At 42.2% G+C, this 115,343-nt stretch carries 92 protein-coding genes and 10 tRNA genes (2 of these 102 only partly in view); 33 read left to right on the plus strand and 69 right to left on the minus strand.

All coding sequences use genetic code 11. The annotated features are described in order from the left end of the window. The 11 genes from L4C37_RS01205 to L4C37_RS01255 all read left to right on the plus strand — a co-directional run. Positions 1-949 carry the 3' portion of a response regulator gene (locus L4C37_RS01205; protein ID WP_137373422.1) on the plus strand. Its footprint begins 2,441 nt before the window's first position, so only the last 949 of its 3,390 coding nucleotides appear in the window; the start codon falls outside the window, past its left edge; it ends in the stop codon at positions 947-949. A 668-nt stretch (positions 950-1,617) separates the two neighbouring features. After that, the gene (locus tag L4C37_RS01210; RefSeq protein WP_137373421.1) at positions 1,618-3,300 is read left to right on the plus strand and encodes an ABC transporter substrate-binding protein; all 1,683 of its coding nucleotides are present in this window, start codon (positions 1,618-1,620) and stop codon (positions 3,298-3,300) included. 170 nt (positions 3,301-3,470) lie between these two features. Then, positions 3,471-4,457, plus strand: coding sequence for an ABC transporter permease (locus L4C37_RS01215; protein WP_137373420.1), 987 nt, complete (start codon positions 3,471-3,473; stop codon positions 4,455-4,457). 2 nt (positions 4,458-4,459) lie between these two features. Next, complete coding sequence (locus tag L4C37_RS01220; RefSeq protein ID WP_137373419.1) at positions 4,460-5,485, plus strand: ABC transporter permease; 1,026 nt, start codon at positions 4,460-4,462, stop codon at positions 5,483-5,485. A 2-nt stretch (positions 5,486-5,487) separates the two neighbouring features. Continuing rightward, entirely contained in the window at positions 5,488-6,468 is a 981-nt protein-coding gene (locus L4C37_RS01225; RefSeq protein ID WP_137373418.1) for an ABC transporter ATP-binding protein, read from the plus strand. Positions 6,469-6,576: 108 nt separating this feature from the next. Next, positions 6,577-7,572 (plus strand): ABC transporter ATP-binding protein, encoded by a 996-nt coding sequence (locus L4C37_RS01230; RefSeq protein WP_372264889.1) that lies wholly within the window; start codon positions 6,577-6,579, stop codon positions 7,570-7,572. A 93-nt stretch (positions 7,573-7,665) separates the two neighbouring features. Next, complete coding sequence (locus L4C37_RS01235) at positions 7,666-9,402, plus strand: glycoside hydrolase family 9 protein (RefSeq protein WP_429767671.1); 1,737 nt, start codon at positions 7,666-7,668, stop codon at positions 9,400-9,402. 2 nt (positions 9,403-9,404) lie between these two features. Further along, positions 9,405-10,280, plus strand: a complete 876-nt coding sequence (locus L4C37_RS01240; protein ID WP_429767672.1) for a glucosamine kinase nucleotide-binding domain-containing protein — start codon at positions 9,405-9,407, stop codon at positions 10,278-10,280. Positions 10,281-10,301: 21 nt separating this feature from the next. Beyond that, positions 10,302-12,218 carry a beta-N-acetylhexosaminidase gene (locus tag L4C37_RS01245; RefSeq protein ID WP_429767673.1) on the plus strand — a complete coding sequence of 639 codons (1,917 nt, stop codon included), beginning with the start codon at positions 10,302-10,304 and terminating at the stop codon, positions 12,216-12,218. Between the two features lie 98 nt (positions 12,219-12,316). Continuing rightward, positions 12,317-14,722, plus strand: a complete 2,406-nt coding sequence (locus L4C37_RS01250; RefSeq protein ID WP_429767674.1) for a glycoside hydrolase family 94 protein — start codon at positions 12,317-12,319, stop codon at positions 14,720-14,722. Positions 14,723-14,789: 67 nt separating this feature from the next. Then, positions 14,790-16,202, plus strand: coding sequence for a phosphoglucomutase/phosphomannomutase family protein (locus tag L4C37_RS01255; protein ID WP_429767675.1), 1,413 nt, complete (start codon positions 14,790-14,792; stop codon positions 16,200-16,202). A 122-nt stretch (positions 16,203-16,324) separates the two neighbouring features. On the opposite strand, the gene L4C37_RS01260 is transcribed toward L4C37_RS01255, so the two are convergent. The 10 genes from L4C37_RS01260 to hrpB form a co-directional block, all read right to left on the minus strand. Then, positions 16,325-17,353 carry an ABC transporter ATP-binding protein gene (locus tag L4C37_RS01260; RefSeq protein ID WP_137373411.1) on the minus strand — a complete coding sequence of 343 codons (1,029 nt, stop codon included), beginning with the start codon at positions 17,351-17,353 and terminating at the stop codon, positions 16,325-16,327. Next, positions 17,353-18,978, minus strand: coding sequence for an ABC transporter permease (locus L4C37_RS01265; protein WP_137373410.1), 1,626 nt, complete (start codon positions 18,976-18,978; stop codon positions 17,353-17,355). Before L4C37_RS01265 ends, L4C37_RS01260 begins: the two co-directional genes overlap by 1 nt. Positions 18,979-19,080: 102 nt before the next feature. Continuing rightward, on the minus strand, positions 19,081-20,094 hold the full coding sequence (locus L4C37_RS01270) for a Fe(3+) ABC transporter substrate-binding protein (protein WP_137373409.1): 1,014 nt from the start codon (positions 20,092-20,094) through the stop codon (positions 19,081-19,083). Positions 20,095-20,356: 262 nt separating this feature from the next. After that, a complete protein-coding gene (locus L4C37_RS01275) occupies positions 20,357-21,586 on the minus strand; it encodes an ammonium transporter (RefSeq protein WP_137373408.1) in 1,230 nt (409 codons plus the stop codon). A gap of 27 nt (positions 21,587-21,613) precedes the next feature. Beyond that, positions 21,614-21,952 carry a P-II family nitrogen regulator gene (locus L4C37_RS01280; protein WP_137373407.1) on the minus strand — a complete coding sequence of 113 codons (339 nt, stop codon included), beginning with the start codon at positions 21,950-21,952 and terminating at the stop codon, positions 21,614-21,616. Between the two features lie 247 nt (positions 21,953-22,199). Then, positions 22,200-22,571 (minus strand): YacL family protein, encoded by a 372-nt coding sequence (locus tag L4C37_RS01285; protein ID WP_429767676.1) that lies wholly within the window; start codon positions 22,569-22,571, stop codon positions 22,200-22,202. 218 nt (positions 22,572-22,789) lie between these two features. Next, positions 22,790-25,378, minus strand: coding sequence for a bifunctional aconitate hydratase 2/2-methylisocitrate dehydratase (gene acnB, locus L4C37_RS01290; RefSeq protein ID WP_137373405.1), 2,589 nt, complete (start codon positions 25,376-25,378; stop codon positions 22,790-22,792). A gap of 299 nt (positions 25,379-25,677) precedes the next feature. Further along, positions 25,678-28,044: a patatin-like phospholipase family protein gene (locus L4C37_RS01295; protein WP_137373404.1), complete on the minus strand. Its 2,367-nt coding sequence runs from the start codon at positions 28,042-28,044 to the stop codon at positions 25,678-25,680. A 37-nt stretch (positions 28,045-28,081) separates the two neighbouring features. Further along, positions 28,082-30,505: a penicillin-binding protein 1B gene (gene mrcB / locus L4C37_RS01300; protein ID WP_429767677.1), complete on the minus strand. Its 2,424-nt coding sequence runs from the start codon at positions 30,503-30,505 to the stop codon at positions 28,082-28,084. Further along, positions 30,505-32,943: an ATP-dependent helicase HrpB gene (gene hrpB, locus L4C37_RS01305; RefSeq protein WP_429767728.1), complete on the minus strand. Its 2,439-nt coding sequence runs from the start codon at positions 32,941-32,943 to the stop codon at positions 30,505-30,507. The genes mrcB and hrpB overlap by 1 nt, the downstream gene beginning before the upstream one ends. Before the next feature lie 112 nt (positions 32,944-33,055). On the opposite strand from hrpB, the gene sfsA reads away from it, so the two are divergent. From sfsA to panC, 7 genes are all read left to right on the plus strand, one after another. Further along, complete coding sequence (gene sfsA, locus L4C37_RS01310; RefSeq protein WP_429767678.1) at positions 33,056-33,772, plus strand: DNA/RNA nuclease SfsA; 717 nt, start codon at positions 33,056-33,058, stop codon at positions 33,770-33,772. Between the two features lie 134 nt (positions 33,773-33,906). Beyond that, positions 33,907-34,353 (plus strand): RNA polymerase-binding protein DksA, encoded by a 447-nt coding sequence (dksA, locus tag L4C37_RS01315; RefSeq protein WP_137373400.1) that lies wholly within the window; start codon positions 33,907-33,909, stop codon positions 34,351-34,353. A 128-nt stretch (positions 34,354-34,481) separates the two neighbouring features. Next, on the plus strand, positions 34,482-35,357 hold the full coding sequence (gluQRS, locus tag L4C37_RS01320; protein ID WP_137373399.1) for a tRNA glutamyl-Q(34) synthetase GluQRS: 876 nt from the start codon (positions 34,482-34,484) through the stop codon (positions 35,355-35,357). A gap of 164 nt (positions 35,358-35,521) precedes the next feature. Further along, complete coding sequence (pcnB, locus tag L4C37_RS01325; RefSeq protein ID WP_429767679.1) at positions 35,522-36,880, plus strand: polynucleotide adenylyltransferase PcnB; 1,359 nt, start codon at positions 35,522-35,524, stop codon at positions 36,878-36,880. Further along, a complete protein-coding gene (gene folK, locus L4C37_RS01330) occupies positions 36,877-37,362 on the plus strand; it encodes a 2-amino-4-hydroxy-6-hydroxymethyldihydropteridine diphosphokinase (RefSeq protein WP_137373397.1) in 486 nt (161 codons plus the stop codon). The genes pcnB and folK overlap by 4 nt, the downstream gene beginning before the upstream one ends. A gap of 22 nt (positions 37,363-37,384) precedes the next feature. Then, complete coding sequence (gene panB, locus L4C37_RS01335) at positions 37,385-38,179, plus strand: 3-methyl-2-oxobutanoate hydroxymethyltransferase (RefSeq protein WP_429767680.1); 795 nt, start codon at positions 37,385-37,387, stop codon at positions 38,177-38,179. An 8-nt stretch (positions 38,180-38,187) separates the two neighbouring features. Further along, the gene (gene panC / locus L4C37_RS01340; RefSeq protein ID WP_372264870.1) at positions 38,188-39,078 is read left to right on the plus strand and encodes a pantoate--beta-alanine ligase; all 891 of its coding nucleotides are present in this window, start codon (positions 38,188-38,190) and stop codon (positions 39,076-39,078) included. 88 nt (positions 39,079-39,166) lie between these two features. Here the strand turns inward: panC and L4C37_RS01345 are convergent, their stop codons facing one another. From L4C37_RS01345 to L4C37_RS01355, 3 genes are all read right to left on the minus strand, one after another. Continuing rightward, positions 39,167-39,937: an ABC transporter permease gene (locus tag L4C37_RS01345; RefSeq protein ID WP_372264869.1), complete on the minus strand. Its 771-nt coding sequence runs from the start codon at positions 39,935-39,937 to the stop codon at positions 39,167-39,169. Position 39,938: 1 nt separating this feature from the next. Then, positions 39,939-40,856 carry an ABC transporter ATP-binding protein gene (locus L4C37_RS01350; RefSeq protein WP_273295924.1) on the minus strand — a complete coding sequence of 306 codons (918 nt, stop codon included), beginning with the start codon at positions 40,854-40,856 and terminating at the stop codon, positions 39,939-39,941. 298 nt (positions 40,857-41,154) lie between these two features. Further along, positions 41,155-42,825: a SulP family inorganic anion transporter gene (locus L4C37_RS01355; RefSeq protein WP_137373392.1), complete on the minus strand. Its 1,671-nt coding sequence runs from the start codon at positions 42,823-42,825 to the stop codon at positions 41,155-41,157. Positions 42,826-43,069: 244 nt separating this feature from the next. Between L4C37_RS01355 and can the strand changes: the two genes are divergently transcribed. Beyond that, positions 43,070-43,729, plus strand: a complete 660-nt coding sequence (gene can, locus L4C37_RS01360; protein ID WP_137373391.1) for a carbonate dehydratase — start codon at positions 43,070-43,072, stop codon at positions 43,727-43,729. Positions 43,730-43,862: 133 nt separating this feature from the next. Here can and hpt read toward each other — a convergent pair whose 3' ends face one another. Continuing rightward, entirely contained in the window at positions 43,863-44,393 is a 531-nt protein-coding gene (hpt, locus tag L4C37_RS01365) for a hypoxanthine phosphoribosyltransferase (RefSeq protein WP_429767681.1), read from the minus strand. A gap of 340 nt (positions 44,394-44,733) precedes the next feature. Here hpt and L4C37_RS01370 point away from each other — a divergent pair, with 340 nt between their 5' ends. Continuing rightward, positions 44,734-45,342, plus strand: coding sequence for a LuxR/HapR/OpaR family quorum-sensing transcriptional regulator (locus L4C37_RS01370; protein ID WP_137373389.1), 609 nt, complete (start codon positions 44,734-44,736; stop codon positions 45,340-45,342). A 98-nt stretch (positions 45,343-45,440) separates the two neighbouring features. Here the strand turns inward: L4C37_RS01370 and lpdA are convergent, their stop codons facing one another. The 5 genes from lpdA to ampD all read right to left on the minus strand — a co-directional run bounded on the left by lpdA (position 45,441) and on the right by ampD (position 53,516). Beyond that, a complete protein-coding gene (lpdA, locus tag L4C37_RS01375) occupies positions 45,441-46,868 on the minus strand; it encodes a dihydrolipoyl dehydrogenase (protein ID WP_137373388.1) in 1,428 nt (475 codons plus the stop codon). Between the two features lie 241 nt (positions 46,869-47,109). After that, on the minus strand, positions 47,110-48,987 hold the full coding sequence (gene aceF, locus L4C37_RS01380; protein ID WP_429767682.1) for a pyruvate dehydrogenase complex dihydrolipoyllysine-residue acetyltransferase: 1,878 nt from the start codon (positions 48,985-48,987) through the stop codon (positions 47,110-47,112). Between the two features lie 26 nt (positions 48,988-49,013). Further along, a complete protein-coding gene (aceE, locus tag L4C37_RS01385) occupies positions 49,014-51,677 on the minus strand; it encodes a pyruvate dehydrogenase (acetyl-transferring), homodimeric type (protein ID WP_137373386.1) in 2,664 nt (887 codons plus the stop codon). Between the two features lie 62 nt (positions 51,678-51,739). Further along, complete coding sequence (gene pdhR / locus L4C37_RS01390; RefSeq protein ID WP_429767729.1) at positions 51,740-52,501, minus strand: pyruvate dehydrogenase complex transcriptional repressor PdhR; 762 nt, start codon at positions 52,499-52,501, stop codon at positions 51,740-51,742. A gap of 436 nt (positions 52,502-52,937) precedes the next feature. Beyond that, positions 52,938-53,516: a 1,6-anhydro-N-acetylmuramyl-L-alanine amidase AmpD gene (gene ampD, locus L4C37_RS01395; RefSeq protein ID WP_429767683.1), complete on the minus strand. Its 579-nt coding sequence runs from the start codon at positions 53,514-53,516 to the stop codon at positions 52,938-52,940. Positions 53,517-53,650: 134 nt separating this feature from the next. On the opposite strand from ampD, the gene nadC reads away from it, so the two are divergent. The 9 genes from nadC to L4C37_RS01440 all read left to right on the plus strand — a co-directional run bounded on the left by nadC (position 53,651) and on the right by L4C37_RS01440 (position 63,096). Further along, positions 53,651-54,541, plus strand: coding sequence for a carboxylating nicotinate-nucleotide diphosphorylase (nadC, locus tag L4C37_RS01400; protein ID WP_429767684.1), 891 nt, complete (start codon positions 53,651-53,653; stop codon positions 54,539-54,541). 248 nt (positions 54,542-54,789) lie between these two features. Continuing rightward, the gene (locus L4C37_RS01405) at positions 54,790-55,248 is read left to right on the plus strand and encodes a pilin (protein WP_273297052.1); all 459 of its coding nucleotides are present in this window, start codon (positions 54,790-54,792) and stop codon (positions 55,246-55,248) included. Then, positions 55,248-56,933, plus strand: a complete 1,686-nt coding sequence (pilB, locus tag L4C37_RS01410) for a type IV-A pilus assembly ATPase PilB (protein ID WP_429767685.1) — start codon at positions 55,248-55,250, stop codon at positions 56,931-56,933. The genes L4C37_RS01405 and pilB overlap by 1 nt, the downstream gene beginning before the upstream one ends. Positions 56,934-57,013: 80 nt before the next feature. Beyond that, complete coding sequence (locus L4C37_RS01415; RefSeq protein ID WP_429767686.1) at positions 57,014-58,237, plus strand: type II secretion system F family protein; 1,224 nt, start codon at positions 57,014-57,016, stop codon at positions 58,235-58,237. 71 nt (positions 58,238-58,308) lie between these two features. Then, positions 58,309-59,178 (plus strand): prepilin peptidase, encoded by an 870-nt coding sequence (locus tag L4C37_RS01420; protein WP_429767687.1) that lies wholly within the window; start codon positions 58,309-58,311, stop codon positions 59,176-59,178. 2 nt (positions 59,179-59,180) lie between these two features. Next, positions 59,181-59,795 (plus strand): dephospho-CoA kinase, encoded by a 615-nt coding sequence (coaE, locus tag L4C37_RS01425; RefSeq protein ID WP_429767688.1) that lies wholly within the window; start codon positions 59,181-59,183, stop codon positions 59,793-59,795. 26 nt (positions 59,796-59,821) lie between these two features. Further along, positions 59,822-60,562, plus strand: a complete 741-nt coding sequence (zapD, locus tag L4C37_RS01430; RefSeq protein ID WP_429767689.1) for a cell division protein ZapD — start codon at positions 59,822-59,824, stop codon at positions 60,560-60,562. A 62-nt stretch (positions 60,563-60,624) separates the two neighbouring features. Beyond that, on the plus strand, positions 60,625-60,822 hold the full coding sequence (gene yacG / locus L4C37_RS01435; protein ID WP_137373376.1) for a DNA gyrase inhibitor YacG: 198 nt from the start codon (positions 60,625-60,627) through the stop codon (positions 60,820-60,822). Positions 60,823-61,092: 270 nt separating this feature from the next. Continuing rightward, positions 61,093-63,096, plus strand: a complete 2,004-nt coding sequence (locus L4C37_RS01440) for a bifunctional metallophosphatase/5'-nucleotidase (protein WP_429767690.1) — start codon at positions 61,093-61,095, stop codon at positions 63,094-63,096. Between the two features lie 163 nt (positions 63,097-63,259). On the opposite strand, the gene rplS is transcribed toward L4C37_RS01440, so the two are convergent. The 5 genes from rplS to ffh all read right to left on the minus strand — a co-directional run bounded on the left by rplS (position 63,260) and on the right by ffh (position 66,871). Next, on the minus strand, positions 63,260-63,613 hold the full coding sequence (rplS, locus tag L4C37_RS01445) for a 50S ribosomal protein L19 (RefSeq protein WP_137373374.1): 354 nt from the start codon (positions 63,611-63,613) through the stop codon (positions 63,260-63,262). A gap of 42 nt (positions 63,614-63,655) precedes the next feature. Then, a complete protein-coding gene (gene trmD, locus L4C37_RS01450) occupies positions 63,656-64,414 on the minus strand; it encodes a tRNA (guanosine(37)-N1)-methyltransferase TrmD (RefSeq protein ID WP_429767691.1) in 759 nt (252 codons plus the stop codon). A 26-nt stretch (positions 64,415-64,440) separates the two neighbouring features. Next, positions 64,441-64,995, minus strand: coding sequence for a ribosome maturation factor RimM (gene rimM / locus L4C37_RS01455; protein WP_137373372.1), 555 nt, complete (start codon positions 64,993-64,995; stop codon positions 64,441-64,443). A gap of 24 nt (positions 64,996-65,019) precedes the next feature. Further along, on the minus strand, positions 65,020-65,268 hold the full coding sequence (gene rpsP / locus L4C37_RS01460) for a 30S ribosomal protein S16 (RefSeq protein WP_004410028.1): 249 nt from the start codon (positions 65,266-65,268) through the stop codon (positions 65,020-65,022). Between the two features lie 211 nt (positions 65,269-65,479). Further along, positions 65,480-66,871, minus strand: coding sequence for a signal recognition particle protein (ffh, locus tag L4C37_RS01465; RefSeq protein ID WP_137373371.1), 1,392 nt, complete (start codon positions 66,869-66,871; stop codon positions 65,480-65,482). 204 nt (positions 66,872-67,075) lie between these two features. Between ffh and L4C37_RS01470 the strand changes: the two genes are divergently transcribed. Both L4C37_RS01470 and L4C37_RS01475 read left to right on the plus strand, forming a co-directional pair. After that, positions 67,076-67,870 carry a cytochrome C assembly family protein gene (locus L4C37_RS01470; RefSeq protein WP_137373370.1) on the plus strand — a complete coding sequence of 265 codons (795 nt, stop codon included), beginning with the start codon at positions 67,076-67,078 and terminating at the stop codon, positions 67,868-67,870. Positions 67,871-67,996: 126 nt separating this feature from the next. Continuing rightward, a complete protein-coding gene (locus tag L4C37_RS01475) occupies positions 67,997-69,265 on the plus strand; it encodes an HlyC/CorC family transporter (RefSeq protein ID WP_137373369.1) in 1,269 nt (422 codons plus the stop codon). Between the two features lie 151 nt (positions 69,266-69,416). Here the strand turns inward: L4C37_RS01475 and luxS are convergent, their stop codons facing one another. The 24 genes from luxS to pncC form a co-directional block, all read right to left on the minus strand. Further along, positions 69,417-69,935: an S-ribosylhomocysteine lyase gene (gene luxS / locus L4C37_RS01480; protein WP_273297156.1), complete on the minus strand. Its 519-nt coding sequence runs from the start codon at positions 69,933-69,935 to the stop codon at positions 69,417-69,419. Positions 69,936-69,957: 22 nt separating this feature from the next. Then, positions 69,958-70,584: a transglycosylase SLT domain-containing protein gene (locus L4C37_RS01485; RefSeq protein ID WP_273297157.1), complete on the minus strand. Its 627-nt coding sequence runs from the start codon at positions 70,582-70,584 to the stop codon at positions 69,958-69,960. Between the two features lie 28 nt (positions 70,585-70,612). Continuing rightward, a complete protein-coding gene (gshA, locus tag L4C37_RS01490) occupies positions 70,613-72,181 on the minus strand; it encodes a glutamate--cysteine ligase (RefSeq protein WP_429767730.1) in 1,569 nt (522 codons plus the stop codon). Between the two features lie 102 nt (positions 72,182-72,283). Beyond that, a complete protein-coding gene (locus L4C37_RS01495; RefSeq protein ID WP_429767692.1) occupies positions 72,284-75,142 on the minus strand; it encodes a M16 family metallopeptidase in 2,859 nt (952 codons plus the stop codon). A gap of 9 nt (positions 75,143-75,151) precedes the next feature. Continuing rightward, positions 75,152-75,613 (minus strand): YqaA family protein, encoded by a 462-nt coding sequence (locus L4C37_RS01500; RefSeq protein ID WP_137373365.1) that lies wholly within the window; start codon positions 75,611-75,613, stop codon positions 75,152-75,154. A 6-nt stretch (positions 75,614-75,619) separates the two neighbouring features. After that, positions 75,620-76,573, minus strand: a complete 954-nt coding sequence (locus L4C37_RS01505) for an NADP-dependent oxidoreductase (RefSeq protein ID WP_429767693.1) — start codon at positions 76,571-76,573, stop codon at positions 75,620-75,622. A 140-nt stretch (positions 76,574-76,713) separates the two neighbouring features. After that, positions 76,714-77,844: a sodium ion-translocating decarboxylase subunit beta gene (locus L4C37_RS01510; RefSeq protein ID WP_137373363.1), complete on the minus strand. Its 1,131-nt coding sequence runs from the start codon at positions 77,842-77,844 to the stop codon at positions 76,714-76,716. Positions 77,845-77,853: 9 nt separating this feature from the next. Then, the gene (oadA, locus tag L4C37_RS01515; protein ID WP_137373362.1) at positions 77,854-79,638 is read right to left on the minus strand and encodes a sodium-extruding oxaloacetate decarboxylase subunit alpha; all 1,785 of its coding nucleotides are present in this window, start codon (positions 79,636-79,638) and stop codon (positions 77,854-77,856) included. Positions 79,639-79,670: 32 nt separating this feature from the next. After that, positions 79,671-79,928: an oxaloacetate decarboxylase subunit gamma gene (locus L4C37_RS01520; protein ID WP_137373361.1), complete on the minus strand. Its 258-nt coding sequence runs from the start codon at positions 79,926-79,928 to the stop codon at positions 79,671-79,673. 366 nt (positions 79,929-80,294) lie between these two features. After that, positions 80,295-80,371, minus strand: a tRNA-Arg gene (locus L4C37_RS01525). Positions 80,372-80,452: 81 nt separating this feature from the next. Further along, positions 80,453-80,529 (minus strand) — tRNA-Arg (locus tag L4C37_RS01530). A 79-nt stretch (positions 80,530-80,608) separates the two neighbouring features. Further along, positions 80,609-80,685 (minus strand) — tRNA-Arg (locus tag L4C37_RS01535). Between the two features lie 77 nt (positions 80,686-80,762). Beyond that, a tRNA-Arg gene (locus L4C37_RS01540) sits at positions 80,763-80,839 on the minus strand. A gap of 113 nt (positions 80,840-80,952) precedes the next feature. Next, positions 80,953-81,029: transfer RNA gene (locus L4C37_RS01545), tRNA-Arg, on the minus strand. Positions 81,030-81,107: 78 nt separating this feature from the next. After that, positions 81,108-81,184: transfer RNA gene (locus tag L4C37_RS01550), tRNA-Arg, on the minus strand. Positions 81,185-81,281: 97 nt separating this feature from the next. Continuing rightward, positions 81,282-81,358: transfer RNA gene (locus tag L4C37_RS01555), tRNA-Arg, on the minus strand. 89 nt (positions 81,359-81,447) lie between these two features. After that, a tRNA-Ser gene (locus L4C37_RS01560) sits at positions 81,448-81,540 on the minus strand. Between the two features lie 39 nt (positions 81,541-81,579). Then, positions 81,580-81,656 (minus strand) — tRNA-Arg (locus L4C37_RS01565). 46 nt (positions 81,657-81,702) lie between these two features. Beyond that, positions 81,703-81,795 (minus strand) — tRNA-Ser (locus tag L4C37_RS01570). 308 nt (positions 81,796-82,103) lie between these two features. After that, a complete protein-coding gene (gene csrA / locus L4C37_RS01575; protein ID WP_009847619.1) occupies positions 82,104-82,301 on the minus strand; it encodes a carbon storage regulator CsrA in 198 nt (65 codons plus the stop codon). A gap of 93 nt (positions 82,302-82,394) precedes the next feature. Then, a complete protein-coding gene (locus L4C37_RS01580) occupies positions 82,395-83,576 on the minus strand; it encodes an aspartate kinase (protein WP_429767694.1) in 1,182 nt (393 codons plus the stop codon). 220 nt (positions 83,577-83,796) lie between these two features. Next, positions 83,797-86,379, minus strand: coding sequence for an alanine--tRNA ligase (alaS, locus tag L4C37_RS01585; protein WP_429767695.1), 2,583 nt, complete (start codon positions 86,377-86,379; stop codon positions 83,797-83,799). Between the two features lie 177 nt (positions 86,380-86,556). Continuing rightward, complete coding sequence (gene recA / locus L4C37_RS01590; RefSeq protein WP_137373359.1) at positions 86,557-87,594, minus strand: recombinase RecA; 1,038 nt, start codon at positions 87,592-87,594, stop codon at positions 86,557-86,559. 179 nt (positions 87,595-87,773) lie between these two features. Continuing rightward, a complete protein-coding gene (pncC, locus tag L4C37_RS01595; protein WP_273295806.1) occupies positions 87,774-88,265 on the minus strand; it encodes a nicotinamide-nucleotide amidase in 492 nt (163 codons plus the stop codon). Positions 88,266-88,399: 134 nt separating this feature from the next. Between pncC and mutS the strand changes: the two genes are divergently transcribed. After that, a complete protein-coding gene (gene mutS, locus L4C37_RS01600; RefSeq protein ID WP_429767696.1) occupies positions 88,400-90,961 on the plus strand; it encodes a DNA mismatch repair protein MutS in 2,562 nt (853 codons plus the stop codon). A gap of 92 nt (positions 90,962-91,053) precedes the next feature. Here the strand turns inward: mutS and rpoS are convergent, their stop codons facing one another. The 13 genes from rpoS to rlmD all read right to left on the minus strand — a co-directional run bounded on the left by rpoS (position 91,054) and on the right by rlmD (position 105,156). Next, positions 91,054-92,037, minus strand: a complete 984-nt coding sequence (gene rpoS / locus L4C37_RS01605; protein WP_137373356.1) for an RNA polymerase sigma factor RpoS — start codon at positions 92,035-92,037, stop codon at positions 91,054-91,056. A gap of 95 nt (positions 92,038-92,132) precedes the next feature. Beyond that, a complete protein-coding gene (locus tag L4C37_RS01610; RefSeq protein ID WP_429767697.1) occupies positions 92,133-93,071 on the minus strand; it encodes a peptidoglycan DD-metalloendopeptidase family protein in 939 nt (312 codons plus the stop codon). Positions 93,072-93,107: 36 nt separating this feature from the next. Continuing rightward, entirely contained in the window at positions 93,108-93,734 is a 627-nt protein-coding gene (locus L4C37_RS01615; RefSeq protein WP_429767698.1) for a protein-L-isoaspartate(D-aspartate) O-methyltransferase, read from the minus strand. Continuing rightward, positions 93,735-94,478, minus strand: coding sequence for a 5'/3'-nucleotidase SurE (gene surE / locus L4C37_RS01620; RefSeq protein ID WP_429767699.1), 744 nt, complete (start codon positions 94,476-94,478; stop codon positions 93,735-93,737). It abuts the gene before it with no gap. A gap of 38 nt (positions 94,479-94,516) precedes the next feature. Continuing rightward, positions 94,517-95,563 (minus strand): tRNA pseudouridine(13) synthase TruD, encoded by a 1,047-nt coding sequence (truD, locus tag L4C37_RS01625; protein WP_429767700.1) that lies wholly within the window; start codon positions 95,561-95,563, stop codon positions 94,517-94,519. A gap of 22 nt (positions 95,564-95,585) precedes the next feature. After that, a complete protein-coding gene (gene ispF / locus L4C37_RS01630; RefSeq protein ID WP_137373615.1) occupies positions 95,586-96,065 on the minus strand; it encodes a 2-C-methyl-D-erythritol 2,4-cyclodiphosphate synthase in 480 nt (159 codons plus the stop codon). A 2-nt stretch (positions 96,066-96,067) separates the two neighbouring features. Continuing rightward, on the minus strand, positions 96,068-96,769 hold the full coding sequence (gene ispD / locus L4C37_RS01635) for a 2-C-methyl-D-erythritol 4-phosphate cytidylyltransferase (RefSeq protein WP_429767701.1): 702 nt from the start codon (positions 96,767-96,769) through the stop codon (positions 96,068-96,070). Beyond that, positions 96,769-97,050: a cell division protein FtsB gene (gene ftsB, locus L4C37_RS01640; protein WP_137373350.1), complete on the minus strand. Its 282-nt coding sequence runs from the start codon at positions 97,048-97,050 to the stop codon at positions 96,769-96,771. Before ftsB ends, ispD begins: the two co-directional genes overlap by 1 nt. 191 nt (positions 97,051-97,241) lie before the next feature. Further along, positions 97,242-98,540: a phosphopyruvate hydratase gene (eno, locus tag L4C37_RS01645; RefSeq protein ID WP_137373349.1), complete on the minus strand. Its 1,299-nt coding sequence runs from the start codon at positions 98,538-98,540 to the stop codon at positions 97,242-97,244. Positions 98,541-98,626: 86 nt separating this feature from the next. Beyond that, positions 98,627-100,264 (minus strand): CTP synthase, encoded by a 1,638-nt coding sequence (gene pyrG / locus L4C37_RS01650; RefSeq protein ID WP_372264816.1) that lies wholly within the window; start codon positions 100,262-100,264, stop codon positions 98,627-98,629. Between the two features lie 147 nt (positions 100,265-100,411). Further along, positions 100,412-101,212 (minus strand): nucleoside triphosphate pyrophosphohydrolase, encoded by an 801-nt coding sequence (gene mazG / locus L4C37_RS01655; RefSeq protein ID WP_429767702.1) that lies wholly within the window; start codon positions 101,210-101,212, stop codon positions 100,412-100,414. 245 nt (positions 101,213-101,457) lie between these two features. After that, positions 101,458-103,680: a GTP diphosphokinase gene (relA, locus tag L4C37_RS01660; protein ID WP_137373614.1), complete on the minus strand. Its 2,223-nt coding sequence runs from the start codon at positions 103,678-103,680 to the stop codon at positions 101,458-101,460. A 156-nt stretch (positions 103,681-103,836) separates the two neighbouring features. Beyond that, positions 103,837-105,156: a 23S rRNA (uracil(1939)-C(5))-methyltransferase RlmD gene (gene rlmD, locus L4C37_RS01665; RefSeq protein ID WP_429767703.1), complete on the minus strand. Its 1,320-nt coding sequence runs from the start codon at positions 105,154-105,156 to the stop codon at positions 103,837-103,839. A gap of 165 nt (positions 105,157-105,321) precedes the next feature. Here rlmD and barA point away from each other — a divergent pair, with 165 nt between their 5' ends. Further along, entirely contained in the window at positions 105,322-108,156 is a 2,835-nt protein-coding gene (barA, locus tag L4C37_RS01670; protein ID WP_273294740.1) for a two-component sensor histidine kinase BarA, read from the plus strand. A 160-nt stretch (positions 108,157-108,316) separates the two neighbouring features. Here barA and acpS read toward each other — a convergent pair whose 3' ends face one another. The 8 genes from acpS to L4C37_RS01710 all read right to left on the minus strand — a co-directional run. Then, on the minus strand, positions 108,317-108,697 hold the full coding sequence (gene acpS / locus L4C37_RS01675) for a holo-ACP synthase (protein ID WP_273294741.1): 381 nt from the start codon (positions 108,695-108,697) through the stop codon (positions 108,317-108,319). A 62-nt stretch (positions 108,698-108,759) separates the two neighbouring features. After that, complete coding sequence (gene pdxJ, locus L4C37_RS01680) at positions 108,760-109,497, minus strand: pyridoxine 5'-phosphate synthase (protein WP_137373343.1); 738 nt, start codon at positions 109,495-109,497, stop codon at positions 108,760-108,762. Then, positions 109,494-110,222: a DNA repair protein RecO gene (gene recO / locus L4C37_RS01685; RefSeq protein WP_137373342.1), complete on the minus strand. Its 729-nt coding sequence runs from the start codon at positions 110,220-110,222 to the stop codon at positions 109,494-109,496. Before recO ends, pdxJ begins: the two co-directional genes overlap by 4 nt. 100 nt (positions 110,223-110,322) lie before the next feature. Continuing rightward, positions 110,323-111,294 carry a GTPase Era gene (gene era, locus L4C37_RS01690; RefSeq protein WP_137373341.1) on the minus strand — a complete coding sequence of 324 codons (972 nt, stop codon included), beginning with the start codon at positions 111,292-111,294 and terminating at the stop codon, positions 110,323-110,325. Continuing rightward, the gene (rnc, locus tag L4C37_RS01695) at positions 111,287-111,964 is read right to left on the minus strand and encodes a ribonuclease III (RefSeq protein ID WP_137373340.1); all 678 of its coding nucleotides are present in this window, start codon (positions 111,962-111,964) and stop codon (positions 111,287-111,289) included. The genes era and rnc overlap by 8 nt, the downstream gene beginning before the upstream one ends. A 26-nt stretch (positions 111,965-111,990) precedes the next feature. Next, a complete protein-coding gene (lepB, locus tag L4C37_RS01700; protein WP_372264808.1) occupies positions 111,991-112,887 on the minus strand; it encodes a signal peptidase I in 897 nt (298 codons plus the stop codon). Positions 112,888-112,983: 96 nt separating this feature from the next. Next, complete coding sequence (gene lepA / locus L4C37_RS01705; RefSeq protein WP_429767704.1) at positions 112,984-114,777, minus strand: translation elongation factor 4; 1,794 nt, start codon at positions 114,775-114,777, stop codon at positions 112,984-112,986. Positions 114,778-114,915: 138 nt separating this feature from the next. Then, a protein-coding gene (locus L4C37_RS01710) for a SoxR reducing system RseC family protein (RefSeq protein WP_429767705.1) crosses the window boundary here: on the minus strand, positions 114,916-115,343 show its 3' portion. It continues 43 nt past the right edge of the window; 428 of the gene's 471 nt are visible here — the last part of the coding sequence; the start codon falls outside the window, past its right edge; its stop codon occupies positions 114,916-114,918.

Consider the following 115,343-nt stretch of genomic DNA (forward strand, 5'->3'; position numbering starts at 1 on the left):
CTTTGATGTTGGTGCAAATGACTACTTATCAAAACCATTTAATAAACAAGAGCTTGCAGCAAGGATTACTGCACATTTATCCGCAAGCAAGGCTGAACAACGCCGAGTAGAAAATGATCAACTGCAGCAAGAGCTGAAGCAGAGAGCACTGGTTGAAGCGAACCTGTTAGAAACACAAGGAAGGTTACTAGAACAGCTAGAGTCCGCGCCAGAGGCAATTATTTGTATTCGAGATGATAAGCACATCCGTTTCGCGAACGAAGCTGCGACCAAACTATTCAGAAGAAGCCAGGAACAACTGAAACGCTCTAGAGCTGATGAAATTATTGCGCCGAAATACTTAAATGTGGAACAGGCGCACTATTGCGGCGACATCGATATATACATAAATGATACAAGGCAGCATATATCAACGGATATTCTCAAGCTTCCACAAGGCTCAGGGTTAGATTCCATGTATATTTTCAATGTTGGAGGCGGGGTTAATTCAGCTCGAATTAATAACCTAGAGACAGCTGTAGAGGCACTTTCTAGCTATGCATTCGAAGGGGACAAAGATAAATTACAGCAACTTAAAGAGCTTGGTGGAGAGTTTACTCGCATTGCGGATAAAGCCGCTGGTGAAGGTAAAAATAAGCAAGACATCATGCGAGAAGTCTTAGTTGAAGCTATGACTAACTCACTAGATTACTGGGAATCAGTAACTGGTGAAAGTAAGTTCGCTTTTGCGGAGAAGAGCCAACTATGGCGAGTCTATCTAGATAGAAGCACTTTACAAACGAGAACACTAGATAAGTACTTGCGCGTAGAAACGCTGCCTAAGACTCCTAGATGGCGTACAGTGCTCAGTTCAATTGAATTTATTCTAGAGCACTGTAATGAACAAAGCCCTGAGCGTACCCACATCGAAGCACTTAGAGATAAGCTCCAAAAACTACTGACTAGCTAAAGTTTTTTAACCACCAGAATCGATTTCAAGCCTGCGTTCCGCAGGCTTTTTTTTAGATAGAAGTTAGTGCCTTTCTTCACTGAAAACTTATTAATGTATAAATAAACCTCAGTTATTTAACTTGGTAAATTAACATGGATTTATATGAATTTATCACCCATCAAAAAACTCTAATTTCCGTTATTTAGCTTAATAACCCTACTCATTACTCGAGTTTGCGAACTTAGTCACGACAGAACGGCAGATTTAATTTTTCAAGATAAATTAACGAAAATTCATTAAGTGACCTTGATCTACAAATACTTGCAATTACAAAAAAACCTCAAAATACATAGAACAACAAGTAAGTAACCACTTACAAATATAATTCACCCAACACCTTATTGCGACACATATCAACACGGCAGTTTGGCTCACTTTTCAACCAAACTTAATGTTTTTAACGAGAATAACGAGACAAGAGGTGCTTTTGACGTTTTTAACGTAAATCTAGTTTGCCAAATCTCTCCATTCGGTGTTTTCTAAGGGTGCCCAAGGCCTACAGGCCACTCTTAACGCTTCAAGAGGAAGCGAAAATCTAAGAGGTAGGCCTTAAAAAGAATGTGTCTTGTTAGATTAGATAACATTCAATCCATTAGTGAAATGAAAGCAAATAGTAAGGAACAGCTATGCTTGCCAATATAAAAAAAACAGCACTAGCAACAGCAATTATTGCAACTGCTACGACAGGTTTTGCATCAGTAGCAACCGCTGCAGAACGCAGTGAACTGACTATCCACCCGAAGGAATTTACTACTTTCGTACGTAACTTTAACCCGTACTTAGGTGCTACTAACCTTCATACAACAACTGACTTCTTATATGAGCCTCTTGTTGTATTTAACGAAATGCACGGTAACACGCCGGTTTTCCGCTTAGCTGAAAACTACAAAATGTCTGATGACTTGATGAGCGTGACTTTCGACATTCGTAAAGGTGTTAAATGGTCTGATGGCGAAACATTCTCTGCTGATGATGTTGTTTTTTCTTTCAACCTAGTAAAAAACAAGCCTGAGCTTGACCAAAGTGGTATCAACTCTTGGGTTTCTAGCGTTGAGAAACTGAACGATAACCAAGTTCGCTTCCGTCTAACTGAAGCAAACTCAAATGTGCCTTACGAAATTGCTAAAGTACCTGTAGTACCTAAGCATATTTGGAAAGACATCAAAGATCCTGCAACGTTTACTAATGAAAACCCAGTAGGTTCAGGTCCGTTCACTGAAATTGATACTTTCACAGCTCAACTTTACATTCAGTGTGAAAACCCGAATTACTGGGATGCTGATAACCTAGACGTTGACTGTTTACGTGTACCTCAAATCGCTAACAATGACCAATTCCTTGGTAAAGTTGTAAACAGCGAAATGGACTGGACGTCTTCATTCGTACCAGACATTGATCGTACATACGCTGCTGCAAGTCCTAAACACCACTACTGGTACCCGCCAGCAGGTACTCAAGCATTCGTAGTTAACTTCAAGCACCCAGACGCTGCTAAAAACGAAGCGCTAAGCAATGTTGACTTCCGTCGTGCATTCTCTATGGCTCTTGACCGTCAAACAATCATCGACATCGCATTCTACGGTGGCGGTACAGTGAATGACTTCGCATCTGGTCTAGGTTACGCATTCGAAGCATGGTCTGACGAAAAGACTCACAACAAGTACAAAGGCTTCAACACGTACAATGCTGAAGGTGCTAAAGACCTTCTAGCAAAAGCTGGCTTTAAAGATGTAAACAAAGATGGCTTTGTTGACACTCCATCTGGTAAGTCGTTCGAGCTAATGATTCAATCGCCAAACGGCTGGACTGATTTCAACAACACAGTTCAACTAGCAGTAGAGCAATTGAATGAAATCGGTATTAAAGCGAAAGCTCGTACACCTGATTTCTCTGTATACAACCAAGCGATGCTTGAGGGTACATACGACGTAGCTTACACAAACTACTTCCACGGTGCTGATCCATACACTTACTGGAACAGTGCTTACAACTCAGCACTACAATCTGGTGATGGTATGCCTCGTTTCGCGATGCACTACTATGAAAACAGCAAACTAGACGGTCTTCTAAACAGCTTCTACAAGACAGCTGATAAGAACGAACAGCTAGAAATTGCACATGGTATTCAACGTATCATCGCTGAAGATCAAGTAACAGTTCCTGTTCTATCTGGTGCTTACATGTTCCAGTACAACACAACTCGCTTTACGGGTTGGTGGAACGAAGAAAATCCAAAAGGCCGTCCAAACATTTGGGCCGGTATCCCAGAGCGTCTACTTCATGTACTGGACCTAAAACCAGTTAAATAAGTAATCGTTCAATCTTGGCGGCGTAACTTCTTACGCCGCTTATAAAAATCCCCCGCAGTCTTAATTGAATGTATGGCGCTTGTCGTCAGGGGGTTTTTCGTTCCAAATTTCGCTAGGAACGACCTGAAACCAGAAACAGGGAAACAATCTGGGTGAGTAAGGTGTGAGTTATGGGTTATTTTTTAAGACGTTTGTCATTTTATTTTGTCGCGCTGTTAGTTGCTGCGACGTTAAACTTTATTATTCCGCGAGCAATGCCTGGTGACCCAGTTACCATGATGTTTGCTAACGCTTCAGTTCAAGTAACACCAGAGCGTATCGCTGCCATGAAAGAGCTTCTTGGCTTTGTAGATGGCGGATTACTTGTTCAATACATCGCATACATGAAAAACATTCTAAGCTGGGAGCTTGGTACATCTATCCAATTTTACCCGCTTTCAGTTAATACACTTCTAGGTGGAGCATTTGGTTGGTCTCTATTCCTAGCCGGTACAGCTGTAATCTTGTCATTCTCGATAGGCTCAATACTCGGTATTTTTGCTGCTTGGCGCCGTGGTAGTAAGTACGACACATTTGTTACTCCAGGGATGCTTGTTATTCAAGCTGTTCCTCAGGTTGTTATCGCAATGCTTGCGATGTTCACTTTCGCAATCGGATTAAAATGGTTCCCGACTGGTTACGCTTATACCGCAGGTACTCTACCTGACTGGACAAGCTGGGAATTCATCAAAGATGTCTTATATCACGCAGCTCTTCCTCTATTTTGTGCTTCTGTCGTTCAGATTGGTGGCTTCTTAGTGAACATGCGTAACAACATGATCAACTTACTGGCTGAAGACTACATCACAATGGCTAAGGGTAAGGGGCTAAGTGAAAACCGAGTGGTATTCAACTACGCAGCTCGAAACGCAATGCTACCAAGTGTAACGGCTTTATCTATGTCTCTTGGTATGGCAATTGGTGGTCAGCTTATCATCGAAATCATCTTTAACTACCCAGGTCTAGGCAGCGTTCTTTTCAACGCAATCACAGCTCGTGACTACCAAGTTCTACAAGGTCAGTTACTTATCATGACGCTATTTATGCTGTTCTTTAACTTACTAGCAGACATGCTTTACGTTGTACTTGACCCTCGCCTACGTAAGGGAGGTAAATAATCATGAAAGGTATTATCAAACTAATTTGGGGAAACCCTGTAGCACTAGTTGGTGTTGTGATTCTAAGCGTATTTTTATTCATCGCTTTAGCAGCTCCACTGGTTACTAAGCACGCCCCTGATAAACGAACGGGCAACCCACATGAATACCCAGGTTTTGTTGTTAAATCAGCACAAGCTAATCCAGATGGTTGGATTGCTACAAACCTAGCAGATGACCGACGTACACTAATCATGTCGAAAAAAGCAGACCATGTATTAGGCACTTCTCGTATGGGTCGTGATATCTGGTCACAAGTAGCTTACGGTGCACGAGTTTCTCTAGCGGTAGGTTTTGGTGCTGGTCTAACAGTTTGTTTCTTTGCAACAGTAATAGGAGTTTCCGCTGGCTACTTCGGTGGTCGTGTTGATGACATCTTAACCGCGGCAATGAACATCATGTTGGTTATCCCTCAATACCCGCTTCTATTCGTAGTAGCAGCATTTGTCGGGGAGGCCGGTCCATTAACCATTGCATTGATAATTGGGTGTACATCCTGGGCTTGGGGCGCACGTGTTGTTCGCTCACAAACTTTAGCCTTACGTGAGAAAGAATTTGTTAAAGCGGCTGAAGTTCTAGGTGAATCATCGTTCCGAATTATCTTTGTGGAAATTCTTCCAAACCTAATTTCGATTGTAGGTGCGAGCTTCATTGGCTCTGTAATGTACGCAATCATGATGGAAGCAACTATCTCATTCTTAGGTCTTGGTGACCCGAATACAATTAGCTGGGGCATCATGCTGTACAACGTACAGACATCATCTTCAATGCTGATTGGCGCATGGTGGGAATTACTGGCTCCTTGTATCGCCCTGACATTCCTTGTAACAGGACTGGCGCTACTTAACTTCGCTGTTGATGAAATTGCTAACCCGCAATTACGTTCACACAAAGGTATGAAACGCTGGAAGAAACTAGCGGCACAAGACAAGTCTGAGCGTGAGCCAGAACTACCACCACAAAATGCACTTTGGAGCGGAGATAAATAATCATGTCTAATCCACTAATTTCTGTCCGCAACTTATGCGTAGACTACATTACTGAAGCTGGCGATGTCCGAGCTTGTAACAATGTTAGCTTTGATATTGCCCCTGGTGAAGTCCTAGGGCTAGCTGGAGAATCTGGATGTGGTAAATCCACTGTCGCTTTCTCTCTGATGCGCCTCCATAAGCCGCCAGCATTCATTTCAAGCGGTGAGGTTATTTTCAACGGTGAAAATATCCTGGAGTACAGCGATGACCGTATGCAAGCGTTCCGCTGGAGCGAAATGTCGATGGTTTTCCAAAGTGCGATGAATGCGCTAAACCCTGTATTGCCAATGGCTGAGCAGTTCTGTGACGTAATTATGCGTCACACGAGTATGACTCGTGAGCAAGCGCTAAAGCGTGCTGGTCAATTGCTTGAAATCGTTGATATTCACCCTAGTCGATTAACCGATTACCCACACCAGTTCTCTGGTGGTATGCGTCAACGCTTAGTAATTGCCATTGCATTAGCACTGAATCCAAAACTGATCATCATGGATGAACCAACAACAGCACTAGACGTTGTGGTTCAGCGTGAGATTCTTCAAAAGATCTACGCGCTTAAAGAAGAGTTCGGTTTCTCGATTCTATTCATCACGCATGATTTGTCTCTAATGGTCGAGTTCTCTGACCGTATCGGCATCATGTATTCAGGTGAGTTAATCGAAGTGGCTAATTCACAGGATATTTTAGAAAACCCTTATCACCCGTATACCAAAGGGCTGGGAAGTTCATTCCCTCCTCTTACGGGACCAAAAACCAAACTAGCCGGCATTCCAGGTAACCCTCTAAATTTACTAGAGATACCACAAGGCTGCCGCTTCCAAGCTCGTTGTGACCGTGTACATGAAGCATGCACAAAAGTCCCAACAACATTGCGCACTATTGACCCAGGGCACTTATCAAACTGCCATTTATACGGCGAAATAGCACATAGCAAACTATAGCTTAGCGAGAAGATAGCTTGTCCGCTGGAAACGGCGGATATAACAACTAGCGAGCATATAGCCGCAATAGAACAAGCTTGGTAGTAATAAGGATTTCTGGAGACAATTATGAGCAAAGAATTCGGTCAATTATTGGTAGAAGGCAAGAATGTCGTAAAAGACTTCCCAATAAGCAGTACCACTATACAAACCCCTATGATGCGTGCAATCAATGACGTGTCTTTCAAAATGTATAAAAGCCGCGGTTTGGCTGTAGTTGGTGAATCCGGCTCAGGTAAATCAACAACGGCTAAAATGATTGCCAAAATGTACGCTCCATCAGGCGGAACCATTGAGTACAAAGGTCGTGATATACAAGATATTTCAAGTAGAAAAGATCTTATGCACTACCGCGAAGGTGTGCAGATGGTTTGGCAAGACCCGTTTGGCTCTCTAAACCCAACTCACAATATTTTTCACCACATTGCTCGTCCACTGCTTATCCATAAGAAAGTGACTCCGGGTAACAAGAAAGAGCTTGAAGAGCGAGTTTACGATCTTCTTGAGCAAGTTGGTCTTATTCCGCCAAAAGAAACCGCAGAAAAGTACCCTCACCAGCTTTCTGGCGGTCAACGTCAACGTGTCAACTTGGCTCGTAACATTGCAGTCGGAGCTGAGGTTGTTTTAGCGGATGAACCGACATCAATGCTAGATGTATCGATTCGTGCTGGTGTTTTAAACTTAATGGAAGAAATGAAGTTTGAGAAACAAATGTCTCTGCTTTATATCACTCACGACATCGCAACGGCACGTTACATTGCTGAAGACCTTTCAGTTATGTATGTCGGCCACATGGTTGAATGGGGCGATACTGATGACGTCATCGCTAATCCACAACACCCATACACTCAACTTCTTGTTTCAGCAGTGCCAGATCCTAAAAAGTCGATCCATGAAAAACTTGCAGGTAACAAAGGTGAAATTCCTCTTTGGACACCAGAATCAGCAGGTTGTCCTTTCGCAGGTCGTTGCACTCAAGTCATGGATAAATGTAAAGAACGCTTACCAGGTGTCACTCAATTAGCTGATAACCACTTTGTACGCTGCTACTTGCACGAAAGCTAACATTAAATCCAGTTAGGGCTTAACCGCCCTAACTCTTTGTATCCAAAATAAAAGTACCTAGCCAAAAGAAACTAGGACTGTCGGAGAATATTGATGCAGTTACTCACTAACCATATTGGCTATGAATCTAGCGGCTTTAAACAAGCGATTCTACAAACCCAAAAAGAGCGCTTATCAAGCCATTCAGTATTGCTCGTATGTGCTGATGACCACGTGACTGTAGACACTTTTGAATTGGTTAAAAGTGGTCAGGTTGCCAATTGGCATCAAGGGCAGTTTTATACCATAGATTTTACTGCTATTTCTAAGATTGGCCGCTATTACCTACGTTTCGATAATTTACGTTCTGAAGTGTTTTCTATTAGTGAAAATTTGCTTATCGACTCGACATTTTCTGATGTTCTACATTATTTCAAATCACAGCGATGCGGTGGGATCTTTGATAAAAAAGATCAGCACGCCAAACTGCTGAATTCGGACACTCACGTTGATGTACGTGGAGGTTGGTATGACGCATCCGGTGATGTGAGTAAATATTTCAGCCATTTATCTTACGCGAACTATCTAAACCCGCAGCAGATTCCAATGGTTGTTTGGAGTATGTTGAAGAGTTTAACGCTTACAAGTGAACACACTCTTTTTCCGAAATTTTCCACAACTCGCCTAACCGAAGAAGCACTTTTCGGTGCTGACTTTTTAGTCAGAATGCAAAGCCCAGATGGCTACTTTTACATGACTGTTTTTGATAAGTGGAGCAAAGATATCGAACAAAGAGATATCTGCGCATATGCGACTCAAGAAGGTCATAAAACAGATGATTACCAATCAGGGTTTCGCCAAGGCGCTGGTGTTGCGATTGCAGCTTTAGCATCTGCATCGGCTTTAGAAGTGTCTGGTGAATTCTCCAGCCTAGAATACCTAGACGCTGCAGAACGTGGTTACTGCCACCTGAAAGAGTACAACCTTCAGTATTTAAATGATGGTGTAGAAAACATCATTGATGAGTATTGCGCACTGCTAGCTTCCACAGAACTTCATCGCGTAACTGAAAAGGAAGAATACCTTTTAGAAGCAAGAGTTTGGGCTAAACGCTTAATAAACCGTCAAATGACAGACCGTAATTTCAGTCACTTCTGGTCAGCAAACTCAGACGGTAGTCGCCCTTATTTCCACGCTGCAGAAGCTGGTCTACCTGTCATATCTTTATGCGAATTTGTCTCTATCGAAACCGATACAGAATCCAGACAAGAAGCTATAAATGCCATTGAAAATGCATGCCATTTTGAAGTGTCAATTACCGATGCTGTAACGAATCCATTTGGCTACCCAAGACAATACGTCAAATCAGTTAATAGTGACAAGAGAGATGCTTTCTTTGTCGCGCAAGACAATGAAACAGGCTATTGGTGGCAAGGTGAAAATGCACGTTTAGGGTCATTATCCTCTATGGCTTACCTAGCTCAACCACACATCCAAGATCCAAAATTGAAACAGCGTTTATCTAAATTAGCGCAAAACAGCTTAGATTGGATTTTAGGTCTTAATCCGTACCACATGTGCATGTTAGACGGTCATGGACATAACAACCCTGACTACCTGCCTAAGCTTGGTTTCTTCAATGCTAAAGGCGGAGTTTGTAACGGTATTACTGCTGGGTTCGACGACGAGCAAGACATTGCATTTAACCCTCCGGGCCAAAAAGATGACATGCTTCAAAACTGGCGCTGGGGTGAGCAATGGATCCCTCATGGGGCTTGGTTCTTACTTGCAACTGCGTGTCAGTTTAACCACCTAACATCGAACAATCTCATTTCAGATAAGGAGCTATAACCATGACTCTTTACTATGTAGGAATAGATGGCGGTGGTACCTCCTGTCGTGCTCGAATCAGAGACAACAATGGCACATTAATTGGTGAAGCAAAGAGTGGCAGTGCCAATATATTGCTTGGTGTTGAAGTCGCGATGGCATCTTTAACGTCAGCCATTACTGACGCAGCAACGAAAGGTGGGCTTGCGCTTAGCGACTTTTCTAATATGCATGTCGGTCTTGCTTTAGCTGGAGCAGAACAAAAGTCTGCATGGATTGATTTTATGAAGCTAGAGCACCCATTTGCAAGCATGACTCTTAATACGGATGCTTATGGCGCGTGTATCGGGGCACATAACGGCAGCGATGGCGCAATCATGATCGGTGGAACTGGTTCTTGTGGAATCTATCTTCAAGGTAAGACACAACATGTTGTTGGCGGGCGTGAGTTCCCAATATCAGACCAAGGTGGTGGCGCTGTGATGGGGCTACGCCTTATCCAACAAGTACTACTGGCTGAAGATGGTATTCGTGAGAAAACCGCGCTCTCATTGCATGTTATGAACCACTTCAATAACGAGATTGATGAGATCGTATCTTGGTCTAAAACTGCCATTCCAAAAGACTATGGTCAGTTCTCACCTGTCATTTTTCAATTAGCAAATGAAGGTGATGAACTTGCCATTGAAATGCTTAAACAAACCGCCGCTGACATTGAAATGTTTATCCTCGCCTTACACCGAAAGGGGGCACAAAAAGTATGCCTGATGGGCAGTATCGCTGAACGCATTCTAGATTGGTTATCGCCTCCTGTTCAGCAATGGATCGTACAACCTCAATTTGACGCTATCGAAGGCGCATTGATGTTTGCTGGCAAACCCGAACACAACTTGTATTAACAAGCTATACAAGGAAGGATTATGACATACCGCATCGACTTAGCTGTTTTATCTGAACAAAAGCAAACGTGCCGCTTTGGTTTAACTGTGCACAACTTAAGTGATATGAATGTGACTGACTGGTCACTGCATTTCGCTTTCGATCGTTTTATTCTTCCTGAAAGCCTTTCTCAAGGTACTCTCAAACAAGTAGGAAGTTTTTGCTCTTTTACGCCAGATACTACTCAGCTGAAGGCGAACAACCATTTCTATTTTGAATTTAGTATCCAGAGTGCCCCATTTAGATTCTATTCTGATGGCTTAAACGAAGCATTTATTCAATCTCAAGTACAGGGTGAGACTCAAGTATTACCTATCACCATATCGCCAATTGTTCTCGCCTCTCCATATCGAGAGCGCAGCACTATTGAGGATGTAGAAAGTGCTCAAATTGCAATTATTCCACAACCAAACTCTTTAACACAACATTCAGGATCTTTTACTTTAACTCCGGAATCAGGCTTGTTAGTAAAAACCACACTTGCAAAGAGTGCGATCACTTGGCTGACACAAGAGCTCAATGATTGCTTTGGTTTACACGTTAATGAGTCAGCTTCTGGTTCTATTACTTTTGCCAGTAACCCAATATTAGATGACGGTGAATACAAACTTTCAGTTACCAATGAAAGTGTTTCTATAGAGTCAGGAAGCCAATCAGGCTTTACTCATGCGGTCGCAAGTTTCATTCAATTAATCGAAGCTAAACAAGATTCAACCTTCTCAGTTACTAACTGCAAAATTGTAGATGAACCACGATTTAAATATCGCGGAATGATGCTTGACTGCGCGAGACATTTTCACTCCGTCGAACAAGTAAAACGTCTCATTAACCAACTTGCGTATTACAAATTCAATATTTTCCATTGGCACCTTACCGATGATGAAGGATGGAGAATTGAAATAAAAGCACTGCCAGAGTTGACTGAAGTTGGTGCATGGCGTGGCATAAAACATGCTATCGAGCCTCAATATACGCATTTATCCGAAACCTATGGCGGGTATTACACTCAAGAAGAAATAAAAGATGTGATTGCTTTTGCAGAGCAGCGAGGCATTACCATTGTTCCTGAAATTGATATTCCTGGTCACTGTCGTGCTGCCATAAAATCTCTGCCACATATGTTGGTTGAAGATGCGGATACCACTCAATACAAAAGTATTCAGCACTACACCGATAATGTCCTAAACCCGGGGCTCGCAGGTACTTATCAATTCCTTGATGCGGTCATTGAAGAAGTATCAGCACTCTTCCCTAGTGAACTTATCCATATGGGCGCTGACGAAGTGCCTCATGGCGTGTGGAGCGAAAGCCCAGCTGCGCAGTCAGTTATGCAAAAATATGGTTACCAAGATAGCAAGGATCTTCAAGGTCACTTATTCCGCTATGCCGAAGATAAGTTAAAACAACTAGGCAAGCGAATGGTTGGCTGGGAAGAAGCGCAGCATGGCAATAAAGTAAGTAAAGAAACCATCATTTATTCATGGCTAAGCGAAGAAGCAGCGGTGAATTGCGCACGACAAGGGTTTGATGTGGTTCTGCAACCAGGTCAATACACTTATTTAGACATGACTCAAGATTATTCTCCAGAAGAACCAGGCGTTGACTGGGCGTCTGTCATCCCATTAGAGCAAGCCTATAACTACGAAGCTTTATCAGATATTCCAGAAACAGATCCAATTAGAAAGCGCATTCGTGGAATTCAATGTGCTTTGTGGTGTGAAATTATTACGAATCAAGAGCGTATGGATTACATGATCCATCCACGATTAGGAGCATTAGCCGAAGGCTGTTGGACCTATAAAAACAACCGAGATTGGTTGAATTACCTGTCTCGATTAAAAGGGCATTTGCCTCTATTGGACCGTCTCAAAGTTCAATACCGCAACCCTTGGAAATAACGGAAAGCTGAAGACGGTATTACCGCCTCACAGCACAATAGAATCAATATTAGTACGATCAACTGCAAAAAGTGCAGTTTGTTAAAAAGGATATAACAATGAAATACGGCTATTTCGATAACGATAATCGCGAATACGTCATCACTCAACCAGACGTACCTGCGCCATGGACAAATTACTTAGGAACGGAGAAGTTCTGTACTGTAATTTCACATAATGCTGGCGGTTATTCATTCTACAACTCGCCTGAATATAACCGTGTTACTAAGTTCCGCCCTAACGGTACATTCGACCGTCCTGGGCATTATGTCTACCTTCGTGATGACGAAACTGGTGACTACTGGTCAATATCATGGCAACCAGTAGCAAAAAGTTTGGATGAAGCTAATTACGAAGTTCGACATGGCTTGTCTTACTCCAAATTTAAGTGTGAATACAGCGGCATTACGGCAACTAAGACACTATTCATTCCAAAAGGTGAAGATGCTGAAGTATGGGATGTAGTGCTTAAAAACAACACTGACAAGCCACGTACAATTAGTACTTTCTCATTCGTTGAGTTTTCATTCAGCCACATTCAATCAGATAACCAAAACCATCAAATGTCTTTGTACTCTGCTGGAACTGAATACAAAAATGGTGTGCTTGAATACGATCTTTACTACAACACCAATGACTTTGAAGGTTTCTACTACTTAGCTTCTACTTTTGATCCTGATAGCTACGATGGGCAGCGTGATAATTTCTTAGGCTTGTACCGTGATGAAGCAAACCCAATTGCAGTTGAACAAGGCAAATGTACGAACAGTGCTCAAACCTGTTACAACCACTGTGGCTCTCTGCACAAACAGTTTGTCATCCAGCCAGGTGAAGAAGTTCGTTTCGCTTATGTGCTAGGCATAGGTAAAGGCAATGGCGAGCGTTTGCGTGAGAAGTACCAAGATCTTGCTAACGTTGATGCTGCATTCCAAGGCATTAAAGATCACTGGAATGAACGCTGTGAGAAATTCCAAGTAAAATCGCCAAACGAAGGTTTGGATACCATGATCAATACATGGACGCTTTACCAAGCTGAAACCTGTGTGGTTTGGTCTCGATTTGCTTCTTTCATCGAAGTGGGTGGTCGTACAGGTTTAGGTTACCGTGATACTGCGCAAGACGCGATTTCGGTCCCTCATGCAAACCCAGAAATGACTCGTAAGCGTATTGTTGATTTACTCCGTGGACAGGTAAAAGCTGGCTACGGGTTACACCTGTTTGATCCTGATTGGTTTGATCCAGAAAAAGCAGACGTTGAACCATCTAAGTCACCAACCGTTGTACCTACACCATCTGATGATGACAAAATTCATGGCATTGATGATACGTGTTCTGATGATCACCTATGGATCGTTCCAACCATCATTAAATATGTGGTTGAGACAGGCGAACATAGCTTCTTCGATGAAGTGATTCCTTACGCTGATTCAGGTGAAGCAACTGTCTATGAACATATGAAAGCTGCGCTTAATTTCTCAGCAGAGTATGTTGGTCAAACAGGAATCTGTAAAGGTCTTCGAGCAGACTGGAATGACTGTCTGAACCTAGGTGGTGGCGAGTCCTCTATGGTGTCTTTCCTGCATTTCTGGGCACTTCAAGAGTTCCTAGATCTAGCTAAGTTCCGTAAGAACACCGCTGATGTAGAAAAATACACAGAAATGGCAGCAAACGTTCGTGAAGCTTGTGAATCACACCTTTGGGATGATGAAGGTGGTTGGTACATCCGTGGCTTAACGAAAAATGGTGAAAAGATTGGTACTGCTCAACAAGCAGAAGGTCGAGTACATCTAGAGTCAAATACCCTAGCTGTTCTTTCTGGAGCGGTTTCTCAAGAGCGCGGTGAAAAGGCAATGGATGCGGTAGATGAGAATTTATTCTCAGAATACGGTTTACACCTAAATTCACCATCATTCGCTACACCAAATGACGACATTGGTTTCGTGACTCGAGTTTACCAAGGCGTAAAAGAAAATGGAGCAATCTTCTCGCATCCAAACCCTTGGGCATGGGTTGCAGAAGCAAAACTTGGTCGTGGTGACAAAGCAATGAAGTTCTACGATGCTCTTAACCCTTACAACCAAAATGACATGATCGAAACACGTTACGCAGAACCATACTCCTACGTGCAATTCATCATGGGTAAAGATCACCAAGACCATGGTAGAGCTAATCACCCTTGGTTAACTGGTACATCAGGCTGGGCTTACTTTGCCGTAACTAACTTCATTTTAGGTGTTCGTACTGGCTTTGATGGTTTAACCATCGATCCTTGTATTCCAACAGATTGGCCTGAATTTGAAGTATCACGTCAATGGCGAGGAGCAACCTATAACATCACGGTCCAAAACCCAAATTCAGTCAGCAAAGGCGTTAAAACCACTACGGTTAATGGCGAAGCGGTTGAAGGCACGGTTCCTGTCCTTGAAGAAGGCAGCGTAAACGAAGTGATTGTCGTTTTAGGTTAATTATCACGGTATGGCAGCTTCACCAGTGGAGCTGCTACTTAAAAGTGATTTCCAAAAGGATTTTATAATGATCAAATTTGGTACTGGTGGCTGGCGCGCATTCATAGGTGAAGAATTCACTCGTGATAACGTACGTTTAGTTGCTCAAGCTCTTGCTAATATCATCAATAACGAAAATGCCGCTAATAACGGGTTTGTTATTGGCTATGACCGACGTTTTTTATCTGATAAAGCCGCTTGTTGGTTTGCTGAAGTACTAGCAGCAAATGAAATACCGGTCAGCTTTATTGATAAGTTTGTTCCAACGCCAATCGTAATGTTTAAAGCAAAAGAGATGGGATGCATTTATTCAGCATGCATTACTGCTTCCCATAACCCAGCAGACTACAACGGTATCAAAATCTTCATCGAAGGTGGACGTGATGCTGATGAGATCATCACAGAAAAGATTGAGCAGCAGATAGCAAACCTTACTCAAGAAAATGTAGTCAGGGTCGATTTTGAACAAGCGCTGAATGATAAAACCATTCAAGTGATCAACCCAATGAATGAATTTGTCGATTCAATCATTAACTTCATCGATATTGATGCAATAAAAAAAGCGAACCTTCGCGTGCTCATCGACCCTATGTTTGGCGTAGCAAAAAATGCCCTTCAGACAGTATTGATCAATGGTCGCTGTGATGTTGATGTGATCAACGATGGCAAGAACCCAGACTTTGGTGGCTTAATGCCATCACCCAATGCATCTACTTTATATCGACTGAAACACCTTGTAGCGGCTGAAGGTTACGATATAGGCATTGGTACGGATGGTGATGCGGACCGCCTTGGTATCATTGATGAAAAAGGTAACTTCATTCATCCAAATGAAGTACTACTACTTCTATATTACTACTTGCTGGAATACAAAGGCTGGAAAGGTTCCGTTGTTCGAAATATCGCAACCACACACCTTCTAGATAAAGTTGCGGCAGATCATGGTGAGAAGAGCTTTGAGGTACCAGTAGGCTTTAAGCATATTAGCTCCCAAATGGAAGCAGATGACTCCCTACTTGGTGGCGAAAGTTCAGGTGGACTTACCATTCGAGGTCATATCAAAGGTAAAGATGGAGTGTTTGCATCAAGCCTACTTGTTGAAATGATCAGCGTGACAGGTAAAAAACTCTCTGAAATGCTGGATGAAATCTATTCGAAATATGGCTATGCCTATACAGCAGAAGGCGATTGTACGTTCAAGCCCTCTCAAAAAGAGCAGCTTTACACACGCATTTACGTAGAAAAGCAATTGCCAGAATTTGAATATGAGATTGAAAAAGTCAGCTATGAAGATGGGGCTAAAGTGTACTTTAAAAATGGAGGATGGGTAATTGCTCGATTCTCTGGTACAGAACCACTTTTAAGAATTTTTGCTGAAATGGAAAACCAAGAAACTGCCGAGCGAGTTCTTCTGCAGGTTAAAGAGTTCCTATCACTTTAAGTACTTCTATATTAAGTACTGGTAGGTAACTCTCAGTCCTCCTTTGAGGCACCAAAGAAGAACCAATCTTGCCCGAAGCCCATAACATATCCAGAGTGTTCATGGTTTCGGGCTTTTTTCATTTAAAAGGCAAGCACACCGTGAGTGTCCACTTTTACCGCTACAGGTTGCCCTACTTCTAACGCCTCTGCAGAGGTAGCTAATAACTTTTGTCCATTAGCTTCTATTACGTAACGGCAATGATCTCCCATAAACTGCTGCTCTAGAACCGAAATAGTACTTTCAGTACCAGATGTCACCTGAATATGCTGAGGTCTAAGTAATAGCTCACAGTGAGCTTCTAAGCTTATTTCCGTCTGAGGTTTTGCTTCTATTACCCCTAAATCCGTTTCAAATTCTTGCTCTGAAACACGTTTAGCTTTTAGGTAGCTCCCACCACCAAGAAAGTCAGCTACAAATTTGCTTGATGGCTGGTAATACAACTCTGACGCCGAACCATATTGCTCTATCACACCATAGTTCATTACTGCCATTTTATCCGCGAAGGCAAATGCTTCTTCACGGCTGTGAGTAACAAAAATGGCTGTCACACCTTGCTTCTTAAAAATCTTACGAATTTCAGAAATCAACTCATGACGAACCTGGGTATCGATATTTGAAAATGGTTCATCTAACAAGAGTAAGTCAGGTTTATAAGCGAGTGATCGAGCAATCGCAACACGCTGCTGCTGACCACCTGACAATTGGTGTGGGTACCTATCGCCAAAGCCATCAAGATGCACAAGTTCAAGCATTTCTTGAACCTTATCTTTTTTAGATTGCTCACTTTCTTTTCGCAGACCAAAAGCTACATTTTCAAATACCGTTAAGTGCGGAAAAAGAGCGTAGTCTTGGAAGATCATGCCAATATTACGTTGCTCTGGTGGCAACCAATGCTTACCGTCATCAATCGTTTGGCAGTTAAGGTTCATAACCCCACTAGTTAATGGTAATAGCCCTGCAATTGCTTTTAGAAGGGTTGTTTTACCGCAACCACTTGCACCTAGCAGGCAAACAATCTCACCATGTTCAACTTCAAGTGACAACGACTCTAGAACTGTTTGAGACTCATACTGACAAGTTAGATCTTTTATTGATAATGCACAGCTCATTAGTGTTTCTGCTCCAGGGAACGGTTAACGATGACTAAAGGGACTAACCCAACTAAAACGAGTAATACAGCAGGCATTGCTGCCAGCTCTAAATGCTCATCCGATGCATAGTTATAGACATAGGTTGCGAGTGTCTCAAAATTAAATGGTCTCAAAAGCAATGCCGCATTGAGTTCTTTCATCGATTCAATAAACACTAAAAGTGCAGCAATTAATGCACCTCGTTTGATCAACGGAAAGTGAACTCGCCATAACATTTGATTGGTATTACACCCCATTGTTTTAGATGCCATATCTAAAGATGGAGAAACTTTACTCAAGCTACTTTCAATACTACCAATAGCCACTGCAGAAAAGCGCACCACAAGAGCAAAAATTAGAGCAAACATAGATCCAGAGAATATTAATCCTGGTCTACCCCACTCCATAGCTTTCGCAATATCATTCACTTTATGATCAAGGAAAATAACCGAGACCATCACACCGATCGCAAGCACTGTCCCTGGCACGGCATAGCCTAATGATGAAAACCTCATGAAGCTAGCACTAAGTTTGCTTGGACTCACACGATGATAGAAGTTCACAATTAAAGCGACGCTTACACCAATAACAGCAGCGCTTACAGAGACATACAAACTATTTAAAGCATAGTCTCTAAATTCAGCAGTCCAGCTCTGTGCAAAATATTTATATGAGTAAATGCAGAGTTGCATCAATGGCAGAATAAATGCGATACCAACCAAGCCCCAGCACCACAATAATGCTAGCCACTTTTTCCAACCAGTTAACACATATCGAAAGTCTTCATTACTACTAAATTGATTTTGAAATAATTTTTGTTTTCGACGGCTATAACGTTCAGCGCTCAGCAACAAAATGACAATTAGTAGCATGATTGCCGAAATTTTAGCTGCAGCATTGAGATTAGAATAGCCTAGCCATGTGTCATAAACCGCAGTGGTGAGCGTATTAACGGCAAAGTAGCTGACGGTACCAAAGTCACCAATCGTTTCCATGGCGACGAGAGACAAGCCTACTGCGATGGATGGTCGCACTAAGGGCAAGGATATTCGGCGGAAACTTTCCCAAGGAGAACACTTCAAGAGCCGTGCAGATTGCAGTAAAGAAACATTTTGTTCCATAAATGCTGCGCGACAAAGCAGATAAACATAAGGATATAAAACTAATGCTAAAACAACTGTCGCACCAGCTAACGTTCGAATATCAGGGAACCAATACTCCCCCGGACCCCAGCCTGTAATATCTCGTAGGAATATCTGGATAGGTCCAGCAAAGTCGAACCAGTCAGTAAAAATATACCCGATAATGTAACCTGGCATTGCCAATGGAAGAACAAGCGCCCATTGAAGCCATTTTTCACTTGGCAGACGACACATCGCCATGAGCCACGCACTTGGAATACCCAAAAGAAGAGTTAAAGCCATAACACCCACCACTAACACAACAGTGTTATAGGCATAGGTAGGCATGACGGTCGAAAGAAGATGACTGAACACTTCATCGGTTTCGCCAATGGCAGTATAGAAGATCGCTAAGATCGGCAAAACCAGCAGTAAAGCAAAGCTTCCACTACTGGTTTTTAATAGAGAGTTTTTTTCTTTCATTAGCCCAATTTACAACAAGGCTTTATGACACATAAATGCGTTTGCAAATACATCTCATATCCCTTTAAAAAAATAGGGGTACAGTTATACCCCTAGTTCCGATTAAAGGTCAAATTTCACTTCATCTAGAAGCTTGATTGCAGCTTCGTGATGATCTGCAATTTGGTCTAGAGAAATTGTATCTGCTTTGAATTCACCCCAAGAAGCCACAAGCTCAGAAGGTTTAACATCAGCTTTTACTGGGTATTCGTAGTTTACTTCTGCGTACATACCTTGTGCTGTGTTGCCAGATAGGAATTCCATTAGTTTAACTGCATTCTCTTTATTCGGAGAGAATTTAGCCATTGCCATACCAGAAATGTTTACGTGAGTACCCGTTGTTTCTTGGTTAGGGAAGTTGATGTAAACAGCGTCAGCCCAAGCTTTTTGCTCTTTATCATTAACCATTTTGCCTAAGTAGTAGCTGTTACCAAGAGAAACGTCACATAGACCTTCTTTGATAGCTTTAACTTGTGCACGGTCATTACCTTGAGGCTTACGAGCTAGATTTGCTTTTACGCCTTCTAGCCACTCTTTAGTTTCCGCTTCGCCTTTATGAGCAATCATAGAAGATACTAGAGAAACATTGTATGGGTGCTTACCGCTACGAGTACAGATTTTACCTTTGAATTCAGGTTTAGCTAGATCAGCGTAAGTGAAATCTTCACCTAGACGACCAACACGGTCACGTGAAGAGTAAACGCTACGAGTACGAGTAGTTAGAGCAAACCACTCATTGTCAGTATCTTGGTACTGAGCTGGGATGTTCTTTTCTAGAACATCGCTGTTTACCGCTTGAACTAAATCTTTTCCAGTTAGCTCAGATAGACGGCTGATATCAACAGTCAATACCACATCTGCAGGGCTGTATTCGCCCTCTTGAGCTAATTTTTCTGCTAAACCTTTTTTAGCAAACTTAACGTTTACTTTAATTCCAGTTTCTTTAGTGAATTCATTGAACATTGGTTCAACTAAGAATGGTTGGCGGTAAGAGTATACGTTTACTTCTTCCGCAGCCATTGCCGTTGGAGCAAATGCACTGCACGCTAAAGCTGAAAGAGTTAGCAGTTTTTTCATTAGTAAAATCCTTTATATCGAAATGATAATGTCTATCAGTTGCGTTATTATATTCATCATTAGTCTAATTTCAATGTTTATCATCAAAAAAAGCCCCACGAAAACTCCTTGTACCCCCTCACTATTTTGTAACAAATCTTTACGTTCTTTACAGATTATAGAGCGATAAGTCATTCTCCCCTTGGTTATTTAACCAAAATTAAAAAGCCCGCTTATTTGTAAGCGGGCTTTGTTTTACTTAAATAAACTCTTCAAATATGTATTACTTAACTGATACAAACTCAGGGTAGGCACCTACACCACAATCATGCATATCCATACCTTCAAGCTCTTCGTCTTCTGTTACACGAATACCGATTGTCGCTTTAAGCACTGCCCATACCGCTAAGCTCGCGCCGAATACCCATGCAAAGATGACTGCAGCACCGAGTAGTTGAGCGCCAAATGTTGCATCAGCGTTACTTAGTGGCACAGCCATTAGACCGAAGAAACCACATACACCGTGTACAGAAATAGCACCTACTGGATCATCAACCTTCACTTTATCTAGAGCAACGATACTGAATACCACTAGAGCACCCGATACAGAACCGATAGCAACAGCAAATAGAGGAGATGGTGAAAGAGGGTCTGCAGTGATTGCAACTAAACCCGCTAACGCGCCGTTAAGTACCATAGTTAGGTCTGCTTTACCCCAAGTTGTCTTACATACTAATAATGCTGCAATCGCGCCAGCTGCTGCTGCTGCGTTCGTATTTAGGAATATTTGACCAACCGCTGTAGCATTCTCAAAGTCTGAAACCATTAACTGAGAACCACCATTGAAACCAAACCAACCAAACCAAAGGATAAATGTACCTAAAGTTGCAAGTGGCATGTTTGAACCAGGAATCGGGTAGATTTCACCTTTTTTACCATATTTTCCTTTACGAGCGCCTAGTAGTAGAACACCAGCTAACGCTGCAGCTGCACCAGCCATGTGTACGATGCCTGAACCAGCGAAGTCACTGAAACCTGCTTCTGATAAGAAACCACCGCCCCAAGTCCAGTAACCTTCTACTGGGTAAATAAATGCTGTTAGTACTACAGAGAAAATCAGGAATGACCATAACTTCATGCGCTCAGCAACCGCACCAGATACGACTGACATAGCTGTTGCTACAAATACTACTTGGAAGAAGAAGTCTGATTCTAATGAATGATCTGCACCTTCACCTTGAGTACCAATTAAAGTACCAAATGATGGTAACCACCCACCTTCACCGTTATCGACATACATGATGTTGTAGCCAACCACTAAGAAAGTGGTACAAGCAATCGCGTATAAGCAGATGTTTTTAGTTAAAATTTCTGTGGTGTTTTTAGATCGAACTAAACCAGCTTCAAGCATCGCAAAACCAGCAGCCATCCACATTACGAGCGCACCTGAAATGAGGAAGAAAAAAGTGTCTAGTGCGTACCGTAACTCTGTTACTGTTGTTGTAATATCCATATATTAATCTCCAATCCCTAATAATCTTTAAAGTGCTTCCGAATCCATTTCACCAGTACGAATACGTACAGCCTGACTAAGGTCGTAAACAAAAATCTTACCGTCACCAATTTTTCCAGTGTGTGCAGCTTGAGTGATCGCTTCTACTACGCGGTCTACATTTTCAGCTTGAGTCGCGATTTCTAGTTTTACTTTTGGTAGAAAATCGACTTGATATTCAGCCCCGCGATAAAGCTCTGTATGACCTTTTTGTCGACCAAAACCTTTCACTTCAGAAACAGTCATGCCTTCAATACCTACATCAGAAAGTGCTTCTCGCACATCATCTAACTTGAATGGCTTTACAATTGCGTTAATCAGTTTCATAGCATTTCCTTTGAGATGTTCTCTGTAATTCGTTAACTACTCACTAACAATCCAAGTACCGTGCCAAAAGTTTAAGCCATTGTTTTTATGCAACAAATCCTTATCCAACCAATAGAAAACAAAAAGGCTCGCACCATTACGGTGCGAGCCTTCACTATCTTGAAGCGTTATTTTTTGTTGCCTCATTTAAGGGCAATGCTGTAAATATTCAATATATACTACAGCGAGTACAGCTCTTTAGCTCATGCTATGCATAACCCAAAAAATCCAGCCAATTCGTCATTAGCAGTTCGAAGTCATCAATGCCACAGTTTGCGGTGCTTTCACAGTTATAAAAATCAAACTCGCTGCTTTCTTCCATTTCTTCACCATGACCAAGTACATTTTCTTGTATGGTGACTTCATCTTCATTAATCGACAGGCTAATTTCTTTTCCTAATAAAGCCGTTTCTGTACTCATATTCGTTCGAGAACGCTCAATAGCATCCATCACTTGATTAAGCTTCTGCTTATCTTTACCTATTTCTTCCTGAAGCCAACGACCAATGATTTCGTGTCCCATACTACATTTTACGTAGTATTCACCCATCAAAGTGTTTCTTGTAAATTCGAATTCCATAATGGCTTCCAGACATAAGATAAAAATGAGGCGAGAGTATATAGCGAAGATCGTAAGAGATCGAGCCTGATTAATTTATGAGGTTTATGAGGTTCAGCAGCTATAAAACGAAAACTCTTTTAGCCTCTATAATTGCTAACAAACAAAAACGCCTTCTAAATTAGAAGGCGTTTAATTCATTTACTCAGAATAATTTACTGAGATATCTCCCAAGAGCATTACGCTGGTTCTTGGAAAATAACCGTATCTGCTTTTTCCGTGTACTGACCCATTTTATGGAAATTCAGGTAGCGGTATGTATCAGCAGCCGATGCATTAATCTTCTCAGCGTACTCTAAATACTCTTCTTTCGTTGGGATGCGACCTAGAATCGCGCCAACAGCAGAAAGCTCAGCAGAAGCCAGATAAACGTTCGCGCCATTACCTAAGCGGTTAGGGAAGTTACGCGTTGATGTCGACATAACCGTCGAAGCATCAGCAACACGAGCTTGGTTACCCATACATAATGAACAGCCCGGAGTTTCGATACGTACCCCAGCACGACCGAAGATGCCGTAGTAGCCTTCTTCTGTCAGTTGGTCTTTATCCATCTTCGTTGGCGGAGCCACCCATAGGCGAGTATTCAAAGAGCCATTAAACTCTTCAAGCATCTTACCAGCAGCACGGAAGTGACCGATGTTCGTCATACAAGAGCCGATGAACACTTCTTGAATTTCAGTGCCTTGAACGTCAGAAAGAAGACGAGCATCATCTGGATCGTTTGGTGCACATAGGATTGGCTGATCGATGTCAGCAAGATCAATCTCGATAACATGTGCGTATTCTGCGTCTGAATCAGCAGATAGTAACTCAGGGTTCGCTAACCACTCTTCCATTGCCGTAATACGACGCTCAATCGTGCGAACATCACCGTAACCTTCAGCAATCATCCACTTAAGCATAACGATATTCGAGTTCAGGTACTCATCGATAGACTCTTGAGATAGCTTAACAGTACAACCTGCAGCCGAACGCTCAGCAGATGCATCAGAAAGCTCAAATGCTTGCTCAACAGATAAGTGCTCAACACCTTCAATTTCTAGTACACGACCAGAGAATTCATTGATCTTACCGGCTTTCTCTACCGTTAGTAGACCTTGCTTAATACCGTAAAGAGGAATGGCATGTACTAGGTCACGTAGCGTGATACCCGGTTGCATTTCGCCTTTAAAACGAACCAAGATAGATTCAGGCATATCAAGAGGCATAACGCCTGTTGCCGCAGCAAATGCTACCAAGCCAGAACCTGCAGGGAATGAAATACCTAAAGGGAAACGAGTATGCGAGTCACCACCTGTACCAACAGTATCAGGTAGAAGCATACGGTTTAGCCATGAGTGGATAACACCATCACCAGGACGTAGTGAAACACCGGCACGGTTCATGATGAAATCAGGTAGCGTATGGTGAGTGTTTACATCAACTGGTTTCGGGTACGCCGATGTGTGACAGAAAGACTGCATCACTAGGTCTGCAGAGAAACCAAGACACGCTAGATCTTTAAGCTCATCACGAGTCATAGGGCCGGTAGTATCTTGAGAACCTACTGTCGTCATTTTAGGTTCACAGTACTGACCAGCACGTACACCTTCAACGCCGCATGCTTTACCAACCATCTTCTGAGCTAGCGTGTAGCCTTTATCAGATGCAGATGGGTCGATTGGTTTAGCAAACAGATCGGTTTCAGCTAGACCTAGAGCGTCACGAGCACGGCCAGTTAAGCCACGACCGATGATCAGTGGAATACGACCACCAGCACGCACTTCATCTAGAAGTACCTTGCTTAATTCAAAGTTTGAAATCACAGAACCGTTCTTATGAACAACACCTTCATACGGGTAGATATCAATAACATCACCCATGTTCATGTCTTGTACGTTCAGTTCAATTGGTAGTGCGCCTGAATCTTCCATTGTGTTGTAGAAGATTGGAGCAATTTTACCACCAAGACAAACACCGCCAGTACGCTTATTTGGTACGAATGGGATATCTTCACCCATAAACCAAAGTACTGAGTTTGTTGCCGATTTACGTGAAGAACCAGTACCAACAACATCACCAACGTAAGCCAGTGGAATGCCGTCTTTTTGCATTTCTTCAATTTGATTGATTGGACCAACACTACCCTGTTCGTCAGGAGTGATACCATCACGCTCCATTTTCAGCATCGCTTTTGCGTGTACTGGAATATCTGGACGTGACCAAGCATCAGGTGCTGGTGATAAGTCATCGGTGTTCGTTTCACCAGTAACTTTAAAAACTTTAACTGTGATTTTTTCTGCAACTTTATCTTTTGCAGTAAACCATTCTGCGTCAGCCCAAGATTGAAGAACTTGTTGTGCAAATTCGTTGCCCGCTTTTGCTTTCTCTTCTACATCATAGAATGCGTCAAACATGAGTAGAGTATGCGACAGCGCTTTAACAGCAATAGGAGCAAGTTCTGCATCGTCTAATAGAGATACAAGTGATTCAATGTTGTAACCGCCTTGCATAGTACCAAGTAATTCAGCAGCTTTAGCACGGCTTACTAATGGTGATTCGACTTCACCTTTAGTAATTGCAGTTAAAAAGCCAGCTTTTACATAAGCAGCTTCATCAACACCTGGAGGAATTCGATTTTCTAGTAGATCAAGAAGAACGTCTTCTTCACCTTGGGGTGGGGTTTTAAGTAGTTCAACTAGGCCAGCAACTTGCTCGGCATTTAGCGGTCTAGGAACAACTCCTTCGGCAGCACGCTCTGCGACGTGTTTACGGTAGGCTTCAAGCACGACTTTTTCCTCTCATTGCGGTTCCTCCATTTATTATCATTACTCTATATTGAGAATAGTGATGGAGTAAACATCCTTGGAAACTTGGCTCTCCATTGCCAATTCAACTAACTATCTTTGACCTTTATGAGAATATACAAAGAATAATCAGCAGCGCCAGAGAGGCCAAACTGTGGGCAGTACAATAGCAAATTTAACGATAAATTAAAATCTCATCATTTTGACCAACATAGCAAGTTAAGACTAAAGTTCTAACTTTTTTGGCTATTTATGCGTTTTACCTGCTATCAAACAATTGATTATTTGTAAGATGTACCAATAATTAAGTAAATAGAATCATAATTATTTTCAGTCTTACCGTATGCGAAAATAATAGGACCAATCGGAGAATCAACTCCGGTGAATATCGACCCTGCGGTGTACATTGGGGCTTCATGCAGTTTTAAGTTATTGTCTGACCAAACTCCCCCATGCTCTATCGACGCACCTAGATAAACTGGGGATTGGAATAACCCAAAGTCATTTTCAAACCACTTATATCGGTACACTAAACTAGAGTAAGCTAAGTTCTGCCCAATTAAACTATTTCGAGGAATACCCGATAAATTCAAGAAGCCACCAAGCTCTTTGGGATCAATTGGAAAAGTAGCGTTTTTGCTCTCAACAATCCCGTAATCTAACTTTGCGACTAAAGTATGCCTTTTATAACTTTGTGCAGCTAAAAATTTAGCATTCAATTCATATACAGTATCACTCGACTTTTCGGTAGGGGTGCCTACGACATTCGATTTAGTATCATCGTGTGATACTAAATATTCAAAATCAAAATAGTAACCTTTTGTCGGTAAACTAAAGCTGTCTAGTGTATCTAAACGATAAGCAGCAAAGGCCCCTGTACGAGTAAAATCAATGCTACCTATTGAGGATAGTGAAGACGAATCCACTTTACCGTCAGTGTATCGAGCGCCAAATTTAAACTCTTGCCATAACGTCGGTTGATAGCCAAAAGCAACCTCTCCGATATTCTCTAAGTAGGTCAAAGGGATGAAATCTTGCGTGACTTCTAGCGAAGGCTTTTCAATAGCATCAATCGAAGCTGGTAGGTTTCGTTTTTGTTTGCTGTATACATATGAGGCGGACGTAAACAGTTTTTCTTTTGAAAAGAAAGGAGAAAACAATTCAGCCTCAATGAGCTTATCCGTCCCCATCTCAATATTCGTTCTAAGCTCTGCACCATGTGCATTTATATCGGTGAAATTTGCAGACATCCCTAACGCGTAGGTACTTTCTGTTTCAAAGTCATCTTCTAAATAGAAACGAAAATTGAGGTAATTAGGTCCCCAAGATTTTTCATCCACATCCACAACTAGATGGTCCTCATCACCGACTTTTTCATACCGATAAGTAATCAGCTCAAATCGATCTAAAGCATATAACTCTTGAACACTCGACTCTAAATGACGAGTCTTCAGAACATCACCACTTTCCAAAGCCAAACGGTTTTGAAGTAATTTATCGGTATAGTGCGTGTTGTTATTAATGGTCACACTATCCACCACAACATTATCAATATGACTTAACTGCTTTCGTGCTGCTTGTTTATGATCAATGTAACCTTGAAATTTAGCACTCGTCACAGACAACGCTCTTAACTGGTCTTCAAATTGATATGCTATGTCATAACCCGCCTGATAGGCGCTCGGCATTTTATCAAATTCAGTCGTTTCCATTTCTCCAACATCCGGCTGAAGAAATACGTCCTCTTCATTGAGCGTTTTGGCTTGCCTTTGAGTACTTCGACGAACAAGGTAATTTGAGAGTTGATCTGCCACCGTTAAAAACGTTGTAAAGTCTTCTTCATCTTTGTAGTCCGTACTAATATCAACAGCAATGACAATATCAGCGCCCATGGCTCTTGCCACATCAACGGGCATATTATTGGTCACGCCACCATCAACGAGCATTTTCCCATCCAAATCGTAAGGAGGTAATGCACCTGGTACAGACATACTTGCCATCATCGCGTCAACTAAGTAGCCCTTGTCGATAACAACTTCTTCTAATTCGATAATATCAGTAGCGACAGAGCGATACGGCACTGCAAGTTGATCAAACGATTCAAGCTGAGAAAGGTTTCCCGTAGTTTCACGTAGAATGCGTAGCATATTTTGACCTTGTACTACACCTTTTGGTGCGCGTACCTCGCCCCAGCGCAAACCAAGATCCGTCGTTAATTGGTAACGATCTTCATACTCTTTGTCTCTAACACGACGTTCACTGCGGTTAACCCTGTCTCGATAACCTTTATTCCAGTCAATCGTATAGATGAAACTTTCAATTTCTTCAGCGCTCATGCCCGTAGCGTACAAGCCACCGACATAAGCTCCCATACTAGTACCTGTTATGTAATCAACGGGAACTTGCATCTCTTCAAGTGCTTTTAGAACACCAATGTGAGCGGCGCCTTTCGCACCACCACCAGCCAAGACCACGGCAACGGTTGGGCGTGTTTTCTCATCCTGAGATAAAGACTCTGACTTTGCTACCACAGCGCTTTCTGCAGCTGCAATATTTTCAGATATATTCGTACTATCAGCTAGTACACTAAAACTAAATACAGCGCTCAATACACCTACATAGCTATTTAGCCAACGGGATACGACCATCTAAATTCATTCCTTGTCATTGTTTTCTATAGCGACTCTACCACTGAAAAAGCTTTTTTAGCCACTGTTTTGGCTGACTTTCACAGCCTTGTTTTATTTCACCTTTTTCATCCCAGACGGGAATGGTAATAGAACCATCACAATCAAATGTTAAACCGCCCTGCGCGCTTTTATTAAAATGTGCCGTCGCAATATTTGTCGGCCACGGTAAGATAAGTTTTTCTGGGATGCGCTGTTGTAAATAATCAGCATAAACTCGTAATGCACCACTGGAACCGGTTAATTTAGTCGGTTTATTGTCATCTCGTCCTAACCAAATAGTGGTCACTTCACGCCCGTCGACCCCGACAAACCAACTATCACGGCTATCATTACTGGTGCCAGTTTTCCCTGCGAGCGCCGCCCAAGAGAATTGACTTGATAAAAAGCGCCCAGTCCCTTCTGAAACACCTTTTTTCATGGCATAAGTTGTCAGCCATGCCGCTTGTTGGTCCACACTTTGTGAGACTCTTGGGATAGATTGATAAAGCACATTACCATCAAAATCCACTACAGAACGCAAGGCAGACAATGGCGCTTTTCGGCCAGAGTTGGTTAAGGTTTGATACATTTGAGCCACTTGATATGGCGTTAGTGAAAATGCACCTAAAAACATAGAAGGCACAGGTCTTATTTCACTTTTATCAACCCCTAGTTTTTCTAAAGTATTGGACACCTCTTTGATACCAAGTTGCATGCCTAACCGTACTGTCGGTACGTTGTAAGACTTTGACAACGCTACATACATTGGCACTTCACCTCGAAATTTTCTATCAAAGTTCCTAGGGCTCCAAACGCTTCCTTTACTCCCTTTTAGGCTTAAAGGTGTGTCCATAAGTGTGGTGGCTAACGTGTACTTGTCTGGCTGCTGGAGCGCTGTTAAATACACAGCAGGCTTAACTAGCGAACCAATTGGGCGGCTAGCATTTAATGCGCGATTAAACCCATCATATCCGGTTCGCTTCCCTCCAACCATAGCTCGGATTTCGCCAGTATTTCGGTCAACAGCGATCGCAGCAGCTTCTAATTTGTCGCCTGCAGTTTTGGCTAAAGAAGGCACTTTATTAGCTATCGATTTTTCAAGCTTATCTTGCGAGACAGGGTCAAGAGAGGTAAACACACGCAGCCCAGCTTGAGCTTGAAACTTATCACCTACATATTGCTTAAGCTCTCTATTCACTTGCTGGAAATAAGCAGGCTGACGGCTAGCGATACGAGGGTTATCTTGAATGTCTAGATCTCGGCTAGCGGCTTCATTAAACTGTTCAGCCGTTAAAATATCTTGCTGCATCATCAAGCGTAATACGAGATCTCGCCTCTTTTTAGCTCTTTCTGGGTAACGAACAGGGTTGTAATAAGAAGGTCCTTTCACCATTCCAACAAGAAGAGCAACTTGATCAATTCTTAGTTCTTGAACGGGTTGTCCAAAGTACAAGCGAGAGGCAAGACCAAAACCATGGATCGCTTCGCCACCACTTTGCCCCACATACACTTCATTTAAGTAAGCTTCTAAGATCTGATCTTTGCTGTAACGATAATCTAAAATCAGCGCGATATACGCCTCTCTCACTTTACGCCATATGGTTCGCTCACTGGATAAAAAGAGATTCTTTGCCAATTGCTGAGTCAGCGTACTGCCCCCCTGAACCGTTCTTCCTGCTTTTACGTTCACGACCATAGCTCGGGCAATCGCCAGTGGTGATACACCTTCGTGCTGATAAAAATTTCGGTCTTCTGTTACCAGCAAAGCATCAACCATCACTTCTGGGAACTGCTCTCGTCTTAAGAATAAACGTTGTTCATCATTACTCTTTTCAAGCATACCCAACATTTTAGGCTCAATTCTCAAGTACCCCATATCCGCATCTTGCTCAAGAGACTTAATACGAGTCAACTCATTACCTTTAAAGAACAACATAATATGGCGATCAGGCTCAGGACCATCGACAAACTCAAAAGGGCGACGAATCAATTCAATTTTGGTCGATGATGATGAGTACTCACCTGGGTGTCTTGGCGCTTGAACTTTTCGGTAATTCAATACATCCAATTCATTTCGAATCTGCTCAATACTGACTTGAGTGCCTGGCGATAAATGCAGGACGCGAGCATACACAACTGTGGGAAGGTCAAATAACTGCCCATCAAATTTCTGCTTAACTATCGTGCCTAAATAGATGCCGACAAATAATAAAACCGCTGCCACAGCCAAAGTTGACTTCCAGCCAATGCTCCACAATATTTTTAACCACCCTTTCGATGATTTTTGCTTTGTGGATTTTGCTTTCCCTTTACTTTTTGAGGCAGCTCTTGGCTTACGAGGCTTAGCTGCTTTTGTGGCTGGTGATTTTTTAGCTGGCGCCTTTTTAGGTGGTGCTTTTTTAGGAGCGCTAAGTTTAATTTGAGCAATTTTTTTAATCATTATCGGTTCAGCTGTCGTTTAGTTTTTGTCGTCGCAACATGGTTCGCAGGGTCATCTGGCCATGGATGTTTGGGATATCGCCCTTTCATTTCTTTTTGCACTTCTTTATACGCTCCAGCCCAAAACCCCGCTAAATCTTGAGTAATTTGCAAGGGACGCTGAGCCGGAGATAACAGCTCTAGTACGACTTTCTTTCGCCCTAAAGCGATCATAGGAGAATCTTGCTCGCCGAAGACTTCTTGCATACGCACTGAAATCACTGGCTCCGATTTTCCATCATATCGGATTCTTTTTTGAGACCCAGTAGGCATGGTGTATTTAGTTGGAAGCCAATTATCAATATCTTGATTAAGCGGCCATCCAAGTCGAGCAAGTAAGGCTTGCTCAACCGAAACATTAGTTAGTCCCTTAACTGATTTAACAGAAACTAAGTAAGGTGCAAGCCAACTTTCTATATTTCGAAGTAGATGTTCTTCATCCATTGCTGGCCATTCTTGCTCAGGTAACCAAAGCATACCGCAACGGATTCTTTCAAGTAACTGAGATGCCGACTCAGTCCAGTTCAAACACGCTAAACCTTTACGCCGAATATACGTCAGCATTGCTTCGGTAATTTGACTAGAGTTAGGCTCTGGTAATGCCTTTCGATGAATAACTAAATCGCCAATACATGAACGCATCTCTGCAATTAAACGCCCTCTTTTTTCATCCCAGTCAACATACTCTTCTATTGATAACAATTCAGGAAAAGTATTTTCTAAAAGGTTGATATCAACATCAGCCGCTAAGAATATCTGACTGGCACTGTTTGAAGTCCTCATCAAATCAATCGCGACAATGTATTCACTATTTATCAAAGAATTATCAGACCGCATCTCTGCGCCATGTCCATTGGCAAGAAGAAATTTACCATCCCCGATCTTTCTTGACTGAGCTAAACGGTCAGGAAAAGCCAAGCACAAAGTCAATGCGATCAACGATTCATCGACTCCTTTTACATCAAAAGAGCACTGGAATTTACGAGCTAAGCTTTGCCCTCTTTGCAAAACAATCTTAGTTTTAGCATGAGTTCCTTGTTTTAACCGATGTAAGGAGTGCTGCAAATCACTGACATTTCGTTCAGGCTCTTCCAGCAAAGCGGCAATCGCTAAAGCGGCATTCAATAGTGCGTGATTTTTCTGAGATGCTTTTACTAACATGCTCGCAATACGAGGATCTAAACCAAGCTTTTGTGCATCTTTTCCAAGAGCCGTAAGCGTTCCTTTTGAATCAAGCAGCCCTAGTTTCTCTAATAACTGCGAGGCTTGCTGAATACTTGCGAGGGGAGGGATATCCAACCACTGTAAATCACTCGCATCATTTGCTCCCCATTGGGCAAGCTCTGCAACCAAGGGCGCTAAGTCAGAATGTAAAATCTCAGGTTCAGGTACTAAAGGTTGCTGTTTCAACTGTTCTTCAGAATAAAGACGAACACATAAACCTTCTTCAATACGCCCGGCTCGACCAGCTCTTTGTTCGGCTGAAGATTGAGAGATTCTTACCTGCTCTAATTTAGTGATACCTGTTTTTAAATTGAACTTAGCGACTCTTTCTAACCCAGAATCCACCACCATTCGAATACCTTCAATGGTTAAAGAGGTTTCGGCAATATTGGTGGCTAAAACAACTTTTCGACGCCCTTTGGGAGATGGCGAAATGGCTTGCTGCTGCAGTGAAAAGCTCAATTGTCCATAAAGCGTACAAACATCGATCTCTTCACCTAAATGGTGCAGCTGCTTTTCTACTTGTTTAATTGCAGACACACCAGGTAGAAATGCCAGTAATGAACCAGACTCCGAAGCCATTAACTGTTCTATCTGGCGCGCCATTTTGGCTTCAACATATTCATTAGATGAGAGTGGGCGATGATGAAATGACACGGGGAATGAACGCCCTTGAGATTCAACATAAACCGCACTAGGAAGTAGGCTTTGCAAGGCTTGCTGATCCAGCGTTGCTGACATGACAACAATTTTTAGATCATCACGTAGTGCCTCTTGAATCTCCAAACTAAACGCTAAGGCTGTATCAGCGTGAATGCTTCTTTCATGGAACTCATCGAAAATAACTAAGTCGACACCGACAAGTTCGGGATCGGCTTGGATCATTCGTGTCATGATCCCTTCAGTGACAATTTCCAGCTTAGTGGAAGGGCTTGTTTTGCTTTCCCCACGAACACGATAGCCAACCGTCTCCCCGACTTTTTCACATAACTGTTGAGCCAAGTAAGTAGCGATATTTCTCGCCGCTAAACGTCTTGGCTCCAACATGATAATTTTTCCTGCCACCGCTTTTGATAAGACGAGTTGCAAAGGAAAATACGTAGATTTCCCAGCACCAGGCGCAGCTTTAAGGATAAGTTGGGTACTATTTTGGACACCAGATAATAATTCTGGGATCACAGCTTCAATAGGTAGCGTTGACGGCGGAGGAAGTTGTGACAATGGGAAGACCTTATGGTGTAATGTTGCCAATATTGTACATAAAAACCCATCTATCGAAATAAGTAAAATGCACTTCGAACCGCCATTAGAACCAGCCACACTCATTAAACGTTATAAACGCTTTCTCACTGACATTACCTTACCTGATGGCAGCGAGCGCACTATTCACTGTGCCAATACAGGCGCAATGACAGGGTGTGCAACGGAAGGAGACACCGTTTGGTACTCGACATCTGACAATCCAAAACGTAAATACCCCAATAGTTGGGAGCTTTCTGAAACCTTAGAAGGTCATAAGATTTGCATTAATACTGCAAGAGCCAATCAACTAGCAGTGGAAGCGATTGAAAATGGAGCTATAGTTGAACTTTCAGGGTACAAAGAATTACGCACCGAAGTGAAATATGGCAGTGAAAATAGCCGTATTGATATTCTTTTAAACGATCCAGATAAACCGAGTTGCTATGTTGAAGTAAAAAGCGTCACACTTTTGGATGATACCCTACAGGGACAAGGTTATTTTCCAGACACAGTGACAACAAGAGGTCAAAAGCATCTGCGCGAACTCACAGAAATGGTCGAATCTGGAAGCAGAGCTGTACTTTTATTCACTGTTTTACATTCAGGTATTGAAAAAGTCTCTTCGGCACACCATATAGACGCCAAATATTCATTATTACTAAAACAAGCACAAGACGCTGGAGTTGAAGTTCTTTGCTATAAAGCAGAACTAAGCAATACTCAGATGGAACTTAAACATTCACTGAAATTTATCAGGAACTAAGCAAAAGCACTGATAGTTCACATTGATTACAAGTTTATGCACAAGAGTTTGCCAGCACCACATCTTTCTGCTATAGATACCCGCCTAAAAATTAGCTGCTTAGCAGTTGACTAGGTGTAAATAGGAGATGCTGTATGCCAGAATCTAAGAAAAAAGCGCTAGGCATCCTAGCCATCGCTGGTGTTGAACCATATCAAGAAAAGCCAGGTGAAGAGTACATGTCACCTGAGCAAACTGAACACTTTACCAAGATTTTAGAAGCTTGGCGCAACCAGTTAAGGGTTGAAGTTGACCGTACTGTGCACCACATGCAGGACGAAGCAGCAAACTTCCCAGATCCAGTTGACCGTGCTTCACAAGAAGAAGAGTTCAGCCTAGAGTTGCGTAACCGCGACCGTGAGCGTCGTCTGATCAAGAAAATTGAAAAGACACTAGATAAAATCGAAGAAGACGATTTTGGCTTCTGTGATTCTTGTGGTGTTGAGATTGGCATCCGTCGTCTTGAAGCTCGCCCAACTGCGGATCTTTGTATTGACTGTAAGACACTTGCAGAAATTAAAGAGAAGCAAATGCAGGGTTAATGCCTTAGCAAATATAAAGAAAGGGAGCGCTTGCTCCCTTTCTTGTTTCCAGAATTCAGGTTACGAGTCCTTAATTCATCCCGCATCGTTTTTATTCCTCTTCCTTGTTGAAATATTAGGTTCAAATCATGAGTTATATTGGGCGTTTTGCACCTTCTCCATCAGGTCCTTTGCATTTTGGATCTTTAGTAGCCGCCTTAGGCAGTTACTTTCAAGCTAAAGCAAACGGTGGACAATGGTTCGTTAGAATTGAAGATTTAGACCCGCCCCGAGAAATGGCAGGGGCTGCTGAACTAATATTACAAACACTGAAAAGCTATCATCTATTTTGGGATGGTGAAGTCGTTTACCAAAGCCAAAGGCATGAATTGTATCAAGCTCAAATTGAGCAATGGCTATTAACCGATAAAGCCTACTTTTGCCAATGCACTCGTAAACAGATAAAAGAATTAGGTGGCTTTTATTCTGGTACATGCCGCCATAAAAATATCAATGACGCTTCTATGAGTGCGGTGCGCTTAGCTATGGAATACCCTGTTGAGAATTTCCAGGATTTGCGTCATGGTCAAATTGATATTCCACCAGCATTGGCAAAAGAAGATTTTATTATCAAAAGACGTGATGGTCTTTTTGCCTATAATCTCGCGGTCGTTCTGGATGATATTGACCAAGGAATAACAGAAGTTGTTCGAGGCGCTGACTTAATTGAGCCAACAGGACGACAAATAAGCTTATATAAGATGCTAGGGCAGCCTGAAGTCAGTTATTTACACTTACCACTGGCAACAGATAAAAATGGTCAGAAATTATCAAAGCAAAACTACGCAACAGCTATTGATATAGATAACCCAGTACCTACATTACTGACAGCAATGCAATTTTTAGGATTTAATATTCCGAAAAATATAGCAACCTCACCAATAGACGATATTCTATTATGGGGCTGCAAAAATTGGGATTTAACCCTGCTACCGAACACTTTGCAGCAAATACACGACAGCTAAAATGGTCTTTGAGCACAAAAATACCGTCATTCAGAATGGTTTGCGGTCACGCTCATATTCTCAAATGCCTCGCGCTAGGCTATTATTAGCCGCAATTACGCGCTGCAACACCACTTTTGACTAGAGAAAATCAAAGTTGGCGATACCAACTTTGCTATAAACTAATGAATACAAACGACAATACCCCAAGTGAACAACGTAGCTTTCATGAATTAGCTCTGAATATTTACACTCGCCAAGAGCACAATATTTCACGCAAGCAGATCAGTGACAATGCACTAAAAGTGCTTTATCGGCTGAATGGTGCGGGTTTTGACGCATTTTTAGTCGGTGGTGGTGTACGCGATATTTTACTCGGTACTCAGCCAAAAGATTTTGATATTGCGACAAACGCAACACCAGAACAAATTAAAAATCTATTTAGAAACTGCCGCCTAATTGGTCGCCGCTTTCGCCTTGCACATATCATGTTCGGTCGAGATATTATTGAGGTCGCCACTTTCCGTGGACACCATCAAGAACCATCGAAAAACGTTTCTGCTCAATCAAAAGAAGGTATGCTTCTTCGTGACAATGTTTACGGAAGTGTCGATGAAGATGCAGAAAGACGTGACTTCACGATTAACGCGATGTACTACAACATCAGTGACTACAGCATTCACGATTATGCTGGTGGCGTGGAAGATCTTGAAGATAAGTTAATTCGTCTAATTGGTGAACCGGAAGTTCGTTACCGCGAAGATCCTGTACGTATGCTTCGTGCAATGAGATTTGCAGCAAAACTCGACTTTGATATCGAAGAAGATACAGCCGATCCAATTGAGCACCTTGCACACCTTCTAAAAGATATTCCTGCCGCACGTCTGTATGAAGAGTCACTGAAATTACTGCAATCAGGTCATGGTTTAGAAACGTACCACTTAATGCGTGAGTACAATTTATTCCAACAAATTTTCCCTACGGTTGCTGAGCACTTTACTGAAGATTATTCCTCTGAAACCGAGCAAATGTTGGATCTAGTCTTAGATTCAACCGACCTTCGTATTGAAGACGGCAAACGAGTTAACCCAGCGTTTATGTTCGCGGCTATTCTTTGGTATCCAATGAATAAGCTAGCAGAAAAATTAGTCGCTGAGCTAGGCGTTGCTCACTACGATGCAATTATGGAAGCAAGCAACCTGATTTTAGATCAGCAAGTTAAGTCTCTTGCTATCCCACGTCGCCACACGGCAACCATTCGTGAAATATGGCAGCTTCAGCTTCGCTTACCTCGTCGTAATGGCAAACGTGCTTTCCGCCTTATGGAGTTAAATAAATTCCGAGCAGGTTTTGACTTCTTAGAAATGCGCGGCGAAATCGAACAAGGTGAAACTCTCGACCTTGCTAAATGGTGGGAGACCTTCCAAAACGCAGGTAGAAATATGCGTCAGGCAATGGCAAATGATGTTGCGAATCCAGGAAAACCTTCAGGTAACCGCCGCCGTAAAACCTACCGTAAAAAGAAAAGTAAGCCAGCAGAATGATCACGGCATATATCGCGGTCGGCAGTAATCTAGCCGACCCGGTGAGCCAAGCAAATCTGGCCATCGAAACACTAAAAAACCTACCGCGTTCAACGTTTATTGCGACTTCTAAGCTATATAGTAGCACTCCAATGGGGCCGCAAAATCAACCCGATTACATAAACGCGGTGGTAGCTATTCAAACTGAATTAACGCCTCTTGAACTACTTGATTGCACACAAAAAATTGAGTTAGAGCAAGGGCGTGTCCGTAAGGATGAGCGCTGGGGTCCAAGGACTTTGGACCTCGATATCATCCTATTCGGCAATGAGGTGATCGATTCAGAGCGTTTAACTGTTCCACACTATGGAATGAAAGAGCGAGAGTTTGTGCTCTATCCGCTTGCTGAAATCGCTCCAAGTTTACAACTCCCAGATGGGACAGAGCTAACTAACCTACTAAAAATAGTAGATAAGAATGGGCTCGATGTTTGGCAGAGATAGTCAAACACAGTAAGGAATCATTATGAAAAAAGTAACCATTAACGACTTAATCAAGTGCAAACAAGAAGGTCGTAAATTTGCAACGTCTACAGCTTATGATGCTAGTTTTGCCCAATTATTTGAAAGCCAAGACATCCCAGTTTTATTAGTGGGTGACTCTTTAGGTATGGTTCTTCAAGGGAAAACAGACACACTGCCTGTAACGATTCAAGATATTGCTTATCATACTCGTTCAGTGCGTGCTGGTAGCCCAAACTGTTTGTTAATGGCTGACATGCCTTTCATGAGCTATGCAACACCAGAGCAAGCTTGCGAAAACGCGGCAACGCTGATGCGCGAAGGCGCTAACATGGTAAAAATCGAAGGCGGAAGTTGGTTGGTTGATACCGTTAAAATGCTAACAGAACGTGCAGTACCAGTTTGTGCTCACCTTGGACTAACACCACAATCGGTCAATATTTTTGGCGGCTATAAGGTTCAAGGTCGCAATGATGAACAAGCCGATAAAATGGTTGCTGATGCCCTTGCTCTTCAAAATGCAGGTGCTCAAATTGTTCTATTAGAATGCGTACCCGCATCTTTAGCGAAACGAATTACAGAAGCTTGTGACGTACCAGTAATTGGTATTGGCGCAGGTAGCGTAACTGACGGTCAAATCTTAGTGATGCACGATATGTTTGGTATCTCAGCAAACTACATGCCGAAGTTCTCTAAGAATTTCCTAGCTGAAACTGGCGATATGCGTAAAGCAGTAGCGAAATACAAAGAAGATGTAGAAAATGCAATCTTCCCTGATGACGCTCACACAATCGCTTAGGAGTACTAATGCAAACTTTTGCTGATATCGCGGCTCTTCGTGAGCAAATCAAACAATACAAACGAGATGACCGTACCATTGCGTTTGTACCAACAATGGGTAATCTTCATGAAGGACACCTAACTTTAGTTAGGAAAGCTCGTGAACATGCTGACATTGTTGTGGTTAGCATTTTTGTAAACCCAATGCAGTTTGATCGCACAGACGATTTAAACAACTACCCTCGTACCTTAGAAGCTGACTTGAACAAGTTAACAGGTGAAGGTGTGGAACTGGTCTTTACACCAACCCCAGAGAATATGTACCCAGAAGGTTTGGATAAACAGACCTTCGTTGAAGTACCTGGCATATCTCATATGCTAGAAGGTGCATCTCGCCCTGGTCATTTCCGCGGTGTGTCTACCATCGTGACTAAGTTATTTAACATTGTTCAGCCTAACTTTGCATGCTTTGGTGAAAAGGATTTTCAGCAACTGGCTGTGATTCGCCAAATGACATTAGATTTAGCACTCGATATTGAAATTATTGGCGTGCCGACAGTTCGTGAAATGGATGGCTTAGCCATGAGTTCTCGTAATAGTAATCTAACTATAGATGAACGCCAAAGAGCGCCAGTTCTAGCTCGCACAATGCGTTGGATAAGCAGTGCTATCCGTGGTGGTCGTGATGATTATGCATCTGTTATTGAAGATGCAACCGATCAGTTGCGTGCAGCAGACTTACAGCCCGATGAACTTTTCATCTGTGATGCTCGCACTATGCAAGCGATTACGAGTGATTCTACACAAGCTGTTATTTTAATGTCTGCTTTCTTAGGTAAAACTCGTCTTATCGATAACCAAGTTCTAGACTTAGTTACGGAAACAAAAGATGAAGTAAAAGAAGAAACCGCTGAATAGCCATCTTCCTCCTAAATACAAAGCATAAAAAAGGTCGATATCATATCGACCTTTTTCTTATCTAACATTTAGTGCTGATTTAAACGTACTAACTGCGCAAGCCGATACCTTTAGTCACTAAATAGTGCGCAATGGCATATAACACTACGATGAATGCACCTAGCACACCAAACGAAGTCACAATACCGACATCAGATACACCTAGGAAGCCATATCGAAACGCGTTCACCATATACACGATAGGATTCAATTTAGACACACTCTGCCATACCTCAGGCAACAGACTGATTGAATAGAACACACCACCGAGGTAAGTCAGCGGCGTAAGAATAAACGTCGGAATGATAGAGATATCATCAAACGTACGTGCAAATACCGCGTTGATTAGCCCTCCTAGGGAGAACACAACCGAAGTCAGAAATACGGTCGCAATAATCACTCCCCAATGGTCAACCTGCAGGTCAACAAAGAACAGTGAAACAAACGTCACTATCGTACCCACCAATAAGCCACGTACCACGCCGCCCATCACGAAACCGGCAATAATCACATAATTCGGAACTGGCGCGACGAGTAATTCTTCAATATTCTTTTGAAATTTAGCGCTAAAGAACGAAGAAGCAACATTGGAATAAGAGTTAGTAATAACCGACATCATGATCAAACCAGGGACAATGTATTCCATGTAGCTAAAGCCGTTCATTTCACCAATTCGAGAACCAATCAAGTTACCGAATATGATGAAATACAAAGTCATCGTAATGGCTGGTGGCACTAGTGTTTGCACCCAGATACGCGTAAAACGATTGATTTCTTTGCTCAATAAACTGCGGAAAGCGGTCCAGTATAGGCTGTACATATTACTTACTCCCTTCACGGACAATACTCACAAATAGCTCTTCTAAACGGTTTGCCTTATTACGCATAGAAAGGACTTTCACATTTTGCTCACTCAATTGAGCAAAGATCGTATTCAAACCTAAGTTCTTATCGATTTCGATTTCTAATGAGCCATTCACCATCACTTGGCTATTTACACCTTCTAACTGAGGCTCAGATACGCCCTCTTCTAAATCGAGAATAAAAGTCTCAGCACTCAACTTACCAAGTAACGCCTTCATAGTCGTATTCTCAATCAGTTCACCGCGATTAATTATTCCGATATTACGACACAACATTTCAGCTTCTTCTAAGTAGTGCGTGGTTAAGATAATAGTAATGCCCTGCTTTTCGTTTATCTCTTTAAGGAACTCCCACATTGAACGTCGCAGTTCAATATCTACCCCAGCAGTCGGTTCATCTAAGATCAGCAATTGCGGTTCGTGCATCAATGCGCGAGCAATCATCAAACGACGCTTCATACCACCAGATAAATTACGAGCTCTCTCGTTACGCTTTTCCCACAAGTCCAACTGAGTCAGGTATTTTTCAGCACGCTCTTTTGCTAGCGGTCTTGGCACACCGTAGTAACCAGCTTGCTGAAGTACAATTTGTTCAACGGTTTCAAAAGGGTTGAAATTAAATTCTTGAGGAACCAAGCCTAGGTTTTGCTTTGCTAGCTCAAGGTCGGTATCAATGTCATAGCCAAAGACTTTAACCTGACCTGAAGTCTTGTTGACCAAAGAAGAGATAATACCAATGGTAGTAGATTTTCCTGCTCCATTTGGACCAAGCAGCGCGTAAAAGTCGCCTTTTTCAACACTTAAACTCACGCCTTTTAAGGCTTCAAAGCCACCAGCATACGTTTTTCTTAACTGTTCAATTTCCAGAGCATACATAAAGATACATTGCCATTTTATGATTATTAGTCGTATATTTTTCGATCCACAATGATCAAGCAGTGAGATTTCATAGCTCTTAAATATTGCATGACGATCGTTTTGCCAGCAAGTCTATCGTTCATTGACGATTAATACAAATAAGCATTGGGGTTTTCACATTTTAGACCTTCCGAAAATAAGTAAACTCATTCCAAACAAATAAAAACGCCGTTAAGTGGGAAACTCAACGGCGTCATCTATACGGTCTTAAGTGTAGCAAGATTAAGTTCAGTGAAATTAAATTTCGCTCTGAACGTTAAACTGCATCAAATTGATGTTCATCTCTGTCGACATAAGTTTTAGCAGCGTTTAAAGCTTCATATCTAAAGCGATAAGTATTAGATTCAGGAACAAGGTCAATCACATGGAACTTTTCAAGCTGCTGACGTGTGCTTTCATTAGGGCACAATAAGTAAACTTCACACTTTGCATCCAGCGCATCTTTGATAGCATTTTCTAATGCCAACCCGACCGTCACATCGATCATTGGGACATCCGTTAGATCGAGAATCATAACTTCATAGTCCGCAATACTTGAGTGTTGGCGAGATATTGCTTTTGATACACTGAAGATCATTGGACCTGATAAATAGAAAAACAGAACTTTACCATTAGCACTATCGAGTAACTGACGTTCACTATCCGTCAATGGCAAATCATCCTCATCGGCATCACTGATTGCTTTAACCTGCCTTGCTTGCTCACGGCTCAAACGCTCAATAATTAAAATGTTTGAAATAAAAACACCAAGCCCAACCGCAACAATCAGGTCAACAAACACTGTTAATAGCATTACACCATACATGATCGCCATACCAGCAAAGCTCACCTTATGAGCTCGCTGAATAAAACTCCAATCAAGAATGTTAAAACCAACATAAACGGCAATACCGGCAAGAACAGCCATTGGAATTGGTTCAGTCAGCCCACCAGCAACTAGCACAACAAGCGCTAATACCAATGCCCTGATCACACCAGAAAGCGGGGATCGGGCGCCGACTTGGATATTCGTCACGGTTCCCATCGTTGCGCCGGCACCAGGCAATGCTCCAAACAAACCTGAAAGAATATTCGCAATACCCTGACCACGAAGCTCTTTATCAGAGTCATGTTCTTTACGAGTTAACGAGTCACCAATGACCGCAGTCAGCAGAGTATCAATACAGCCCAATGTACCCAGTACTAAAGCATCGATGACCATTGTGGTAAAAACTTCAGCATTAATGGTTGGGATAACTAACGAAGGAAGACCTGCTGGAATCTCACCGATACGGCGAATAGTTTCTGTATCAAAAATGATGACAGATAATAACGTGACGGCGACTAAAGCAACCAACTGAGCAGGAACGTATTTACGATATTTAGAAGGGAATAAGAAAAGAATCGCAAGCGTCAGTAACCCTAAAAACAGTTCACTGAACTTCATATTCGCTACAGTATCAGGCAGTGCCGCCAAAGTCCCCATAACTCCACCAGAAGGTGCTGCATGACCAAGTAGTGGAGAAAGCTGTAAGATTATGAGTATGACTCCAATGCCTGACATAAAGCCGGAAATCACACTGTACGGCATCAAAGTGACATACTTACCTAACTTTAACGTCCCTAGTAACACTTGGAACGCACCAGCCATCATCACGACCGTAAAGGTCATCGCCATGCCAGATTCAGGGTACTTTGCCATCATGCTTGTCATAACAGCGGTCATAATAACGGTCATTGGCCCAGTGGGTTCTGAGATCAAACTACTTGAACCACCAAACAAGGCCGCAAATAAGCCAACCATAATGGCGCCCCACAGCCCTGCTTCCGCACCAGCACCAGAGGCAACACCAAAAGCAAGAGCTAAAGGCAAAGATATAATGGCCGTTGTTACACCACCAAACATATCCCCTTTTAGGTTCATATCTTCAAAACGACTTCCAAACACTATGCAGCTCCCTGCGAATAAAAACTCAAACCGTATCACTTTACCAAATGTGACAACTTTTCAGAAAGTGTTAATTCAATCACATTCATCATGACATATAACTAGATCGTATCATTATCAGTAAGTTGATGATTTTTGGTGCTAGTACACGTCAGATGAGTACCGTTCAATGAAGTTTTATAGGGATTGAATTTGTAACATTGTGTATAGTTACGAAACTTATTTAAGGGATATAAGACGTAAGATGCCAGAAATTAAACAGCTTTTTGAAAATAATTCGAAGTGGTCAGAATCAATTCGCTCTGAACGTCCGGAATACTTTACTGCACTTGAAGAAGGACAAAATCCTGGGTTTCTTTGGATCGGCTGCTCTGATAGCCGAGTGCCTGCCGAACGTCTAACCGGTCTATATTCTGGTGAGCTTTTTGTTCACAGGAACGTTGCAAACCAAGTAATCCATACCGATTTAAACTGTTTATCGGTCGTGCAATACGCGGTTGATGTACTTGAAGTTAAGCATATTATTGTATGCGGTCACTACGGTTGTGGCGGTGTAAATGCAGCAATAGAAAACCCTAATTTAGGGTTAATTAATAACTGGTTGTTACATATCCGAGATTTATACCTCAAGCACCGTAACTGGCTTGGCGAAATGCCTAAAGAAAAATGGGCAGATAAGCTGTGTGAAATTAACGTAGCTGAACAAGTGTATAACTTAGGTAATTCAACCGTATTGCAAAATGCTTGGGAGCGTGGACAAGATGTTGAAGTTCATGGTGTTGTCTACGGAATTGGTGACGGAAAATTGCAAGATATTGGTGTACGTTGCTCAAGCCGAGAATCATTAGAAGTTAACTACCAGGCTGCTATGTCTAAAATTTTAAACTCAGATATCCTAAAATAATTTCAAAGCTCAGTATCAAATAAACAATATCGAATAAATAACAGTTACGAGATTTGATAGCTTAGTTTTAGTACAAGAAAAACGCCCGCTATGATAAGCGGGCGTTTACTTTTATATTGAATCTAAATAAAGCTTATTCTTGAGGAACGACTTTACCGATATAAGGTAAGTGACGGTATTTTTGAGCATAATCAATGCCAACACCCACGACGAATTCATCCGGGATTTCAAAGCCAATCCACTTAGTATCTACATGAACTTCACGACGAGAAGGCTTATCCAATAAAGTACAGATCTCGATAGACTTAGGACCACGTAAGCTTAAGATTTCTTTGACCTTAGTTAACGTATTACCCGTATCAATAATATCCTCAACAAGCAGTACATCTTTACCTTGGATATCATCATCAAGATCTTTCAAGATACGTACATCACGTGAGCTTTCCATCGTATTACCGTAACTAGAAGCCGTCATAAAATCGACTTGATGAGTTAGGTTAATCGCACGAGCAAGATCTGCCATAAAAACAAAAGATCCACGTAACAAGCCCACTAGTACTAAATCTTCACTACCTTTGTAATGTTCCGTGATCTGCTTACCTAGTTCATTTACTCGATCTTGAACTTCTTGCTCAGAGATCATGACTTCAACTGTATGCTTCATACTGCTCTCAATTCTATTGGGTAATTGCGACAAGTTTAGACTCTAACATGAATCTCTGCCGTTCCATTTCGGGGCTAAGTCTAGCACTGCTCAAATAGTCACACCACCTTGAGGCTTCACTTTACTAGAGTTTATGTGGTTAAAGGGGCTCCTCAGCCCTCTCAGAAATCAACTTGCAGTGTGCCGTGTTATTTAAAATAACAAAAACCGTATCAAAATTGATATAACTGTCTATAAAAACATCATAACTGTTTGACCATTTGCATATGCACCATTACACTCATTGTGCGTAAATAACAAAATAATCATTAATATAATAATTCGTTGGCAAGGAACTGATATGGACTCAATAGCTAAGAGACCTAGAACTAGGCTTTCCCCTTTAAAAAGAAAACTCCAGTTAATGGAGATCGCACTTGAAGTATTTGCTCGCCGTGGCATTGGTCGTGGTGGACACGCAGATATTGCTGAAATTGCTCAAGTATCCGTTGCAACTGTCTTTAATTACTTCCCAACTCGTGAAGATCTTGTTGATGAAGTTTTGAACCATGTTGTACGTCAATTTTCTAATTTCTTAACAGATAACATTGACTTAGACCTGCATGCAAAAGATAACCTGCAAAACATTGCTAATCAGATGGTGACATTAGTCGCTGATGATTGCCAATGGCTTAAAGTATGGTTTGAATGGAGTGCATCGACTCGTGATGAAGTTTGGCCGCTGTTTGTAACAACAAACCGTACGAACCAAGCATTACTGAAGAATATGTTTACTAAAGCTATCGAGCGTGAAGAAGTGTGTGATAAACACAGCCCTTCTCACTTAGTGAATTTGTTCCATGGTATTTGTTACTCACTGTTCATTCAGGCAAATCGTGCTCAATCACAAGAAGAACTAGATACGCTGACTGATAGCTACCTAAATATGCTTTGTATCTACAAGTCGTAAAAACTAAGTAATAGTTATTCGTTTTACCTAGGCTTAAATAAAAAAACCGCTGAATTATCAGCGGTTTTTTATTAACTTAAAAACAAATTAAAAAAGAATTACTTCTTCTTTTTCACTGCTTTTTTGTTTGGAAGGTCAGTGATTGAACCTTCGAATACTTCCGCAGCTAGACCAACAGACTCGTGCAGAGTTGGGTGAGCGTGGATAGTCAGTGCGATATCTTCTGCATCACAACCCATTTCGATTGCTAGGCCGATTTCACCAAGAAGCTCACCACCGTTAGTACCAACAACAGCACCACCGATTACGCGATGAGTCTCTTTATCGAAGATCATCTTAGTCATACCGTCAGCACAGTCAGAAGCGATTGCACGGCCAGAAGCAGCCCAAGGGAAAGTAGCAACTTCGTAGTTCAAGCCTTCCGCTTTCGCTTCTTTCTCAGTCTTACCTACCCAAGCAACTTCTGGCTCAGTGTACGCAATTGATGGGATTACTTTAGGATCGAAGTAGTGCTTCTTACCAGAGATAACTTCAGCAGCTACGTGACCTTCATGCACACCTTTGTGAGCAAGCATTGGTTGACCAACTACGTCACCGATCGCGTGGATGTGAGCAACGTTAGTACGCATTTGCTTATCAACATTGATGAAACCGCGCTCATCAACTTCGATACCTGCTTTTTCAGCGTCGATAAGTGCACCGTTTGGAACACGACCGATAGCAACAAGAACAGCATCGTAGCGCTCAGCTTCAGCTGGTGCTTTTTTGCCTTCCATTGAAACGTAGATACCATCTTCTTTCGCTTCAACAGCTGTCACTTTGGTCTCAAGCATAAGCTTGAACTTATCTTTGATGCGTTTAGTGAAGACTTTAACGATGTCTTTATCCGCAGCAGGGATAACTTGATCGAACATCTCAACAACATCAACTTTAGAACCTAGAGAGTGGTAAACCGTACCCATCTCAAGACCGATGATACCACCACCCATGATAAGCAGTTTTTCTGGTACTTCTTTCAGCTCTAGTGCATCCGTAGAATCCCAAATACGTGGGTCTTCATGTGGAATGAACGGAAGTTTGATTGGGCGAGAACCCGCAGCAATGATTGCGTTATCGAAGTTAACAGTTGTCGTTTCTTCGCCAACAACTTCAATGCTGTTAGGGCTAGTGAATTTACCAAAGCCATTAACAACCGTCACTTTACGCATCTTAGCCATACCGCCAAGACCGCCAGTCAGTTGATCAACAACCTTATCTTTCCAGATACGGATTTTGTTGATGTCCGTTTGTGGTTCACCAAATACAACGCCGTGCTCAGCCATTGCTTTTGCTTCTTCAATTACTTTTGAAACGTGAAGAAGTGCTTTTGATGGAATACAACCAACGTTTAGACATACGCCGCCAAGAGAGCTGTAGCGCTCTACAAGTACAGTTTCAAGACCTAAGTCTGCACAACGGAATGCTGCTGAGTAACCAGCAGGACCTGAACCAAGTACAACAACTTGGGCTTTAATTTCTTTGCTCATTGTGACCTCTTGTAGTCATTATCCCTAACAGGCTAAGTAGGTGTTCTTAAATTATTGGACTTTCAAACAGGAAACATTTTACAGAGATGTTAACAGTGTGAAAGTAGCTTTAAGTTAGCCTGTGAGCTAGACAACAATTCCCTTCCAGTTTATGAAACATGCAGGTAACTGTTCTCTAAAAATAGTCTTTATATAAAGAATTAAGGTGACCCGAAAGTCACCTTAATAATTACTTTCTAACTTACAGTACTAGACGACGAATGTCAGATAGTGCGCTGTTTAGGAAAGTAATGAAGCGTGCACCTTCTGCACCATCGATCACACGGTGGTCGTATGATAGAGACAGTGGAAGCTGTAGACGTGGTTGGAATTCTTTACCATTCCAAACTGGCTTAATTTCAGACTTAGATACACCTAAGATGCCTACTTCTGGAGCATTTACGATTGGAGTAAATGCAGTACCGCCAATACCACCAAGGCTAGAGATTGTGAAACAACCGCCTTGCATGTCTGCCGCTGTTAGCTTACCAGAACGTGCTTTCTTAGAAACAGCCATTAGCTCTTCAGATAGCTCGTAAATGCCTTTCTTGTTCACGTCTTTGAATACAGGAACAACTAGGCCGTTTGGTGTATCAACAGCGATACCCACGTTTACGTACTTCTTAAGAATGATGCTTTCGCCATCTTCAGAAAGAGAAGAGTTAAACGCTGGGAATGCTTCTAGCGCTTTAGCAACAGCTTTCATGATGAACACAAGTGGAGTGATCTTCATGCCAGTGTCTTTCTTCGCTTCGATTGCGTTCTGTTCTTTACGGAATGCTTCTAGCTCTGTGATATCTGCGTTGTCCCACTGTGTAACGTGAGGGATCATTACCCAGTTACGGTGTAGGTTAGCGCCAGAGATCTTCTTGATCTTAGAAAGCTTCTGAACTTCCGTTTCGCCGAACTTGCTAAAGTCAACTTTTGGCCATGGTAGTAGACCAAGAGCAGAACCGTCGCCGCCTTTGCCTGATGCTGCTGCACCAGATTCAAGACGCTTAAGTGCATCTTTAACGTAAGACTGAACGTCTTCTTTAAGTACGCGACTCTTACGGCCAGTACCTTTAACTTTCGCTAGGTTTACACCGAATTCACGAGCTAGACGACGAACAACTGGAGATGCGTGAGCGTACTCGCCGTTCTCTTGGAAGTCGTTAGCTGCTGGAGCTTCTGCTTTTGCCGCTGGAGCAGGTGCTGGAGCCGCTACAGGAGTTGCCGCTTGTGCTGGAGCCGCTACTGCTACTGGAGCTGCGCCTTCAACAACGAAAGTCATGATTGAAGAGCCTGTTGACACTTTGTCACCAGCTGCAATCTTGATTTCTTTTACTGTACCAGAGAATGGTGCAGGAACTTCCATTGAAGCTTTGTCGCCTTCAACAGTAATTAGAGATTGCTCTTCTTCTACTGTATCGCCAACCGCTACCATGATTTCAGTAACTTCTACTTCATCGCCACCGATATCAGGAACGTTCACTTCTTTCTCAGCAGATGCTGCTGGAGCCGCCGCTGGAGCAGGAGCTGCTGCAACTGGAGCGCCAGAACCTGCCACTTCAAATACCATCACTAGAGAACCAGTAGATACTGAATCACCAGAAGCGATCTTGATTTCTTTAACGATACCAGCGAATGGTGCAGGAACTTCCATTGAAGCCTTGTCACCTTCAACAGTAAGAAGAGATTGCTCTTCTTCTACTGCGTCGCCGATAGCTACCATGATTTCAGTTACTTCAACTTCATCACCGCCGATATCAGGAACGTGAACTTCTTTAAGCTCAGCTGCCGCTGCAGGAGCAGCTGCAACTGGTGCCGCCGCTTCAACTGCTGGCGCAGCCGGTGCTGCTGCAGCACCTTCCGCTTCGAAGATCATGATAAGAGAACCAGTAGAAACAGAATCACCTTCTGAGATCTTGATTTCTTTAACGATACCCGCTTGAGACGCTGGAACTTCCATTGAAGCTTTGTCGCCTTCAACAGTGATCAGTGACTGTTCTTCTTCAACCTTGTCGCCAACGTTTACAAGAATCTCAGTTACTTCAACCTCGTCAGCACCGATGTCTGGTACATTAATTTCGATTGTCATTGTATTTACCTACCTTAATGCCAGTCTTATGCGTATTGCGGGTTAATTTTGTCTGCGTCGATGCCGAATTTAGCAATAGCTTCTACAACTACTGATTTTTCAACATCACCACGTTTAGCCAGTTCAGTTAGCGCAGCAACAACAACGTAGCCTGCATTTACTTCGAAGTGACGACGTAGGTTTTCACGGCTGTCTGAACGACCAAAACCATCAGTACCAAGTACTTTGTATGATTCTGAAGGCATGAATGCACGTACTTGTTCAGCGTAGTTCTTCATGTAATCCGTTACTGCGATTGCAGGCTCGTTACCAAGAACAGTTGTGATGTACGGTACTTTCTCTTCAGCTTCTGGATGAAGCATGTTGTCACGCTCAACCGCTTGACCATCACGAGTCAGTTCGTTGAAAGACGTTACAGAGAACACGTCAGATGCTACGCCATACTCTTCGCTCAGGATCTTAGCTGCTTTACGCGCTTCGTTCATGATAGTACCAGAGCTCATTAGTTGAACTTTAGACTTAGAACCAGCGTAAGACTCAAGCTTGTAGATACCTTTACGGATGCCTTCTTCAGCGCCTTCTGGCATTGCTGGCATTGCGTAGTTCTCGTTCATTACTGTTAGGTAGTAGTAAACGTTCTCTTGGTTCTCACCGTACATGCGACGGATACCGTCTTGCATGATTACCGCTAGCTCGTAAGCAAACGTTGGGTCGTAAGAGATACAGTTAGGTACTGTGTTCGCCATGATGTGCGAGTGACCATCTTCGTGCTGTAGACCTTCACCGTTTAGCGTTGTACGACCTGCAGTTGCACCAAGTAGGAAACCACGAGCTTGTTGGTCACCAGCTAACCAAGCCATATCACCAATACGTTGGAAACCGAACATTGAGTAGTAGATGTAGAACGGAATCATCGGTAGATCGTTCGTGCTGTATGAAGTTGCAGCAGCAACCCATGAAGCCATCGAACCTAGTTCGTTGATACCTTCTTGAAGAACTTGACCAGACGTTGCTTCTTTGTAGTAAGAAACGATGCCTTTATCTTCAGGTGTGTAGTCTTGACCGTGTGGGTTGTAAATACCAACCTGACGGAATAGACCTTCCATACCGAATGTACGAGCTTCATCACAAATGATAGGAACGATGTTCTTACCAATGTTCTTATCTTTAAGAAGGATGTTTAGTGTACGTACATAAGCCATAGTTGTAGAGATATCACGCTTCTGCTCACCCAGTAGTGGAGAGAAAGCTTCTAGCTCAGGCACTTTAAATTCTTGAGTGAACTTAGGCAGACGCTGAGGTGTGTAACCATGTAGAGCGTTACGACGAGCGTGCATGTATTCGTATTCAGCAGAACCTTCTTCCAGTTTCAAGTATGGAAGTTCAGCAATTTTCTCATCTGAAAGAATGTCTTCTAGACCTAGGCGATCACGTAGGTGTTGAACATGAGTCATGTCCATTTTCTTAACACCGTGCGCAATGTTCTTACCTTCAGCTGCATCACCCATGCCGTAACCTTTAACAGTCTTAGCTAGGATTACAGTCGGCTTACCGTTTGTCTCTTTTGCATTGTTGAATGCAGCAAACAGTTTAGAAGAATCGTGACCACCACGCTTAAGCGCGAAGATTTCGTCATCAGTCATGTCTGCAACTAGTGCAGCTGTTTCTGGGTACTTACCAAAGAAGTGCTCACGTACGTACGCGCCATCTTTAGATTTGAATGTCTGGTAGTCACCGTCGATAGTTTCATTCATTAGTTGAAGAAGCTTACCAGTCGTGTCTTTAGCTAGTAGAGAATCCCAGTTACTACCCCAGATAACTTTAACAACGTTCCAACCTGCGCCTTTGAATAGACCTTCAAGTTCTTGAATGATGCTACCGTTACCCATTACAGGGCCATCTAGACGCTGTAGGTTACAGTTGATTAGGAAACATAGGTTGTCTAGCTTCTCACGCGCAGCGAAAGAAATAGCACCACGTGATTCCGGCTCATCCATCTCACCGTCACCTAGGAACGCATATACGCGTTGCGCTGAAGTTTCTTTCAGGCCACGACCGTCAAGGTACTTAAGGAAGCGCGCTTGGTAGATCGCAGAGATAGGACCAAGACCCATAGATACAGTAGGGAACTGCCAGAACTCAGGCATCAGTTTAGGGTGCGGGTAAGAAGGGATACCTTTACCATCAACTTCTTGACGGAAGTTATCTAGCTGTTCTTCAGTTAGACGACCTTCAACGAATGCACGAGAGTAGATACCTGGAGAGATGTGACCTTGGTAATAAACTAGATCGCCACCGTCTGTCTCATTTGGAGCACGGAAGAAGTGGTTGAAACATACTTCGTAGAACGCTGCAGCTGACTGGTAAGAAGCCATGTGACCACCAAGGTCTAGGTCTTTCTTAGAAGCACGCAATACGATCATGATTGCGTTCCAGCGAATAATCGAACGAATACGACGCTCAAGAGTTACGTCACCAGGGTAAGCTGGCTCTTGTGCTGCTGGAATTGTGTTGATGTAGTTCGTGTTGATGCCTGTAGCCATATCAACACCATCTAAACGCGCTTTATCTAGAACTTGTTCTAGTAAAAACTGTGCACGTTCTACACCTTCTTCACGTACTACTGACTCAAGAGCTTCTAACCAATCTTGAGTTTCCAGAGCATCAACGTCATGCTTCATGTCAGACATGGCGATCTATCCTTTTTGTTAGTTGGATTCTACTAAACACGTAAATAGCCGAAGTATTACGGCTATTTACCCTGTTGGATTCGACGTAAAGAACGTTCGCGTCGCGATTCTTCTTTAGTCAAATCCATCAATGTTTCTTCGATATAAGCTAAATGAGAATGTGACATTTCACGCGCCTGTTCTGGCTGCCCTGAAACAATCGCATCCACTATATTAGCTCGATGTATGCTTACTTTTTCTACAACATCTTGACGACGATGTAATAGTTTTAAATTCTCTAAAATATTCTGCTCAAGTAACGGAGCGAGGCTTCGCACTATGTGGAGTAACACCACATTATGTGCGGCTTCAGTTAAGGCAATAAGAAAAGCCATAACTGCAGCGGATTCAGCGTCGATATCGTTCTTTTCCTGCGCGCCGTGAATATTTTCTTGGCAAGCCTGAATTCGAGCAAAATCTTCATCGGTTCCACGCAATGCTGCAAAGTAAGCTGAGATTCCTTCCATCGCATGACGCGACTCCAACAAGTCTAGTTGGGTTTCAGAATGACTCGATAACAAATTAAGAAGAGGATCTGAAAAGCTTTTCCAAATATTCTCACTCACAAACGTTCCCCCACCTTGACGGCGAGTCAGTAAGCGCTTTGCTTCTAAACGCTGTATCGCTTCTCGGATTGACGGACGAGACACATCGAACTGTTTAGCCAGTTCACGCTCAGGCGGCAATTGCTGCCCAGGAGCCAGTGTTCCTTCCACTATCAACCTTTCTAACTCCTGCTCAATAACATCAGAGAGTTTTGGCTGACGAATCCTTTGATAAGCCATAATTTGTTGTTCTTCTTTTGCAGGTAATTGGTAATACCAATTTTTAATTTGCGCAGAAATTAACATAATTAAAACGCTACTGTCCAGCCTAAAATTGACCTGAATCATAGAACAAGGCATGAATTAACCATGATTTAACAAATGAAATTTAAAACAGCAACTAAATTGGTCTTACCATTTACAGGGGTAATACTTTTGGGGAGGATTCGTGCTAGAAAGTTTCAGGATAAAAATGAATTGTTTCAGATTGATTTACCAACCCCGTTCAAAAATCAAACCAACCGCACACTAAAAGGAAAATTTCTGTTCATAAGCTTTAATATATTTGTATTTGATAGCCCCATCACACTCTCTAGCATTCATCGCTTTCCGCCAACCAATCTGATTACAAGTTGATAACCAAATCAACCAATCTAGGCGCTAAGACCAAAAACATTCACGACAAAAAATCTGTCTTTATAGAGGGGGGAAGGCTCAATGCATCTTTAAATTTAACCCAATCAAATACTAGACCAGGATCCGTTTTACGCAACGGAGATATATATTGATGACCCGTAATTCGCGGGATGGTTATTTGGGGGAAGTGCTTCATCAGAGTTTCAGTAAGCGTTGATAAAGACAAGTACTGCTCTTTGGTATAAGAAACAAAATCACTGCCTTCTAATTCAATGCCTATCGAGTAATCATTGCACCTCTCTCTTCCAGCAAAGCTCGACTGCCCAGCATGCCAAGCCCGATCGTCAAAAGAGACAAATTGCACAACCTCTCCATCTCGACGAATCAAACAGTGCGCAGAAACCCCCATTTGATGAATAACTTCGAAGAACGGGTGCTCGGCTGGATTTAAGTTACCAGTAAAAAATTGCTCAATGTACGGACCACCAAACTCGCCTGGTGGAAGGCTAATGTTGTGAACGACTAATAGTGAGACATCATCCGATTTAGGGCGAGAATCATAAAAAGGAGAAGGAACGTGCCTAGCATTTTCATACCAACCAACGGTACTTATTGTCATTATTAACCTACTTAATTTATCAATAAAGAAACCTGATTCAACTCAGACCTTTGTGCTTATCGGTTCAACTCTTTAATTTGCAGCTAAGCAAGAGTATCATTCCTACCCCACTCCCTTTCAAGATTAGATTTGCGATGAAAAATACACATAACAGCCAACAACGCCTTGACTACTTAAAAGAGCAATTACCATTAGAGATTACTCGAGCTGTAGCTGAGACTATTAGAGAAGATTTAGGCGGTACGCTTGATCCTATGGCTGATATTACTGCAAGTCTAATTCCTGCTGATGCGATCAACACTGCAACAATTATTACCCGTGAGCATGGTGTTTTTTGTGGAAAAGCTTGGGCTGATGAAGTGTTTAAGCAATTAGGCGGTGAAGTCAATATAGAGTGGCACGTACAAGACGGTGATAAGGTTGAACCAAACCAAACGCTTTGCACATTAAGTGGTCCAGCACGCGCTTTGTTAACCGGCGAACGAAATGCAATGAACTTTATACAAACCCTATCAGGTTGTGCCTCGATCACCGCGACGTATGCTGACAAAATCAAACACACCGAATGCCGCCTGTTAGACACTCGAAAAACGATCCCAGGTCTGCGCAGCGCACTGAAATACGCGGTTGCTTGTGGTGGCGGTTTCAATCACCGTATTGGTGTTTTTGACGCTTACCTAATAAAAGAAAACCACATCATTGCATGTGGTGGTATTGAAAAAGCGATTTCAACAGCAAAAGAGTTAAACCCGGGAAAGCCTGTAGAAGTTGAAACGGAAAGCTTAGAAGAGCTAGAGCAAGCTATAAATGCCGGCGCTGACATCATTATGCTGGATAACTTCACAACAGACATGATGCGTGAAGCCGTAAAATTGAATGCTGGACGTGCTGCTCTTGAAAACTCAGGAAACGTGACACTCGACACTATCGCTGAATATGCAGAAACCGGTGTTGATTACATTTCCGTTGGCGCACTGACCAAACATTTAAAAGCACTTGATCTATCCATGAGATTTCAAGCATAAAATTTCTTTAAGTAATTAATAATATTAAAGGTTCTGATGAAAATTAGAGCCTTTTTATTTTGGTTTTTATCAACAATGAGAACGTAAATCTAACCTCGTCACATAATTTTGCAGCTCAAATGAAATCGAACATCAATAAACGCTAAGCCACTCGAGCACCACCCCATACGGTATTTTTATTATCAAAGCAGACACCTATCATCATTCCATCACAGGTTAGTGATCAATTAATCTATATGGAATACGACATGAAAAATAGAAATGCTAAAAAGCAAAATGGTTTTACGTTAATCGAATTGATGATTGTGGTGGCAATTATTGGTGTCTTGTCTGCTTTTGCTATCCCAGCTTATTCAGACTATACGCAAAGAACACGAGTTGCAGGTGCTGCTGCTGGTGTTTCAGGAATTAAAACAGCTGTTGCATTATGTGCACAAGACTTAGGTCAATTAACTGGTTGTAATAACGGTGGTAATGATATTCCAGCAGCAATTGCAGCAACAAATAATGGTGCTACTATTGCATATGTTGATGCACTAGGCGTAGCTGATGGCATTATTACTTTAACAACAACAGCAGTTGATGCCGCAGGGACAGCACTAACTTTGACTTTAACTCCAACGGTAGGTAATGGCGTTGTTCAGTGGGCTCTTACTGGAACAGGTTGTTCAAACGCAGGTCGAAGCATAGATTGCACAGGTAACTAATGCAGACCAACCTTCCAGCCGTTCTACGTCAGGCTAATCTTCTTAGCCTGACACAAGAGCAAGCAACAGTAGAATATATACAAGCTTCAGGTGCATCTGCACCTGAAGCTTTAATTTATCTTGGTTTTTTTAACTACCAAGCACTCACCACGCACATAAGCGAGATCTTTGATTTACCCGCAACCCAACTATCAAATACGGATTACCAACCTTTATGTGAGCAACTTGGTTTACGTGAACTCATAAGTAAATACAAGGCTATACCACTTTATAAAAGCTCTTCCTCTCTGACTTTAGCAATATCTGACCCAACCAATTTGCAAGCTGAAGACGATTTTAGATTTGCTACAGGCTTACAAATAGAAATGGTCTTGGCAAACTCAGATGAATTAGAAGGAGCTGTACGTCGTTTATATGGTCGGAGTATTTCTAATTCAGATTCCAACCTCAAAGAAATCAGTCAAGATGAGTTAGCTAATCTTGTCGAAGTCTCTGATGACGAAGTCACATCGATTGAAGATTTAAGTAAAGATGATTCGCCCGTTAGCCGATTCATTAACCAAATATTAGTGGATGCTGTAAGAAAAGGTGCATCCGATATTCATTTTGAACCTTACGAAGAGTCTTACCGCGTTAGGCTTCGCTGCGACGGTATTCTAGTAGAAACGCAGCAACCCGCCTCTCAACTAAGCCGCCGCCTATCAGCCCGCTTAAAAATCCTTTCTAAGTTGGATATCTCGGAACGACGACTTCCGCAAGATGGTCGTATTAAATTACGCCTGAATGAAGAAATAGCCATTGATATGCGTGTATCAACTTTGCCGACACTGTGGGGTGAAAAGATTGTTCTTCGATTGCTGGACAGCAGCGCGGCCAATCTAGATATCGATAAATTAGGCTACAGTGACGAACAAAAGCAGTTGTATTTAAATGCATTGCAACGTCCGCAAGGCATGATCTTAATGACAGGTCCAACAGGCAGCGGGAAAACTGTATCTCTTTACACAGGCTTAAGGCTCCTCAATACACCAGAAAGAAATATATCGACTGCGGAAGATCCTGTAGAAATCAACTTATCCGGTATCAACCAAGTTCAAGTTACCCCTAAGATCGGCTTTGGTTTTGCAGAAGCGCTAAGATCCTTCTTACGTCAAGACCCAGACATCGTAATGGTTGGTGAAATACGAGATCTAGAAACTGCAGAAATCGCAATTAAAGCCTCTCAAACTGGTCACTTAGTTTTATCTACTTTGCATACTAATTCAGCCGCAGAAACGGTCGCTCGACTTTCCAATATGGGAATTGAACCTTTTAACCTCTCTTCTTCTTTAAGCCTCATCATTGCACAAAGACTAGCTCGACGGTTGTGCAAACATTGTAAAACTCCAGATACCTCCCCTCATATATTTTTAAAACATGGAATAGCTATTGAGCACACCATTTATCAAGCTAATAAAGTTGGGTGCAATGAATGTACGAAAGGCTACTCGGGGCGTGTCGGTATCTATGAAGTCATGCCCTTTAGTGATGACTTAAAAGAAAGCTTAATAACAAAACCTAACGCACTAGAAATAGAGAAAATTGCAAAGAAAAGCGGCATGAAAACTCTACAAGAATCAGGTATTCAAAAGCTTATTGAAGGCACTACGAGCTACCAAGAATTACAACGTGTTCTGTATTTATAAGTTGATAGTAACGATTATTGCAGTACTGATAATTCAATAACAAATTAAACAGATTGAGACGATAAGTTAACGGAGCAGTAATGAATAAAACAAGCCAGCCACAATTAAAAAACTATCGTTGGAAAGGAATCAATAGCTCCGGTAAAAAAGTGTCAGGGCAAACTTTAGCACTTACAGAATTAGAAGTAAGAGAAAAGCTCAAAGAGCAACACATACAAATTAAAAAAATCAAAAAAAATAGTGTTTCCGCTTTAACGAGAATCACCAATAGAGTGACCACTCAAGATATTACTGTTTTAACAAGACAACTTGCCACAATGTTAACCACTGGTGTCCCTATAATTCAAGCTATTAAATTGGTTTCGGATAACCACCGTAAAGCAGAGATGAAATCCATTTTATCTCATATAAGCAAAGGGGTCGAAGCGGGTACTCCAATATCCAAATCAATGCGAACTGCAAGCCGCCACTTTGATGATTTATACACAGACTTAGTCGCAACAGGGGAGCAATCCGGAACCTTAGCAGAAGTCTTTGAGCGGCTAGCTACTTATCGAGAAAAAAGTGAACAGTTAAAAGCAAAAGTTATTAAAGCTCTGATTTATCCAGCAATGGTTGTTTTGGTCGCTCTTACTGTTTCATACTTAATGCTGACCATGGTCATTCCTGAATTTGAGTCTATGTTTTCAGGGTTTGGTGCTGACCTACCTTGGTTCACTCAAAAAGTGTTGAACTTATCTCACTGGATGCAAGTTTATAGTTTCTACGCTGCACTAGGTACCATCGTCTCTATTATCAGTTTCAAAGTTATCCGAAAGCGATCCTACTCAATTCGCTTGGCGACAAGCCGACTTGGTTTGAAATTGCCAATATTGGGCGGTGTTATATCAAAAGCCTCCATAGCAAAATTCAGCCGAACTCTTTCCACCAGCTTCAGCTCTGGTATTCCTATTTTGACCAGCTTGAAAACCACCGCCAAAACAGCAGGTAACCTACATTATGAAGTCGCCATTGGCGAGGTTCACAGAGAGACTGCAGCAGGGATGCCAATGTATATCGCAATGCGTAATACCGATGTATTTCCTGAAATGGTGTTACAAATGGTAATGATAGGGGAAGAATCAGGAAACCTAGATGACATGCTCAATAAAGTGGCTACTATCTATGAATTTGAAGTGGATAACACCGTAGATAATTTAGGTAAAATTCTAGAACCTTTAATCATCGTTTTTCTTGGTACGGTAGTTGGGGGGCTTGTGGTTGCAATGTACTTACCAATATTTAACCTTATGAGTGTGATATGATAACTACTAGATTATTCAGACATTAATGAGTTAGTTTTCAACTACTCGTCATTACATTGGTACCATACTCTATGGAAGTATTTGATTACTATCCTTGGCTATTTCCTGTATTAGCTTTTATTTTTAGCCTACTCATTGGTAGTTTCCTAAATGTCGTGATCCATCGTTTACCTATAATTATGGAGAGAGAATGGAGACAAGAATGCTCAGAGTGTTTTCCTGAACACAATATCGCAGCACCAAAAGGAACCTTTAACTTAAGTGTTCCTCGTTCAACATGCCCAAAATGTTCAACACAACTTAGGCTCATTGATAATATCCCAATCCTTAGCTGGTTATTATTAAGAGGAAAGTGTCATAGCTGCTCCAACCCCATAAGTGTTCGTTACCCTTTAGTTGAATTGCTCACCGCTACGTCGTGTTTAGTCATTGCAAGCCATTTTGGTTTCAGCTACTACGCCGTTGCACTGTTATTTTTTACTTTTGTCCTTATTGCCGCCACGTTTATCGATCTCGATACTATGCTTCTTCCTGATCAATTAACATTACCTCTAATGTGGTCAGGTATTGCTCTTGCTCTATTCGGTATAAGCCCTATTTCTCTACAGGACTCTGTCATCGGTGCAATGGCTGGTTACCTGTGCCTTTGGAGTGTCTACTGGGTATTTAAGTTATTGACAGGTAAAGATGGCATGGGCTTCGGTGATTTTAAATTACTCGCTGCGCTCGGGGCTTGGTTAGGTTGGCAACATTTACCTCTAATAATCTTACTTTCATCACTTGTAGGGCTGGTATTTGGTCTCATACAATTGCGATTAAAACAACAAGGTATCGACAAAGCCTTTCCATTTGGTCCTTATCTCGCCATTGCAGGCTGGGTGAGTCTCATTTGGGGAAGTGATATTATGAATTGGTATTTCACTTCTGTACTAGGAATTTAACAATGTCATTAATCATTGGGCTGACTGGTGGCATCGCCAGTGGTAAAACAACTGTCGCCAACTTGTTCCATGAGCATTTTGGGATTGATATTGTTGACGCTGATATTATTGCAAGAGAAGTTGTCGCAATCGGAAGTGAAGGTTTAAATTCGATTACTCTTCATTTCGGTGACGACATTCTTTCAGAAGACGGGAGTTTGAATCGAGCAAAATTACGCGAGATCATATTTTCTAACCCTGAAGAAAAACAGTGGTTGAACAATTTATTACACCCAATGATTAGGAATAAAATACAACAAGATCTTGCTTCTATTTCATCCCCTTACGGGTTTCTTGTCGCTCCCCTACTAATCGAAAATAATATGCAAGAAATGGTCGATAGGATACTTGTTGTGGATGTTTCTTCAGAAGAACAAGTTAATCGTACTGTCATTCGTGATAATGTTACTTCAGAGCAGGTTGAAGCTATTCTAAAATCTCAAGTATCTCGAGAGCTTCGATTATCACAAGCTGATGATGTGATTGAAAATCACACAAAAAACCAGGAACTTTTGCCTCAAATCACAGAATTGCATCAAAAGTATCTGGCTATTGAACTAGAAAATCGGTCAAAATAGCACTAAGTAGAATTAAGGCAAGTTCGATGATCACCCATAAATTTGAACATCCTCTCAATGAGAAAACACGTATTTACTTAAGAGTCGAATCACTCTTAAGGCAACTTCATTTGTCTTCTACATTTTCAGATGCTCAACAGTATCAACTATTCTTTCGCTCGCTTTTTGATCTTCTAGAGATTTTTGAGCAAATGCAGCTAAAGAGCGAACTTGCTAAAGATATCGAAAAACAACGATTAACCTATAAAAGTTGGTTAAATGTTGATGGTGTCGACCACCAAATGCTTCAAACTCTACTCTTTGATATTGATAATACCCACCAGTCTTTAATGAAAGCGGAAAGGTTTGGTCAGTCTTTAAAGGAAGACAGGTTTCTAGCGGCTATCCGACAACGTTTCAACCTTCCAGGTGGTTCATGCTGCTTTGACTTACCAGCCTTACATTACTGGTTACACCTACCGCTCGATAAAAAGATAAGAGATGCAAATGCTTGGACTGGCAGCTTACAAGCCCTATCTGATGCGTTAAGTTTATGGTTAAAACTCACCCGAGAGACAGGGCATTTCAAAAATCAAATTGCACGAGCAGGGTTCTTCCAAAGTGATGCCGAAGATGCCAATATTTTGCGCCTTTCTATTCCAATGCAATACGGCGCTTACCCTATGATTTCCGGTCATAAAAACCGTTTTGCTGTTAAATTCATGAGTTTTGATACAGGGCAGGCATGTACTCAAGATATAGAGTTTGAGTTAGCGATTTGCACCTAATTAAATTCAAAAACATCAGCTTATAAAAACAAGCACTACTCACTATTATCCAAAGAATGACTATGCAAAAAAAAACCACAATCGTTAAATGTCCACAATGCAGCGCTGATGTTGAATGGGGAGAACAAAGTCCTCACCGCCCATTTTGCAGTAAACAATGTCAAATGATTGATTTTGGAGAATGGGCAGATGAAGAGAACTCCATTGCTGGCGCTCCAGATATGTCAGATAGTGATGGTTGGTCGGAAGACCAATACTAAATTATCACTCCAGCACCTTTTAAGGCTGATGTAATAATCAGCCTTTTTTCCACTTATCACTTATCACTTATCACTTATCACTTAGGTGAATGACATAAAGCCGTCACCTTAATCCACTCAATTTGTCTTAATTCTTGCCTATAGTCATAGCCTCTAAATTACTCCGGAACTGAAAGCGTCACTTCTTTCACCTATCATTCCAACCACAATCAACCGTTTAGGTAATCCGGAGTGATTCAATTTATATGCTTATACAAAGGATGATTTAAGATGAAACGTAGCTTAATGACAATTGCTATTATTGCCGCCTTAGCCGGATGTAATTCAAGTAATGATGAATTAGATGATGGTTCAACATTCACTCTTCAGCTTTTACATGTAGCTGATATGGATGGCTCTAATGCAACAGTCCTATCTAATGCCGGTAATTTCGCTTCGTTAGTTTCTGGATTTACCAGTCAATATCCAGAAAATACATTATTTTTAAGCTCTGGCGACAACTACATTCCGGGATCTCGCTACGAAGCAGCCAAAGATAACTCAATGAGCTTAGTCAACGGTATCAAAGTTCCTGGCGTCGCAAGAGCTGATATCGCTATGTTAAATGCTATGGGGCTGCAAGCTTCCGCGGTAGGTAATCATGATTTAGATGGTGGAAGTGCGGAGTTTGCAAGCATCATAAATAAAGATGGTGATTACCCCGGAGCACTGTTCCCTTACTTAAGTTCTAATATGGATTTCAGTACGGATACCAATACTGTTGACCTTGTTGTTCCTAGTGGTCAAGTCGCGGATACAATACCTAACAGCCTAACTCAAACAACAGTTATCGAAGTCAATGGACATAAGATAGGCATCGTTGGTATCACAACACCAACTAATGATGATATTACCAGCACAGATAATATTGCCGTTTATCCAGAAAATGACTCGATAGAAGACCTGGCTGTCATTGTTCAAGCCCAAGTCGACAGATTAACTCACTCTGGTATAGATAAAGTCATTGCGCTTGCGCACATGCAATCTATTCGCTTTGAAAAACAATTAGCAGGTTTATTAAAGGGTGTCGATATCATCGTCGCAGGTGGTTCAAATACATTGTTAGCAAATGATAGTAACCGACTTTGGGATGGTGATATTAAAGCAGAAAACTACCCAATAATGCTAAATGACGCCGATGGAAAAGATGTCGCTATCGTTAATGTCGATGCTGATTATAAATACTTGGGGCGTTTAGTCGTAAGTTTTGATACCAATGGTGATCTCATTGCTTCAAGTATTGATCCGAATGCAAGTGGTAGCTTTATTACCGATGATCAAATGGTTGCAAGTATTGATGGATCTACAGCTAATACTGAAGTGGAAGCTATCGTTGATGCTGTTAATAACGTAATTATTGCCAGTGAACAAAACATCATTGGTCATACGGATGTTTATCTAAATGGCACCAGAGGATATGTTCGAACAGAAGAGACAAATCTTGGAAGTCTGACAGCTGATGCTAATTTGTGGTACGCACAATTGCACGATGCTCAAGTCCAAATATCTCTTAAAAACGGAGGCGGTATTCGTGCTGATATCGGCTACTCTGAATACCCCGCAGGTTCTATTGATCCAAATGAGCTTCAATACTACCCACCAGCCTCTTACCCTCTTGCAGGTAAAGGTGAAGGTGATATTTCTCAATATGATGTCCAATCTGCCCTCGCATTTAATAACAGTTTGGCAATTGTCGATCTTACCGCGGATGAACTATGGGACATTCTTGAATATGGCGTTGCTGGTGTTGAGAATATATCTGGTGGTTTTACGCATATCGGTGGTATGTGCATTGAATACGACGGTTCAAGAACAGCACGAGTAGCTGACCCTATCACCGGCGATGTCACAACTCCCGGTCAGCGAATCCGAAAAGTCATTGTCGATACAAACGGGGACAATACTTGTGGACCTAACGATGAGTTAGTTGTCAGTGATGGGGTTGTCGTAGCAAACAATAACTACAAGGCAGTCACTCTTAGTTATTTGTCTCTATCTAAACCATACCCATGTACCGATAATGGTAATGGCGGATGTTCAAATCAAGTTATGCTAGAAGATGATGGAGTCATGACAGTGGATCCTCAACAGAGTAACTTTGTGGCTACTGGTACTGAACAAGATGCCTTAGCTGAATACCTTCAAGCATTTCATGCCGATGAAAATACACCGTACTTAACAAAAGACAGTGTGGATGGCGGCTTAGCGGATACTCGTATTATACGTTTAGACTAGCTATTATAATGAGTATAAGGATTAATATTACAAACTAAACATTTGTATATGTGCCTCCCTTAAAGAACCCATAATGAATTAGCTACACTTTAAAATACGAATAGCTAGAAACAAAAAAGCGGAGCCAAATGGCTCCGCTTTTATCGATAGAATGCAAAAAGAATTACTTCTTAGCAAGCTTCTCTTTAATACGAGCTGACTTACCAGAACGCTCACGTAGGTAGTACAACTTGGCACGACGTACTGCACCACGGCGTTTAACTTCAATGCTATCAACCATTGGAGAGTGAGTTTGGAACGCACGCTCAACACCTTCACCGTTCGAGATTTTACGAACTGTGAATGCTGAGTGAAGACCACGGTTACGAATAGCGATTACTACGCCTTCGAAAGCCTGTAGACGCTCACGGTCACCTTCTTTTACCTTAACCTGAACTACAACAGTGTCACCTGGTGCAAATTTAGGAAGGTCTGATTTCATTTGCTCTTGCTCTAGAGCGTTGATGATGTTGCTCATTTGTATAAATTCCTAGAATAAACTGATACTAAATTTAATAGGTTACTGCTTGCTTTTCTTCTTGGAGCGATGCTCTTTGATGAATTCAGCCAGTAATTGTTCCTGTTCGTCAGTCAGAGCTAGGTTTCCCAGGAGTTCTGGTCTTCTTAGCCAAGTTCGGCCCAGCGACTGTTTTAATCGCCAGAGACGAATATCCTTATGGTTTCCAGATTTCAGTACCGCAGGCACCTCTTTTCCATCTAACACTTCAGGACGCGTATAATGAGGACAATCTAGCAAGCCATTTGCAAAAGAATCTTCTTCTGCTGACGCGAAATCTCCGAGTACCCCTGGTATAAACCGAGACACCGAATCAATCAAAGTCATGGCTGGTAGTTCACCACCCGTCATTACAAAATCTCCAATTGACCATTCTTCGTCAACTTCAGATTGAATGATACGCTCATCTACCCCTTCGTAGCGTCCACAAATAAGAACAATGTTCTCATTAGTAGCCAACTCTTCAACACCTTGCTGGTCGAGCTTGCGACCTTGAGGTGAAAGGTAGATAACTTTCGTCTTTCCTGGTGATGCTTGCTTGGCAGTTTGGATAGCGTCGCGCAAAGGCTGAACCATCATTAACATGCCAGGACCACCACCGTAAGGTCTGTCATCAACAGTGCGATGTTTATCATGAGTGAAATCTCGAGGATTCCATGTCTCAATAGATAAAAGACCTTTTTTAACCGCTTGACCTGTTACTCCAAAATCAGTAACAGAACGGAACATTTCAGGAAAAAGGCTAATTACGCCAACCCACATGTGTTCTCTCGCTCTGTAATTTGGAGTTAGAATCCAGGATCCCAGTCAACTTCGATCCGGCGAGCTTCGCGATCAACTTTCTTGATCACTTGCTCTTCAAGGTACGGAATTAACCGTTCCTTTTGGCCAAAAGCATCTTTTAGATTTGCTTTAATTACTAGAACATCGTTCGAGCCAGTTTCTAATAGGTCAGTAACCTCACCAAGGTCGTAACCTTTAGTGGTAAAAACTTGCATACCAAACAATTCACGCCAGTAGAATTCATCTTCTGACAATTCAGGTAATGAAGCAGGGTCGATAGCAATTTCAAAGTTAGTCATCAGTTGCGCGTCTTCACGAACATCTAATCCCGCTAGTTTACATACATAGCCTTGACCATGACGTTTCCAGCTCTCAACTTTATACTCAACCCACTTGCCCTTTAGGTTTAAATACCAAGGACTGTAATCAAATATGCTTTCAGCATTGTCTGTGTAGGAGAAAACTTTAAGCCAGCCACGAATACCATAGGTAGACCCAAGTTTACCCATAACAATTCTATCGTTTTGCTTGCTCATAGTTTCTTTACCCTTCATCGACATAAGCTATTTCTCTTTAAAAAAGAATTAAGCCGCTTTTTGAGCGTCTTTAACTAGCTTAGCTACGCGGTCAGAAAGAGATGCGCCTTGACCAACCCAATGGTTAACGCGATCTAGGTCTAGACGTAGACCTTCTTCTTGACCTTGAGCAGTAGGGTTAAAGAAACCTACTTTCTCGATGAAACGGCCAGTTGCAGCGTTGCGGCTATCCGCAACTACGATTTGATAGAATGGGCGCTTCTTTGCACCGTGACGTGCCAAACGAATGGTTACCATGTCGTCCTCTTTGCTTTCTTAATAAAATAATTAACCCCAAGTATAAGTAAATAGCTTGGGGTCTCGTGCCAAATTAAAGCCCCGGAATTTTACTCTTATTCAGGGGCAATGCAAGGGATTTAGCTATTTTTTCACCAACATAGCTCCGTATACTTTCTGTGACACGGATAACACTATGAAAAGTAACGTAGCTAAAGGTTACATTTGTAGATTATCGACCAAACGGGTTAAAGCCACCACCCATTCCGCCCATACCACCGCCGCCCATCATGCCTTGCATGTTGCGCATCATGCCCTTCATTCCACCTTTCTGCATTTTCTTCATCATTTTTTGCATTTGGGTGAACTGTTTAAGCATACGGTTTACATCTTGTACTTGAGTTCCTGAACCCGCAGCGATACGTTTCTTACGAGAACCTTTAATTAACTCAGGACGCTGACGCTCTTTCATTGTCATGGAATTAATAATAGCTTCCATTTGCTTGAACATTTTATCGTCAACTTTGTCTTTCACATTATCAGGAAGCTGAGACATTCCAGGAAGCTTATCCATCATGCCCATCATGCCACCCATGTTGTGCATTTGACCAAGCTGCTCACGGAAGTCTTCAAGGTCAAAGCCTTTTTTCTCTTTGAACTTCTTAGCGAGCTTCTCTGCTTTTTCGGTATCAACGTTTTTCTGTAAATCTTCAATAAGAGACAGTACGTCACCCATACCAAGGATACGAGAAGCAACACGATCAGGATGGAAAGGTTCTAATGCGTCAGTTTTTTCACCAACACCCAAGAACTTAATTGGTTTACCAGTAATGTGACGAACCGATAGCGCAGCACCACCACGAGCATCACCATCCACTTTCGTTAAGATGACACCCGTTAAAGGCAGAGTATCGCCAAAAGCTTTTGCTGTATTTGCCGCATCTTGACCTGTCATTGCATCAACAACGAACAGAGTTTCAACTGGCGTAATAGCAGTGTGAAGCTCTTTAATTTCCGTCATCATGTCTTCGTCAATCGCTAAACGACCAGCGGTATCGACAAGAAGTACGTCGTAGAATTTTTTCTTCGCGTGATCAATCGCGCCATTAGCAATATCAATTGGTTTTTGATCAGCAGACGATGGGAAGAAATCCACACCGACTTCAGATGCTAATGTTTCAAGCTGTTTAATTGCGGCTGGACGGTAAACGTCGGCAGAAACAACCAAAACTTTCTTTTTATCACGCTCTGTTAATAGCTTAGAAAGCTTAGCGACACTGGTTGTTTTACCAGCACCTTGCAAACCAGCCATAAGAATAACAGCAGGTGGTTGAGCAGCTAAATCAAGAGCCTCGTTCGACTCTCCCATTACCGCTTCAAGTTCGGCTTGAACGATCTTAATGAATTCTTGACCAGGAGTTAGAGATTTAGAAACCTCGACTCCTACAGCACCCTCTTTTACACGCTTTACGAAATCACGTACAACAGGTAGTGCAACATCGGCTTCAAGAAGCGCCATACGAACTTCACGTAGCGTTTCTTTAATATTGTCTTCGGTCAAACGACCTTTACCGCTGATATTTTTCAGCGTTTTGGATAGACGATCCGTTAAATTATCAAACATAGTTTTCTCTTCGCTCAATCCTGCGATTATTACTGTCAGTATACATTAGCGCGGATTAGAGTCACACCCGTTGTAAGCCGTTAATAATTCGCAGGTGTGACCTATACCATTGTTCGATTTAAATTGAATATGGTTCGACCATAGCCCAAGCGCGCGATGCAAGGTATAATTCTCTGATTACGACAATCATTTTTTATGGAAACCATGGACAGTCTCATTGCAATAGCAGCAGCCTTTCTCTACGTAATGGCTATATCCACAATTGTTCCCGGTCTTGCTCATCAGACCGGCATTCGCACGAAAACCGTATTCATCAGTGCGCTACTTGCTTTGGTTTTTCATGCTTGGCTGCTCAGCGATCTAATTTTCAATGCTAGTGGTCAAAACCTTAGTATTCTAAATGTCGCTTCTCTCATTAGTTTCATCATTTCTTTTGTGATGAGTGCTGCAATGCTCAAAAACCGCCTATGGTTTTTGCTACCCGTTGTTTATAGCTTCGCGGCAATCAACTTAGTTGCAGCTTCTTTCTTACCTAGTACTTTCATAAAGCATTTAGAGCAAGACCCTAAGCTGCTCATGCACATATCCTTAGCTTTATTCTCTTACGCCACTCTTACAATTGGAGCTTTATACGCTCTACAACTCGCGTGGCTAGATCATAAGCTCAAAAAGAAGAAAGCACTTGCCATCAACCCTAACTTGCCTCCTTTGATGATGGTTGAAAGGCAGCTGTTTAAAATTATTCTGATCGGTAATTTATTGCTGACTGGTACTTTGCTAACGGGCTTCGTTTTTGTTGAAGATATGTTTGCACAAGGTAAAGCGCATAAAGCTGTTTTATCCTTTATTGCTTGGATCATCTATACCACTCTGCTCTGGGGTCACTACCAAAAAGGTTGGAGAGGTCAGAAAGTTACTTGGTTTGCAGTTGCAGGTGCTAGCATTCTAACATTGGCATACTTTGGTAGCCGATTCGTGCAAGAAGTCATACTCACTTAATGGCTTTATCAATAAGGTAGGGGCATCAGTGCCCTTGCCTTAAAAATATTGAATACGCTATATTCAATTAACACCAAGGCCACACCGGTCATAAATTAATCAGAAATAAAATAGGAAAAAAATAGTTTGAACGACATATCAACGGGTATCTTATTTGCGCTACTCGCGTGTCTCATCATAATCTCTGGTTATTTTTCTGGTTCCGAAACTGGCATGATGTCTTTGAACCGCTACCGTTTAAAGCATCTTGCGAATACGGGACATAAGGGTGCCAAGCGAGTCGAGAAACTGCTAAGTCGCCCTGACAGGTTGATAGGCTTAATTCTTATTGGTAACAACCTCGTTAATATTCTAGCTTCTGCCATTGCTACTATTCTAGGTATGCGGATCTACGGTGACATTGGTGTCGCCATTGCCACTGGTGCTCTTACCCTCGTCATTCTTGTTTTTGCAGAAGTCACACCAAAAACTATTGCCTCTTTATTTCCCGAACGAGTTTCCTATGCCAGCAGCATATTGCTGACTATTTTAATGAAGCTTCTTTCCCCTCTCGTTATTCTTGTGAACTTCATAACAAATGGATTCATTAAAATACTAGGAGTAAAAGTTGATCATAATGCACCTGACCATCTAAGTTCAGATGAGCTAAGAACTGTAGTAAATGAAGCAGGAACGCTGATACCTCAACGCCACCAAGATATGCTGGTATCCATTCTCGATTTAGAGCATGTGACCGTAAATGACATCATGGTTCCACGTAACGAAATCACAGGAATCGATATTAATGATGACTGGAAATCTATCGTTCGCCAGCTCACTCATTCTCCTCATGGTCGTGTCGTTTTGTACCGAGATCAGATTGATGAAGTAGTAGGCATGCTGAGGTTACGCGAAGCTTATCGTTTAATGCTTGAGAAAAATGAATTCAATAAAGAAACCTTGTTGCGTGCAGCTGACGAGATCTACTTTATTCCCGAATCAACCCCTCTCAATGTCCAACTGCTGAAATTCCAAAGAAATAAACAGCGTATTGGCCTTATCGTTGATGAGTACGGCGATATAAATGGTCTAGTCACACTAGAAGATATTCTAGAAGAAATTGTTGGTGAATTTACGACATCAATTGCTCCAAGTTTATCTGAAGAGATCACGCCTCAAAGTGACGGCAGCTTTTTAATAGAAGGCAGTGCCAATATTCGAGACATTAACAAGGGGCTGCAATGGGCTTTACCAACAGATGGACCACGAACTCTTAATGGTTTAATTCTTGAGCATTTAGAAGACATTCCTGAAAGTCACCTTAGTGTACAAGTGGCGAGCCACCCAATGGAAATTGTTGAGTTAGAAGAAAACCGCATAAAGTTGGTTAAAGTCTTCCCTCAACTCGTTCAATAGATTTCAATAAACAAAGCATCATCTATTCAAAAATAAGTCGATTGTCGAACACATATAAAAAGAGCCTCATTCATTAAATGAGGCTCTTTTTTTAATCTCTTCACCCTACTTTGTAAATCAACATAAAGGGCAGCAGGTGAACACATCAAAACTAGTCGATTTTTAACTCTTGCAGCATTGATTCAGGCAAAGCCAGTTCATCATTTTTATTCACTGCAATACCTGCAGAAATAATTGCTTTAGCGATCTCTTTTGCTTCTTCCAAAGAGTGCATAGATGCTGTTCCACACTGATATTCATTCAGCTCAGGAATTTTATTCTGGCTTTCAACTTTCAGAACATCTTCCATTGCCGCTAACCAAGAGTCAGCTACCAGTTGCTCGGTTGGAGTTCCAATCAAACTCATATAGAAACCAGTACGACACCCCATAGGTGATATATCAATAATTTCTACATTTGCACCGTTTAAGTGCGCTCGCATAAAACCAGCATATAAGTGCTCTAAAGTATGGATACCTTTTTCAGATAAGATATCTTTATTCGGAGCAGTAAAACGTAAATCAAATACTGTGATGGTATCCCCTTTAGGGGTTTGCATTGTTTTAGCAACACGAACCGCTGGTGCATTCATTCGCGTGTGATCAACAGTAAAACTATCTAATAAAGGCATTGTTCTTCTCCATGACAGTTGGCTAAAAAAACCAACTTCGATTATCTTCCAATTCTTGGCGACATTGCTTTAACTGCCACCCGTAATCTTTTGCTTGTTGTTCGACTTTGCGAGCGACCTTAATTAAAGATGGCTTGCTATTATATGATTTACGCTTATAGCCACCACGCCCTTCGTGATAAGCCAGATATTGATTATATGGGTCCCAAAGGGATACCCCTAGCTGACGACGAGTCTCATGGGTATACCAACCAATAAACATGAGTGCATCATCAAAATTTGTTCTTGAACCACCATGCCCTGTCGCTTTTTGAAAATCTTCCCACGCAGGATCTTGAGCCTGAGCATAGCCATATGCACTGCTGACATGTCCCCATGGAATAAAGCCAAGTAAGTAATCTTTGGGCGGTCGAGCATCATGCCTAAAGCTGCTTTCTTGCTTAACAAATGCCATCGCTACATTTATGGGAGTGCCCCACTCTTCTTCCATATCTAAGGCATCATCGTACCAAGACGAGTGCTCTCGGAAAATGCTGCATATGTTGCTTTGCTGTTTTGGTGGGGGGGTTGCACACCCACTTAAAAGAACAGCACAAAAACCAACAGCAAGAAGCTGTCGGTATCGGAAAAATACATTTGATGACCGCATTTTATTCAAACGTCTAATCTCGCTAAATTTAAGCTTTTAGGTACGAGAAATAATCACTCAAAAAGCTATCAAAGTCTTGAGTATCGGCAGACTCAGCTTGATTTTGTGCTGCCAGTGAACGTTCAACTTCAGCCTCCATCAAACTTGCCGAATAAACTTTATATTGATGGTCTTTGTGTTGCTGAGCATAAGCTTTTCCATAGCTACAGCCAACTTTACCTAAACCGCCTAACTTCTTCGTTTCAGCAAGAAGTTGACCTGAAATAGTAAGTTCAGGATTATCAATCCATTGCTCTAACGTATCGCATGTCTCTTGATATGCATGACCACCTTGTTCAGCGTCCATCACTTCAGCGATCGCTCGTAGATCTTTGAATACTCGTTTAGCCCAATCTTGAAGTGATAGTCTTTCACCTTCACAACCGATTTGTAACTCTAAACCTGGCTGACGCCCCTCTAGGATCACTTTATTCCAGTTGTCGCGCCAGCATTCTAATTCGCAGTTATCCATTTCAGCTGAGTCAGACAACACGCTCCACGTTAGGAACAAATCTAGGAAGCGCACTTGTTGCTCTGTAATACCAATAGAGCTAAACGGGTTAACATCGAGTGAGCGTACTTCAATATACTCAACACCACCACGAGCCAGAGCTTCTGATGGTTTCTCACCATTTTTAGCGACTCTCTTAGGGCGGATAGGGGCATAAAGTTCATTTTCGATCTGTAGCACATTGCTGTTTAGTTGACGGTATTGACCATCAACTTTTACGCCAATTTCAGCAAACTCTTCTGAAGGTGTACGAATCGCTTGATTTAAGCCATCTAAATATTGGTCAAGACTGTTGAAGCCAATTTTCAATACACTTTGCGCACTATTGGTATAGCCAAGGTCACTTAAACGTAAAGCCGTTGCTTTAGGTAAATAAAGCGTTTCGCCAATTTTCTCAAACGGTAGATTTGTTTCGCGCCCTTTGATAAAAGATGAGCACAGCGCCGGAGATGCACCAAAGAAGTAAGGGATTAACCAACCGAAACGATAGTAATTACGGATAAGCCCAAAATACGCTTTTGACTTGGCGTCTTTTCGTTCGTCTTCAGTTTGTTCACCCAACAACGTATCCCAAAAGCTTTCTGGGAAAGAGAAATTGAAATGCACGCCTGAGATAATCTGCATTAAGCTGCCGTAACGTCGCTTCAAACCTTCTCGGTATAATGTTTTCATTTTACCGTTATTAGATGAGCCGTATTGCGCCAACTGAATATCATCTTCACTGCCAACATAACAAGGCATCGAAAGCGGCCATAGCTTTTCACCTTCAAGCTTCGTCTGAGTAAAGTGGTGAATATCTGCTAATTGGTTTAGAAGTGTTGGGACTTCATTCGAAACCGGAGTAATGAACTCTAGTAATGACTCAGAAAAGTCTGTCGTTACCCATTCATTCGTCAATGCCGATCCTAAAGATTTTGGGTGCAGACCTAAGGCTAGACGACCATCTTCCTTGTAGCGTAATGTTTCCCTTTCAACACCTCGACCAAATTCAGAGAAGGTCTTAGGGTTAGATGCAACTTGCTTTAGTCGCGCAGCAAAATCAGTCAAAATGTCGTTCACTTATCTTATATCGTTCTGATTAGAACTCATCATAAATTAGGTTATGGAAAAAGGCTACTTTTCGCCTTTCTTCCCCCTTTAATGTGTACTCTAACGGATGATTTCAAGCTCTTCTATTGGAATATCTAGTTTTTCTAGTTGTGGGCGAAGTGAATTAGCGTCACCAACAACAATTATTTGATAGTCCTGTGGGTTAAACCACTTAAGAGCAAGGGCATCAAGCGTCTCTTTATCTATGTATTCTACAATTTCATTTCTCTGCTTTAAGTAGTCGTCATCTAAACCTAAAGTTGCGATATTACTTAGCAGCCCAGCTTTTTGACTTGGTGTTTCATACTTAAGCGCATCTTTTTGCCCAACAGCTAAACGCATGAAGACCATTTCATCATCTGTTAAACCATTTTTACTAAACTCATCTAACTCAGAAATAAATTCCTCAATGGCTGGTACTGTTGCATTCGCTCTCACTTGAGCAGTAAAAACCACAGCACCATCTTCACGGGTGCTTGCAAAGTACCCTCTTGCACCATAGGTATAGCCTTTATCTTCACGCAAATTCTGATTAATGCGACTATTGAAGTTACCCGCTAAATTAAAGTTCGCTAATTGGCTTTGATAAAGTTCACCGGTAGCATCAAAAGGTAGCCCTCGACGTACTAAACGCACGATACTTTGTGGTGCTCCAGGCTTATCCACTAAATACAAGCTTTGCTTATCGAGAGTGTGAACGGCTTCAGGGCGAACAATAGGAGCTGCTTCCCCCTTCCAATTTTCAAAGAATGCTAATTGTTTTTTAATTGCTCTCTTTGAAATGTCACCGACGACAATAATATGCGCGCTTTCAGGCGTGTAATGCTCTTTGTAGAATCGTTTCACATCTGCAAGCGTTAACTTTTCTATTGATTGTTTTGTACCGTCACTTGCTCGACCGAAAATACTATCACCAAATACCACTTCTCTAGTCGCCTGAGAAGCCATCCAACTTGGTTGCTGGTGCTGATAAACAATCCCTTCTAACATTTGGTTCTTAACTCTAGCGAAATCTTCAGGTGAGAATTTAGGTGTAAATAAAATTTCTTCTGCGATCTCAAGAGTGGCTGGGAGATGTTTTTCTAAGCTCGATATTGAAATGGATGTAGTGTAGCTGCTAGCACTAATACTAACATTACTGCCTAGCATATCTAATGCGGCTTGAAGCTCTTCAACCGTTCGAGTAGTTGACCCTTCTTCCAACATTGATGATGTTAAGCTGGCTAATCCTTCTTGCCCCTTTTTAACATAGCGCTCGCCAGCCGGCAGTTGAATTTGTAACTGTACCGTTGGGGTTTCACTCGTCTCGGAACCAATTAGCTCTGCACCATTATCATAATGAACACGATATAACTCTGGCATATTTGCTTTTACACCAAAGGTCACTTCAGGCATGACCGTCCTGTCAAAATTATCGATCGCTTTTCTGACATCAAGCTGCTCTTCTGATGTTTTCGTATACTCAGGAAGTGTGCGGTCAGGTGTAACAAATGTGGCATCTTGTACTGCTAACGATAGCTTCCCTCTAGGAACCACGCTCAGCGTTACCTTTGATTGATCTTTAATGAACGAATCGTAAGCCGTCACGACACTTTCAGGTGTAACTGAGCGAATCTGTTCTAACTGAGTTTCAATACGATCAGGCTGCCCATAAAAAGTTTCATTTGAAGCTAACTGTGACACTTTTCCTTTCACACTTTGTAATGCAAAAACAGCATCGGCTTCTGCCATCCCTGTGATTTGATCGAGCCTCTCTTGAGTTACTCCTTCTTTTTCAAATTTACCCAATGTTTGCATCAACTCTTTATAAAGGTTTGTTAAGTCACCCTTATCTCCAGAATCTCCCATCGCATAAACATACATGGTACAGGCAAGTTCAGCACAATCTTGGAATGAACCGGCGCTCACTGCTTTTTGTGTTTTCACTAAGTTTTGGTAAAGGTAACTATTCGTTCCTCCACCTAGTACATTAGACAGAGCATTTAATGATGCTTGGTTGTCTTCACCACGGTATGTCGTCGGCCAACCGACCAGAACCATCGGCTGACGAATATTATCTTCTAGCGTAATAAATTTATCTTGGGTCAATTGAGCAGGTTGTTTCTCTGCTTGCTCAACTTCTGGACCTCTTGGAATGGTACCGAAGTATTTATTCACCCATTCTAAAGTGTCATCTACATCAAGATCACCACCAATGGTTAAAACCGCATTATTGGGGCCATACCAACGTAAGAAAAATGCTTTAAGGTCATTGACATCAACTCGGTCGAGATCTTCTACATAGCCTATAGGTTGCCATGAATAAGGATGTCCTTCAGGGTAAAGCGCTTCACTCATTCGCTCCCACATTAATCCATACGGTCGGTTCTCATAACTCTGAGCTCGTTCGTTTTTAACCGTATCTCTCTGAACTTCAAATTTACGTTGAGAAACTGCGTCAATCAAAAAGCCCATGCGATCTGATTCCAACCACAGCATTTTCTCTAACTGATTAGCTGGGACCGTTTCAAAATAATTAGTACGATCTCGATTCGTTGTTCCATTCAGAGTACCGCCCGCTTCGGTGATAATCTTAAAGTGCTGCTGATCGCCAACATTTTCAGAACCTTGAAACATCATATGCTCAAAGAAATGGGCAAAGCCAGACTTACCAATATCTTCACGGGCAGAGCCTACGTGGTAAGTCACATCTACATGCACTAAAGGATCAGAATCATCTGGAGATAAAATAACGGTAAGACCATTTGCAAGCTGGTACTTATTATAGGGAATAACAACCTTATTTGATGAAGCTTCCACTTCTTCAACCAAGGTTACGCCTTCAGGTAAAGACGAAAAGAAAGGGATAGACACAGGTACATTGTGAGAGCAGCCAGCAACGGCAATAAGAGAAAATGTACCAAGTAAAACCTTTTTCATAGGTTCTCCTTAGAAAAAACCAAAATAAATTGCCGCTAATAAGCTGTAACGTAAACCTTTACCAATAGTGATCAACACCAAACTTGGTAAAAATTTCATTCTTAACCAGCCAGCAGCTAAGCATAAAGGGTCGCCAATAATCGGCAACCAACTAAATAATAACGTCCAATAGCCATATTTACTTAACCAGGACATAGCCTTATGACCATGTTTCTCAGATTGAGTTCGATTAGGTAACCATAAACCCAGCCAATAATTGGTTAAACCACCTAAGGTGTTACCCAAGGTAGCAATAACAATAATTAAGGCTGTTGAAAATTGATTGAGACTTAAAGTCGCGATAAGCCCAGCTTCAGAACCACCTGGTAACAAAGTGGCACTCAAAAAACCGCTAAAAAATAAAACCCACAAAGCTGAATCAGAAAACCAAAGCGCAACGGTTTCAAATAATGTATTAAAAAACTCTAGCACTGCATATCAACCTTCTTGCATTTTAAGTAGTACCTTGCCTCGCGTATGACCAGTTTCTACTTGTAAGTGCGCAGCTTGAACCTCTTTCATAGGGAAAGTGGTTTGAATTTCTGTTTTTAAAATTCCAACACTGACCATATAAAGCATGGTTTCAAGCTGTTCTGGAGCTGGCTCAACCAGCATTCCTGTCGCTTGAAAACCTAACAATTTGGCTTTCTCACAAATAAGCTCGGCGCTGAGTGTTGGCACCGTCACTACACGAGCTTCGTCGTTTAAACATTTCAATGCATCAAGAGCGGTATCACCACCAACCAAGTCAATTAACACATCTACTTCAGACACTCGTTCAGATGCTGGTGCAAAGTGGTAATTAATCGCATGAGCGCCAAGAGTCGCCATGTAATCCAAGTTACTTTCGCTACAAGTAGTAAACACTTCAGCTTTTGCCGCAACCGCGATTTGTACAGCTAAGTGACCAACACCACCAGCGCCCGCTAAAATAAGAACTCTATCGCCTTCTTTAACTTGTGCTTTATTAATGGCTTGTGCAGCCGTTTGTCCTGCAAGAGGAAGAGCCGCCGCCGCTTCTAATGTCACAGCATCAGGCACTGCACACAAATCTTTTTCTGGGACACATACATATTGACTGTACCCACCGCCAACTAATGGAAAGCCAATAAAACCCGCAACATTATCGCCGTTCGAAAAGCGATTAACACCGTCTCCACAACTGAAAACTTGTCCTGAAATATCATACCCAGGCACCCAAGGCAGGTTATCTTTATTTTGAGCAGCCGCCCAACCAAGACCGGCTCTAGTTTTAACATCAATAGGGTTGATCCCAGAAAATGCAACTTTGACGACAATCTCTCCTGATTTTGGCGTGGGTACTGAATTTGTTTGTATCGCTAATGTATTAACTCCACCAAACTCTGTAATCGCAATTTGCTTATTTTCCATTTCAACATTTCCTTGATTGATAAAGCCTGAACGAATAAAACTCTAGTTAAAAAGAAAGGGATGCGAAAGCATCCCTTTGACTATAAACCATTTTGTTTGACTAAGTTAACTGATGGATCTCAAATTAACCGTCAATTGACTTACCCAACGAGCGCCAACAAGATACCAGCTGCAACGGCACTACCCAGTACACCTGCAACGTTTGGTCCCATTGCGTGCATTAACAAGAAGTTTTGAGGATTAGCCTCAAGCCCAACTTTATTAACAACACGAGCCGCCATCGGAACTGCTGATACACCAGCAGCACCAATAAGTGGGTTGATATCTTCTTTAGAGAAGCGGTTCAGAACCTTCGCCATTAATACACCACCAGCCGTACCAATACTGAATGCCACTGCACCTAACCCTAAAATACCCAGCGTCTCTAAATTCAAGAATGTATCCGCTTGAAGCTTAGAGCCTACCCCTAGACCAAGGAAAATAGTCACAACGTTAATCAGTTCGTTTTGAGCCGTTTTTGAAAGGCGATCAACCACTCCAGCTTCACGCATTAAGTTACCCAAACAGAACATACCTACGAGAGGAGTTGCTGAAGGTAAGAACAAAATCGTCATCAGTAATACAGCAAGCGGGAAAAGGATCTTTTCAGCCTTGCTTACATGACGAAGTTGAGCCATCTTAATTTGGCGCTCTTCAGGAGATGTTAACGCTTTCATGATTGGTGGCTGAATAATAGGAACTAACGCCATATAGCTGTATGCAGCTACCGCAATGGCACCTAATAGATCAGGAGATAATTTACTCGCTAAGAAGATAGCCGTTGGACCATCAGCACCGCCAATAATGGCAATGGATGAAGCATCCGCCATGCTAAATTCCATACCAGGAACGTAATTTAGTAAAATCGCCCCAAATAACGTAGCAAAAATACCAAATTGCGCAGCAGCCCCTAGCCATAACGTTTTTGGGTTCGCAATTAGCGCACCAAAATCAGTCATTGCACCTACGCCCATAAAGATAAGTAGCGGGAAAATACCCGTTTCAATACCAATGTAGTAAACGTAGTAAAGCAAACCGCCAGGATCTGTAAACCCAGCATTTGGAATATTTGCTAATACAGCACCAAAACCAATAGGTAGTAGAAGTAACGGTTCAAATCCTTTACGAATTGCCAAAAACAACAATAAGCAACCGACCAACATCATACAGATTTGGCCAAACTCAAAGTTAGCAATACCTGTTTCAGACCATAAGGTCATCAATCCTTCCATGGTGCTCCCTTACGCTAAGCTTAGTAGTGGAGCGCCTACAGTAACTGCATCGCCTTCTTTTACATTCAATTCTTGAACGATACCACCACGAGCAGCACGAACTTCCGTTTCCATCTTCATCGCTTCCAAGATAAGTAGAACATCGCCTTCAGCCACTTCAGAACCCGGCTGAACGATAACTTTAAAGATGTTGCCAGCTAATGGCGCAGGAACCGCTTCAGCGTCAGAAGCCGCAGCAGGTGCTGCTTGAACCGCTTGGACTGGTTTAGCGGATGGAGATACAGATGTAAGTTGACCTTGAGGACCAACTTCAACATCATAAACTTGACCATCAACTTTTACGCTGTAGCTTTCAACTCCGCCAGAAGCAGGTTGTGGTGCCGCAGCAACAGGAGCTGCTGCTTCTGCCGTTGGTGCAGGTTCAAACGCTTCAGGGTTACGACGGTTCTTAAGGAACTTAAGGCCCACTTGTGGGAAAAGTGCGTAAGTCAGCACATCATCAACGGTATCTTCTGCCAGAGAGATACCTTCTGATTTCGCTTTCTCTAAAAGGTCGGTTGTGAGTGTATCCATTTCTGATTTAAGTAAATCTGCAGGACGGCACGTAATTGGTTCTGCACCATCTAACACTTTCGCTTGCAGTTCAGCATCAACCTCTGCAGGAGCTTGACCGTATTCACCTTTAAGAAGACCAGCAGTCTCTTTCGTGATGCTCTTGTAGCGCTCACCCGTGAGAACATTGATAACTGCTTGAGTACCTACGATTTGAGAAGTTGGTGTTACTAGAGGAATGTAGCCAAGTTCCTTACGTACGCGTGGGATCTCTTCTAGAACCTCATCCATACGATCGGCTGCACCTTGCTCTTTAAGCTGGCCTTCCATATTCGTTAACATGCCGCCAGGGACTTGAGCAATCAAGATACGAGAATCTACACCTTTTAACTGCCCTTCCCACTTCGCATACTTTTTACGTACATCACGGAAGTAAGCCGCGATCGGTTCAATCTGATCAAGCTTAAGGTTCGTATCGCGCTCTGTACCTTCTAACATAGCAACAACCGTTTCAGTTGGTGTATGACCATAAGTGCAGCTCATTGAAGAAATCGCAGTATCTAGAATATCGATACCCGCTTCAACGGCTTTAACCGCTGTCGCTGTCGATAGACCCGTTGTCGCGTGGCTATGCAGCGCTAAAGGAACATCACACGATGCTTTAATGCGTGTAATCAACTCTTCCGCTTCATAAGGCTTTAACAGACCTGACATATCTTTGATGCACAAAGAATGGCAGCCTAAGTCTTCTAGGCGCTTGGCAAGGTCAACCCATGTATCTGAGTTATGTACAGGGCTCGTCGTGTAAGAAAGTGTACCTTGAGCGTGACCGCCAACATCAATAGTAGCTTTCACTGCTGTTTCAAAGTTACGAACATCATTCATCGCATCAAAAATACGGAAGACATCCATACCATTTTTGTGCGCACGTTCTACAAATTTTTCTACAACATCATCTGCATAGTGGCGGTAACCCAAAAGGTTTTGACCACGAAGTAGCATTTGCATTGGGGTGTTTGGCATTGCTTTTTTCAGCTCACGCAAACGCTCCCATGGATCTTCTCCTAAGAAACGGATACATGAATCAAATGTCGCCCCGCCCCAAGTTTCAAGAGACCAGTAACCGACTTTATCCAGTTCTGCCGCAATTGGCAGCATATCTTCGATGCGCATACGAGTAGCGAATAGTGACTGGTGTGCATCACGAAGTACCACATCTGTGATAGCTAGTGGTTTAGACATGCTCATAAACTCCTTTTTAATCCTTTTAAATGCTACTTAGCAGTAGACACACGGTATTGACGCACCGCGGCCGAAATTGCTGCCACAACCTGTGGACTAACAGCAGAAGGGTTTGATTGTTTTTTTTGAATTGTTTTAGGTGCTGCGATCGGCTCTGGTACTTCTTCTGGCACCAGTTTAGACATCAACCGAACGAGATAAACTAGAATAGTTAGGAATATAAAGACTACAGACATCCCCGTTAGCATTAGGGTTGCTGCATCTCCTAGCAGGCTTCCAATATTTGTCATGTTGCTTCCTTTCTTCGTCATCCTGACATACGTACAGGACTCAACGTATTTAATCCCGACCCATGGATTATCTCGATTGGTAAAAGTTTGTCAATTTTGTTTAATGCTCTCTTATAGATAACGCACATATAAGGTCAATAATTCGCCACTGATATCACATAAATCTAGTAAATGGGTGGTTTTTAGTTATTTAAACTGTGAGTAAATATGCAATAACAAAGAAAATTTAATGAAGATCAAAAAAAAACATAGGAAGCGTTAGAAATGCTGAAAATACAATAAGTTAATTAATTTAAGTTAACATTTTTGCAACATTTTATTCTGGACATAAAAAAACCTCGAATAATCGAGGCTTTTTTATAAATGTGGCGCGCTCTGGAGGATTCGAACCTCCGACCGCCTGGTTCGTAGCCAGGTACTCTATCCAGCTGAGCTAAGAGCGCACGGGTTTTAGTATCACTTTGTTGTACACAACAATTCAATACAAGGATTTTCATTCTTATAAGAAACAAACCCTTAAATGGTGGCGCGTCCTGGAGGATTCGAACCTCCGACCGCCTGGTTCGTAGCCAGGTACTCTATCCAGCTGAGCTAAGGACGCACGGTTTTAGTATCACTTTGTTGTAAACAACAATTCAATACAAGGATTTTCATTCTCATGAGAAAGAACCCTTTAATAGTGGCGCGCTCTGGAGGATTCGAACCTCCGACCGCCTGGTTCGTAGCCAGGTACTCTATCCAGCTGAGCTAAGAGCGCACAGTTTCGACATTAATAGTCGTTAACGAATTATTAATATCAGGATTTTAATTCATATAAGAAATAAACCCTAAAAGTGGCGCGCTCTGGAGGATTCGAACCTCCGACCGCCTGGTTCGTAGCCAGGTACTCTATCCAGCTGAGCTAAGAGCGCGCGGGTTTTAGTATCATTTCATTGTAAACAACAATTTGTTGTAAACAATAATTCGTTGTAAACAATAATTCAATACAAGGATTTCTACTCTTACAAGAGAAAACCTTAAATAGTGGCGCGTCCTGGAGGATTCGAACCTCCGACCGCCTGGTTCGTAGCCAGGTACTCTATCCAGCTGAGCTAAGGACGCACGGTTTCGATATTAATAACTGTTAAACAAATCATCAATATCAGGATTTAAATTCATATAAGAAATAAACCCTAAAAGTGGCGCGCTCTGGAGGATTCGAACCTCCGACCGCCTGGTTCGTAGCCAGGTACTCTATCCAGCTGAGCTAAGAGCGCACGGTTTTAGTATCACTTCGTTGTTAACAGCAATTTGTTGTAAACAACAATTCAATACAAGGGTTTTCATTCTTATAAAAAAGAAACCCTTAAATAGTGGCGCGTCCTGGAGGATTCGAACCTCCGACCGCCTGGTTCGTAGCCAGGTACTCTATCCAGCTGAGCTAAGGACGCACGGTGTTCATTCATTGAGAATGAAGTTGTGAAACATATCACACTCTTCTTGCTATGAAGAAAAAAAAAGGCCATCGGCCTATAATGAATGGCGGTGAGGGAGGGATTCGAACCCTCGATGCGGCTACAAACCACATACTCCCTTAGCAGGGGAGCGCCTTCGGCCACTCGGCCACCTCACCTAATTCATTATTCTCAAGCTACTTAAAGTAAAAAGAGAATGGCGCGCTCTGGAGGATTCGAACCTCCGACCGCCTGGTTCGTAGCCAGGTACTCTATCCAGCTGAGCTAAGAGCGCACATTGTTACTTCTGTGTTTGTGTGCAAATTCAAACGTGCAAGAAATGGCGGTGAGGGAGGGATTCGAACCCTCGATGCGGCTACAAACCACATACTCCCTTAGCAGGGGAGCGCCTTCGGCCTCTCGGCCACCTCACCGTCTTGCGGAGGCACATATTACGTTTTACCGAAAATATGTCAAACATTTTATTTCAAAAAACTGCCTAAAATCGACTGAGTGTTGCAAAATCAATCAAAGCGATTGTAAATTAAACTTTAATCACTATAAAAACGTTTTTTTCTTAAAAATGAATGAGAAGAACACGCTATCAAAATTTAAAAAATTCTGACATTTACCTCTCTCAGTTCTTCCGGGTACTGTTATATCAGAGTTAAGCTGTTCTTAACAATCGAAATCATCAAAAAAGGCTAGCAAAATGCTAGCCTCTTCTTTCACGCAGAAAGTATTAGTAGTTGCCAGGTGCAACGTTACCATTACCTTTTTCAGCTTGAATGCGCATATAGATCTCTTCACGGTGAACAGATACTTCTTTAGGTGCATTTACACCGATACGTACTTGGTTGCCTTTAACGCCCAGTACAGTAACTGTCACTTCATCACCAATCATTAGTGTTTCGCCAACACGGCGAGTCAAAATTAGCATTCTTTGCTCCTTGAGTAATTCTCTAAATTTATCTAGCTACGCGGGCATTATCCAACAAAAGTTATATTTTCGTAAACTATCTATTTAGTTTATTTAACCAAAATGCACTTCTTTTTGAATATGACTGCTCTCTCCGCATGCTGTAATGTATGCATCATGTAGTATGTTAGCCGCTGTATCAACTTGAGTTGGCGATAGCACCAACATTAAAGATTGTTGTGCGAGAGAGTAATGACGTATATCAATATCATTCTTAGACAACAACTCCTGAGAGCTGACCACAATTCCTTGCGCTCGATTACCTACTACAGTCAACAAGCTAACCTGTTCACTATTACGGATTTTCTCATCAAAAACTAGCTTTAATTTTAGACCTGCGTCTTGTTTAATGAGAATCGCTACTCTTTCTGTTTCCTCGATCACACTCCAAACTTCAATACCAAGTAATTGGCACTGTCTTAGCAGTGTATCAAGGTCTGTGGGCAAGCATTCCAATTCCAACATGCCATCTTGAATGGCGATTCCCGTGATCTCATTCAAACAGTCATTACCCGCAATAAGAGTTCCCTCGCCTTCTTCAAAGCTCGAAAGCACTCTCAATGGTACATTGTGTCGCCACGCATGCTGAACACATGGAAGGTGCAAAACCTTAGCGCCTCTGCGAGCCATTTCTTCCATAGAAGGAAAGTCTAAGGTATCTAATTTCTTAGATTGCTTAACGACTCTAGGGTCGCAGGAATATACACCATCAACATCGGTATATATCTGACACTCTTTCGCTTGAAGCGCGCCCGCTAATGCAACAGCCGTGGTGTCTGAACCACCTCGCCCTAAGGTTGTGATATCACCTTTCGCGTTAACGCCTTGAAAACCTGCAACAATGACAATCTGATCATCATCTAACAGCGCTTTAATAGGAGCGGTATCAATACGCTCAATCGTCGCATTATTATGATTAGAATCGGTGTGTATCTTGGCTTGATAGCCAGTCATCGATGTCGCTTCATAACCCAACTTGTGCAACGTCATCGCTAACAAAGCCATGGAAACTTGTTCTCCAGCCGTTAACAGCACATCCAACTCTCTAGCATTTGGGACGCTATCAACTTGTGAAGCTAAGTTAACTAACCGATTTGTTTCACCTGACATAGCAGAAACGACAACCAGGATCTGGTTCCCTTCATTTTTCGCTTCAATGATTTTTTCTGCTACATGATGGATTCGTTCTATTGAACCCACCGACGTTCCACCAAATTTCTGCACGATAAGAGGCATTTTCACCCTTCCTCACCTTCCCAAGACCAATGTCTATATATGACAAAAAAACACACACTCCGCGTCATGGCGAAGCAATAAAAAATTAACCAAGGAGTCTAACGTTACCATTAGACTTCTTGGTTAATCTCAATCAAACCTTTTTCAGACGCTCTTCCATTAGGCAAAATAAAAGATGCCCAATCAGTTGATTGGGCATCTTTGTATCAATTACTTAAGCTTAAAGACGCTCTTCTAGCCAAATACGTACCGATTTAAGCGCTTCAGGTAGTGCTTCAACGTCTGTACCACCCGCTTGAGCCATATCTGGACGACCACCGCCTTTACCGCCAACTTGCTCAGCAACCATCTTAACGAGGTCACCGGCTTTTACTTTGCCGATAAGGTCTTTGGTTACGCCAGCAATTAAGCCAACTTTACCGTCTGCTACGTTCGCAATCAGGATGATGCCGCTACCCACTTGGTTTTTAGCATTATCAACCATAGTTCGTAGGTTCTTGTTGTCTGCGCCTTCAATTGCAGCAACCAGAACTTTAGTACCTGAGATGTCTTCCACTTTACCCATGATGTTTGCGCCTTCAGCTGCAGCCATCTTTTCTTTAAGTAGTTGGATTTCTTTCTCTAGCGACTTCGCTTTCTTAGCTGATTCAGCCAATTTCTCTTCGTAAGCGTTATTCTGAGCATCAACTGCATCTAGAGCAGCTTCACCCGTTACCGCTTCAATACGACGAATACCCGCAGCAATACCACCTTCAGAAGTGATCTTGAATAGACCGATATCACCCGTGTTGCTCGCGTGGATACCACCACAAAGCTCAGTAGAGAAATCGCCCATAGAAAGAACGCGAACTTCATCATCGTACTTCTCGCCAAACAGTGCCATCGCACCTTTTTCTTTCGCTGACTCGATGTCCATGATGTTCGTTTCAATCACATGATTCTTACGAACTTGTGCGTTAACTAGACGCTCTACTTCTTTAATCTGTGCTGGTGTTACCGCTTCAAGGTTAGAGAAGTCAAAACGTAGGTTGTCTGGCTTAACTAAAGAACCTTTCTGAGCAACGTGCTCACCTAGCACTTCGCGCAATGCAGAGTGAAGTAAGTGAGTTGCAGAGTGATTCAGTGAGATAGCAGCACGACGCTCAGCATCAACGCGCGCTTCTACTTTATCGCCTTGAGCAAATACGCCTTCAACTAGCTCACCGTGGTGTGCAAATGCATTACCTAGCTTCTGAGTGTCTTGTACTTTGAATAGACCCGACGCAGTGCTTAGCGTACCCGCGTCACCACATTGACCGCCTGATTCAGCGTAGAATGGTGTCTCTTCAAGGATGATGATTGCTTTGTCGCCAGCCGATAGTGAAGATACTTCTTCGCCGTCAACGAATAACGCAGAAATTTCACCCGCACCTTCAGTACCTGTGTAACCACAGAATTCAGTGTTAGTGTCTACTTTGATCGTTGCGTTGTAATCAGTACCGAACTGACCCGCTTCACGTGCACGCTTACGCTGCGCTTCCATCGCCTTCTCAAAGCCTGCTTCATCGATAGTAAAGTCGCGTTCACGAGCTACATCATTAGTAAGGTCAGCTGGGAAGCCGTATGTATCGTAAAGTTTGAAGACTGTTTCACCGTCAAGTTCTTTGCCTTCAAGTGCGTCTAATGCGTCGTTCAGGATAACCATGCCGCGCTCTAGCGTGCGACCAAAGTTCTCTTCTTCGATGCGAAGTACTTTTTCAACAAGCTCTTGCTGTTTCTTAAGCTCTTCAGCCGCAGAACCCATCACTTCAGCCAGTACACCCACAAGTTTGTGGAAGAACACGCCTTGTGCACCAATCTTGTTACCATGACGAACTGCACGACGAATAATACGACGTAGAACGTAGCCACGACCTTCGTTTGAAGGCATTACGCCATCAGCGATTAGGAATGAACAAGAACGGATGTGGTCAGCAATAACACGCAGCGATTGGTTAGATAGGTCGTCGTGACCCACTACTTCTGCTGTCGCTTTGATTAGCTTTTGGAATACATCAATTTCGTAGTTAGAGTGAACGCCCTGCATAATTGCAGAGATACGCTCAATACCCATACCAGTATCTACAGCAGGCTTAGGTAGCGGTTCCATAGTGCCGTCAGCGTGACGGTTGAACTGCATGAATACGTTGTTCCAAATCTCGATGAAACGGTCACCATCTTCTTCAGGTGTACCAGGACGGCCGCCCCAGATGTGTTCACCGTGATCGTAGAAGATTTCAGTACATGGACCACAAGGACCTGTGTCACCCATTGTCCAGAAGTTATCAGATTCAAACTTCTTGCCGCCTTCTTTGTCGCCGATGCGAACAATCTTGTCAGCTGGGATGCCCACTTTCTTGTTCCAGATATCGAATGCTTCGTCATCTGTCTCGTAAACCGTTACTAACAGACGATCTTTTGGCAGACCGAGCGTTTCAGTCAGGAATTCCCAAGCAAACCCAATCGCTTCTTCTTTGAAGTAATCACCAAAGCTGAAGTTACCTAGCATTTCGAAGAATGTATGGTGACGAGCCGTGAAACCTACGTTTTCAAGGTCATTGTGTTTACCACCCGCACGTACACAACGCTGAGCCGTAGTTGCTCGAGTGTAGGCACGTTTTTCGGCGCCTAAGAAGCAATCTTTGAATTGGTTCATACCTGCGTTAGTAAATAGCAGGGTTGGATCGTTATGTGGAACTAACGATGAACTGTCTACGATTTGGTGTTCTTTGCTCTCAAAGAACTTAAGGAACGCGTTGCGAACCTCATCAGTGCTCATGTACATGCAGCTCTTCCTGAAAATAGTCGAGTTAGAATTTTGCCGTATTGTAGAACATGGTTAAGGCGTAGACTAGTTTTCTTGTGTAAATTCCCCGAAATCCCACATAAATACTGCAAATACAACAAAGCCCCGCAATGCGAGGCTTTTAATTTGATCTTTCAGAAAAGCTTAGTCTAGTGCTTATAGCTCTTCTTGAGGCTCTTCTTCAGAACCAGCTTCTTCAAGAACAGCAGGTGTAAGTAGTAGCTCACGTAATTTAGTATCAATTTCTAAAGCAATTGTTGGGTTTTCACGAAGGTACTTACAAGAGTTAGACTTACCTTGACCAATCTTATCGCCATTGTAGCTGTACCAAGCACCCGCTTTATCTACAAGCTTGTTCTTAACACCTAAATCAATCAGCTCACCTTCACGGTTAAAGCCTTGACCATACAAAATTTGAGTTTCAGCTTGCTTAAATGGCGCTGCAATTTTGTTTTTAACGACTTTGATACGAGTTTCGTTACCAACGATCTCGTCACCTTCTTTGATAGAACCTGTGCGGCGAATATCAAGACGAACAGACGCGTAGAATTTAAGTGCGTTACCACCCGTTGTGGTTTCAGGGTTACCAAACATTACACCAATTTTCATACGAATTTGGTTAATGAAAATAGCCATACAGTTAGATTGCTTCAGGTTACCTGTTAACTTACGCATTGCTTGAGACAGCATACGAGCTTGAAGACCCATGTGGCTATCACCCATTTCGCCTTCAATTTCAGCTTTTGGAGTCAATGCAGCAACTGAGTCAATAACTAAAACGTCAATAGCGCCAGAACGAGCAAGTGCATCACAGATTTCTAGAGCTTGTTCGCCAGTATCAGGTTGAGATACAAGTAAAGCATCAATATCTACACCAAGTTTTTGAGCGTAGATTGGGTCTAGAGCGTGCTCAGCATCAACGAATGCACATGTCTTACCGACTTTCTGTGCAGCGGCGATAAGCTCAAGAGTCAACGTTGTTTTACCTGATGATTCAGGTCCGTAAACTTCAACAATACGACCCATAGGTAAACCACCAGCACCTAGAGCAACATCAAGAGATAGTGAACCAGTAGAGATTGTTTCTACATCCATTGTGCGGTTATCACCTAGACGCATGATCGAACCTTTACCAAATTGCTTTTCAATTTGTCCAAGAGCTGCGGCTAACGCTTTTTGTTTATTCTCGTCCATTACTATCTCCACGTGATCCGCTTGTTCGTCAAGCGATCTAGAATCTGTTTCAACCCTATATAAGGGCGGCTAATTGGTAGTTATTATACTGTTGATTCATACAGTGTCCATACCTGTATGAAAACTTTTTGTTTAATTCGTTATCAAATTAGTACAAAGCTAAGCACAGCAATGAGTTACTAACGAGTTTCTGATAGGTAATCATAAATAACTTGAAGTGCATATTGAGTCGCCTGTTCACGCACTTGTGATCTGTCTCCAGTAAAATGGCGCGTTTCAACTTTCTTCCACTCAATAGAATCTGCCCAAGCAAAGCATACGGTGCCTACTGGTTTTTCTTTGCTTCCCCCGCCAGGACCAGCAATACCACTTACTGAAACTCCCAATGTCGCATTAGAGTTATGTAGAGCGCCTTCAACCATCTCTTCAACAACCGCTTCACTTACCGCTCCATTCGCCTCTAATGTCGACAGCCTCACCCCGATCATTTCTTGCTTTGCTTCATTGCTATAAGTAATAAAAGCTCGATCAAACCAGGCCGAACTCCCAGCTATATCTGTAATAGCAGCAGCGATAGCTCCACCAGTACAAGACTCAGCCGTAACAAGTACATGCTTTTGTTCAAATAACTGATGACCTAACTGTTCACTAAGCGTTTGATTTACTGACATGCTTACCTTCCTACTTTCTTGTATACAACTCGATTGTTTCAGCTCGATTTAGAACTTTTCGCCAGAGCGTCTTTTCGCATCAATAGCTTTCACGTATCCTAAGCCGCAATAGAAACAAACGAAAGAAGTTAACTGTGAAAGCCGATCAAAAACACACTCCCATGATGCAGCAATATTTAAAGTTGAAAGCAGAAAACCCAGAGATTTTGCTCTTCTATCGCATGGGAGATTTCTACGAGCTTTTCTATGATGACGCAAAGAAAGCCTCTCAACTGTTAGATATATCGTTAACTAAGCGAGGCTCTTCAAATGGTGAACCTATTCCTATGGCTGGTGTTCCATACCATGCCGTAGAAGGCTACCTAGCAAAACTCGTGCAACTCGGTGAATCAGTAGCAATATGCGAACAAATCGGCAACCCTGCTACATCAAAAGGTCCTGTTGAACGCGCTGTTGTCCGTATCGTTACACCAGGAACGGTAACTGATGAAGCACTTCTTTCTGAACGTGTAGATAACTTGATTGCCGCTATTTATCATCATAAAGGTAAGTTTGGCTACGCAACCCTTGATATTACTTCTGGTCGATTCCAACTTTCAGAACCTGAAACTTCTGAAGCAATGGCTGCTGAACTGCAAAGAACTTCCCCTCGAGAATTATTATTCCCCGAAGATTTCGAACCTGTAGATCTCATGGCAAGTCGAAATGGTAATCGCCGTCGCCCAGTATGGGAATTTGAGTTAGATACCGCGAAGCAACAACTGAATCAACAGTTTGGAACTCGCGATCTTGTTGGCTTTGGTGTCGAGAAAGCTCACCTTGGTCTTTGCGCTGCAGGTTGTCTCATTCAATACGTTAAAGATACACAACGTACTGCGCTTCCGCACATTCGCTCTCTAACATTTGATCGCCAAGATCACTCTGTCATTCTAGATGCTGCAACTCGTCGTAACCTTGAAATTACACAGAATTTATCGGGCGGTTTTGACAACACCCTTGCTGAAGTACTTGACCATACAGCAACTCCTATGGGCAGCCGCATGCTCAAGCGCTGGTTACATCAACCAATGCGCAATCTTGAAGCGTTAAATCAGCGACTTGATGCCATCACTGAATTGAAAGATCTTTCTTTATTTTTAGACTTACAACCAACGCTCAAACAAATCGGTGATATTGAGCGTATTCTTGCTCGCCTTGCCCTGCGCTCTGCTCGACCACGAGATATGGCTCGACTGCGTCAAGCTATGGAATATTTGCCTGAACTTGCCGATACATTACAACCGCTTCAGCACTCTTACTTAACTCAACTCACAGAATATGCAGCTCCGTTGCATGAAGTGTCTGAACTTCTAGAAAGAGCAATCAAGCAAAACCCGCCAGTAGTTATCCGTGACGGCGGTGTGATCGCAGAAGGCTACAACGCAGAATTAGATGAATGGCGCAGCCTAGCAGCTGGTGCTACCGAGTTCTTAGATAAATTAGAGCAGGAAGAACGCGAACGCCACGGCATTGATACTCTAAAAGTAGGTTTCAACAATGTTCATGGTTTCTTCATTCAAGTGAGTCGTGGACAAAGTCACCTAGTCCCACCTCATTACGTTCGCCGTCAAACCTTAAAAAATGCAGAACGATACATCATTCCAGAGCTCAAAGAGCACGAAGATAAAGTTCTGAGTTCAAAATCTAAAGCATTAGCCATTGAGAAACAGTTATGGGAAGAATTATTTGACCTTCTTCTGCCACATTTAGAGCGCTTACAGAATATTGCTTCTGCGATTTCACAGCTTGATGTTCTTCAAAATATGGCAGAGCGTGCAGATACATTGGATTACTGCCGCCCAATATTGAAAAAAGCGCCGAGCGTCCAAATACAAGGTGGTCGCCACCCAGTGGTAGAACAAGTTATGGATGAACCATTCATAGCTAACCCTATAGAACTGAATGAACAACGTAAAATGTTGATCATTACAGGTCCAAACATGGGTGGTAAGTCTACCTATATGCGTCAAACCGCTCTTATTGCATTAATGGCACATATTGGCTGTTACGTACCTGCAGAGTCAGCAACGATTGGCTCGATTGATCGTATATTCACCCGAATCGGCGCTTCTGATGATCTTGCTTTAGGTCGCTCAACTTTTATGGTGGAGATGACAGAAACCGCGAATATTCTTCATAATGCGACACCAAATAGCTTAGTCTTAATGGATGAAATTGGTCGTGGTACCAGTACTTATGACGGCTTATCTTTGGCGTGGGCAAGTGCGGAGTGGTTAGCCAATCAAATTGATGCCATGACTCTGTTTGCTACGCATTATTTCGAGCTAACGGAGCTGCCAAATCAACACCAAAAATTAGCCAATGTTCATCTAGATGCCGTAGAGCACGGCGATAGCATTGCCTTTATGCATGCAGTTCAAGAAGGTGCAGCAAGCAAATCTTACGGTCTCGCGGTTGCTGGGCTTGCCGGTGTGCCTAAAGCTGTAATAAAGAATGCTCGTAATAAGCTAACGCAGCTTGAGGCATTAGGTACTGACAACCTAACAAGTAAGTCAACAAACGTTGATATTGCTAATCAACTGAGCTTAATACCCGAACCAAGCGAAGTAGAGCAAGCTTTAGCAAACGTTGATCCTGATGATCTTACGCCTCGCCAAGCATTAGAGGAATTATATCGCTTGAAGAAACTACTTTAGCGTAATTATCGGTCATCTATTTATTACAAAAAAAGCACTAACTTGAGTTAGTGCTTTTATTTTATCTCTTAATAATATGATCCGTTAGCAGGTTAATCATTCTCAACATTAAATAGATTTTCCATACTAAGACCTTGTTTAATCAAAATCTCTCTTAAACGACGCAGCCCTTCAACTTGGATCTGGCGAACACGTTCACGTGTCAAACTGATCTCACGACCTACTTCTTCTAGAGTCGATGGCTCGTAGCCAAGTAAACCAAAACGTCTAGCTAGTACTTCTTTTTGTTTTGGATTCAGTTCATCTAACCAGTGAATCAGTGAGTTTTTAATGTCATTATCTTGTGTTGAAACTTCAGGATCTGAATTATTAATATCTGGGATAATATCAAGTAGAGCTTTTTCACCATCGCCACCAATAGGTGTATCTACGGAGCTTACTCGCTCATTTAGACGAAGCATCTTACTCACATCATCAACCGGCTTATCCAGTTTAGAAGCAATATCCTCAGCGGTTGGTTCATGATCAAGTTTTTGAGCTAGCTCTCGAGCTGTGCGTAAATAAATATTCAGCTCTTTGACGACATGAATAGGCAAACGAATTGTACGAGTCTGATTCATTAGGGCTCGTTCAATGGTTTGACGGATCCACCATGTGGCGTAAGTAGAAAAACGGAAACCTCGTTCGGGATCAAACTTCTCGACGGCACGAATTAAACCTAGGTTGCCTTCTTCAATAAGATCTAGTAATGCAAGACCACGGTTGCTATAACGGCGAGAGATTTTTACAACAAGTCGCAGATTACTTTCAATCATACGTTTACGTGCTGCTTCATCTCCGCGTAGAGCTCGTCGTGCATAAAGCACTTCTTCTTCCGCAGTTAAGAGTGGTGAGAAACCGATTTCGCCTAAATAAAGCTGTGTGGCGTCTAAATTTTTAGCGCTAACTTCAACTTCTTTTTCTTTAGCTTCAGTTTTTTTACTTTTGGGTTGATTGGCTTGTTCATTGCACTCCGATTCCATGGCTGCTTGATCAAGTGTGAATTCTTCTTTAACTACTGCACTGCTTATACTCATAACGCCTCCCCCTGGCGATATAGCATGACATTACAACTTAATATGCCGCTAAATGACTATTAAAGAATACAATACGTCATTGCAACGTATAGTATTTAAGGTAAATATCGTTTCGGATTAACCGATTTACCTTGATAGCGAATTTCAAAATGTAGCCTAACGCTACTAGAACCTGAGCTTCCCATTGTGGCAATTTTCTGCCCAGATTTAACATTTTGTCCTTCTGACACGAGTAGCTTGTCGTTATGCGCGTATGCACTTAAATAATTATCGTTATGTTTAACTATTACTAAGTTTCCATAACCTCGGAGTGCATTCCCCGAATAAACAACAGTGCCTCCTGCTGTTGAAATAATGGCTTGACCACGCTGTCCTGCGATATCAATTCCTTTATTCCCTTGTTCTCCTACAGAGAAGTTTTTAATCACTCTCCCTTTTGTTGGCCAAAGCCATTTCGATACTTTTTCGTTTTTTGGCTTGTTGGCAGTTGTAACATTTTGTTTACCTTTAGAACCAACATACTCCTTTGGTTTAGATTGTTCAACCTTCTTAGGTGAATCTTTTTTAACCACACTCACCGGAGGTTTCACAGGTTCTTTAACAGCTTGCTTACTTGGTGATGATGGTTTGGTAGTCGTTTTTTCTGTTGATTTAGAAGACGTTTTGGCTGTTACCGCTGGGGTGCTAGCACTAGGTACTACAACAGGAGCAACAACAACCGGGGCTGCTTTTCCATGGCTTGGAGCAACATAAGCTGGTCGCCACAACTTAAGCTTTTGACCAGGGTGGATAACATAAGGGGATTTAAGATTATTGAAACTAATTAGATCGTTTACATTCTTATTTGTGACGTACGCAATAAAGTATAAGGTATCGCCCTTCTCCACCTCATAGTAGCTACCTCTATAACTGCCTCTTGGAATAGAAGAATAATCCTTATTGAGTCCGGATACGGGAGCTGGTGACTGAGCCGCACACCCAACAAGTATGCAGCTTAATCCAATCAGAAGTCCTTTTCGAAAACCTAAACTCATTAACTTATCATCCAACCTTTAATATCAAATTCAGTACTATGCGAGCTCACCAGCAACCAATGGAACAAAGCGAACCATTTCAATTACCGTTGATAAGTATTCATCACCTTGTCGCACAATCTTTAGAAGCTGTTGCTCTTCATCACCAACAGGAATTAGCAAACGTCCGCCATCGGTTAACTGCTCTAGTAAAGCTTGAGGAATGGATTCAGCAGCAGCTGTCACAATAATCGCATCAAAAGGACCTTTGTGAGGCCAACCTTTCCAACCATCAGCATGCTTTGTTGATATGTTATAGAAATCAAGTTGCTTCAGCCTACGCTTTGCATCCCACTGCAAAGATTTAATTCGCTCTACGGAATACACGTGGTCGACGAGTTGAGCCAGTACAGCAGTTTGGTAGCCTGATCCGGTGCCAATTTCTAACACTCGGCTACTTTGCTGCAACTCAAGCAATTCAGTCATTCTTGCAACTATATATGGCTGAGAGATAGTTTGTCCCTGACCAATAGGAAGAGCATTATTATCGTAAGCTTGGTGGTACATAGCTTGGGATAAAAAGCTTTCTCTAGGCAGACGATAAATAGCATCCAATACTCTTTGATCTCGAATACCATTATCCACCAGAAAAGTAATTAAGCGTTCAGCTTGGGGATTGCTCACTTACTTACCTCCTAACCAATCAGCCATCACTCTCAGTGATTCGTGTGCTGTTAAATCAACTTGCAACGGTGTGATAGATACGAAGCCATTATCCACAGCGTAAAAATCTGTGCCTTTACCAGCGTCTTGTTGCTGCCCAGGAGGACCAAGCCAGTAAATATCATGACCTCTTGGATCTTTTTGCTTAATCATATCTTCAGAATGGTGACGAGCACCTAAGCGAGTCACTTGAGTTCCCATAAGGCTCTCCAAAGGGAGATCTGGAACGTTCACATTTAACAAACGATTAGTAGGAATCGGATTTTGTATGTGTTGCTCTACAATTTGCCTAGCAATAGTGGAAGCGGTTGTAAAATGGTGTTTACCTACAAGAGAAAAAGCAACCGACTGAACCCCTAAAAAATGCCCTTCCATTGCTGCAGCGACGGTGCCTGAATAAAGCACATCATCCCCAAGATTCGCTCCATGATTTATCCCAGTGAGGACTAAATCAGGCATATCATCTTTCAACAATTCATTTAACGCAAAATGAACGCAGTCTGTTGGTGTACCCTGTACTGAATATGTATCTTCAGAAATAGCTTGAACTCGTAATGGTTGCTCAAGCGTTAATGAATTCGATGCGCCAGACCGATTTCGGTCAGGCGCTACAATTACTATTTCAGCAAGATCACGTAACTCTTTAGCAAGCTCATGGATACCTTGAGCATGCACACCATCATCATTACTGAGTAAGATCTTCATTTAGTTTCCTTTCTCAACTTCAGCTATACCTCACTTCTTTAATCGAAGTGACGTTCTACATGAATTTCTTCAACTAACTCGCGAACAATCGCTGTAGCAAAGCAACCGGCATCTAATGAGAACTTCAATACCACATTATCCTCATTAACTTCCCAAGTAAGACCAGTAGGTTTAAGCGAGACTTCACGGCGATCATGACGCATACGATTACCACGAATCAATGCCATAAGATCAGGTTCAGAATCTAAATGTACTTGTTCGATCTCTAATGCTTTACCTTCTGTTGGTAGTGCGTTATCACCAGCTAAAGCAACCGTTAACTCAGAAGCACCTTGCTCAAGATCTTGGTTAATTGCGTCTTGGTTTTCTGTAGTGACTTTTAGATGATTATTAGCAGAAAAAACAATATCGCCCACCACTGCCTTATCAAATACACTTTTCTGAATTCGATCAGACAAAATTAGATTATAAATCCATGAGCGTGCAGCTGATAAATATAAGCTTCGCTTGTTCTGATTTCGAGTACGCACATTGTCACGCCCCCAACGACGAGCTTCAGATAAGTTATTACCTTCATTTCCAAAGCGCTGAGCACCAAAGTAGTTAGGGACACCAATCTTAGCCACTTTTTCCAAGCGACGAAGAACATCATCAGTATCTGTTACTTCAGACAAGGTCAATTCAAATTGGTTACCAATTAAATCACCAGGACGTAATTTTTTGTTGTGTCGAGCCGTCGCTAATATTTCAATACTTGGGTATTGCGCTAAAAATGCAGAGAAATCAGGTGTCTCACCTGTAGGCAAGTGAACACTTAACCATTGCTCTGTCACCGCATGTCGGTCTTTTAATCCAGCCCAGCTAACATCTTTCGATTTAACACCACAGGCCTTTGCAAGCTCATTTGCTACGAAGCTCGTGTTTTCACCAGTCTTGCGAATTCGAACCATTAAATGTTCACCGTTACCGGTAAACTCAAAACCTAAATCTTCGATTACAACAAAGTGTTCGGCTTTTGCTTTTAATTTTGCTTTAGCTGTTGGCTTGCCATTTAAGTAAGCCAATGAAGATAGAATATCTGGCATGCTGTTCTTTTCGTTGATGTGCTTATGCACTTTTAGTAATTAAGACAACCGCTTCACACGCGATGCCTTCTTTTCGGCCAGTAAAACCTAAGCGCTCTGTTGTTGTCGCTTTAACGTTTACATTTGTAATACTGGTTTCTAAATCTTCTGCAATAGCTTGACACATAGATTCAATATGTGGCGCCATTTTAGGAGCTTGAGCCATAATAGTCACATCGGCATTACCGATCACATATCCTTGCTCTTTTACTCGACGGTATACGTCTTTCAATAATTCTCGGCTATCTGCGCCCTTCCACTCATCATCAGTATCAGGAAAATGACGACCAATATCACCAGCAGCAATAGCACCAAGTAATGCATCACATAAAGCATGAAGAGCTACGTCACCATCAGAGTGAGCAATTAATCCTTGTTCATAAGGGATGCTGATACCACCAATGATAACTGGACCTTCTCCACCAAATTTATGCACGTCAAAGCCATGACCAATACGAATCATCATTATTCCTTATTTTTACTTAGATAAAACTCAGCCAGAGCAAGATCTTCAGGTTGAGTAATTTTAAAATTATCACTGCGCCCAATCACTAAAGCTGGTGATACCCCTTTCCATTCTAAAGCAGAAGCTTCATCGGTGATCTCTACTTCTTGCTCAAGCGCTTCACTTAAAGCTGTATATAAGTCATCGGAGCGAAACATTTGAGGGGTCAGAGCATGCCATAAGTCAGCACGTTCAACAGTTTGTTTGATCATACCGTTCATACCGCGCTTCATTGTATCTCGAACTGGCGCTGCAAGAATAGCTCCAACAGGATGAGAACGAGCTGAATCAATCAACTTATCAATATCAGCCGAAGATAAGCAAGGTCTTGCTGCGTCATGAACCATAACCCAACCACTTTTTTTCTGCTCATTAAGAAAATCCAAAGCAGAAAGCACCGAGTCAGCACGTTCTTTCCCGCCAGAAACCCTAATCACTCGCGAGTTTTGACTGATTGATAAATCCGAAAAGTACGGGTCACGGTCATCCACTGCAATCACAACACATTCAACCTGAGGGTGAGAAAGTAATTTAGCAACGGTATGTTCTAAAATTGTTTTACCATGAATCATTAAGTATTGCTTGGGGCGGTCAGCCTTCATTCGGCTCCCCACACCAGCAGCTGGTACAATGGCTACAACCTGGTCAACTTTAATAGACATCAGTTAGTTCCCTCGCCGATAATACGATAAAAGGTTTCGCCATCTTTAACCATTCCAAGTTCATGTCTTGCTCGTTCTTCAATCGCATCCAAGCCTTGGCTTAAATCATCAATTTCAGCAAACATTTCAGCATTACGGTTATGAAGTTTTTCATTTACTTGGCGCTGTATCTGAATTTCATTATTAACACTGTAATAGTCCGAAATACCATTTTTTCCTAGCCATAATGTGTATTGCAGCCAGCCCAATAACACTATGAGTACTAAAGCAAAAATTCGCATAACACCTTTCGCTGATTGAAAAAGAAGGGAACATTTATTAAGGCACATATATACCATAATGAGCAAAATGGTGCGAGAAGTGTGATGTAAGAGAAGCCTAGAGTTTCTGCCATTCACTTTTCTATAGACAAAAAAATGCCCCGCATTAGCAGGGCATTCAAAGCTTTAAGCTAATAATTCAAAGGTATGAATTATTGACCTTTAACTTCTTTAAGACCGTTGTAAGGAGCTTTAGAACCTAGAGCTTCTTCGATACGGATTAGTTGGTTGTACTTAGCAACACGGTCAGAACGGCTCATAGAACCAGTTTTGATTTGACCTGCAGCTGTACCTACCGCTAGATCAGCGATTGTTGCATCTTCAGTTTCGCCAGAACGGTGAGAGATTACTGCAGTGTAGCCAGCGTCTTTAGCCATCTTGATAGCAGCTAGAGTCTCTGTTAGAGAACCGATTTGGTTGAACTTGATAAGGATAGAGTTAGCTACGCCTTTCTCGATACCTTCAGCAAGAATCTTAGTGTTTGTAACGAACAGATCGTCACCAACGATTTGAAGCTTGTCACCTAGAAGTTCTGTTTGGTGCTTGAAGCCATCCCAATCAGACTCGTCAAGACCGTCTTCGATAGAAACGATTGGGAAGTTGTTCGCTAGCTCAGCTAGGTAGTGGTTGAACTCTACAGAAGTGAAAGTTTTACCTTCGCCCTTCATGTTGTAGATACCAGCTTCTTTGTCGAAGAACTCAGATGCTGCACAGTCCATAGCAAGAGTAACGTCTTTACCTAGTTCGTAACCAGCAGCTGCAACAGCTTCTGCGATAACTTCTAGAGCTTCAGCGTTAGACTTAAGGTTAGGAGCGAAACCACCTTCATCACCAACTGCAGTGCTGTAGCCTTTAGACTTAAGAACTTTAGCTAGGTTGTGGAATACTTCAGCACCTACACGTAGAGCTTCTTTAAGAGTTTTAGCACCAACTGGTTGGATCATGAACTCTTGGATGTCAACGTTGTTATCTGCGTGCTCACCACCGTTGATGATGTTCATCATTGGTAGAGGCATAGAGAATACGCCTGCAGTACCGTTTAGCTCAGCAATGTGCTCGTATAGAGGCATGCCTTTCGCAGCAGCAGCAGCTTTTGCGTTAGCTAGAGAAACAGCTAGGATAGCGTTCGCGCCAAACTTAGACTTGTTATCAGTACCGTCTAGGTCAAGCATGATTTGGTCAACGTCAGCTTGTGCTTTAGCATCAGTACCAACTAGAGCTTCAGCGATTGGGCCGTTTACAGCTTCAATTGCTTTAAGAACACCTTTACCTAGGAAACGTGATTTGTCGCCGTCACGTAGCTCAAGAGCTTCGCGAGAACCAGTAGATGCGCCAGATGGAGCAGCAGCCATACCTACGAAACCGCCTTCTAGGTGTACTTCAGCTTCTACTGTTGGGTTACCACGTGAATCGATGATTTCACGACCTAGAACTTTAACGATCTTAGACATTGAATGTTTCCTTCTCGTTGAATATATATAAATGTCAAAATTAAATAGCAGCAGTACAACTTATACTGCTGCTTGTATTCTTTTACTTATTTAAGTTCGCCGCGCTGGTACTCACCAGCGGCTTTAACGAAACCTGCAAACAGTGGGTGACCGTCGCGAGGTGTTGAAGTGAACTCTGGGTGGAACTGAGCTGCAACAAACCACGGGTGGTTCGGATTCTCAATAACTTCAACCAGTTTCTTGTCCGCAGATAGGCCTGATACTTTTAGACCTGCTTTTTCGATTTGCGGACGAAGATTATTGTTCACTTCGTAACGGTGACGATGACGTTCATGGATCGTCGCGCTACCGTATAATTCGTATGCTTTAGTCCCTTTAGCTAAGTGACAAAGCTGTGAACCCAGGCGCATTGTGCCACCTAAATCCGAAGATTCTGTACGCTCTTCCACTTTACCTTCGCCATCGATCCATTCTGTAATCAGACCAACAACTGGGTATTTAGTTTCAGAACTAAATTCAGAAGAGTGTGCCCCTTCCATTTTCGCAACGTTACGAGCGTACTCGATAAGCGCCACTTGCATGCCTAGACAGATGCCCAAGTAAGGTACTTTGTTCTCACGAGCGTATTGTGCAGCAAGAATCTTACCTTCAACACCACGGTCACCAAAACCACCAGGAACGAGGATTGCATCTAGACCTTCTAAAACTTCTACGCCACGAGATTCAACATCTTGTGAATCTACGTATTTAATATTAACGCTTAGGCGATTTTTCAAGCCCGCGTGTTTTAGCGCTTCATTTACTGATTTGTATGCATCAGGCAGTTCAATGTACTTACCTACCATACCAATCGTCACTTCACCCGTTGGGTTAGCTTCTTCGTAAATAACTTGTTCCCATTCAGACAAGTCAGCTTCAGGAGCAGTAATGCCGAAACGCTTACATACAAGTTCATCTGTACCTTGAGCTTTAATAAGCTGAGGGATCTTGTAGATAGAGTCAACATCACGCATAGAAATAACTGCATTTTCTTGCACATTACAGAACAAGGCAATTTTCTTACGTTCGTTCGTAGGTATGTTGCGGTCTGAACGACATACTAGAATGTCAGGCTGAATACCAATAGACAGTAGCTCTTTAACAGAGTGCTGCGTTGGCTTAGTTTTAACTTCTCCAGCAGCTGCAAGATAAGGAACAAGAGTCAGGTGCATAAACATAGCACGCTCACGACCAAGCTCAACAGCTAGTTGACGGATCGCTTCCATAAATGGCAGAGACTCGATATCACCAACAGTACCACCAACTTCAACCAACGCAATATCATGGCCTTCAGCGCCAGAAATAACACGCTCTTTGATAGAGTTAGTGATGTGTGGAATAACCTGAATAGTTGCACCTAGGTAATCACCACGGCGTTCTCTTGCTAGAACGTCTGAGTAAACACGACCTGCAGTGAAGTTGTTACGCTTGGTCATCTTGGTGCGAATGAATCGCTCGTAGTGACCAAGGTCAAGGTCAGTTTCAGCGCCATCTTCCGTGACGAACACTTCACCGTGTTGAGTTGGGCTCATAGTGCCTGGGTCAACGTTGATGTAAGGGTCAAGCTTCATCATAGTCACTTTAAGACCACGAGCTTCTAAAATAGCCGCAAGAGATGCTGCAGCAATGCCTTTACCTAGAGAGGATACAACCCCGCCAGTAACAAAAATGTAATTTGTCGTCATGTTTAACCTGAAATTGGTTGAATGAGGGAAATGGACTACTTCTGGACGGGATGAAAATATACCAGAAGCCCCTTATCGCCACAACGTGAAATCTATCACACTGCTATTTTTTATTTTTTGCTTCAAATCAATTCATCGCTAAAGGCTTTATCTCATTTTCTCTTCAACCTTGACTTCATCCCACATAGAATCAAGCTCTTGAAGTGAAAAATCCGTTAATTCCTTACCTTTATTTATTACTTTTTTTTCTACACTTTGAAATCTTCTTTCAAATTTCAAATTGGCTTTATTAAGGGCTGATTCTGGATTTTTCCCTAAGTGACGCACTAAATTAACCGTCGCAAAGAGTAAATCACCCAATTCTTCTTCCACTAAGTCTTCATTTGGAGTCACTTGCATAGCCTCTTCAAGCACTTCATCGACTTCCTCAATAACCTTCCCAGCAACAGGACCTATCGTGTCCCAATCAAAACCATATTTCGCAACTTGCTTTTGTATTTTATGAGCCTTGGAAAGTGCAGGTAAAGATTTTGGTATTGAGTCTAGAATACTTTCTTGAGTTTTTCCTATTTGAGCTTTTTCTTTAGCTTTCTCTACCTCCCAATTTGCATTTATTTCTTCGTCATTCTCAAATTTGGCATCAGAGAATACATGGGGGTGACGACGTGTAAGCTTTTCATTCACTCCATCAACCACATCCGAAAACTCAAACAAACCTTGTTCTTTGGCTAGTTGGCTATAAAAGATCACCTGAAACAATAAATCACCCAGTTCTTCTTGAAGATTAGGCCAGTCCTTATTATGAATTGCGTCCACCACCTCATAGGTTTCTTCGATAGTATGTGGAACAATGGTTTCAAAATTTTGTTTTAAATCCCAAGGACAGCCACCTTTTGGATCGCGCAGCTTAGTCATGATCTGTTCAAGTTGTTCAATCGGGTGATTCATCGTTTTCTTCCTATTACTGTCTTTGTTTTTAATAATTTAAAACATCGATTAAAACTAAAAAAGGTGAGCAGCCAAAACCACTCACCTTTGTTGATACTATCTAATCTCTAATTACGTATCTTTCACTAAGCAGTTGTTACTTTAACAAGGCAACAAGCTTTCGCGATTCCATCACATAGCTTGCCTATGTGATGGAACAAGAAAGCGAAGTTAACGCAGTAAAAGTGACTAATGCAACGTGAAAGTTAGCCGAGGCGTTTGACGCTCATTACATCTTTAATTTGTTCGACTCGACTCGTCACTCGACTCAGAATTTCAATATTCGTTACTTCTAAATCAAAATCCATAACCGACAGCTGACGTTTATAGTCAATACGGCTCTTCATCGTCGTTACGCTGACTTTTTCATTCGCGAACAATGATGTGATGTCTTTCAATAAACCATTACGTTCTAGGGCTTCTACACGCAAAGTCAGAATATACGAACCAACAAAACCGCTTCCCCATACCGTATCAATGATTCGCTCTGGCGCATGTAAACTCAGCTCACTTAGCTGTTCACAATCACTGCGGTGTACTGAGATACCACGACCTTGAGTAATATAACCTTTGATATCATCGCCAGGGATCGGCTGACAGCAACGTGCTAAGTGATTCATCAGGTTGTCGACCCCTTCCACCACAACCGCATCTTTACGAGGTCGGCTTTGCTGCGCGGGTTTTGCCTCTGACTCTCTGAGCTTCTCTAGCGCTTTTTGATCTTCTTCTTCTGCGGTCGGCTTATTAACTAATGCGTTAATATGATTCACAACTTGGTTTACACGAAGATCGCCGCTACCTACGCCAGCATAAAGCTCATCTGGGGTATTTACGTTAAAACGCTTTAGAGCGTATTGTTCGGCATCTTTTAGTGTTGCACCGACTTTCGCTAATTCCACATCGAGAATATCACGACCCGCTTCTAAATTTTTCTCTCGACTTTGAGCACGGAACCACGCGTTAATTTTTGCACGAGCTCTGCTTGAGTGAACAAATCCAGTTGTTGGATTTAACCAGTCTCTGGAAGGATTCGGCTCTTTCTGAGTAATAATTTCGACTTGATCGCCCATGGTAAGCTTATGGGTGAATGGTACGATTCGCCCCGCCACTTTGGCACCGATACAACGGTGACCAACCATTGAGTGAATATGGTAAGCAAAATCTAATGGCGTTGCGCCCATTGGTAAGTCGACAACATCACCTCTCGGTGTAAACGCATAGACTCTATCATCAAAGACTTGGCTTCGGACTTCATCCAACATCTCACCCGAGTCAGACATTTCTTCTTGCCAGTCAATCAGCTTACGTAGCCAAGTGATCTTCTCATCGTATCCACTGCGAGCAGCTGTTGCGCCTTCTTTGTATTTCCAGTGCGCAGCTACACCCAATTCAGAATCTTCATGCATTTGCTTGGTTCGAATCTGAATTTCAATGGTTTTACCTTCAGGACCTAAAACCACGGTATGGATAGACTGATAGCCATTAGGTTTAGGGTTGGCTACGTAGTCATCAAATTCGCTTGGTAAGTGTTTATATTTCGTATGAACAACACCAAGAGCGGCATAACAATCTTGTAATTGATCGGCAATAATACGGACAGCTCGCACATCAAAAAGCTCATCAAAATCTAAGCTTTTCTTCTGCATTTTTCGCCAAATACTGTAAATGTGCTTGGGGCGACCACTCACTTCAGCATTAATATTTGAGCGACCCATCTCTGAAGTTAGGTCATCAACAAAATCTGTGATGTATTGTTCACGAACAATTCGGCGCTCAGAAAGTTGTTTTGCTATCTGTTTATAGGTATCTGACTGCTGGTATCGAAAAGCATAATCTTCAATTTCCCACTTAAGCTGACCGATACCTAAACGGTTAGCAAGTGGCGCATAAATGTTGGCACACTCTTTTGCTGCTGCTCGACGCACTTCATCTGGCGCTTTTTTTACTTCAATTAGGTTACAAATACGTTCTGCAAGTTTGATAACCACGCAGCGGAAATCATCCACCATAGCCAGTAACATACGACGAACATTATCAACTTGCCCGGATGCCGCGCTGCCTTCTAAGGTGACATTTAATTGACCAAGAGCTGCCATTTCTTCAACGCCATCGATCAATTTAACGGTTTCTCGACCGTAGCTTTCTTCAAACAGATCGCGTGCAAATACCCCGCTGGATACAACTGGGAATAGCTGTGCAGCCACTAAAGTCGCACGATCCATCGACAGCGTGACCAAGATTTCAATCATCTCGCGTCCACGCCATAACAAGAGCGATGCTTGCTCGTGGTCTTTTAATAACTCTTCACAATGCCGATAAACCTTCGTGAGTTTATTCGATGTTTTGGCATCTTGGTTAAGTGATTTAATCCAGTTTTCTAGCTCAAACTGTTCGCTTGGGTTTAAATGTGCGCTTCGTACCGCAACCATCATTTCTTCCTAGTTATTATGTTTTATACCCAAATTGGTATGACTAACTGATTCCAAGTTAGTTCTATCCATACCAATAACAATGCAAACTGACTTTGCATCTTAAAAAATTATTAAATGATTTATTTGCCTTAAAATCATAGCATTTTACCAATACTACTTCTTAACAAACAATGCCATGGATTCAAGGTGACTGGTATGCGGAAACATGTCCAACATACCTAGCTTTCTTAAGTAATAACCTTGCTTTACCAAGCTTTCACTGTCTCTTGCTAGAGTAGCAGGATTGCATGAAACATAAACCACACTCTTAGCCCCTAAGCCTGAAAGTTGATCAACGATCCCACTCGCTCCGGCTCTTGCCGGGTCTAATAGTACTTTATCAAAACGTTCTTTAGCCCACTCTTGTGAAGACAACTCTTCTTCAAGGTTAGCTTGGTAAAACGCTACATTGCTGAGCTTGTTCACTTTGCCGTTTGATGTCGCTTGTTGAACCATCTCATCAACGCCTTCCACCCCAACAACATATTCTGCTTTCTGAGCAATCGGTAAGCTAAAGTTCCCCAATCCACAGAACAAATCCAAAACACGCTCGTGGTTTTGAGGGTCTAGCCACTCAATCGCTTGAGAAACCATTTTCTGATTCACAGCTTGGTTGACTTGAATAAAATGATTAGGCTCAAAAGGCAGTATCGCGCCCACTTCATCATAGCTAGGCACTTCACCTACTAATCGTTCCAACGTATCGGACTCAGGCATCGAATATAGCGTTGAGTTTGTCTCTTCAGCGAGTGTAATTAAAGCTTGTCGATCTTTATCTACAAGAGGCTTTAAATGGCGTAAAACGATCACTGGACCAGACTTAGAAAGAACTAACTCTACGTGCCCTAATGAAGCTTGGTGGGAGAACGTCGATAAGAGTGACTTAAGTTTTGGCAGTAAGGCATTCAAAGCTGGCTCTAGTACTGCACAGTCTGTGATATTTTCAATCTGTTTACTCTGTTTCTGACGAAAACCAAATTGAAGTTTTTGAGATTTTTTATCAACAAACAAGCTGATTCGAGCACGGCGACGATAACCCTTATCACTTCCGGTGACAGGCGCTACTACATCTGTTTGCTTCGTTTTATAGATATTCATCAAATGACTTAGAGATTGAGATTTATGCTCTAACTGAGAGGCATAATCTAAATGCTGTAAGTGACAGCCACCGCACTGATTGAAGTGCAGACAAAACGGTTCTAATCGCAGCTCACTTGGTTTCAATATTTTGATCAATTTAGCGCGCGCAAACTTGCTCTTACTCTCTGTAAGTTGGACTACGACCTGCTCGCCAGGTAATGCGCCATCAATAAAAACAGGTTTTTTATTTTGGTGAGCAATACCTGCTCCATTGTGATCCATTCGTTCAACCAACATCTGTTGATGCTTGGTCTCAAATTGAGTTTTCTTTTTTGGTTGAAAAAAACGTGCCATTGCTTGTGCCTAAATATCTATCAAATTATTATTTTCTATCCAAAACTCACTATTCTGCCTTGGAATCATTGTCGAACGTAGCGGCTTTGATTAAGCTAACCGTTCACTTAACCGCCGTAGTGCGCGTTATTTTCCCATATCCAGACCTCGATGTAATTAAAGAACATGACCAGATATGGCTTGAGAGCCCGTGTAATTACCCTAACTCTAGCTCCAACCCTAATTATTGGGTTGTTATTGAGCGCTTTTTTCTCATTTAATCGCTATCAAGACCTAGAAGGTCAAGTGATCAATACCGGAACAAGCATTATAGAGCCTCTTGCCATTGCAAGTGAGTCAGGTATGAAATTAGAGAGCAGAGAATCAGTTCGCCAACTGATTAGCTATGCTCACCGAAAAAATTCGAAGCTTGTTCGAAGTATTGCTGTATTCGATGAAAGACACGAACTGTTTGTGACCTCGAATTTTCATCCCGACTTTGAAAGCCTCACTTACCCCAAAGACAAACCTATTCCTCACTTAGGATCTTCGATTTTACTCGATAATACATTGATTCTAAGAACGCCTATTGTAGCGGAAGGGCAATTCCTCAACTCAGCTAATGGGCAGTCTCAGTCTAATCAAGCTATTGGCTACATTGCCATTGAACTCGATTTATCTTCACTTCGCTTACAGCAATACCAAGAAGTCTTTTCCGCCTTTCTAGTACTAATTTTAGGGCTTGGTCTTTCCGCGGTCTTCGCTTTCCGGCTAATGCACGATGTAACCCAACCCATTACCCATATGAAAAACATGGTTGATAGAATTCGTCGCGGTCACTTAGATGTGCGTATTGAAGGAAAGATGCATGGCGAACTCGATTCACTAAAAAATGGTATTAACGCAATGGCAGTTTCACTGTCGGAATACCATGTGGAGATGCAGCACAGTATTGACCAAGCGACTTCTGATTTACGAGAAACATTAGAGCAGTTAGAAATTCAAAACGTTGAATTGGATATTGCAAAGAAACGAGCTCAAGAAGCTGCCCGTGTTAAATCTGAATTCTTAGCCAATATGTCACACGAGCTAAGAACGCCATTAAATGGGGTTATTGGTTTTACACGCCAAATGTTGAAAACCCAGCTCTCTAATAGTCAAACCGATTACTTACAAACTATTGAACGATCGGCAAACAACTTATTAAATATTATCAACGATATTCTCGACTTCTCTAAACTTGAAGCCGGTAAGTTAGCATTAGAAAACATCCCATTTGAGTTCCAAAGCAGTTTGGAAGAGGTAGTTAACCTCCAAGCCACCAGCGCCCATGAAAAAGGATTAGAGCTTACTCTGAAGATCGACCCTAAAGTGCCAGCAGGTCTTGTTGGCGATCCACTTCGTATTCAACAAGTTCTAACTAACCTCGTTGGTAACTCAATCAAATTCACTGAACGTGGCAACATCGATATCAGTGTGGAAATGAGGTCTCAAACTGCAGACAGTATTGAGCTGCAATTTATGGTTCGAGATACAGGTATCGGGATTTCAGAGCGGCAACAAGCGCAATTATTCCAAGCCTTTAGTCAAGCCGACGCCAGTATTTCTCGTCGATACGGTGGTACAGGGCTCGGTCTAGTCATCACTCAGAAACTGGTTAGCCAAATGGATGGTGAGATCAGCTTGACCAGTCGTTTACACCAAGGCTCTACCTTCTGGTTTACATTGAGACTGTCTGCTACCGATATGCCAATGACGGATGTCGTAGATACTCAAACTCTTCAAGACAAACAACTTTTGCTTATTGAACCAAACATGCAAGCAGCCTCAATTACCCAGCAAGTTCTCACCCAGGAAGGGCTGGTTGTCACTTATCGTTCAGCTATGCCAGAAGAAACAACACCATACGATTATGTACTGCTTAACTTAGCGGCTAATCAAGAATATGAACTTGAGACAGTGAAATCTTGGGCTAAGCATGCTCGTGAAATATCCCAAAATGTTATTATCGGCACTCCAAGTACAGAGCTTGCACTAGGCGATCAACTGATGAATCAGCTTGATGTTCACTGTATGACAAAACCTTTGTCTCGTAAGAAGTTACTGCAAACTTTAGTATCTAACCAAACGCCGATCTTAAATGCTCCCATTGTAGAAGTTACAACTGAAGAAAAGTTACCACTTACAGTACTTGCTGTAGATGACAATCCAGCCAACCTAAAATTGATCACCGCTTTGTTGCAAGAAAGAGTCGAAACTGTCGTTAGTTGTACAAACGGTCAGAAAGCCATTGATAAGGCCACGCTCACTAAATTTGACATTATCTTCATGGATATCCAGATGCCACACATGGATGGCGTTACCGCCTGCCAACGTATCAAAGAGCTCGCCAACAATGCAGATACACCTGTTATTGCCGTAACCGCTCATGCCATGAGTGGTGAAAGAGACAGGCTGCTTGAAGCTGGCATGGATGACTATTTAACGAAACCAATTGAAGAACATGTGCTGCAGCAAGTGTTACTACACTGGAACCCAAACGCAGGCGAAATTCAGATAGAGAAGATAGATCCTGAACATCCAGTCATGACAGCTGAAGTTATCCAAGATAGTCATATTGAGCCGGAAACCAAAGAACACAAAGACATCATTATTGATTGGCAAGCCGCAATGAAGCAGGCTGCTAATAAAGAAGACCTAGCGAAAGATATGCTGCAAATGCTAGTCGATTTTATCCCTGAGGTTTATGACACTACGGAAAAAGCGATTGAAGACAGCAGTTACCCTGTGGACGACTTACTCTACTTCATACATAAGATGCACGGCAGCAGCTCATATAGCGGTGTACCTAGACTCAAATCGATTTGTGCTACTTTAGAAAAGGCACTTCGATCTGGAGAATCGATTGAAGATGTTGAGCCGGAACTATTTGAGCTACAGGATGAATTAGATAAGGTTCAGGCAGCAGCAGTACATTACTTGCCACCGCAACATTCTGATTCATTAGATGCTGGTTCATAAAGCATCGATAATTTCTAAAGCTTAACGCAACCAAAATCAGAGCATGAAAATAAAAAACCGAACTATCACGTAAAAATGATAGTTCGGTTTTTATTAATCATAGCTCGGCTCTATTGACCAAAAAATAACAGCTGTGTGTTTAGAGTAATAACCACATCAGTTACGATTCAAACAGCACGGTTGCTACCGCGTAATGTCTTTCATCTGAAATAGTAATGTGAATTGAGTTCACTTTAGACGCTTGAGCAATCTGCAATGCTTTATTGCGTAGGGTAAGTAACGGCTTCCCATGTTCATCATTAGATACAACGAAATCATGAAAAGTCACTCCCATCGCAATCCCAGTACCCAGAGCTTTTGAAGCGGCTTCTTTCGCAGCAAACCGTTTTGCCAAATATCGACCTTGCTGCTTAATTTTTTGAAACGCAACAAACTCAGATTCTGCAAGAATACGCTTTGCAAATCCCTCACCACTACGAGCAAGAGCCTTTTCCACCCGAGCGATTTCTGCGATATCGGTACCTAGCCCAACAACAGCCATACACACCTTTTACTTCTTCTGATTACTACTTTGGCTGATTCAACAGAATCAACTTACTCTGATTATGCGTTGTTACGCGCGGTTTCCATGATAGCTTTCATGTCTGCAACAGCTTTGTCTAAACCATCAAACACAGCACGTCCCATGATCGAGTGACCGATGTTCAATTCGTAGATCTCAGGTAAAGCCGCAATTGGAGCAACGTTATGATAAGTCAGACCATGACCTGCATTAACAGTAATCCCAAGATCATTCGCATAGCTTGCACCAGCTGCGATCTTCTTCAGCTCATCTTGCTGATCTTCTTCAGTCTTAGCTTCTGCATATTGACCAGTATGAAGCTCAATAAACGGAGCCTTACATGCTTTCGCTGCATCAATTTGCTCGCGGTCTGCATCGATGAATAGTGACACCTTAATCCCTGCTGCAGCCAGCTTTTCAGTTGCGGCTTTCACTTTTTCAAGCTGCCCAACAACATCAAGACCACCTTCAGTTGTTAGCTCTTCACGTTTCTCTGGAACAAGACAAACAAATTCAGGTTTCGTCTCTAACGCAATACCTACCATTTCATCGGTTACTGCCATTTCTAAATTCATTCGAGTTTGAATGGTTTCAGCAAGGATGCGAACATCACGATCAACAATATGGCGGCGATCTTCACGTAAGTGAATCGTAATACCATCAGCACCTGCTCGTTCTGCAATTTCAGCAGCGTGTACAGGATCTGGATACTTAGTTCCGCGTGCATTACGCAATGTTGCAATGTGGTCGATATTAACGCCTAAAAGGATTGAGCTCATTTACCAATACTCCGTGCTCTGGGGAGACCTGTCCTTGGTAGAAACAGCTCTCTACTTTTCAATGGTTTGCCGCCAAGATACGGCTTTAAGGCTATGCGTGTAAAGCGTTTTGCCGCTTTTAGCTGCTCTTTAGTGATAAACCTTCGTTCACTTATCGCTATTAATTCATCTCCAGTAAAAGAGAGATTATCTCTTCGCACTGAAGCAATGAAGCCTTTTTGTTCACGGTAACGGTAAGTCATATTAGGATCAACAGGCTCACCAGTACCGGCACAGTGTAAAAAATCGACGCCATATCCCATCGATGAGAGTAAAGCTAACTCAAAACGACGTAGAGCGGGTTCAGGGTTATTATTATGAGCAAGCTCAGTTAAAGCATGAAGATAATCATGAAACAGCGCTGGCATGGCAACCTCAGCCATCAACACCCTTCCGACCAGTTCATTGACATACATTGCAGAATAAAGGTTAATCCCCGTAAGAGGTAAACCTAAACTAATCGGCTCTGCTTGGCGCAACGTTTTCATTGAGCTATTGCCTGACCACTTCAATAGTAGAGGCGTGAAAGGTTGCAACGCTCCTTTTAGATTGGAACGCTTACTGCGTGCACCTTTCGACATTAACGTTACACGACCGAACTCTTCACTAAACACATCCAGTATTAAACTCGACTCACTGTATGGTCTGCGGTGCAACACAAAGCATCGCTGTAACCCTTCACTCAATGATTAACCCTTCTTACAGATACAAAAAGAGAGAGTTCGCACTCTCTCTTCTATTTACTCATTAGCTGGCTCTTTATTTTAAAAAGAGATTGGCTATCAATTATAGATCGTCGATATAACCTAGTGAACGAAGTGCACGTTCATCATCAGCCCAACCAGATTTAACCTTCACCCAAGTTTCTAAATAAACTTTACGGCCAAACAGTTCTTCCATATCGATACGAGCTTCGCGGCCAATGGTCTTGATTTTCTCGCCCGCTTTACCAATCACCATCTTCTTCTGACCTGTACGCTCAACAAGAATTAAGGCATTGATGTGGAAACCATCATTATCTGGATTGTAATCAAAACGCTCAATTTCAACCGTTACAGAATATGGCAGCTCTTCACCAGTAAAACGCATCAGCTTTTCACGAATGATCTCAGACGCCATGAAACGTTGCGAACGATCCGTTACGTATTCTTCAGGGAAATGGTGAGTCGCTTTAGGTAAAACTTCTCGAACATGCTTACGCAATACATCGATATTTTTACCTTGTTTCGCTGAAATTGGTACAACATCCAGGAAGTCCATCTTCTGAGAGACATCCATCATATGCTGCATAACATCCGTGCGATCCTGAACGTTATCAACTTTATTTATACAAAGTACAACTGGGAAATCTGTTTTTCTCAGCTTGTTCAGCACCATTTCATCGTCGTCAGTCCAGTGCGTACCATCAACTAGGAAAAACACTAGGTTCACATCACTTAATGAACTGTTTGCAGCACGGTTCATTAGACGGTTAATCGCGCGCTTTTCTTCAATATGCAGACCAGGAGTATCGACATAAATCGCTTGGTAGTCACCTTCAGTCTCAACACCCATAATACGGTGACGAGTGGTTTGAGGCTTACGCGAAGTGATAGAAATCTTCTGACCTAAAATATGGTTAAGAAGTGTTGATTTACCTACATTTGGGCGACCAACAATAGCAATAAAGCCACAGTGTTGGTTTTCAGGTAGGCTCTCTACTTTGTTTTCTGATGCAAAAAATGCATCAATATCGAATTCTTGCTTGTTATCAGACATTGCTTAGTCGCTCTAATGCTGTTTCAGCAGCCGCTTGTTCTGCCTTGCGGCGGCTAGTGCCTTTACCGATAACAGGTTTATCCGTACCTGCCACTTCACACTCAACCGTAAACTCTTGGTTGTGTGCTTCACCTTTAATATTAGTCACTGTGTAGACAGGTAGTGGATTTCTTCGACCTTGTAAAAACTCTTGTAGGCGAGTTTTAGGATCTTTTTGAGAAATACCAGGCTGAATAGACTCTAGGCGAGATTGGTACCAGCTTAAAATAATGCGACGAACGACTTCAGTATCACTATCTAAATAGACAGCACCGATGATCGCTTCTACAGCATCAGCCAGAATAGAATCACGACGGAAACCGCCACTCTTCAACTCACCTGGACCTAATTTTAAGTAATCTCCTAGTTCGAATTCACGACCTAGTTCAGCCAATGTATGTCCGCGTACTAAAGTGGCACGCATACGGCTCATGTCACCTTCATTTACCTTAGGAAAACGATGGTACAGATCATCAGCAATGACAAAACTTAAAATTGAATCGCCCAGAAACTCAAGACGTTCATTGTGTTTACCAGCGGCGCTGCGATGTGTCAGCGCCAAATGGATAAGATCGGCATCATTAAACTGATAGCCAATCTTTCTCTCTAGTTTATCTATTGGAGAATTCATGCTCTCTCGATGTGTTATGTGATCGATTAATGAATCCCACCGATGCGATTGAAACGCACACCAGTAGGAATCCAAGAAGGTAAAGCACTGTTCGCATCGCGTTCGAATTCAAAACTAATCCAAATCGCAACCGCTTTACCCACTAGGTTTGCTTCAGGAACGAACCCCCAGTAACGGCTATCTGCACTATTGTCACGGTTATCACCCATCACAAAGTATTGCCCTTCTGGAACGATCCATTCATTAACACCACTACGAGGTTGATATGCGTTGACGCGATCACGACGTAATGGGTTAACCAAGATTTGATGCTCGACACCATCTAGCTGCTCATTGAGCTGGATAAGTGGCACACCATCTTGAATAAATTGACTTTCTTCAACGTTGCTAAGCTTTACAGGAGCACAGCTCGATTGACCTTTAGTTTGGATGCACAACTCTTTATTGCTGTTGTAACGAATGGTATCGCCTGGCATACCAATCACACGCTTGATGTAATCAATATTTGGCTGAGGTGGGTATTTAAAAACAATAGAATCCCCACGTTCAGGTTTACCCGTTTCAACTAACTGAGTTCGCCAAACTGGGTCTTTAAGACCGTAAGCGTATTTTTCTACCAAAATGAAATCACCAACTAACAAGGTTGGCATCATTGAGCCTGAAGGTATTTGAAATGGTTCATAAATAAATGAACGCAATACCAAAACAAACGCGATAACTGGGAATATGGATACACTATTTTCAACCCACCAAGGTTGAGCCGTAATCTTCGCACTCGTATCAGAGTTCAGACCATTAGTTTGAGGCTCAATATTAGACAACTTTTGCTGACGTTTCTTCGCCCACACAAGCTTTTCTAATGCCCAAACGATGCCGGTCACTAAAGTTACGATCACTAAAATAAGCGAAAATGTATTAGCCATTTATATCCCTTAAATTTCATTTCTTTAAAAATAACGAAAGTGAAAGAGTAGCGAGTACTCTTTCACTTTTGGGTATTCATTTACAGCTGGTTATATTTAATCTTTACCAACATGAAGAATCGCTAAGAACGCTTCTTGAGGCAGTTCAACGTTACCGATCTGCTTCATACGTTTTTTACCTTCTTTTTGTTTCTTAAGAAGTTTCTTCTTACGGCTGATATCACCACCATAACATTTTGCGATTACGTTCTTACGCAGTTGTTTCACGGTAGAACGAGCAATGATGTGGTTACCAATCGCAGCTTGAATCGCGATGTCGAACATTTGGCGAGGGATGAATTCTTTCATTTTCTCAACCAATAGACGACCACGAGACTGTGCAATATCTTTATGCGTAATGATCGCAAGTGCATCAACCGTTTCGCCATTTAGCAGTACGTCTACACGTACCATGCTCGATGCTTCGTAGCGTTGGAAGTTATAATCCAGTGACGCGTAACCACGAGATGTGGATTTCAGACGGTCAAAGAAATCTAGAACCACTTCAGCCATCGGTAGATCATATGTCACTGCAACTTGGTTGCCGTGATAAACCATATCCACTTGAACACCACGTTTTTCAACACACAAGGTGATCACGTTACCAAGGTAATCAGAAGGAACTAAGATATTACAACGAGCGATTGGCTCACGAATCTCTTCTAAGTCATTTACTGCTGGTAATTTAGCAGGGCTATCAACGTAAATGATTTCACCATCTGTTTTTACAACTTCGTATACTACTGTAGGCGCAGTTGTAATCAGGTCGAGGTCGTATTCACGCTCTAGACGTTCTTGGATGATTTCCATGTGTAGCATACCTAAGAAGCCACAGCGGAAACCAAAACCAAGAGCTGCAGAACTCTCTGGCTCGTAGAATAACGAAGCATCGTTCAGGCTTAACTTGCCTAATGCATCACGGAAGTTTTCATAGTCGTCAGATGATACCGGGAATAAACCAGCATAAACTTGTGGTTTCACTTTTTGGAAACCGGGTAGACGTTCTTCACTACCACCTTTAGCTAAGGTCAGCGTATCACCAACAGGTGCACCTAGGATGTCTTTAATACCGCAAACAACCCAGCCAACTTCACCCGTGTTCAATTCAGTTGTATCAATTTGTTTCGGAGTGAAAATACCTAGACGATCGACACCCCAAACTTGGCCTGTAGACATCACTTTGATTTTTTCATTCTTCTTCAGCTTGCCGTTTTTAATACGTACAAGAGAAACTACACCTAGGTAGTTATCAAACCAAGAATCAATAATTAGAGCTTGAAGTGGCGCGTCAGGATCACCTTCCGGAGGTGGAATAGCCGTTACGATGTTTTCAAGAACATCTTCAACACCTAAACCTGTTTTAGCTGAACAACGTGTTGCTTCCATAGCATCGATGCCAACGATTTCTTCAATCTCTTCAGAAACTCGTTCAGGCTCAGCTGCAGGCAAGTCAATCTTATTCAAGATTGGCACAACTTCTAAGTCCATCTCGATAGCCGTGTAACAGTTCGCTAGAGTCTGAGCTTCTACGCCTTGACCTGCATCAACTACCAATAGCGCACCTTCACATGCTGCTAAAGAACGTGAAACTTCGTATGAGAAGTCAACGTGTCCTGGAGTATCGATGAAGTTCAACTGGTACGTTTCGCCATCTTTGGCTTTGTAATCTAAAGTCACACTTTGCGCTTTGATTGTAATACCGCGCTCACGTTCTATATCCATAGAATCGAGGACTTGAACGTCCATTTCGCGTTCACTTAAACCACCACATACTTGGATTAAGCGGTCAGAAAGGGTCGACTTACCGTGGTCGATATGGGCGATAATCGAAAAATTACGAATGTGCTTCATAGGCTTGGTGTGACTAAACTCTTTGAATAGGGATAATAAGAAGTGCCGCAGTAGTACTCATTTACACAAGTCACTAGTGACGGCATTTCAATCAAGTTGGCAGATTCTACCCAATTTAACTGCAAGACGCATCATAAATTAGATAAGGGGCTCACCGAGGACTCTAACAAGGACCACTTGTTGCTGCGATTTATCTTCTATTGGCTTGGCGAAATGCTTAGCTATCTGTATACCAATAATAGTAAAGATAGCAGCCATTAGTATGACGATACCTTCCCCACCAGCAAGAAGAGGTTGCAATACTAATTGCCCAATGGCTGCGCCTAACATCATCATAAATAAAGGGACGAGATAAACTAAAGCAGCCGATTGCAGCAAACTTTTTTCAGGAAAACCGATTTCAACAACTTGCCCTGCTTTTACTAAGCTTTTAGTGGTTAGTTGCCAAAATAGGGATTTATTCCCGACTGCTTTGGTAACAATACCTGTACCGCAACTCTTTTGAGACGAGCAGCCACTACAACTGGTTTGCTGCTCGCAGCTAAGGTGAACCAAAAATTGAGAAC

Origin of the sequence: Vibrio kagoshimensis (genome assembly GCF_050337535.1) — a bacterium.
GTDB lineage: Bacteria > Pseudomonadota > Gammaproteobacteria > Enterobacterales > Vibrionaceae > Vibrio > Vibrio gallaecicus.

What these genes read in the sequence shown, in the direction of transcription:
- L4C37_RS01210 (WP_137373421.1), top strand. Translation starts at nt 1,618, where the DNA reads ATGCTTGCCAATATAAAAAAAACAGCACTAGCAACAGCAATTATTGCA.
- L4C37_RS01215 (WP_137373420.1), top strand. Translation starts at nt 3,471, where the DNA reads ATGGGTTATTTTTTAAGACGTTTGTCATTTTATTTTGTCGCGCTGTTA.
- L4C37_RS01220 (WP_137373419.1), top strand. Translation starts at nt 4,460, where the DNA reads ATGAAAGGTATTATCAAACTAATTTGGGGAAACCCTGTAGCACTAGTT.
- L4C37_RS01225 (WP_137373418.1), top strand. Translation starts at nt 5,488, where the DNA reads ATGTCTAATCCACTAATTTCTGTCCGCAACTTATGCGTAGACTACATT.
- L4C37_RS01230 (WP_372264889.1), top strand. Translation starts at nt 6,577, where the DNA reads ATGAGCAAAGAATTCGGTCAATTATTGGTAGAAGGCAAGAATGTCGTA.
- L4C37_RS01235 (WP_429767671.1), top strand. Translation starts at nt 7,666, where the DNA reads ATGCAGTTACTCACTAACCATATTGGCTATGAATCTAGCGGCTTTAAA.
- L4C37_RS01240 (WP_429767672.1), top strand. Translation starts at nt 9,405, where the DNA reads ATGACTCTTTACTATGTAGGAATAGATGGCGGTGGTACCTCCTGTCGT.
- L4C37_RS01245 (WP_429767673.1), top strand. Translation starts at nt 10,302, where the DNA reads ATGACATACCGCATCGACTTAGCTGTTTTATCTGAACAAAAGCAAACG.
- L4C37_RS01250 (WP_429767674.1), top strand. Translation starts at nt 12,317, where the DNA reads ATGAAATACGGCTATTTCGATAACGATAATCGCGAATACGTCATCACT.
- L4C37_RS01255 (WP_429767675.1), top strand. Translation starts at nt 14,790, where the DNA reads ATGATCAAATTTGGTACTGGTGGCTGGCGCGCATTCATAGGTGAAGAA.
- L4C37_RS01260 (WP_137373411.1), bottom strand. Translation starts at nt 17,353, where the DNA reads ATGAGCTGTGCATTATCAATAAAAGATCTAACTTGTCAGTATGAGTCT.
- L4C37_RS01265 (WP_137373410.1), bottom strand. Translation starts at nt 18,978, where the DNA reads ATGAAAGAAAAAAACTCTCTATTAAAAACCAGTAGTGGAAGCTTTGCT.
- L4C37_RS01270 (WP_137373409.1), bottom strand. Translation starts at nt 20,094, where the DNA reads ATGAAAAAACTGCTAACTCTTTCAGCTTTAGCGTGCAGTGCATTTGCT.
- L4C37_RS01275 (WP_137373408.1), bottom strand. Translation starts at nt 21,586, where the DNA reads ATGGATATTACAACAACAGTAACAGAGTTACGGTACGCACTAGACACT.
- L4C37_RS01280 (WP_137373407.1), bottom strand. Translation starts at nt 21,952, where the DNA reads ATGAAACTGATTAACGCAATTGTAAAGCCATTCAAGTTAGATGATGTG.
- L4C37_RS01285 (WP_429767676.1), bottom strand. Translation starts at nt 22,571, where the DNA reads ATGGAATTCGAATTTACAAGAAACACTTTGATGGGTGAATACTACGTA.
- L4C37_RS01295 (WP_137373404.1), bottom strand. Translation starts at nt 28,044, where the DNA reads ATGGTCGTATCCCGTTGGCTAAATAGCTATGTAGGTGTATTGAGCGCT.
- mrcB (WP_429767677.1), bottom strand. Translation starts at nt 30,505, where the DNA reads ATGATTAAAAAAATTGCTCAAATTAAACTTAGCGCTCCTAAAAAAGCA.
- sfsA (WP_429767678.1), top strand. Translation starts at nt 33,056, where the DNA reads ATGCACTTCGAACCGCCATTAGAACCAGCCACACTCATTAAACGTTAT.
- dksA (WP_137373400.1), top strand. Translation starts at nt 33,907, where the DNA reads ATGCCAGAATCTAAGAAAAAAGCGCTAGGCATCCTAGCCATCGCTGGT.
- gluQRS (WP_137373399.1), top strand. Translation starts at nt 34,482, where the DNA reads ATGAGTTATATTGGGCGTTTTGCACCTTCTCCATCAGGTCCTTTGCAT.
- pcnB (WP_429767679.1), top strand. Translation starts at nt 35,522, where the DNA reads ATGAATACAAACGACAATACCCCAAGTGAACAACGTAGCTTTCATGAA.
- folK (WP_137373397.1), top strand. Translation starts at nt 36,877, where the DNA reads ATGATCACGGCATATATCGCGGTCGGCAGTAATCTAGCCGACCCGGTG.
- panB (WP_429767680.1), top strand. Translation starts at nt 37,385, where the DNA reads ATGAAAAAAGTAACCATTAACGACTTAATCAAGTGCAAACAAGAAGGT.
- panC (WP_372264870.1), top strand. Translation starts at nt 38,188, where the DNA reads ATGCAAACTTTTGCTGATATCGCGGCTCTTCGTGAGCAAATCAAACAA.
- L4C37_RS01345 (WP_372264869.1), bottom strand. Translation starts at nt 39,937, where the DNA reads ATGTACAGCCTATACTGGACCGCTTTCCGCAGTTTATTGAGCAAAGAA.
- L4C37_RS01350 (WP_273295924.1), bottom strand. Translation starts at nt 40,856, where the DNA reads ATGTATGCTCTGGAAATTGAACAGTTAAGAAAAACGTATGCTGGTGGC.
- can (WP_137373391.1), top strand. Translation starts at nt 43,070, where the DNA reads ATGCCAGAAATTAAACAGCTTTTTGAAAATAATTCGAAGTGGTCAGAA.
- hpt (WP_429767681.1), bottom strand. Translation starts at nt 44,393, where the DNA reads ATGAAGCATACAGTTGAAGTCATGATCTCTGAGCAAGAAGTTCAAGAT.
- L4C37_RS01370 (WP_137373389.1), top strand. Translation starts at nt 44,734, where the DNA reads ATGGACTCAATAGCTAAGAGACCTAGAACTAGGCTTTCCCCTTTAAAA.
- lpdA (WP_137373388.1), bottom strand. Translation starts at nt 46,868, where the DNA reads ATGAGCAAAGAAATTAAAGCCCAAGTTGTTGTACTTGGTTCAGGTCCT.
- aceF (WP_429767682.1), bottom strand. Translation starts at nt 48,987, where the DNA reads ATGACAATCGAAATTAATGTACCAGACATCGGTGCTGACGAGGTTGAA.
- aceE (WP_137373386.1), bottom strand. Translation starts at nt 51,677, where the DNA reads ATGTCTGACATGAAGCATGACGTTGATGCTCTGGAAACTCAAGATTGG.
- pdhR (WP_429767729.1), bottom strand. Translation starts at nt 52,501, where the DNA reads ATGGCTTATCAAAGGATTCGTCAGCCAAAACTCTCTGATGTTATTGAG.
- ampD (WP_429767683.1), bottom strand. Translation starts at nt 53,516, where the DNA reads ATGACAATAAGTACCGTTGGTTGGTATGAAAATGCTAGGCACGTTCCT.
- nadC (WP_429767684.1), top strand. Translation starts at nt 53,651, where the DNA reads ATGAAAAATACACATAACAGCCAACAACGCCTTGACTACTTAAAAGAG.
- L4C37_RS01405 (WP_273297052.1), top strand. Translation starts at nt 54,790, where the DNA reads ATGAAAAATAGAAATGCTAAAAAGCAAAATGGTTTTACGTTAATCGAA.
- pilB (WP_429767685.1), top strand. Translation starts at nt 55,248, where the DNA reads ATGCAGACCAACCTTCCAGCCGTTCTACGTCAGGCTAATCTTCTTAGC.
- L4C37_RS01415 (WP_429767686.1), top strand. Translation starts at nt 57,014, where the DNA reads ATGAATAAAACAAGCCAGCCACAATTAAAAAACTATCGTTGGAAAGGA.
- L4C37_RS01420 (WP_429767687.1), top strand. Translation starts at nt 58,309, where the DNA reads ATGGAAGTATTTGATTACTATCCTTGGCTATTTCCTGTATTAGCTTTT.
- coaE (WP_429767688.1), top strand. Translation starts at nt 59,181, where the DNA reads ATGTCATTAATCATTGGGCTGACTGGTGGCATCGCCAGTGGTAAAACA.
- zapD (WP_429767689.1), top strand. Translation starts at nt 59,822, where the DNA reads ATGATCACCCATAAATTTGAACATCCTCTCAATGAGAAAACACGTATT.
- yacG (WP_137373376.1), top strand. Translation starts at nt 60,625, where the DNA reads ATGCAAAAAAAAACCACAATCGTTAAATGTCCACAATGCAGCGCTGAT.
- L4C37_RS01440 (WP_429767690.1), top strand. Translation starts at nt 61,093, where the DNA reads ATGAAACGTAGCTTAATGACAATTGCTATTATTGCCGCCTTAGCCGGA.
- rplS (WP_137373374.1), bottom strand. Translation starts at nt 63,613, where the DNA reads ATGAGCAACATCATCAACGCTCTAGAGCAAGAGCAAATGAAATCAGAC.
- trmD (WP_429767691.1), bottom strand. Translation starts at nt 64,414, where the DNA reads ATGTGGGTTGGCGTAATTAGCCTTTTTCCTGAAATGTTCCGTTCTGTT.
- rimM (WP_137373372.1), bottom strand. Translation starts at nt 64,995, where the DNA reads ATGTCGATGAAGGGTAAAGAAACTATGAGCAAGCAAAACGATAGAATT.
- rpsP (WP_004410028.1), bottom strand. Translation starts at nt 65,268, where the DNA reads ATGGTAACCATTCGTTTGGCACGTCACGGTGCAAAGAAGCGCCCATTC.
- ffh (WP_137373371.1), bottom strand. Translation starts at nt 66,871, where the DNA reads ATGTTTGATAATTTAACGGATCGTCTATCCAAAACGCTGAAAAATATC.
- L4C37_RS01470 (WP_137373370.1), top strand. Translation starts at nt 67,076, where the DNA reads ATGGACAGTCTCATTGCAATAGCAGCAGCCTTTCTCTACGTAATGGCT.
- luxS (WP_273297156.1), bottom strand. Translation starts at nt 69,935, where the DNA reads ATGCCTTTATTAGATAGTTTTACTGTTGATCACACGCGAATGAATGCA.
- L4C37_RS01485 (WP_273297157.1), bottom strand. Translation starts at nt 70,584, where the DNA reads ATGCGGTCATCAAATGTATTTTTCCGATACCGACAGCTTCTTGCTGTT.
- L4C37_RS01495 (WP_429767692.1), bottom strand. Translation starts at nt 75,142, where the DNA reads ATGAAAAAGGTTTTACTTGGTACATTTTCTCTTATTGCCGTTGCTGGC.
- L4C37_RS01505 (WP_429767693.1), bottom strand. Translation starts at nt 76,573, where the DNA reads ATGGAAAATAAGCAAATTGCGATTACAGAGTTTGGTGGAGTTAATACA.
- L4C37_RS01510 (WP_137373363.1), bottom strand. Translation starts at nt 77,844, where the DNA reads ATGGAAGGATTGATGACCTTATGGTCTGAAACAGGTATTGCTAACTTT.
- oadA (WP_137373362.1), bottom strand. Translation starts at nt 79,638, where the DNA reads ATGTCTAAACCACTAGCTATCACAGATGTGGTACTTCGTGATGCACAC.
- L4C37_RS01520 (WP_137373361.1), bottom strand. Translation starts at nt 79,928, where the DNA reads ATGACAAATATTGGAAGCCTGCTAGGAGATGCAGCAACCCTAATGCTA.
- csrA (WP_009847619.1), bottom strand. Translation starts at nt 82,301, where the DNA reads ATGCTAATTTTGACTCGCCGTGTTGGCGAAACACTAATGATTGGTGAT.
- L4C37_RS01580 (WP_429767694.1), bottom strand. Translation starts at nt 83,576, where the DNA reads ATGCCTCTTATCGTGCAGAAATTTGGTGGAACGTCGGTGGGTTCAATA.
- alaS (WP_429767695.1), bottom strand. Translation starts at nt 86,379, where the DNA reads ATGTACATGAGCACTGATGAGGTTCGCAACGCGTTCCTTAAGTTCTTT.
- recA (WP_137373359.1), bottom strand. Translation starts at nt 87,594, where the DNA reads ATGGACGAGAATAAACAAAAAGCGTTAGCCGCAGCTCTTGGACAAATT.
- pncC (WP_273295806.1), bottom strand. Translation starts at nt 88,265, where the DNA reads ATGTCAGTAAATCAAACGCTTAGTGAACAGTTAGGTCATCAGTTATTT.
- rpoS (WP_137373356.1), bottom strand. Translation starts at nt 92,037, where the DNA reads ATGAGTATAAGCAGTGCAGTAGTTAAAGAAGAATTCACACTTGATCAA.
- L4C37_RS01610 (WP_429767697.1), bottom strand. Translation starts at nt 93,071, where the DNA reads ATGAGTTTAGGTTTTCGAAAAGGACTTCTGATTGGATTAAGCTGCATA.
- surE (WP_429767699.1), bottom strand. Translation starts at nt 94,478, where the DNA reads ATGAAGATCTTACTCAGTAATGATGATGGTGTGCATGCTCAAGGTATC.
- truD (WP_429767700.1), bottom strand. Translation starts at nt 95,563, where the DNA reads ATGCCAGATATTCTATCTTCATTGGCTTACTTAAATGGCAAGCCAACA.
- ispF (WP_137373615.1), bottom strand. Translation starts at nt 96,065, where the DNA reads ATGATTCGTATTGGTCATGGCTTTGACGTGCATAAATTTGGTGGAGAA.
- ispD (WP_429767701.1), bottom strand. Translation starts at nt 96,769, where the DNA reads ATGTCTATTAAAGTTGACCAGGTTGTAGCCATTGTACCAGCTGCTGGT.
- ftsB (WP_137373350.1), bottom strand. Translation starts at nt 97,050, where the DNA reads ATGCGAATTTTTGCTTTAGTACTCATAGTGTTATTGGGCTGGCTGCAA.
- eno (WP_137373349.1), bottom strand. Translation starts at nt 98,540, where the DNA reads ATGTCTAAGATCGTTAAAGTTCTAGGTCGTGAAATCATCGATTCACGT.
- pyrG (WP_372264816.1), bottom strand. Translation starts at nt 100,264, where the DNA reads ATGACGACAAATTACATTTTTGTTACTGGCGGGGTTGTATCCTCTCTA.
- mazG (WP_429767702.1), bottom strand. Translation starts at nt 101,212, where the DNA reads ATGAATCACCCGATTGAACAACTTGAACAGATCATGACTAAGCTGCGC.
- relA (WP_137373614.1), bottom strand. Translation starts at nt 103,680, where the DNA reads ATGGTTGCGGTACGAAGCGCACATTTAAACCCAAGCGAACAGTTTGAG.
- rlmD (WP_429767703.1), bottom strand. Translation starts at nt 105,156, where the DNA reads ATGGCACGTTTTTTTCAACCAAAAAAGAAAACTCAATTTGAGACCAAG.
- barA (WP_273294740.1), top strand. Translation starts at nt 105,322, where the DNA reads ATGACCAGATATGGCTTGAGAGCCCGTGTAATTACCCTAACTCTAGCT.
- acpS (WP_273294741.1), bottom strand. Translation starts at nt 108,697, where the DNA reads ATGGCTGTTGTTGGGCTAGGTACCGATATCGCAGAAATCGCTCGGGTG.
- pdxJ (WP_137373343.1), bottom strand. Translation starts at nt 109,497, where the DNA reads ATGAGCTCAATCCTTTTAGGCGTTAATATCGACCACATTGCAACATTG.
- era (WP_137373341.1), bottom strand. Translation starts at nt 111,294, where the DNA reads ATGTCTGATAACAAGCAAGAATTCGATATTGATGCATTTTTTGCATCA.
- rnc (WP_137373340.1), bottom strand. Translation starts at nt 111,964, where the DNA reads ATGAATTCTCCAATAGATAAACTAGAGAGAAAGATTGGCTATCAGTTT.
- lepB (WP_372264808.1), bottom strand. Translation starts at nt 112,887, where the DNA reads ATGGCTAATACATTTTCGCTTATTTTAGTGATCGTAACTTTAGTGACC.
- lepA (WP_429767704.1), bottom strand. Translation starts at nt 114,777, where the DNA reads ATGAAGCACATTCGTAATTTTTCGATTATCGCCCATATCGACCACGGT.